A 115343-nucleotide genomic window follows, 5' to 3' on the forward strand; every position below is an offset into this window, starting at 1 on the left:
GGTACTTTAGAAATCGGTCGCAGACATCGCCAAACAGCCAAACTCCTACAAGAATCACTTGGCGACATCGACCGCGCATCACGGATAAACTTTCAAGCTTTGGCTAGAACCCAAACACAGACAACTGCACAGCTAGCCTTGACTGTAGGCAGTTTTAACCAAGACTGGAAACCAGATAATTTAATCACTGACCCAGTTGAGTACGTCAACAAAGTACTAAAACACGTTGCCTTAGTTGGGGGAACCGGTGACGGTAAATCAACGCTGGCTCAATATTTCTCTACCCGCATCGGCGGTAAGGTCGTTGTCTACGATGTAGACAGCGCCAAAGGAGATTGGGGTTGGGTCGAACCGAGCGATCTAATCGGTGACGGTGGCTTGCCGGAAGTGCATAAAGCGATGCAGTCAGCGCTTGACCACTTAGAAAAGATGCGAGTGTACCGTAAGGAAGTTTCAAAAGACATTCCCCAAGAGTTTGCTCGATTTTATATTGCCGAAGAATTCCCGGTACTAGCTGACTGTGGTAATGCGCCACAGTGGATTAGGCAACACGCCAAGGTAGGAAGAAAGCGTAAACAGTTCATTATGGTTCTAGCCCAGAATGATACAGCTGCTAATTTCGCCCTTGAAGGTGACGCTGACATCCTAGATACTTGCTTTGTGCGTATTCGTTTAGGGAAGAAAGCCCAAGATTACGCCAAATCAACACTGAAGAATCCCCAGTTAGAACAATGGCTCAAAGCTGGCGGAAAGAAACGGTTTATGGTCGATGACTGCCCTTGTGAACTGGACTTAAGTAGTTGGGGTCAAAGTGCGATCGCACCTGTGGAAATCTCCGGCGGGGGAAATGATGAGGTGCTAGAGCAATCTTTAGTCATGAATGAGTTTGAGCAATTTATCCTCACCTGGGGACAACAGCACCCAGGAGAGGTTTTGAAAGCGCGAATCCTACTGCAAGCTAGCCGCCTATTTGAGGGGATGCAGCCGGACGAAGTGCGGATCATCTTCGCTTCTATGGCTGATAGGGGATTGGGGGAAGTAGAGGGAAATGGCGATCGCCTGGGCTGGAGGTGGTCAAAATAATGTCTACAGTTTGCCTACAGTCCGTCTACAGACTGTAGGCAAAGCTTTGCAGGTGGATTAATGAGTGATAGGAAGGAATTTTAAGTGCTGTTGCGATCGCTCTTAAATTCACCTGTTGAGGTTATTAAGTCCGTCTACAGCGTCTACAATTTTTTCAGAATAAAAATTCGGCTGTAGACGGCTAAAGTCGCCAACCAAAAAGGCTTTTGGCGATTGTAGACAAAATTTCTGGGGTTTAAAAAACTTAAAAAATCGAAACAATTTTTAAATCTGCAATGACTCAAACAAATTGTCCTCGATGCGATTCTACACGTCTACAGCACCAAGAAGATTACGGCTACTGGGAGTGTGACGACTGCGGTCACGCCTGGGCGCTGGATGCCGACGATCCAGATTATGACGAATCAGAAAATGATTGTCCGCGCTGCCTGGGTACAGGATGGGTAGGAATTCATGGCGCTGATGAATGTCCCGTTTGTGGGGGCTGTGGATACGTTTGACAGATGTCGTGCTTACCAAAATTAACGATCGCCTAAAAATTGCTCAAACAGGAGTGAGGATCGAGCAAATCAGCAATCGATTGTATCTCCGCGCTACCCTGCCGCCCAAACCAACCTCCACCAAAAGCAAACCCTACCAGCAACGGATCGCTCTAGGAATCTATGCCAGTAATGAAGGATTCAAGCGGGCTGAGGCTGAGGCGAGGCTTTTGGGTGGGTTAATCGCTTGTAAAAATTTTCAGTGGGAACCTTACTTAAAAATACCAGCCGTCGAATCACGTGAGGCTGAAACCATCGAAAACCTGATTCAAAGGTTTGAAAACTTTTACTTTGACACCAGAGATCGCAATCACCAAAGCGAAACAACTTGGACAATTGACTACTGGCGAGTATTTCAAAAACTGCCCCAAACCGAAATCCTCAACGCCGCGAACATTTTAAAAGCAATAACGGCGACAATTCCCGACACCAAGACCCGCAAGCGCACTTGTATGGCACTTTCGGCGCTGGCTCGGTTCGCCGGCGTGGAAATCAACCTCAAACCCTACAAAGGCAAATACTCTCCGCGATTGGTGACACCGCGAGATTTACCAACAGACACAACCATCGCCAAAGTTTTTTATGAGATTGAATCAGAGGCTTGGCGCTGGGTGTATGGGATGCTGGCGACTTACGGACTTCGTAACCATGAAGTTTTCCGCCTGGACTTGGGATCTCTTGCCAGTGGGAACTACATCATCAGCATCAGCGACAATTCCAAAACGGGTTCACGCCAGGTTTGGCCTTGTTACCCAGAATGGTTTGAGGAGTTTGATTTACAAAACGTGGTTTTACCAAAAGTCGATTTAAATCAGTCAAATCGTGCGATTGGTCACGTCGTCACCGTTTGGTTTAACCGCCACTCAATTTTTGCACCCTACAACTTGCGCCACTGTTGGGCGATACGTACCTTAGTTTTTGGGCTTGATATTTCTTTGGCGGCCCAGCAAATGGGGCATTCAGCAAAAGTTCACTCGGAACTTTACCACCACTGGATTAGCCAGCAGCACCACCAAAGGGCATTTGATTTGATGTCGGGTAAAAGAGATAGACCCCAAGTTCCGCAGATTTTGGGGCATCAAAAAGCAGTAAAATCTTCTGACTAAACCTTGCCTAGTTTCAATCCCTAATAGGGATTTTAGATTTTTAACAATCTGCCATGAAATTTAGTCAGAACCGCTTGCTACTTATTGATTTTTTAATGCCAGGAACCGGACTTGAACCGGTGACACGAGGATTTTCAGTCCTCTGCTCTACCAACTGAGCTATCCCGGCTGGGGCTTTTGTGAGCCACGATTAATAAATGTAGCAAACATCTCAGAATATAGCAAGCCCTTGGAGAAAAAAGATTTATGCAGCTTTCAAATTCAGCTTAAACCAGATGAAAACGGCTATAAATAGCAGGAATTGGACAAGAACAATACTTGGGCCAGAAGCAAAGTTGAAAATACCTGAGACAATAATGCCAGCAATGCTGCTTATGGAACCAACTATCACGGACATGATTAGAAAGCGGCTAAAGTGGTGACTCATCAGTTTGGCGGTGGAGGCGGGAATAACCAAAAAGGCGTTCACCAGTAAAACGCCGACAGCTTTAATGGCTACAGCAACGGCGAGTGAAAGCAAAACTACAAAGATGTAGCGGTACAATTGGACGGGAACCCCTTGAACTTGAGCTACATCAGGGTTAAGGGTCAATAAAATTTGCTGACGCATGGTTGATAGTAAAAATATGCTACCTCCTACAAGTACTAGCAGCGTCAAAATCAAATCTGTGGTATCGATCGCTAGAATATCGCCGAACAGCACAGCCATCAAGTTGCCACGATATCCTTTAATTAGGCTAGTGAGAATCACACCGATCGCTAATGCCCCAGACAGCACTATACTAAGGACGCTATCGCTACCTAAGTCGGTTTTATCGATGAAGTAGAGGACAATCACCCCGAAAACTAAGGTAAAAGGTAACAGCATCCAAGTCGGATTTATTTGTAGCAGCACACCTAACGCCACACCTACTAAGGCTGCATGACCAACGGCGTGGCTAAAAAAGGACAACTGGCGCAAGGTGACAAAACTACCCAACATCCCGCCAAGTATTCCCATTAACACAGCACCGACGATCGCACGCTGCATAAAGGGAAATTCTAGCAACTTGATCAAGTCATTACTACTAGCGATCGCAAGCCAAGTTATCTGACAATTATGGAAGAAATTCATACTTATGGGCATTAATGTTGGTGCTGGTAGCGACTGAAACCTGGGCCGTAGGTTGCTAAAAGGTTTTGCGGTGAAAGGGCAATTTCTGGCTTACCAGTACAAACAATGCTTTGGTTGAGGCAAAGCACGCGATCGCAATGGCGATTTACCATATCAATATCGTGGGAAACTTGCAATATCGTCCAACCCTCCTCCCGCTTTAACTCATTTAGCAAAGCGTAAAAATCTGCTGAACCTTGGACATCAACACCAGCAAAGGCTTCATCGAGTACCAACAGTTTCCGAGGCATTACTAAACAATAAGCTAATAAAACCCGCTTGAGTTGACCACCGCTAAGAGTACCAATAGCTTGATGCTGTAAATGATAAGCATTGGTTCGCCGTAAAGCTTTTACTACTGCTGCTGATTTTTCTCTATCTTGTTTCCACAGCTTGGAGAAAAATAAATCTCCCTTTTTTCCTTCCTTAGCCCATCCCAGTCCCACCAATTCGCTAACACAAATAGGAAAGCTGCGGTCAAAGATGAAATTTTGCGGCATATAGCCCAACTGGTGACGTAAACGCCCCAACTTTGCAATTGGGCGACCAAATATTTCAATAGTACCAGTACTTCGAGGTATCAAATCTAAAACTGCTTTTACTAAGGTACTTTTACCAGCACCATTAGGGCCAACAATGGCTGTATCTGTTCCTGGCAACAATTCAAAGGAAACATCTCGAACAGCTAGATAACTACCTTGATAGACAGTTAATCCTTTTACTTTCAAAATAGAAATGTTATTGGGCATTGAGAATTGGGAATTGGGCATTGGGCATTGGGCATTGGGCATTGGGCATTGGGCATTGGGCATTGGGCATTGGAAATTTGCGAAGGACGGAGGACAAATGACAAATGACAAACCTATTTACATGAAGTTTCTAGAATTTGCAAGTTAGCTTTCATCGCCTTGAAATAATGTTGCGGATCTGTTTCGCCAGTTTCCAGGGAATCCAGGGGACGCAAGGTTAACTTCAAGTCTTTTGAGAGGCTTATTAGCAGTTTGTTATCTACTCCTGGTTCACTAAATAAAGCCTTAACTTTGTACTTTTTCACAGCATTGACTGCATTTTGTACATCAGTAGGTGACAGTTGGTCTTCGGGAATTTGTACCACAGCAACTTGTTTGAGGTTATAGCGTTTAGCTAAATATGGAAACGCATCATGAAAGGTAATAAAGGTACAACTAGGAGTTTTTTGTAAAGTTTGCTGAAATTCACTATTTAAACTTTCTAATTCTTTAATATAAGCCGCAGCATTTGCTTCATAAGTAGCTTTATTCGCAGGATCAGCAGCAATTAAACCATCTCGAATATTAGCTACCTCTTGTTTTGCCAAAACTGGATCTAACCAAACATGAGGATTTCCTTGGGCGTGATCGTGGTCTTCTTCTTTTGTTGTTTTTACAACGGGGGAAATTTCATTTAAGGGTTTAATACCAATGCTTGCATCAATTTCAACTAGTTTGGTATTTTCAGCATTTTTGACAGTATTTTCTAGAAATCCCTCCAAACCTAAACCATTTTTTACTAACACATTCGCAGTTGCGATCGCTTTAACATTTTCTGGTGTCGCTTGGTATTCATGTACCTCCGTACCAGGTGGGACTATAATTTCTACATCTGCCACGTTCCCGGCTACTGCCTTAGTAAATAAATATATCGGCAAAAATGTCGTCACAACTTTAGTTTTTCTTAACTGCGCTACTGGGGTGGATACAGTCCCCTGTGCTGGCGGCGACTGTTCTGGTATTGTTCCCTGATTCGGATTCGATTGGCTACAGCCAGCAGTCATCGACAACATTAGCAGAGTCATCATGGACAAGATGCCGCTTCTTTGTCCGCCTGTTATCAACCCTCTGCAATTCATCATCACGGTGTTTTCTCCTCAAAATGGATGCAAGTTTATGAGACTTATTCTAAATTTTAGACTATAATAATTCTCATTCTCATTCAAAGTACATAATATCATTCTCAGTTTCCTGTGTAATGAGTAACAACAAAACTTTGTCAGATGGTAAAGCCCTCTGGGATTTAGTTTTCCCTAAATAATTAGGATTTCTTAACTTTTTTTGTTAAAAAGGTTGCTTATTCCTGATAAGATTACTGACAAATATTTGCATGAAATACACGTTAAAAAAACGTGCTTTAGGTGTGAAGTGGAGATCAGTGTGAGGATAAAAATGCAACAATTCTGTAAATATCTGCTAGTTAGTCCAGCAGTGTGCTGTGCAATTCTATTTGTAAATACTGCTGCATTTGCAGGTGAAATATCCAGTGCTTCAGAAATTAATCAACCGCAGGTTTCAGCTAGTCCAGATACAGAAACTCAGATAATGGGGCAAGTTACTTCTGTATCCCAATTTTCTGATGTACAACCGACTGATTGGGCATTCCAAGCATTGCAGTCTTTAGTTGAGCGTTATGGCTGTATTGCAGGATACCCAAATAGCACTTATCGCGGTAATCGGGCATTAACGCGATATGAGTTTGCTGCTGGTTTGAATGCTTGTCTCGATCGCGTTAACGAACTGATTGCTACAGCTACAGGCGATTTAGTTACCAAACAAGATTTAGCCACATTACAAAAGCTGCAAACAGATTTTTCCGCAGAACTGACGACACTCCGAGGTCGTGTAGATGCAGTAGAAGCGAAAACTGCTGAATTGGAATCACATCAGTTTTCCACTACTACCAAATTGAATGCGGAGGTAGTAGTAGCGATCGCAAGTGTCGTAAGTGGAAACACAGTTAATGGTCAAAAAGTCAACCAAAATACTGTCCTTGGAGATCGGGTGCGTCTGAACCTTGACACCAGTTTTACTGGTAAAGATTTACTCAGAACACGACTTCAGGCAACAAACCTAGACCCCTTCTCTAAAACTGCTACCTTTACACCAGAAGGTGACTTCCGATTTGCTGGTGGTAACAACAGTAATGGAGTTGTGATAGACGCGCTGTTGTATCAGTTCCCTCTCGGTAAGAAAACAGCAATCACCCTAGAAGCAAATGCAGGTGCAATTGATGATTTCACCAACACAGTCAACCCGTACTTAGATGGAGATGGTGGTAGCGGTGCTTTTTCCCATTTTGGGACTCGCAACCCAATTTATTATTTAGCCAATGGTGCTGGTATAGGAATCAAACACGAGTTCAGTGATAAGCTGGAACTAAGCTTGGGGTATTTAGGAAATGATACAGCTAATCCTCAGCTAGGCTCTGGATTATTCAACGGTGCTTATGGTGCGATCGCGCAATTAACCGTTAAGCCTACTAATCAAATTACCCTTGGTTTAACCTACCTTAACGCCTACAGAAATACTTTTCTTGCCAATGGTAGTGGCGGTAGCAATAACGCTAATAACATATTAGAGAATGCTTCTAGTAACTCCTACGGTATAGAAGCATCCTTCCAACCTAGCTCAAAATTTGTGATTAGTGGTTGGGCTGGTTTGACCAAAGCTCGTATCCTTTCGGTTACTCCTGGTGATGCTGAAATATGGAACTATGCAGTAACACTAGCTTTCCCGGATCTTGGTAAAGCAGGTAACATTGGAGGCATTATTGTGGGTATGGAACCTAAAGTTACCAGTGTGAGCAATTCTCTCAGCAATGCAGGTATCAACAAAGATCCCGATACATCTTATCATGTTGAGGCGTTCTACCAATACAAGTTGACTGACAATATTACCATTACCCCAGGAGTCGTTTGGCTAACATCTCCAGATCATAATAGTGACAACAATGATATTGTGATTGGCGCATTGAGAACCACATTTAGTTTCTAATTGTTCAAAACATTCAAAAAAGACGCAAATCTATGTTTTTGCGTCTTTTATTTTGTGTCTAATATCCAATCCGTTTATATCGCAATACGATTCAGTTAGAGCCAAAAACCTTGATCTACGTAGGTTGGGTTGAGGAACGAAACCCAACAAAACCCCGGCAATGTTGGGTTTCGCAAAGCCTCAACCCAACCTACAATTTTCCTTAACTGAACCGTATTGGTTTATATCGGAATTATTCCTTTTCCTTCTCTCTCTGTGTCCTCAGCGTCTCTGCGGTTTTTTAATCATTCAAATATTACCGGATTTGATATAACCTAGCCCGGTGAAGATATCAATACTACGCTTTTCGATTCACCTGTAACCAAATTTCTAAACTCACCAGTAACCAAAGTTTTACGCCATAACGACTCCAAGTATCTCCTTCATAATTTAACCAATTACGAATTGGTACCTGGTTTAAGTAAGGAGTGATAGCTGCATTCTGATTTAGCAATAAATCTTTGGCTTCTTGCTGCCAATATTTCCGAAATCCTAATTGTACAGGAACCATCATCCCACTTTTAGGACGATGAATAATTGCCTCTGGTAAAATGTCTGCAATTGCTTGCTTTAAAACTGCTTTTTCTTCCACTCCAGAAAGCTTATACTCTGGAGGTATTTTCATGCTTAAGTCTACTACTCGTTGGTCAAATAAAGGAGAACGACCTTGTAAAAGGGCTGCTTGAGTCAAGTTACTAACTTTAGTCAGAATTTGATCAGCGCCTTTAAATTTGATATTCATTGCCATCAAGCGATTCAGATAGCTGGCTTGGGAATATAAATCTTCTTCAAAAACCCAAGGTGCTGTTTGTACGGCTTTCCAAACTTCTGGTTTTAAAAGTTGCGGTAAGTCAACAGCACATTTTTGAAATGAAATTAAATAAGCTTGTAATGCATCCTGATTGGTGACAGAACCATATAAACTATTAATTAACATTGGCTGATTTTTTGGCCCACCAAAACAGGGGTCGCCACCTTCACCATTTAAAACTACTTCTACGCTTTCTCTCGCCAGTTTCCCTAGTAAAAGATTGGGAACAGTTAGTGGGTCGCCAATGGGATCATCTAAATAGGCCATTGTTTCCGGCAGGCGTGACCACATATCCTTAAAAGTAATTTCTAAAATGTGGTGTTGCGTTTGACAATGGGATGCAACAAGACTGGAAAATTCTAACTCATTGGGACATTCGGAACCAAAATGAATTGAGAAGGTGTGAACTGGTGCTTTATGGAATTTTGCTACTAAAGCAGCGATCGCGCTAGAGTCCAAACCACCAGAGAGAAAAACACCGACGGGTTCATTTGCTGGTGGTAAATATTCTTGAACAACTTGCTCTAGGAGTTTTCGCAAGCGATCGCCATGCCATGATAAAGGTTGGTCTATGGCTGTAATCTGTTCTTCAAGCTGCCAATAAGCTTGAACTTTATGGTTGGGAAATTCTAAAACAGTTCCAGGCCGCAGTTCGCGCACCTCTTCCCAAAGCGTTCTTTCGCCTGGAATAAAGGCACAACAGAGATAATCTCGCAACGCCACCAAATCTAAATCAGATGAACGATGAGGTGATAAAGTTCTCAATTGAGGTGCAATCCAACGAACCGAACCAGTGGTAGTGTAATAGAGGGTACGAACACCGATGCGATCGCGAACTAACCTCAAAACCTGTTTTTCTCTATCCCAAACCACTAGTGCAAACATCCCCACCAGTTGGCTAAGACTTTCATTACCCCATCGTTCCCAAAGATCAGCAATTAGTTGCAGAGAACTTCCTGAAAAGCTATCTGGTTCAATTCCCAACTTTTGCAGTAACTGCACTCGGTTAGTTAACCAAACATCACCAACAACAACAAATCGCCCTCCAGAACTGATTGCTAATTTTTCAGTCTGAAATTCAGAATCTGTGCGGGGTAAAATTACAGAAAATTTTTCATCTCGCCAAACAATATTTTCATAATTTACATCAACTGTTCCCCAAGCTACGCGCCAAGTTGGGTGAGTCTTAACGAATTCAATTTTAGGAGATTTACGGTTTTTAAACGCATCAAATAGCATGGAAAATTTTCAACGCCTAAACGATAAGTAAAAAATACAGCATATTGCGGGTAAATGAAGTACACGGGTAGGGGCACAACATGTTGTGCCCCTACGATGATCTGTACCTCACGCCTGTTGCAATCTGCTGTATTTGGATTAACTTTTAATCTTTAATTTATTCTCTAACCAGCCAATTGCAAAGTCAGCCAGTAATGCAATTACCGTCGCCGGAACTGCACCAGCTAAAATTAACTGATCGTTTACTACTGATATACCACTAAAAATAAAGACTCCCAAACCACCAGCACCAATTGCGGCGGCAATGGTTGCAATACCAATAGCGATTACCGTTGCTACTCGCACACCTGCTAAAATTACTCCCATTGCCAAGGGAATCTCAACTTGTAATAACAATTGTTTATCAGTCATTCCCATACCTCTGCCAGCTTCCCGAATCGCTGGATCTATATTAATAATACCTGTATAAGTATTACGAATTATCGGCAGCAAAGAATATACAGTCAAAGCAATGATTGCTGGAACTGTACCAATTCCGCCAATTATAGGAATAGGAATAAGTAAGCCAAAAACTGCCAAACTCGGAATAGTTTGGAAAATATTCGCTATAGTAAGAATTGGTTGGCGAAGGGAAGTTTTCCGTGTAATTAAAATACCTAAAGGAATGCCTATAATTATGGCGATCGCAATAGCGATACCTACTAAAAATAGGTGTTCTAGAGTATGCTGAAGAATTTCTGGGGCATACTTAACGAGAAAGAAATTTTTCATAAATTGTCTTGAAAAGGACGCAGACATTGAAGAAAGGCTAGACTTTCTGGGTGTTGCGATCGCATAAATTCATCTGTTGTCCCCAATACTACTAATTTTCCGCCATCCATTAAACCAATTCTCGATGCCAAAACTAAAGCTTCTTGAATATCGTGGGTGACAAACACAACTGTTTTGCCTAACTCTTGCTGCAAACGCCGAAACTCCTGTTGCAATTCTAAGCGCGTAATCGGATCGAGTGCGCCAAAGGGTTCATCCATCAACAATACTGGCGGATCTGCTGCTAAAGCCCTGGCAACACCGACTCTTTGCCTTTGTCCACCCGAAAGTTCGTGTGGGTAACGCCCTGCAAATTGTGCTGGTTCTAAACCCACCAATTTTAACAACTCATAAACCCGCGTTTTAATTTGTTTCGGTTGCCAACCTTCCAAAGCCGGCACTAAACCGACATTGCGTTCTACAGTGAAATGGGGAAATAAACCAATTTCTTGAATTACATAACCAATTTTTCGCCGCAGTTTAATTTCATTCCATTGAGTTGTGGGAATATTATCAAAAAAAACTTCGCCTTCTGTTGGTGTAAATAGGCGATTAATTAGCTTCATTGTTGTAGTTTTGCCGCTACCACTACGTCCAAGTAATACCAGTGCTTCTCCTTGGCGGATGGTGAAATTGAGATTTGATACTAAGGGGCGATGATTGCGGCTAAAAGTCACATTGCGGAATTCGACGGCGGTTTGGTTATTTTGCGGCATTAGTGGCTTTTAGTGGACGCTAGCTATATGTATTGTATTATCTGCTGATTTTGCTAGTGTGGTAACGTCCAATTTTACAATTTTAGTATATGTAAGAATCCGGTTTGATTTATAAAAAGATACGTAGGGTGCGTTATGGCGCTAGCCTAACGCACCGCAATATATGATAAAAACGGTGCGTTAGCCTTTGGCATAACACACCCTACTATGCTTTTATGCAGTTTTAGCATTTTCATCTAATGCTTGTTCTACAACATTTTTTAAGCGGCTCAATCTAACTTTGCGGGCGCGATCGCTATTGCGAACACCACCCGCCATTTCATACTCACGGCTGTCTTTGCCGTATTTGATTGCAACCACCATCAGCATCTTTTCTGAAAGCTGACTTAAGTCTTTCTCCATCTCATCAATTTCAGTTTTAGAAGAGTCAACTACAGAAAGAGCAGTATTATAAACATCAATTTTGTTTCGCAACTCATTGATTGACTCAATTAGTTTTTCCAGATTATAATCTTCATCAAATTTAATCTTTGGAATAATCGATTTCATTCCAGCCGATCTTAATTGAGCTTTTTCTAAAATACGCGATGTACGTTTTGGACGCGGCATCAGATTTTCCTTTAAAATGCTAATATACCCAGCTTGCCTCAATTAAAGGGTCTTCCGGTTCAGCAGAATTCGCAATTTTGCCTGATAAAATTTTCAGTTTATATCGGTAATTTTTCGGTTCTCCGAGAAGCCGCTCCGCGTCTAGGAGACACAGTAAAGCATCTTGCTCGCGCGGGCAAGATGCCCGCACTACAAATATTAAATTGTTCAACTTATTTTTACACGACTCTTTAACAACACCTTTTTCCTGTCGGGAAGGGGAAATTCAAAGCTTCCCGTTGTGAGTGGAGTCACTCCCGTTGTGAGTGGAGTCGCTCCTGTTGTGAGTGGAGTCACTCCCGTTGTGAGTGGAGTCACTCCCGTCGTGAGTGGAGTCACTCCCGTTGTGAGTGGAGTCGCTCCCGTCGTGAGTGGAGTTGCTCCCGTTGTGAGTGGAGTCACTCCCGTCGTGAGTGGAGTCACTCCCGTTGTGAGTGGAGTCGCTCCCGTTGTGAGTGGAGTCGCTCCCGTTGTGAGTGGAGTCGCTCCTGTTGTGAGTGATGCGTAAACGCAAAGCGATTTGTTGCGTAGACAGAAAAATAATAGGCGATCGCAAGCGGTTTTTATTCAGATGCTGTATAAGATTATATTGCCAGGTGTAGGGGCATGGCAGTTTCCATTGGTGTGAATTTAATGTGAAACCCCTGTAAAAACTGGATATTAAGTTTACTCATCACTCACTTACCATCACAATCCGCGTTACCCCACCCTAACCCTCCCCTTATAAAGGGGAGGGAACCGGAAATATTATTTCTCCTTTTTATAAGGGGAATTAAGGGGTAAAAGGGCGTGATGTCAAGACACGCCATATTTCTTAAACCAAGCTAAAAGACGTTTCCAACCTTCCTTAGCTTCTTTTTCACGGTAGGAGGGGCGATAATCGGCAAAAAAAGCATGGGGTGCATCGGGGTAGACGATGATTTCAGATTTGCTGTTGCTGGGTTTTAAGCGATTCTCGTTCCGAGACGCAAGGCGATCGCGCATTTGCTCTATTGTATTAAGAGGAATACTTGTATCTTTGCCGCCGTAGAGTCCAAGAATGGGGACTGTCAGTTTTGATGCAATATCAATGGGATACTTGGGCTGAAGTTTGGTAGCATCGCCTACGAGTCGCCCGTACCAAGCTACACCTGCTTTCACTTTGGGATTATGTGCTGCATACAACCAGGTAATACGTCCGCCCCAGCAAAAGCCTGTAATTGCTAATTTATCGGCATTCCCTTTAGCTGATTTTACAGCCCATTTTACCGTGGCATCGAGATCGGATAACACTTGGGCATCTGGTACTTTGGCAACAATTGGGCGAATTTCGTCTATACTACTTAACTTAGTGACATCACCTTGGCGGATAAATAATTCTGGTGCGATCGCTAAATATCCCAACTGAGCAAAGCGACGAGTAATATCTTGAATATGCTCATGTACACCAAAGATTTCTTGGATTACCAAGACAATTGGGAAATTTTCACCAGTGGCAGGTACTGCTCTATAAGCAGGAATTTCGCCATCTTTGACGGGAATTTTTACCGCACCAGCTACTAACCCCTTAGAATCGGTGGTGGTGACTTGAGCAGAAATGGGTTGTACCGCCAAAGCAAAACCAGTCGCCAAGGTGGTTGTAGCAATAAATTTGCGGCGTGTTATTTCTTTCATCATCTTTACCTTAAATTAGCGGAAATTTTATTGTTGGTTATCAGTACAGTAGTACAACAAGAAATATTACAATTTATTAATTAGTTTACCGTATTATTTATGTTCGCTTGATGTCTAAGCGTTCTTTATGTGGGACTGTTATCAGGAAGAAGTCGCACCTTTAGGCACATAAGAATTAATTTCTGTGTGTCAAATGCGCGGAAGGGTAGGTGTACAATTTACCCAGCCCCAAAAAAGTGCTTTTATCCCAGTTCTAGTAAGGCTTTCAAGCCATTAGTCATTGAATCTCATCCGCGCAATCTCTGAAATGCCTATCAAAAGACGATTTCAGCTTTTAAATTTTCCTGGTACTCTTTTCAAACGAATTCTGTAATGCTATGATTGCTCTTAAATCGCGCAACTGCACCTTGAAAACCAAATACAGCTTAGGTTTCAGCCTGCCGCTATTGCAATTCATCTAAATCCCTATTAGGGATTGAAACTTGAAGATTCCTGACTACAGACTCATTAAAATTCATTGCAATTCATCTAAATCCCTATTAGGGATTGAAACTCAGGATCTCCAACCCGCCCCTTAATTTCATCCCTCAAATTGCAATTCATCTAAATCCCTATTAGGGATTGAAACGTGCGTTCAATTCGCAAAACAGCGCAGTCTTTTCCGATTGCAATTCATCTAAATCCCTATTAGGGATTGAAACATTTAGATTACCTCCGATTCCAGTGATACTAGTAATTGCAATTCATCTAAATCCCTATTAGGGATTGAAACTAGGATTGGCAAACACTGCGACACTATCCCGCATTGCAATTCATCTAAATCCCTATTAGGGATTGAAACCTGGTGCAACTTCAACAGGAGAGATTGACCAACCCGCATTGCAATTCATCTAAATCCCTATTAGGGATTGAAACAAAGAGAAACCACTATAAGAAACTGTCAGAATGTCGCATTGCAATTCATCTAAATCCCTATTAGGGATTGAAACGTACTATTCTTGATGCTGCTGGTGCGCTTGAGAAATTGCAATTCATCTAAATCCCTATTAGGGATTGAAACATTAAAATACTACAATCATAAATAAATCCTGATAGATTGCAATTCATCTAAATCCCTATTAGGGATTGAAACAGTATTTAAAATCACTAAAATATTGCTTAGTGCTTCGATTGCAATTCATCTAAATCCCTATTAGGGATTGAAACTGAAGAATTCGACTTGCAAAATGTAGTGTTACCAAAAGTCATTGCAATTCATCTAAATCCCTATTAGGGATTGAAACGTAGGAATATTATCCCTAAATAGCCAGTCAGAGAAAACATTGCAATTCATCTAAATCCCTATTAGGGATTGAAACCCAATCATTGGAGAGAAAGTGACAGTTTCTCTGAAAGATTGCAATTCATCTAAATCCCTATTAGGGATTGAAACTGGATCGATAACGTTTGCACCCTCTAGTAATTTATCGAATTGCAATTCATCTAAATCCCTATTAGGGATTGAAACATTAACGTGTTACGTAGGCACTCAAGACAATCTAAATTGCAATTCATCTAAATCCCTATTAGGGATTGAAACGAAGCTTTGTAAATTCTGCCGTCGTCACTCTGCACCAATTGCAATTCATCTAAATCCCTATTAGGGATTGAAACCGGGCGTGTGTTGGAGCGGTGAGGGTGAGCAATTCTTAAATTGCAATTCATCTAAATCCCTATTAGGGATTGAAACTTTTTCTTTTGCTGGCGATCGCACCGCGAAGCCAAAGATTGCAATTCATCTAAATCCCTATTAGGGATTGAAACCTTGAATGTGAAGGTACGCCCGACGATTGGATCGGTATTGCAATTCATCTAAATCCCTATTAGGGATTGAAACTATGGAGATTATGGGCGAAGTCTCCAAATCTACGGATTGCAATTCATCTAAATCCCTATTAGGGATTGAAACCTTGAGTTTGGCTTGTAGTTTAGCTTTGTCGTCAAATTGCAATTCATCTAAATCCCTATTAGGGATTGAAACTTATCATTTTTCCTACAAGAATCTCCAAATATCTACAAATTGCAATTCATCTAAATCCCTATTAGGGATTGAAACACCGCCCGAATATTGGGAAGCTTTGAAATGACAGCATTGCAATTCATCTAAATCCCTATTAGGGATTGAAACTATCTTTGCCGTAGTAGTAGATTGAGTCATAGTTATTGCAATTCATCTAGATTACAACACTTAAAGCTTAACTCTTTATCAGGGTCAATTTTTTAACAAACCGCAAAGGGCGCAAAGGACACAAAGGAAGAGAAGAAAGAAATGCTTAACTGAATTGTATTGGTCTTTATGATGATTTCTCACATTTTGATGAGCTAGAATTTCCATCAAAAAACCTTAACCGAACCGTATAGCTTTTCCCGACCAAATAAGATATATCATAGCCCCCTCCTCGCTTGCGGGGAGGGGGTTGGGGGTGGGGTTCTCATATCTCACTAAACCGGAAAACGCTATATTGTCATCACTATTGAATCAAAATTATGCAAGATTGAACTTTGTTAGAAAGACTTTTTTGAAGCCCTTGCTCAACTTTGACAATCAGTTTGTCAAAAGCTTCTCGATCTGCTGTGAGTTGTTCTTGAATAACTTTCTCTAACTCCGGCTTTATTTGCTCACACATTTCCTCGATTTTTTTATCACTTAAAAAACTAGAACGAACCCAACTAGGTACATCCACATTTGTCTTGATTACTTCTTGAACACCTTTGCGATTTAGCTCCATTCCTGCCGCCATAATCGAAGCCCCATATACTAATGCAATAGGCCAGGTTAAATGTCCAGTTAAAATTAAAGTGATAATGCTAGCTACAGTACCTCCACCAATTACTACATTGACGATAAACGCCACTGTTTCAGCAAGGATGGCATCTCCAATTCTTAGTTCTGGGTTAACAAAATTTGGGTCAATGCTATCCTGAAATCTTAAGCTACTTCTAGGTATCTGAAACTTTTGACAGATTGGATCAGTTTGTGCGGCTAAATCTGGTTGTATTTTATTGCTAAACCAAAAAGCACATTGATTATTAATTATCTGTACAGCGAGTTCACTTTTGAGCCACTGTTCTGCACGACTGATTAAAGATGTTTCCAAATCTGCCAAAGTTCGTATTTTGTTTTTTTGCCAATCTTTTAAACCTGGTTTAACTGCGTTGACAATCAAACCATCTGTCAAAGGCTTAGTTAGCGATTTGATCAACTCCGGGATATGCTTCTCAATTAAACTTTTAAGCTGATTGGAAGTAAATAGTTTGTTGACTTCTTGCTTAAAAGCAGCAGCACGCAAATCCCATCTTCCGACTCGTGCTAAACCCAGTGCAATGCACCGTTCCGGTTCCGAATCGGGACGAAGTAGCGTTTCTGGTTCGGGAAACATTTCCTGACAAAGAATGTGCGTAAATTTCATTCGAGATGCACCGCCTGTCATCAACACAAGTTTCGGCACAACTCCAAGTTTTTCTAACTTTTCTTTAGCCCCATTTAAAGACTCGCTAAAAGTTTGAATCCAACTCTGAAACCCCAATTCAGCTAAGGGTTGGTTTAAAATTTCCTCCATCAGCAATTTATTTACTTGGGGAATAAAATAAATCTGTTCGTTAATCGACTCGAACCCACGCGCAAAGGATTCAGAATCGCTGTATAGCTGTTCGTTAGAAAAGTAATCTTCTTTGGCTTTGCGACAAGCAAGTTCACAACGAGCCTGGTGATGGGGATATTCTTTAAATACTTTTTCGAGTAATGTTTTTTGTTCGTGGTTAGCGAGAGTCTGGGCAAAAATAGCTTTGTCAATTAGGGATGCACCTAAAGTAGTACTCCCAAAATCTATGGGAATCTCTTCTAAGTTCTTAACCAGAGTAAAATCTGTGGTTGAAGAACCAATATCGATAATTAGCACCGATGCAACAAGTTTCTCATATTCCAGCTTCCCAGCTTCCTTGGCTTGCATGAAAGCAGCCCGCGATTCTGGTACAACATTTATTTGAGAAATGCCAGCTTCTTGGAGTAGCTTTTGATATTCTATGCGATCGCTAACTGACCATCCTGAAGGACAACCAATGTAAAAATAGCTACCTTCCCCACTCTCAATTTGTTTGCTTTCTTTCAAAAGGCGGTAGTAGGTGGCGACAAAAGTGCTAATTGTTTCCCGATATTTGGGATCGTTGTTGGGTTTTTGCTTGAAAGAAATTGTCAGTTGAGTCACACCAGCTTGAATTAATGCTTGTTCCCCCACCAGATAACCAAGTTTAGGATGCCAACCAAGAGCCGTAATTTGGTTCTTTTTGTTATTAATCTCCAGCATCTGGGGGGGTTCGATGCTTTCCACTACAGCTTTTGCTACAGCCGTCTCACCGTGCCCCAAATCAAAACCGATCGTTTCTAAAATTTCCATAGCCTTATTATCTATTATTCTCTAGAAGAGGAATATGCAGGCTCAATTACCCTACCGCGCCTAAGTAAGCGATCGCCTTTTAACAGAGCAGGAGTTAGTGTGAGATAATCTTTGGTATCGGGGTCAATACTTGGCTCAAAGTCAAAATATTTGCGATCGCTATCAGAGTCATTTGGTCGGTAAACTTGAGCGTTAATTCCCTGAGACATTAAAATCTGTGGCAAGAGTTTCGCCAGTTCATAAGCCATTTGGGGTTTATCAAGTTTTGATGCGCCCATTAATCTTTGCAGAAAATTTAATAGTTCTGGCAGTTCTTCTATTGCTAGATCGCCTTCATGTTTATTCGATTCTTCTACTCTAGCCACTGCTAAGTCAATTGTGTTCAGAGCATCACTAAGGCAATCTAAAAATACTTTACTATCAACCTTAAGAATAGGTTGAGGTAATTGTAATAGTTCTAAAGACATAGAATTTTGTTGGTTATTTAAGTCAAGTTGCAGCACAACTTCTAGCCCCAAAAGTATAAGAGTTAACAAGATTGCCATCCATGCACCTGGGGTATTTTTAGTTAGAGAGAACAACGAACTTAAGATACCTATATATATGAGTCCTCGTAGTAATTTCAAGATTACTCTGCTAGTAAAAAACTTTGTCCCTGGGTTCGTAATTTGTCTTTTTTCTGTAGGAACAACTTGAGAATAGTTAGCCGCAGCGAGAGTGGCAATAGATTGTCGCAGCGTATCTAAAAAAAAGGAAGCTAGACGAACTTGAGCCAGATTAAGTTTTTCAATATAAATTCTTTCAAAACCATCGATTCGGTTCTGAACCAGCTTAACTGTCTCCTCAATATTGGTTGTGTTTTCAATATCTGTCTGAAGTTGGTTGCGTTCTTCGCTAAAAAGTGAAATTATTGTTTTCATTGCGTTGGCTAAGACTTGAACGTTACGAATAGCAGTGAAATGAACAAACAACTGTTCCTTTCACACTGTAATCAGATAATGACCGAATAATTGATAATTCATAATTATCTAAGCTCGACTTTATCCAAAATTAGGAACTTGGTTCTCTTGTAAGTAGGTAGGCGTAATTAAATATAAGATAAAACCTCACCCTCAATCCCTCTCCTTAGTAAAGCGTGTATACACAAGTCAAATTACCCCCCTTAATCCCCCTTTATAAAGGTGGGAAACCGAAAAATCTAGTTCCCTCCCCTTTATAAGGGGAGGGTTAGGGTGGGGTAAAACCTTGATTAATCAGCTATTTCAGACTTGTGTATACACAGTAGCCTTAGTAAGGAGAGGGAAGCCGGAGACAAGGTGAGGTTTTATATTTAATTTGACCCACTTACTTATCAGCAAAACCCTAGCTTTGTGGTAAAAACTTTTTTGATGTCACTGATTCTTAGTGAAAACAAAAAAGTAAAACTAAGGATTAACTTATGCCCTTTTTATCCAAATTATTTGCATATTTGTAGGGACGCAAGACCTTGCGCCCCTACAAGGGGATATTTTTTAACTGGAAGTCCCTTAACACACCCACAAGAGATAATTTCTTTTTTGGAAGTCCCCAAAACCTAAAATCTCAAATTGGTATATCGAATCAAACTTTACTCAACCACTCATTTTCTTCTGGATCTTTGAACAGTGAGGTGCTGAGGTAGCGTTCGCCGAAGCTAGGTTGGATCATGACAATTAAACGACCTGCATTTTCTGGACGTTGCGCTACTTGAATAGCCGCGTATAAAGCAGCGCCAGTAGAAATCCCCGATAATAATCCTTCTTCTTTTGCTAGACGACGGCTGTAAGCGATCGCTTGCTCATCCGCTACCTGAATCACTTCATCCACCACATCTGGACGATAAATTGCTGGGACAAAACCCGCGCCGATACCCTGAATTTTGTGAGGCCCTGATTTACCACCTGACAAAACAGGGCTATTGCTTGGTTCAACTGCGATCGCCTGAAAACTTGGCTTCCGTTTTTTAATAACTTCTGAAATTCCCGTAATCGTCCCACCAGTACCCACTCCAGCTACCAAAATATCCACCTCTCCATCGGTATCATTCCAGATTTCTTCTGCGGTGGTTTCGGCGTGAACTTTCGGGTTAGCTGGGTTGCGGAACTGCTGCAACATATAAGCATTGGGCGTTTTAGCTACAATTTCCTCTGCATGAGCGATCGCTCCTCGCATCCCTTCTACCCCTGGCGTTAACTCTAATTGAGCGCCATAAGCTTTGAGCATCAATCGTCTTTCGTGGCTCATTGTGTCAGGCATCGTTAGAATAAGATGGTACCCTTTAGCGGCCGCCACCATCGCTAACGCAATTCCTGTATTCCCAGAAGTCGGTTCTACTAAAACAGTTTTTCCAGGGTGAATCAAGCCTGCTTCTTCCGCCACTTGCACCATACTCGCGCCAATCCGATCTTTCACAGATGATGCTGGATTCATGCTTTCTAGCTTCACCACAATCCGAGCAACCGCTCCTGAAGCTTGGGGAATTTTGTTTAATTGAACTAAAGGAGTCCGTCCGATTAACTCTGTGATATCTTTCGCTATCCGCATGTGAATACTCCGTGGTGTCTAAATATAATACATCGGGCTTTGCTGTGAGCGAGTTTTTCTTTCCTCGCATAAGTCTTGGAGTGTATAGCGACCTAAAACTTCAATTGAGGCAGCGTTAGCTTGCTCCCAAACCTCATAAACCAGAATCTTTTCTAGAGTCGAAGAGTCAGATGTATCTTTCTCTTTCCGTTCGCCTTCAACAAAAGTGACAATTTCTAGCAGTGTAATCTGCCAAGGTTCACGAGCTAAAACAAAACCTCCTTTCGAGCCGCGTTGACTCTGCACCACACCAGCCCGCCGGAGGTTAGTCAAAATTTGTTCCAGGTAGCGTTCAGGTATGGGTTGTTTGGCAACGATCTCGCTCATGGTTAGAGGAAGTTTTTTTCCGTGGTGGCTTGCCAGTTCTAAGAGTGCCAGCAGCGCGTATTCCACTTTGGAAGACAGATCCAAGAGAGCGTAGTTTTGGCTATTCAAGACTGTACTCAACATACTACGGTGAATTGGGGGACTTATCGCAGTTAATGCGAAATTAATTTTTTCAAAGAGTGGAATGTGATAGCATCCCACTTATTAGACACAAAAACACTATATTCTATCGACTTACCGTAGATTATTATCTTACACAATTCCCATAAATGACTCGATTTTTTTGTGGGAATTATCCTGAGTTTCTGTTTTCAGAGCCTCACTTACCAACGAAAACCTCAAGAGAGTATGCTACTAACTGATTTGCGAACCATTTTTGAGCGTGACCCAGCAGCCCGTAACTGGCTAGAAGTATTGTTCTGTTACCCTGGACTTCAAGCTCTAATATTCCATCGATTAGCACACTGGCTGTATAAAATTGGAATTCCCTTTATACCTCGTTTTATCTCTCATATTAGTAGGTTTTTAACCGGGATTGAAATCCATCCTGGAGCATTAATTGGCCAGGGAGTGTTTATCGATCACGGTATGGGAGTTGTGATTGGTGAGACTGCGATCGTGGGCGACTATGCCCTGATTTATCAAGGTGTTACCCTTGGTGGCACTGGGAAAGAAAGCGGCAAACGCCATCCAACTTTAGGCTCTCATGTAGTTGTGGGAGCGGGTGCGAAGGTATTGGGAAATATTCAAATTGGCGATCGCGTCCGTATTGGAGCCGGTTCTGTAGTGCTACGAGATGTACCCAGTAATACTACTGTAGTTGGGATTCCAGGACGTGTGACTCGTCAGAATAATTTGTCTACCAATGTTCTAGATCATGATAAAGTCCGCGACGTAGAAGCTGAAGTCATCCGCGCTTTATTTGAACGTGTCAAGGCTCTAGAGAAAGAGTTTGAACAGTTGCAAAAGCAATCAAGTTTGTCTCCAACCGAGCTTGGTGAGGAACAAACATCCTCTAAGAGCAATAAGTCTGATGGGATGATTGAAGATTTTCTTGATGGTGCGGGAATTTAATTTTGGGCATTGGGAATTTAATTTTGGGCATTGGGCATTGGGCATTGGGCATTGGGCATTTCTTCCTCACTCCCTCATTCCCTATTCCCCATTCCCCATTCCCTATTCCCCACTCCCCACTCCCCATTCCCTATTTAAAATGCCCAGATGCCCTTAGAACCTGATATAAATATAATACTACGGTTAATTTATCGGAGAATAGTGATATAAGTATGGTATATTTATATGCGAATTTAACTAGCTTAAACAGTAATAATACTAAGGAAATTAAGGAAATTTTTGCCCGTAGGTCATTTCTACCAGAGCATCAAAATAGTCTTTGGAAAATTGAAAGGGGTTTTGTCAGGACTTTTACCTATTTGGAAGATGGTACAACCGTCGCTTTGGGATTGTGGGGGCCTGGAGATATAGTTGGTAAGTCTTTGTCAAAATTAGAACCTTATCAGATGGAATGCCTAACGAAAGTAGAGGCGGCAGTCTTACCTTTACAAGAGTGGACTCAACTAACAGAAACTCTACTGACTCATATCCAACAGGCTCAAGAATTGATGGTTATTCGTAGCCATAAAAAAGTTGATACCATGCTGATCAAGTTGTTGGCATGGTTATCTAAAAAGTTTGGTTCGGAAGTTGAGAAAGGACGTTTAATAGATATGCGTTTAACTCACGAAGACTTGGCGGAAATGCTTGGTTCAACTCGTGTGACTATCACTCGTGTTCTTGGACAGTTTGAGCAAGAGGGCTTGATTGCTCGTCTCTCTCTACATAGAATTGTGCTGAAGGAAGAAGAAATTTGGTACTACGAAATTTAGATTGTTTCAGCAAAACTAGCTATGAATATGTGCATAGTTAATAATTTAATTAAATCATTATTGGCGAACAAAACAACGGGAGCATCTAGATCCCCGACTTCTTTAAGAAGTCGGGGATCTAAGCCGCTACCGAGACAAATCTAGCCAAATTGGTAGCCCCAATTTTTCTAAATAACTCAGGCTAGAGTAAAGTTGCTTGGTTCTCCCCCACAAATCTAAGTCAAACCAGCCGTCATCTTCCGTATCGGGTTGAAGTGTAGCACTGGTAATATTTACTGTGAGTCCATAACGAGAAACTAACTCGGAAATTACTGGCTCTTTGTAATAAGATTTTAAAATGCACAGTTGCAGGCGCAATCGATTTGTTTGGCCCAGAGAAATCCATTGCTGGAATTGTTCTTGCCATTGATTTGTCAGCGATGCAGAATCTTTGGGACTCACTTTGCTAACTGGATTTGGGAAAGGTAAAGATTGCTGTTTGGGTTGAATGTGGTTTGCGATCGCAAATTCTAGTGAATTTACTCCCAATCCTTGCAAGTAAGATAGGCTATTTGTCAGTTTTTGGGGATTTCCCGAAAGTTCCAAATCAAACCAACCATCGCTGTCACTGTCTGATGTCAGGGATGCGGCTTTGATATTGACGGTTAAACCATAACGAGACACTAATCGAGAAATTACAGGTTGTCTGTGATACCTCTGAGGTACGAGAATGCGGCTTTGGACTGAAGCCGGTTCTACAGATTTACTCTGAGACATCAGATTAATCCCCAATAGCGATCGCAATTTTTGGGTTCGGTAGAGAATCTTGGTATACCGTAACCCTAAAACTCAACTTTGCCTGGAATGTTAGCCTCATAGAGATTTTCATCTTTTTGGCTTTTATTAAATTACTTTAATTCGATACAGATACTGTATTTAATTGTTATGTAGAGGAACGTATCATAAAGACTGCAAAAAAACAACAAGTAAATTCACTTAGATTTAGCTCAACGAGCGATCGCACTTCTAAGCAAAAGTAACCCTGTAGGAACGCTAACGCACTTTTATCTTGCCACTAAGGAATGTCGATTAAATAAAATGCAAATACTTCATTTTATCTCTAGCTTCCCTCTCCTTTATAAGGAGAGGGATTGAGGGTGAGGTAGGCGAGGTACATAAAATGTATATTATTTAATTCTTATTCCTAACCAAGCTTGTAAATCAGCCAAGCTGGTAAAATCTAACACTGCTTCGCTCAACTCTTCCAAAACAGGTAGGGATAAACCAGCAATTGAGGAGCGTATTTCTTTAGAAAGTTCTCCAAACCGCTTAGTCAAAAGTCGGATAATCAGGTTACTAGCCTCTTCTCTTCGCCCTTCTTCCTTAATTTCGCGGTAAACCCTTGTTTCCTTGAGTGTGATTCCTAGCATAGACTCTACCTCCATCCGGCTTAATTGTTCAAATCTGTATACCATTATCGTCGTCACTAATTCCATTATGACGCTACTTGATGGTTGAGATTGTTCTTCGCGCGATCGCTCAAGTAAATATCTAGCTTCTTGTGGTGCTTGTTCTTCTTCGAGGGTAGTTAACACCATCAAAGCTACCCATAAAGGTAATTCACGAATATTCCCCAATTCATCTAAATATCCCCGATTTATTTGATAAATCGGGGATCTGGATACTCGGATTTTGACAAATCAGATAGGATTGCTATAGCTATTCCCTAAATCTGATGATAACTTTTTAAGCGGACACGATATTATTAAATGTTCACCCCGCTAGCCGATACATAATCACTTTTCCTTTCCAGTTTTCTTCTACAAATACCAGATACTCACCATCGGAACGCCGGAAAGCGCGAATACCGTAGGGTATATCAATCCAGCCACTTTCGCTGCCAACTTCTGGGCCTGGTTTTAACAGTTGTACTTGCACTCCTGTTTTGGCATTATAAACATATACCTCTGCGGTTTTGACTGTCACGGCAAATACACGATCTCCCGCTACACTCATGGCTGCTGTAGACACTTCGCGCTTACCAGTGGTGTCGTAGGGAATCACAATTCGCCAACGAGGAGTCCGATTACCTTTACTCCAATTGTCAAAACGGGCAATTTCAGATCCAGCAATTCCAGTATCGTCACCAAATGCAGGATGATCTACTGTAAAACCTGACAAATACATACTATCTGTTTCGGGAAAATATTCGATTCGCCGCAAGTCGTTAAAGATGTTGGGAGTAGTTTGCTTTTCCATCGAACTATAGTTATAAATGGGGTTGCCTTTAGCATCTATTCCCTGTAAAGGATAGTGGCGAATCCCATCTTTTGTTCGCAAAGCTTTCCAAACATCTCCTTTGCTGTCTACCCACCAGCCGCCGATATAGGGATAATCTTTGCTGGTATCATATTCGTTCTTTTCAAACTTGCCATTACCGTTGCGATCGCGCCAAATCCACTCGCCTTTTTGTGGTTGATAGGGTGGCCAATTTCCGGCGAGAAATGGTTTATCTGCGCCATTGCTACCGACAAACATTCCGGCTGGGATGGCAACTTTACCATCTGTAGCTGGATTAAAACGATATATTTGCAGAAAGCTGTTATACATATCTGTGAGGAACAAAAACGGCTTTCCTTGGATGCGGCGAACAAAGGTTCCATCGGGTGATGTATGCAGTCGGGGATCTTGAGGATATTTGAAAGGATTTAAGGTGTAGGCTTTGTAAGTCCATTGTTTACCAGCAGGCTTACTATAATCCATGAGATAGTGTTCTTGCTTGGTGAATAAATCTACACCATCAGTTTTAGGATCGGCATCTGCATTATCGACGAATATCAATCCTAGCGATCGCCATATTAGTTTTCCCGATGGCAAAAATTTCCGCAAATCTGTTCCCGATTTGTTGAAACCATTGCTATTTATATAGATATTACCTGAAGTATCTGCACCAACTCCGGTAAGTCCGTAAAGCTTCAAATCTTGAACTTCACCAGCAACTCCTGTATAGATACCACCCTTAGAGCCAAAACTACCCACCAGCACCGGCTTATCTTTGATGTCATAAACCAACATTTGCTGACGCGGGCCATTTTCTGCCACTAACAGCTTACCTTGACGATCGATTGCGATCGCAGTTGGTTCAACGATATCTGCAATCTGTTGGGGTAATTGCTTTCCACTTTGAGAATAATGTAAAATCTTGCCAGGCTTACTACTATTTTTGCTTTGAATAATCCACAGATTTTTTTGTGAATCGATAGTTATTGCACCTGGATTAGCAAAGGTAAAACTGCGGAGTTCCTTCATCGTATCAGTATCATAGACACGAATCCGATTAGCAGCGAAATCACTCACATATAACTCACTTCCTACAGTTGCTAATCCAGTAATTTCACTTTTAGTACTGGTAATTAACATACTTTTATCCCAGCCACGCCCTTCTGGAAACGGTGCAGGTTTTCCCGACAAATCATAGCGTCTAACGGAGTGCCAAGTTGTTCCTTCAGGGGGATAATCTTCATCGGTTTTGCCTTTCGATCCCTGAGTCATGGCAAGGTAAATATATTTACTATTTGCTGTTACAGCTATGCCACCTCCACGACTCCAGCCGTGAGTATCCCCAATGGCACTAATAACTTTACCATCTTTATATATAGCTGCCTCCATTCCGGCCTCATCCCAATGGCTATTAGTATAAACAGTGCCATCAGGGGCAACATACATTGCCTCAATATTATTTTGTACCCGCAGATTTCCACTGCCAATAGTGTTACCTATCCACGATGTTTTGTATGTAAGTGTGGATGTTTCAATCTTGTTTTGTACTAGCAGATTTGTACTCTCAATAGAATTACTTGTCCACGATGTCTTGTATGTAAGCGTCGGTGTTTCCGTTGTTGCCCAGTCTGTTGTAATTCCAAGGGTAGTAACAATGGCTCCAACAGTCAGACTTATTAAAAAGTTGAAAGTTTTACTTCTTTGTAAATATCTAAGTGTAGATAATTTTTTGATATGCTGATTAAGCTTGCGGCGAAGTTTTCCTAACTTCGCCATTAATTTATTTATCATATAGTTTTTCAGCTTTTAATTATTTATATACAATCACTTTTTGGGAAATCAGTAAAAAAAATAATTATTATAAATGAGCGATAATTTTACACTATCTTTATGAAAATCCTTTTATTATTTAATTTCTCAGGCAATATCTCTAAAATATTCTTGAAGGTATTAATAGCTACTGATTATTAACCAAAAATCGTAAATATTAATACATAATATTTCTATAATTATTAATTTATAGTGAATTTTGGCTCTCTCTATCTAGCATTCATCTCTGTTAATTGACAAGTATGATATATATCATAACCAGTGTTGTGTAGTTAATAAAAACACAAGGTTTCATCCCTTGTTGACGTTGACATATAAATAGTTTATAAATTGGTGTTCTATATAAAAATCTTATTCCAAATGTGGATTCAATATGGTTCTAGAAATTGTAGTAATTAATCTTTTGAACATTCTGTAGGTGCTTACAATTATACATACCTACTGTTTTTATATATTTATAGGAGACATATTAGTGAAAAATAAACCAGAAAATTTAGCTTCATCATCTGCATCTATTCTCACATTGGGATTAGGCTGGTTTCCCAAAACACCTGGAGGATTAGAAAGGTATATTTATGAACTAACTCATAAATTAGCAGCTAATAAAGACCAAGTTGAGTTATGTGGAGTTGGTTTACCAGAGACTGAACTAAATTCACCAATCAAGCTTAATAATTTAGCTTCACCTGATAGCGCAATTTGGCAAAGATTATGGTCGATTCGCAGTAATTTCCAGAAAACAAGAACAAGCAAACCAGATGCTATTAATTTGCACTTTGCATTATATAGCTTTCCTATTTTAGATATTTTACCAAAGGGAGTACCAGTTACTTTTAACTTTCATGGCCCTTGGGCTTCTGAGAGTCAGCAAGAAGTAGTTAATAAAAACCTTAGTCTTTTGATTAAGCATCATCTAATAGAAAAAAATACTTACAATCGCTGCGATCGCTTCATTGTTTTGAGTAAAGCATTTGGTAAAATATTACATGAGAAGTATCAAGTACCGTGGAGCAAAATTAATGTTATTCCTGGTGGAGTTGATATTAACTACTTTAAAGCAAATTTCTCACCGCAAGAGGCTTGTAGACAGCTAGGCTGGCCAAATAATCGCCGGATAATATTTACATCCCGCCGCTTAGTGCATCGAACGGGGGTTGACAAATTATTGCAAGCACTGGCTATAATTAAACCCAGAATACCAGATGTTTGGCTAGCGATCGCAGGTCGTGGTCACATCCAAGCTGCACTACAACAACAAGCTACAAAATTAGGACTAGACGACAACGTTAAATTTTTAGGTTTTCTCCCTGATGAGCAATTACCTATAGCTTTCCAAGCTGCGGAATTGACTATTATGCCTAGTCAATCTTTTGAAGGGTTCGGATTAGTAATCATCGAATCTCTGGCTTGTGGTACTCCTGTCTTATGTACACCAGTTGGGGGAATGCCAGAAATTTTATCAGAATTTTCACCCGATTTAATTACTACTTCAACAGAAGTCTCAGCTATTGCTGAAAAATTAGAACAAGCACTTTTGGGAAACATCCCCATCCCTTCACGAGAAGCCTGTCGCCAGTACGCCATCACACACTACGACTGGAATCAAATCGCCCAGCAAGTACGGAAGATTCTATTAGCTTAAACTGACGCGTAAGATTTAGCGTCTTTGTATTGTATTATAAGGAACTTTTATGAAAATTCTTTTCCTAGACCAAAGCGGTAAACCAGGGGGTGCAGAATTATGTTTAATAGATATTGCCAAACCATACTGCGATAAGGCTTTGGTAGGCTTATTTGCAGATGGGCCTTTTAAAATTTTATTACAGCAAAATAATATTCCAGTAGAAGTTCTCGCTACTCAAGCAATCCAAGTTCGCAAAGAAAGTAGTTTGGTGCAAGGATTAAAGAGTTTGGGACAACTTGCACCTTTGATTACTAAGGTAATTAAAAAAGCGAATGAATACGATTTAATTTATGCTAACACCCAAAAAGCCTTAGTTGTGGGAGCATTAGCAAGTTTTTTTAGTCGTCGTCCTCTGGTTTATCATTTACATGATATTCTTTCTACAGAACATTTTAGTCAAACTAATCTTCGCATTGCTATTAACTTAGCTAATCGTTTTGCATCATTAGTAATTGCCAATTCTCAAGCTAGTAAAACAGCCTTTATCCAAGCAGGAGGACGACGAGATATTATCGAAGTTGTCTATAACGGCTTTGATCCCAAAAATTATCAAACTGATGAGTCTGACATTAATAAATTGCAGGAAGAGTTGGGATTACAAGGAAAATTTGTAGTTGGACACTTTAGCCGTCTTGCACCTTGGAAAGGACAACATATTTTAATTGATGCCCTTGCCAAATGTCCGCAAGAAGTGACAGCCATTTTAGTGGGTGATGCCCTCTTTGGTGAACAAGATTATGTCAAACAATTACACCAACAAGTTGCGAATCTGGGACTAGAAAACCGCATCAAATTTTTAGGATTTCGTTCAGATATTCCCCAGTTAATGGCAGCTTGTGACTTGGTAGCACATACTTCTACTTCTCCAGAACCCTTTGGTAGAGTAATTGTAGAGGCAATGCTATGTGGAAAACCAATAGTTGCAGCAAAAGCAGGGGGTGTTATGGAATTAGTAGAAAATGGACTTAATGGTTTTTTAGTGACACCAGGAGAACCCCAAGAACTTGCACAAGTAATTATCACCTGTCTTCAGGAGACGGAAATCACTGCAACTATAGCCAATAATGCCAGGAATACAGCTAGTGGGCGTTTTGATGTGGCAATTATTAATCAACAAATTGCTCAACTATTGTCTCATATCATGTCCGCTTAAATAGATAAGCTGTCGCGTATTTAATTTGCACAACTAGGGCGCTCATGTTGCCCACCCCACAAGAGATTCATTTTTTTGAGGATGCAAATTAAAATATTTCTAGCTTAGAACTTACGCAAAATTACATCTGTCGTAGTGGTAATTCATGAATTGCCACTACGACAGATTTGCTTCATTAACCATCAAAGAGTGATTAATAAAAACCTTTAAACAATTCGTAATTATGTTTTGTCAAGGGGATTTAAAATCAGTGAGTTATTGAGCGATCGCTAATCTGGCTCTGAACTTAGCTAGATATTCCAAGCGATCGCTTATATTAAGCCGCTTCTCGCAGTTGCGGTTGTGACGGCACACTCACCTCTGGAAATGAAAGCGAGAGTTGTTCTGCTTGAGGAACTGCGGCTTGCTGCAAAACTTGAACTTCGATATTCACACTGACTAAATAACTGCCTGTATCAGCACCAACCGCTTCAGCAATTAGTCTAGCAATGTCTGGGCGTTTGGCAGTCAACGGATCGCGTAAAATACACCGATCCCATTCATGCTTGGCAGTCGGATTGAGGTTGAGAATGTAATGCTTCATCATCGAACTAACCCTTGAATCCATCTTCTGGAAGGTTTTCACACAGCCGTTAGGCATCTCGTTAGGCTTTGTGGACGCTATCCATATTATAGTATATTTGTACTAAAGTAGGCAATATCGGAGTGAGAAATTAGGGTAAGGGATCTGTCCCATTAATTTTGATGAGTTCGTAGTAAGCACTTCAGTGCTTAAAAATCCAGGACTTAAGTCCTGACTACCAAATTGTTCACCTTATAAAAACTAAGGTTTATAGCGATCGCATCCCAATTTTAAACTCTCTGATGTCAAACTACGTAAAAACACGCATTAAAAATTATTCTCCGCCGAAAGTCACACAATAAAGTTGATATACACTGAATTTATCTGAAAAAAAAATAAAAGTCCCGCTCAGTTTTGAGCAGGACTATGTGAAGTCTTATTACTAAAATTAGAAATTACAATTTTAGAAAAAGTTCATTATTGTAATCACACCAACACTGGTCAATACCATTAAAGCGCCCATAATTATAGACTGGCCTAATGGATTGCTGAATTTTGAATCGTTCATTTAAGTAAAAATCCTTATTTTTAATAGTTCCTTAACCATATCAAAATCAGTATAAATATCTATAAAAGCGCTGTAAAACTTAAATTTCCGTAAAGTTTCTCAACAAAAACTTAATCTGTATCTAAGTATCGTTTTTTACTTCAAACAAATTATCCTCATAGTCCCCCAATTCCCCATTCCCAATTCCCATAATGTAGTAATTTCCGAACAGAATAATTACCTAATATCCGAGCGGAATAGGAGTCTTTATGGGGTAAAATAAAACTTAATCAAGGTAAAAATATTTGAACAGAAGATTATCATGACAGCATCCACGGCATCTAGAAACCAAACGATCGCTTTTGACTTAGAAAAATTAAATCAGCAATTTGAAACTGCCACTCCCAAAGAAATACTGGCATGGTCTATAGAGAATATCCCATCGGGATTGGTGCAAACAAGCGCCTTTAACGTGGATGACATGATAATTACCCATATTCTTTACAGTGAACTGAAGCATCCCGTTCCTGTGATCTTTCTCGACACCTTGCACCACTTTGCCGAAAGCCTAGAATTAGTAGCCAAAGCTAAAGAAATCTACAACCTGGATTTGCAAACTTTCAAAACTCCAGACGTAGAAACCCGCGAAGCCTTTGAAGCCAAATACGGCGATAAACTTTGGGACAAGGATATTGCCAAATTCCACCATGTTACAAAAATTGAACCACTGTTACGAGGTCTAGACGAACTCAACAGCGTTGCTTGGATCACCGGTCGCCGCCGTGACCAAGCCGTAACCCGTGCTAATATGCCCATATTTGAATTAGACGCTAAAGACCGGCTGAAAGTAAATCCCATTGCTGCTTGGACACGCCAAGATAGCTGGGTTTACGTTGCTGAACACGGAGTCATCTACAATCCACTCCACGAGAAAGGTTATCCCAGCATTGGCGACGAACCCATCACCACCAGAGTGGGTGAAGGCGAAGACGAACGCGCCGGACGTTGGCGGGGAAGTGATAAGACAGAATGCGGAATCCATATTTAGTTATTAGTCGTTTGTCATTAGTATTAAACAAAAGATAAATGACTAAGGACGAAAGACAAATATGATTAAAATCCTCCATCTTTCCGACATTCACATGGGAAGCGGCTTCTCCCACGGACGAATTAATCCTGCAACTGGATTAAATACACGATTGGAGGATTTTGTCAATACTTTGTCTGTATGTATTGACCGAGCGATCGCAGACACTGTTGATATAGTGATATTTGGTGGCGATGCTTTCCCGGATGCGACACCACCACCTTATGTACAACAAGCTTTTGCTAGCCAATTTCGCCGTCTCATGGATGCCAATATTCCAACAGTGCTATTGGTAGGCAACCACGACCAACATTCCCAAGGGCAGGGAGGAGCGAGTTTAAATATTTACCGCACTTTGGGAGTGCCAGGGTTTGTTGTTGGTGATACATTAACCACTCACTGCATTGAAACCCGCAATGGCAAATTGCAAGTAATTACCCTCCCTTGGTTAACGCGTTCGACTCTGATGACTCGCCAAGAGACTGAAGGTTCATCTTTGGCGGAAGTTAACGAACTGTTAACGGAACGCCTGCGAGTTGTTATGGAAGGGGAAATTCGCCGTCTTGACCCCGATGTGCCAACTGTCCTTTTGGCTCACTTGATGGCTGACAATGCTACCTTGGGGGCAGAACGCTTTTTGGCAGTAGGTAAAGGCTTTACTCTACCCCTATCTTTGCTGACGCGACCTTGTTTTGACTATGTAGCGTTGGGACACGTCCACCGCCACCAGAACCTGAATAAATCTAATAACCCGCCGGTGATTTATCCAGGGAGTATTGAGCGGGTAGATTTTAGTGAAGAAAAAGAAGACAAAGGCTATGTGATGCTGGAATTAGAGCGTGGGAGGGCTGAATGGGAATTTTGTCCCTTAACAGTTCGGACTTTCCGCACCATTGAGGTAGATATCTCGAAAGCAGATGAGCCGCAAGGGTTGTTAATGAAAGCGATCGCTAAGTATGATATCGAAGATGCCGTAGTGCGGCTAATTTACAAACTCCGTTCCGAACAGATGGATTTAATTGACAGTTCCTCTCTACATACTGCTTTAAGTTCCGCTCACACCTACACCATTCAAGCAGAATTAGTCAGTCAACTAGCTAGACCCCGGATTCCTGAATTGAGTGCAAGTAGCAGCATCGACCCAATGGAAGCCTTGAAAACTTACCTGAACAACCGCGAAGACCTCAAAGACATAGCAACATCAATGCTGGATGCTGCACAGAAGTTGCTAGCGGATGATGTGGAAATTTGGCTAGAAACAGCAACTAGCGAGTAGGATAGATGCCAACTATATTTCAATATAGATTTATGTAGATATGTCAAGTTTAGCGTTATCGGGAAAAACCTCCTAATTCTCTTCCAGAGGCGGTAAGGGGAAATTTCAAAGTCTTTCTCCTTTTTGAAGAGAGATTTTCCAGATAACCCAAATAAAATTCTTCGACAAGGTGCTAGAACCCTTTGTTGAATTGTTCAATACAGGTTACGATAATCCATCAATTAGAGGAAAAACTTCAAACCCGCTTAATTGCGCTGTAACATGAAAACCACCCAATCATAAATTTGGGCAGGTTATCGAGGAGTTTGCTAATCTACTATCAACCGTCGCTTTTCTTCTAGCCAGAGGAAATTTTGTAATAAGTAAATAAAGTTATCGAGCCTTGAATAAGCTACTCTTTACAGGTAAATCTTTTCGTTTTATGGCTTTTGTGCTACCACTAATTACGTGGTGGGGATACAAAGAAGTACAAAACCAATTTGTACAGCCGCAAGCAGTTGTAGTTTTGGGTGGTTCAACAAGACGTTTAGAGCGAGAGAAGTTCACGGCTGAATTCGTTCGCCAGCATCCAAATATACCAATTTGGATTACTGGGGGTAGTCCACCTAAATTCACCCAACGAGTGTTTACCAAAGCTGGTGTTGATCCCAAACGTTTACACTTGGACTATGAGGCCGTAGATACAGTTACTAATTTTACTACGTTAGTAGATGATTTGCAAGCACGCGGAATCAAGAGTGTCTATTTGATTACTTCAGACTTCCACATGCGTCGAGCTTGTGTCATCGGCGAAATTATTTTAGGTAGTCGAGGTATTTATTTAAAACCAGTGCCAGTTCCTTCAGAAAAACCTTCTGAATCTATCCAAAAATCTATCCGCGATGGAGCTAGAGCAATAGTTTGGTTAGCAACTGGTTACACTGGTGTGGATGCAGCTAAAAATAAAAGGTAAATTATCAGTGCGAATTTGCACGATCTTGACGTAACTCAGTATAGGCAAATTAGGGCAATTAATGTCGATAATCGTGATGCTAACTAAGTAGTAATAGACACATAAAACTCCAATGATCGAAAAACTAGCGCAACATTAACCTTCAAGCAACACAATATAAAAATCAATTAACAATTTTTGCTCATTTAGTTGCTTAGTAAATACTTTACATCCACCAAAGTTTTGAGTGGTGGGTTGGGTAAATGCAATTTATCTGTGTAGTTCAGAGAAAAAAACGCCCCAACTTATCTCACAATTTGATACCCTAGCTTAAACAGATTTGAAAAAAAGTTAAAGCGTGGAAATTCAACTTGGGCGGGGAAAAACAGCTCGTAGAGCTTACGGAATAGATGAAATTGCTCTAGTTCCTGGTAACAGAACACTAGATCCCAGTTTAGCAGATACTAAGTGGCGGATTGGGAATATTGAGCGAGAAATCCCGATAATTGCCAGTGCTATGGATGGCGTAGTAGATGTTCGTATGGCTGTACGTTTGTCACAGTTAGGAGCATTAGGTGTCCTCAATTTAGAGGGTATTCACACTCGCTACGTTGACCCAGAGCCAATATTAGATCGGATTGCCTCTGTGGGGAAAGATGAATTTGTTGCCCTGATGCAAGAACTCTATGCTGAACCAATAAAGCCGGAATTAATTGAAAAACGTATTCAGGAAATTAAAGAACAAGGTGGCATTGCTGCGGTAAGCGCAACTCCAGTCGGTGCAAGTAAGTACGGGGAGGCAGTGGCGAAAGCTGGGGCAGATTTATTTTTTGTACAAGCTACAGTAGTCTCTACTGCACATCTGTCACCAGAGTCTGTAGTACCACTTGATTTAGCAGAATTTTGCCGTTCTATGCCCATCCCTGTGGTGTTGGGGAATTGCGTGACTTACGAAGTTACGTTGAATTTGTTGAAAGCTGGGGCGGCTGGGGTACTGGTGGGAATTGGGCCTGGTGCTGCTTGTACGTCTCGTGGAGTGTTAGGTGTCGGTGTACCACAGGCAACTGCGATCGCAGATTGTGCAGCAGCACGAGATGATTACTACAAGGAAACTGGCAACTATATCCCCATTATTGCTGATGGCGGTTTAATCACCGGTGGCGACATTTGTAAATGCATTGCCTGTGGTGCTGATGGTGTGATGATTGGTTCCCCCTTTGCCAGAGCTATAGAAGCCCCAGGACGAGGTTATCATTGGGGTATGGCGACTCCTAGCCCAGTGTTGCCTCGTGGAACCCGCATTCGCGTTGCCACCACCGGCAGCCTAGAGCAAATACTCATTGGGCCAGCAGGGCTAGATGATGGCACTCACAATCTTTTAGGAGCCTTAAAGACGAGTATGGGCACTTTAGGAGCCAAAAATATTAAAGAAATGCAGCAAGTGGAAGTTGTGATTGCCCCTTCCCTATTAACCGAAGGTAAAGTTTACCAAAAAGCCCAACAATTAGGTATGGGGAAATAGAATTGGGGAATGGGGCATGGGGCATGGGGCATGGGGCATAGGGCATAGGGACAAGGGAGATGAGGGAGCACAGGGGGAGAAAGAATAAATAACTAATGCCCAATGCCCAATGCCCAATGCCCACCATCAAATTCATCAATAAATCTTTCCAGCCCCCTAAACAATTGCTGGAAAAATTCTATATGTCGCCTACAATAGAGATAGCGGAGACGAATGTTTCCGTTCACTCCTCACACCACACTCCGCCCGGACTACTGTTCGGGCGGTTCCTTATGTTTGTAAATAAAATAAGAGAGCTTCTTTGCAAATGTACATCCTCGCACTCTCAAGCTGAGGTTTTTGCTATGGTAGAATTTTCACCAAGTTCTGATATTATTGGCGAAGGTTTTAGGCATGTCAACAGCCGCACAAGTTACCGATTCTAGTTTCAAGCAAGAAGTACTCGACAGCAAAGTACCTGTTTTAGTTGACTTTTGGGCACCCTGGTGCGGACCATGCCGTATGGTAGCTCCTGTTGTCGAGGAAATCAAAGAACAGTACGAAGGTCAAATTAAGGTCGTCAAAGTCAACACGGATGAAAATCCTCAAGTTGCTAGTCAGTACGGCATCCGCAGCATTCCTACATTAATGATTTTTAAAGATGGACAAAAAGTCGATATGGTGGTAGGGGCTGTACCTAAAAGTACATTATCTTCCACTCTAGAAAAGTATCTTTGAAACTCAATTGGTAACAAAACCCTCTTGAGTTATCCATCTTGTTCTAACGTTAGGTTAATTTTTATCAACAAGTTTGAGAGACGCGAATTTCTCGTTTTTCAAACTTGTTTACATTTGTATACAATTTAAGAATATTTTTAGGAGTTTTCTGGCTCAAAAATAATTCTTTAATTCCCATACTCCGAATTTCCACCGCCACACTAAGATACGGACTTTGTGATTTAGACATCAGCAACATTACCGTCATCAAAGTCCCCGGCCCCGCTAATAGTGGTAAAGCTACTGGAGTAATTGCAACATCTCGCCCTTCTTCAATAATTGGCTAATCTAATTCTCCCCGCAGCATTTGCAAAGCAATTAACAGTAACAATAGTCCTCCAGCGACTCGTAAAGAGCCAATACTAATTTCCGAATAATTTAGAATTACTTGCCCAGCAAAAGCAAATAGCAAAAGAAGTGCGATCGCAACGATAATTGCTTCATCAAACAGAATTCAGGAGTCAGGAGTCAGAATGGGCTAAACGCCCCGCTATTCGCGTACAGCAATGAATTCTTTCCGAGTGGCGGATGAATAAATGTTTGAATGAGAATAAATATATCCACAGCAGACAGCTTTTATCATGGTTCTATCACAATCTCATCTCAATCTTGCTCAGGTTTTTAGAACCTAGAGGAAAATTAAAATCAGCAATAAAACAAGTCTGTTAAAGAAAATCTTCGCTGACGCATTTCTAATTAAGTTCCACAGATGTTGAAGTAGCGATATATTTTGATAATCTATCTTCGATAAATCAACTGTTCGTTGTTGAATCTATGAAGTCTTATTTAGCCGCCGCTATTCAATTGACAAGTGTGCCCGATCTACACAAAAATTTGGCTCAGGCAGAAGAATTAATCGAGCTTGCCGTGCGTCAAGGTGCTGAATTGGTAGGCTTGCCAGAAAACTTTTCCTATATGGGAGAAGAAAAAGATAAACTCGCACAAGGTGATGCGATCGCTATTGAAAGTGAAAAATTTCTCAAAAAAATGGCTCAACGCTTTCAAGTTACGATCTTGGGCGGCAGCTTTCCACTTCCTGTAGACAATACAGGCAAAGTTTATAACACCACTCTACTCATCGACCCAAGCGGTCAAGAACTTACCCGTTACTACAAAGTACACTTATTTGATGTTGATGTCCCCGATGGGAACACTTACCGCGAATCCAGCACGGTTGTGGCTGGGACACAACTACCCCCTGTCCATTTCTCAGAAAAACTGGGTAATTTAGGGCTTTCTATTTGTTATGATGTCCGCTTCCCTGAACTGTACCGTCATCTGGCAGATAAGGGAGCTGATGTTATCTTTATTCCCGCCGCTTTTACCGCCTTTACTGGCAAAGACCACTGGCAAGTACTATTGCAAGCCAGAGCCATCGAAAATACCGCCTACGTCATTGCTCCCGCCCAAACTGGCAATAACTACGCCCGCCGTCTAACCCACGGACACGCCGTTATTATCGACCCTTGGGGTGTAATTTTAGCCGATGCTGGAGAAAAACCGGGAATTGCGATCGCAGAAATCAAGCCCACTAGGTTAGAACAAGTCCGCCGTCAAATGCCCTCTTTACAGCATCGGGTATTCTAGGGGTTGGGGATGAGAGAGATAAGGGGGAATTAATTATTTAACAAGTTTCTTCCCCAATGCCCAATTCCTTGGGAATTGGGAATAAAACAAAAAACCGGGTAAATACCCGGTTTATATCAATATTGAAATCCTCAATTTTTTAGGAGCATAGCAGCACTATGCACCTATTTATTTGTTGTCAAAATTAAACTTTAGCAGCAGCTTTGGTGACAACGTTGAGTTCACCTTTAGCATACTTAGCAGCAAAATCTTCCAAAGAGATTTGCTTAATCTTGCTTGCATTACCAGCAGTGCCAAATTGCTGATAGCGTTCAGTACAAACCTTCTGCATATATGTAATAGAAGGCTTGAGGAAGTGACGGGGGTCAAACTCCTCTGGTTTTTTAGCTAAAGCTTCACGTACAGCAGCAGTAATAGCTAAACGATTGTCGGTGTCGATGTTTACTTTGCGTACACCACTCTTAATACCTTTTTGGATTTCTTCTACAGGTACACCGTAGGTTTCAGGAATTGCACCACCATACTGGTTAATCAGTGCAAGTAAATCTTCAGGTACAGAAGATGAACCGTGCATTACCAAGTGGGTGTTAGGCAGACGGCGGTGAATTTCTTCAATGCGGCTGATGGCCAAAATTTCACCAGTGGGCTTGCGGGTAAACTTGTAAGCACCGTGGCTTGTGCCAATAGCAACAGCCAGAGCATCTACTTGGGTTGCTTCTACGAAGTCAACAGCTTCATCGGGGTCGGTTAGCAGTTGAGAGTGGTCGAGTGTACCTTCAAACCCGTGACCATCTTCAGCTTCACCAGCACCAGTTTCTAGAGAACCCAAACAACCGAGTTCACCTTCAACGCTGACACCCAAAGCATGAGCTACGTTTACAACTTCGCGGGTAACATTGACGTTGTATTCAAAGCTAGCGGGAGTTTTAGCATCAGCTTCTAAAGAACCATCCATCATAACGCTGGTGAAGTTGTTCTTCATTGCTGAGTAGCAAGTAGAAGGCGCATTACCATGATCTTGGTGCATGACAATGGGAATCTGAGGATAGGTTTCTACCGCCGCCAAAATTAGGTGACGGAGGAAGTTTTCTCCTGCATAATTACGAGCGCCGCGTGAAGCTTGCAAAATTACGGGGCTATCTGTCTCGACAGCAGCCTTCATGATTGCCTGAATCTGCTCCAAATTGTTAACGTTGAAAGCTGGGATGCCGTAACCGTTTTCAGCTGCGTGATCCAACAGCAGCCGCAGTGGTACAAGCGCCATAGATAGTCCTCCTAATGTGGTTGTCAGCTAATCGGTCTGAGAGAAGCGTAATCATTACGCTAAATCTTAAGAGTTTTTTCAACTTATAGGAAATTATAACTAGTGTCGTGTGTCTATGTTGAAAAACTTTACGCCATCGTTACTATAAATATGTTCTATACTGCTGTACTATCCGCTATAGTTGCTCTGTATTGCTGTACATTTAGTTACCCTACAGTTAGTAGCTCTGGTAGCGCACTATCCAAAATGGTTATCTCAAAGCGATCGCCTCAACTTAAAACTACTAACTTGTAATAAATGACACTGAACAAAGGCGTGTTAGCCAAAGCACAACGCACCTTACAAGATCAAGCGATCGCATCGAAAGCCATAGCTGTGATTATTTCACTTCATAATACCAGATAATTGATCCGTCTTTTTCTTGAACTGCCGTAGGCATCACTGTGAATCAACCACTAGACCTGATTTCTACAGAGATGGTTTTTGGTAGTTTATACCATTTATATCAAGCTGTTCTACGTGGTGACGCTGTTCTTTACCTAGTGGAACGTCAAAAGTTGTTTGGATTAGTTAAAACTAGGCGTAAGCGTCATCGACAGATCGACGCTTACACCCAACAGATTTGGGCTTTATCTTCTTAAGTTGACACCAATGAAATCCATTACACCCCTACAGCCGATTTATGATTCTGATCTATCTAAATCTTTGGTGAAAATGCAGCATATTGCTCTTTCGTTAACACTCCATCTCTAACATCAACTTTTTTAGGAATCAGCTTTAACTGATAATATGTGTCAGCAACTTTTTGTTGTAAGTCTATCAAATTATCATCAATTGGCACAATTCCAAAGCTCCTCCTATTCGTAGCTATTTTCATCGTCGCTATGTCAATTCCTAATACAGATGATAAAGTTTTTGCTACCTCTTCTCGATGCTGCTTAGACCATTCTTCTAAGTTTTGAATTTCTTCTAAAACGGCCTTCACTGTTTGGGGATTTTCAGTGACAAATTTACGGGTTGCCAAATAATATCCTCCCTGTTTATTAATTCCTGTCCCATCAATTAAAACCCTGGCTTTAGTTGCCTCTTGAGCAGCTGCATAAAAAGGATCCCAAATAACCCATGCATCTACACTACCTTTGACAAATGCAGCGCGGGCATCAGCAGGTGGCAAATATTTAGGTTCAATGTCTGTATATTTTAACCCCGCTTTTTCTAAAGCTTGGACTAACAATAAGTGGGCACTAGATCCTTTTTGAAAAGCAACTTTTTTGCCTTTCAAGTCAGTAAGTTTTTGAATTGAGGAATTCTGAGGAACAAGAATTGCTGAACCAGCAGGACTAACAGCAATACCAGCAACATAAGTTAATGATGCTCCTGCTGCTTGAGCAAATACTGGCGGCGATTCTCCTACATGTCCGAAGTCAATACTACCCACATTCATGGCTTCTAACAATTGTGGCCCCGCCGGAAATTCGATCCATTGTACAGATATCCCATCTGGTGACAAACGCTTTTCTAAGACACCTTTGTTTCTCAGCAAAATATTCGATTTTTGGTAGCCAAATCTTAATACTGTGGCTTTACTAGAAGCAGAATTACTAACAGATGTAGCAATAGGATTAGACGAATTAACAGTTGATGGTGATGAGCAGGCAGCAAATAGCAGACTCAGACAAAGACTGGTAACAAAAGCCCCCGCTATTGGTGAAGAAGAGAATAATTTATTTTGGTTGTTAAATGAATTCCTGATTTTGATCGAGGACATCCACTTGGCGATTAATCGGCGAAAGATATGGTTAACCATTAAAATTGATCCCTTTTAAATATATTAATACTATATATCTATAGGGCTACCGTAGTATAGTCATTGGGAAAAGTCAGAGGTCTGTGGGGGTTTCATCTGAGATAGCTGCAAAATTGAGATATATTGTAAATTTTTATAATACAAACAAAGTAAAACCCTTGATACATGCTTATTTCAAGACCAAACGTTACTTGACTCCTCCAGTTAGAGAGCATTTGTGACATGACCCCGACCTAAAGGTACGGGGCTTCTAAGAGTTACCCCAAAGATTTCCTAGTTGTTCCCTTACGGGCTTTCGACTTTGACCTAGACTGATATACATCAGCCCCCGGCAAACCGTCTGCATAGGCGTTTTGGGTTCCGACGTGTCCCGCCGTACTAATTAGTTCTATTCCTCTATTCCTGATTACAAGTCCACTTGCCACGTCCCTATCGGCAATGAACCCACACTCAAGACAATGATGCACTCTACTCAAATCTTTTTTAACAGTTGCACCACACTCAGGGCATTCTTGAGAAGTCCCCCTAGCCTTGACTTCCCCGAAGAATTTACCACGCTTCCAACACACGTACTTGGTGATAGTTCGGAATTGCCCAAACCCAGTCTCAAGCATCTGTTTGCCAAGCATCCCTTTGGCAAGAATCCGGTAATCCAAATCTTCCATGAAGACCATATCACCAGCATCACAAAGGGCGTGAGCTTGCTTAAAATGGAAATCTCTGCGGGTGTTATTAATGGTGTGGTGAAGTCTAGCAACTTTAATCCGTTGTTTCTCGTAATTACTAGAGCGTTTCAAATTCCTTGAAAGTCTGCGTTGCAGCAATTTCAGCTTGCTTTGCATCACCTTTAGGAACTTGGGCGACAATACACGAACACCGTCACTAGTTGCCAAAAACTTTTCAAGTCCAACATCCACCCCAATTGGATGACCATGAGGCATTGGATTAGGAACATTAACATCACATTGAATACTGATGTCAGCGTACCAAATATCCGCCTTGCTAATTATCCGAACTTGCTTAACCACAAATCCGGTTGGGATTGGGCGATGCAAGTTAATTGGAATCATCCCCAGTTTGGGCAAGGCAATGTGTACCCCGTCCACTGGATTCTGTTTGAATTGGGGAAACAACAAAGACTTGAATTGCCCAAACTTTTTAAATCTGGGGAATCCATACCCAACTTTTTGAAACCCATCCCATGCTCGGTGCAGTTGTTTGATGGCTTGCTGCAAAACTTGGCTTGGTACTTCACTCAATCGGGGGAATACTTTCTTGGCGTTTGGCAAGGCATTAAGCTGCTTCACTTCGCTAGGGAAAGGGCTGCCAGCAGACATGATGTACTCATGCACAATCGAGCATCTGTCAACCATGCACTTCCGACTATTACACCAATCCTTAATTTCTCGCAGACCATAGTTATAGCCAACGCGACAAACATCCATCCACTCTTTGAGCGACTGTTCTTGAGTGATGTTGGGATAGATTCGATAGCGGTAGTTCATGGTTAGCATTCCACTATTTTAGCCTATTTAGTGTTAACTTACTTTTCTTACCCGCACTGCGACAGAAAACCCGCAACATGATTGTTTCTGGTACAGAAAACCAAGGTTTTTTAGTAGAAACATTTCGGGGAGTACAAGTCTTAAAAACTACTCAAGCTACAGCCCAAGCTTAGGAAGAATATCAAGGAAATTTTGGTCGTCTGGCTAACTTGGGCTGGAGTACCATGCAATTAGGACTTTACAGCAGCACTATTACAAGTATTCTTTCGACATTTATTAATATTGGTATTCTCTGGATTGGTAGCTATTTAGTAATTAATCGGACTTTAACAATCGGACAATTAATTGCCTATAACGGCATGAGTAGCAATTTTCTCGGCTTTTTAAGTTCTGTTATTGGCTTAGTAGATGAGTTTATCACTTCCCAAATAGTTATTCAACGGCTGACAGAAGTTATTGATGCTACTCCAGAAGATGAAAATGATTTTAAAAAGCAGTGGGTAGAAATTCCTGCTAATGCAGATATTACTTGCGCTGAAATTAATTTTCACCACACAGGGAGAGTTGATTTACTGCAAGATTTTTCTGTAACTATTCCTGGCGGTGAAGTAATTGCTCTCATTGGTAAATCTGGCTGTGGTAAAAGTACCCTAGCAAAATTGATTCCTGGTTTATATACAATTCAATCAGGAAATATTCGCTATGGTTTTTATAATCAGCAAGATATCTCTTTAGAATGTTTGCGGCAACAGGTGGTTTTAATACCACAAGAAGCCCATTTTTGGAGTCGTTCTATTCTAGATAATTTCCAATTTAGTTATCCTCACCTTACTTTTAGAGACATTATTATCGCTTGTCAAATTACTGGTGCAGACGAATTTATCAGCGAATTACCTGATAAATATCAAACCGTCTTAGGAGAATTTGGAGCTAATCTTTCTGGTGGACAAAAGCAACGATTAGCCATAGCTAGAGCCATAGTTACTGACCCACCCATCCTAATTCTAGATGAATCTACCAGCGCACTCGACCCAGTGAGCGAAGCCCAAATATTAGATAGGCTTTTAGAGCATCGTCGGGGGAAAACTACTATTTTGATTAGTCACCGTCCTAGAGTGATCCGGCGTGCAGATTGGATTGTATTTTTAGAACAAGGAAAGTTGAAAGTTCAAGGTACGCCAGAAGATTTACGACAAGTTACTGGGGAGCATTTAGACTTTCTAGATGATGTCCTTTTGAGTCTTTCAGAGGCGAAAAATCGCGTCTCTATATGAGGTTTTTGTGGCTCAAATGAACTGCATTAGCTAATATCTTCACCTATTTTTCAATTTTGAAGTGTCTAACTATGCTTAACGTTCACAACACAGACTTTTTACAACCAATTCAAACAGATGAATTTCTCCCACCGATTAGTCGTTGGATTACCTTTGGTGGACTGTTTGTTCTCTGCATTTTGGCACTAGCGATTCCCGTCGCTACAGTCACCAAATATAAGATGACAGTCAAAGGACAGGGAGTTGTGCGTCCATCTGGGGAATTGCGAATTGTGCAAGCGGCAACTGAAGGCCAAGTTATGCAAATTCACGTCAAAGAAAATCAAGTTGTCAAAACCGGAGATGCGATCGCCATTATTGACGACTCCCGCTTACAAACTAAAAAAAGCCAACTGCACACTAATATTGAGCAAGCTAAGTTGCAGCTAGTGCAAATCAAGGCTCAAATTCAAAGCCTTGACAATCAAATTAGAGCCGAAACCGATAAAATTAACCGGATTATTAATGCAGCCTCGGCTGCATTAAGTGATCGCCAGCGCCAATATCAGGATAAAAAAATTACTGCTGTGGCTGAATTCCAAGAAACTCAAGCAAATCTCCATTCTACTGAGATGGCTTTGAATGCAGCGAAGTTAAAGCAAAAGCGATATGAGAGTGTAGCGGAAGGATTGTCTAGGGATAAATTAGAGGAAGCACAGTTAGCTACCAAACAGCAAGAACAAGCAGTATATGCTGCGATCGCTAAAAAGGAACGTGCGAAAGCCGCCTTAAATCCCAGTCATGCAGAAGTAAAAATTGCTAACGAACGCATAGCCCAAGAAAAAGCCGCAGGTTTAAGTAACAAAGCAGTTTTAGACAAAGAACTACAAGCAACGATCAAGCAACGAATTGAAGTAGAAAAACAGCTAGAGCGTGATACTAGCGAACTCAAGCAAGTGGAAATTGAACTTAATCACACCACTATTACTGCTACTGCTGATGGGATTATTTCTCAGATCAACTTGCGTAACCCCGGTCAAACTGTCCGTCCCGGCGATGAAGTCTTGCAGATTGTCCCCAGCAATGCCAAGCAGATTGTCAAGGCAGTAGTGGCATCTGAAGATAAAAGTAAGCTCAAAATTGGTCAACAAGTTCAAATGCGGGTTAGTGCTTGTCCCTACCCAGATTATGGCACTCTCAATGGTAAGGTCGAGGCGATTTCTCCAGATGCCATGACTCCCCCAACAAATAGCACAAATGGATCTCTTACTCATGCTAATACCACTCCGAAAGCGGCTGTCCCAGGTGCTTTTTATCAGGTGACTATTGAGCCGGAAAGTCTGGTTTTAGGTAAAGGCAAAAATCTATGTCAGATTCAATTGGGAATGGAAGGTAGAGTAGATATTATTTCGCGTGAAGAAACGGTACTACAATTTTTCTTGAGAAAAGCTAGGTTAATTGCAGATGTTTGACACTGTGTTGCTGTTCCTCAAGAGTTTTGATTGTAGATAATTGGTTTTTGAAGATGCGATTTATTTTTTAATTGTTAACGCGTCTGTTTTATAACCAATGCCCAATGACTAATTCAGGAAATCAGGCTCTTCACGGACAATCCTGGCGTAAAGCGGCTGGAAACCAAACCACCCACTTATACGTGAACCCACTTGAGTTTGTGTTAAACGGGCTGTTTCATGTTTGATAGTAGTTGGTCTACCCGCAGCTTCTGCCAGAAGTTGGGCTTGGCACGATCGCTCTAAGCTAATATACCAATAGGCAGCTTCATCTACCGTCTGTCCCACAGTTAAAATACTATGGTTACGGAGAATTATCGCTTTATTTGGCCCCAAGGCTTGCGCCAGTCGTTGGCCTTCAGAAGTTTCTAAAACCACACCTGTGAAATCGTCAAATAGGGCATGATCTTCGTAAAAAGCACAGGAATCTTGAGTCAAGGGGTCAAGGAGACGACCTAAACTAGACCAGGCTTTACCATAAATTGAATGAGCATGAGCCGCCGCAATGACATCAGGGCGAGCTTCATGAATTTGAGAATGGATGGCGAAAGCGGCTCGATTTACTTCAGCATCGCCTTTAACCACCTCACCTTCTCTGTTAACTAAGATCAGGTCAGAAACTCGGATATGACCGAAATATGTTCCTAATGGATTGACCCAAAAATGGTCTGTAAATTCTGGATCGCGAGCCGTAATATGCCCTGCGATTCCCTCGCTGAAACCAAACTTACCAAACAGCCGAAAAGCGGCAGCTAGGCGTTGTTTGCGGTGCAGACGTTCGTCTTCAACTCGCTCGAATATAGGGGGTTGTGGTCTATCGTATCTGGGCATGTTCTTTTTCTTCTTCCTCTTTGCAGGGAGCGTTGGAATATCCAGAGCGAAAGGATTTGACGCTATGAGATTCTGGGATGAACTGGTGACGCAAGATGCAGCCAGTATCGTTACCCAGAATATGAATAGATACAGATGCGCTCTGGGATGTAGTTTTGACGGCGTGGATGTCACCATCTGGGGGTAAAAGGCGGTAGATATCCCCTGGTTGAAGCCTACGCACTTCAGTTACTTGTAATTGTGCGTGTCCTTCAGCATCGCCGTTATCTACACGGCGATAGACTGTTTCTTCTTGATTGCCTTTGTATAAACCAATCAATCCCCAGGCTAAATGGTCGTGGACGGGAGTCGTGGAACCTGGGGGAATCACCAAACTGAAGACTGACAGGGAACGGTCTTTAGCGCGATAAAGTAGCCACTGACCTATACCGCCACCCATCTTGCTTTCAGGATTAATTTGGGCAAACTTTTCAGGTAGCCATTCCTGTTGGGCAAGCAGTTCTTTAAAATAGGGTTCTAATCTAGCGAGAGTTTGTGCGCGATCGCTAGCGGTGATAGCGCTAATTTCTCGCACTGTTGCTACAAAGGATCGTAGTTCCTGGCTCTCAATAAACCATTGATCTTCTGGCAATGGTTCCAAGATAATGTCGTTTGTCATCTATAAATTTCTCCGGCTGGGAGGCCACCAAGATTAACTAATTACGAATTAGGAATTACGTTAGTGAGTCATCTTCGTTGGCGCTAGCCTCTCCCCTTGGGAGAAGGGGAGATGCCAAAGCCGAACAAGCGTCATTACGAATTATGAATTACGAATTATTTTAATGCTAGGGTGAAGCTTGAAGCCAAGTTGTTCAAGTTTTAGATTAGATAAAGACTCCTTCAGAATGATAGTAAAGGGATATCGCTGGAATACGGCAGCTTTACCTTCTGATAATAGCAGCCTAGCACGGCTGATACGGACTGGATACAACGGTTGTTGGTTGGCATCGAGAATCAATACTTTAGTCATACTATTTTGAAATAATCAAATTATTTACAGCAGCTTTCAAATATTTGAGTGCTGAATAGTGAGTAGTTAAATTGTTTGAAAAGACTCTGCTTACTTGCGTTTTAAAATACTAAGATTTTACGCAAAGTTGTATTACAGCATTGAGCCATAACCAACTAGCACGCGATCAAAAACACCATTTTCATGTGCTTTAGCAAACTTGCGAACATAAGCGGCATCTATGGAACCGCCAGTAATTCCAACTCTCGGCTCATCTAACTCAGATATTTGTCGCGTTCCAATCATTCCAATAAATTCAATTGGCATGGTGCATCTCATTTGATTAAAGAAAAGATAAGAATGAGAGTCTAAAAGAAAATTCTAGGACTCTCGTTCTTACCACTCACTAGGGATTTTTAAGGAATAAATCGTCCAACCTTGTGAAGCAATCTCACAATAATTCGTTGGATATTTTTATTTGGAAGTCTTTTAGCTGTGATATTTATTTTTGTAAGTACGGTAAGTCAGTCGGATAACCGTTTAATTAACTACAAGCAAAAATTATCACATACAAATTAAAAAAGCAATAGGCTAGCTTTTAGGAAAGACAAAGCTATACTTTGATTCTTGTGGGTTCTTTTAAAAGGGCGTAATTGCTTTTAAATACAAGGTTTTCTTGAACTGTGGATGCTCGAAGCTAAGTTCCCTCGCGTGCAGATGTAACCGACTAGTAACTGCACAGCATCCATAAAGGCGATCGCCTAAAATAGTTATCCCAAGTCCTCGTGCATCAGCTGCATGAACCCTCAATTGATGGGTGCGTCCTGTTAGCGGCGTAAATTCTACGCGAGTGTAATCTTGTTCTCTCGCCATTACTTGGAATTGTGTCAAGCTGGGTTTACCGTGTTGCCAATCAACTTTTTGATAAGGGCGATTTTCAGGATCTCCCCACAATGGCAAGTCAATTACACCTTGTTCAGCGATCGCAACACCAGAAAGTATGGCTTCATAAACCTTGTGAATCTGGCGTTGCTGAAATTGCTGGCTGAGTTGTCGGTGGGTTTGGCGATCGCGTGCTAACAACAAAATCCCAGATGTTTCTTGATCTAGGCGATGCACAGATGCAAGTGCCATACCATCCGGTAACAGATGACGTAAGCGACTCAAAACACTATCTTGGCGATCGCTATAACGCCCAGGTACTGAAAGTAGCCCAGCAGGTTTATTTACAGCAATGAGCCATTCGTCTTGATAAATAATGGATAAAGAAAGGCTTTTTACTCCCCCTTCCCTTGCAGGGAAGGGGGCTGGGGGGTTAGGTATTAAACCTGAGAGTAAAAACCCCATCAATGGCTGACATCGTTCGGCACACGCGCCATAAAATTCTCCCTGAATTTTATCTTGATTTATTGAAGATGCACCCCACCAAAACTCTGCCATTGCCAGTGGTTTTAAATTGTGTGTTGCTGCATAATGCAGTAACTTTGGGGCACAACAGTCTCCAGTGCCAGTGGGTAAACCTGTCGGCATCAATTGCTGTAATGATAGCGATCGCCCCAAAAAATTAGTCAGGCTATAGGTAGCGTGCATCTGAGCTTGTAATTGACGGGATAACGCTTTACGCTGTTGTTTCAGTTCGCTAATTCGCGTATCCGTTGCTGCAATTAACTGCTGAAGGGGCTGTAATACTTCATTTTGCTGGCGTTTAAGTTGTCGTCGCTCAATTCCGTGCTGACGACTTTCTTCGTCTAGTTGTTCAAGGGCAATGGTGAGTGCTTCTGTAGTGAGTGTATTGCAGATTTGCTGACGTTTTTCTTGTCTTTGATGTTTGCAATGACGATGGCGATCGCTCATTGCTTGCAATTGTTGCTTAAATTCATCGGACAAGGTTTCATATTGCTGGCGTTCGCTTAGTTGCTTCAGGCTAAGGATTTCCTGTTTAATTGCGTCTAACTGTGCTAAAGTGCGGGCTTCCTCTAAAGCAACTTCATCTCGTCCTGGAATTGGTGGAACCCAGCCTGCAACTACGCTGCAACCATTCAAAAGACCGGAGAAAGCTTTTAGTACTCGTTGTTCGCCATTAGGCAGTTCAACCAATAGTATTCCAAACATCTTGCCTTCATGAGAATAACAGTCATTGTTAGCAAGCTGTTGCATTAGTCCGTGGGCGATCGCTTCGGAAATTGAGGTGCGGGGTAATCTTAGGCGATGGCCGCTTTCGAGACAACGCCCTTCGTACCAATAACTTGGAGATGAATCGCTGACAGCAAAATCGCAGTCGATGAAATCTGAAGGCGCGTACAGAACTACCATACAAAGTATGATTGCAAATTTAGCCGATCTTAAATATTGTAATTAGCGATCGTTGATTTATGTCATTTTAATGCCCAGCAAAAGCAGTATCTAAAGCTGCATATTAGCATTACTTTCTACTCAACCCGCTTAACTTCAAATCTTTGTAACCCTTCAGGGACTTCATACTCAACCACAACATCTTTAACCACAGCAGCAGGTGGTCCAGAATGACACCAGCGAAGCATATCATCTACAACCTCTCGCGCCCCTTCAAAGACTGCCTCTACTCGACTATCGGGGAGATTCCGCACCCAACCGGTTAATCCTAACTGTCTAGCTGTATCCACAGTGGAATAGCGATACCCCACTCCTTGAACTCGGCCAGAAATGAATACATGGGCACGGGTAATTTTTGGCAGTGCTGTAGAATTCTGCATAAACTGGTCTAATCTTTACGATTCCAGTCTAGCTGCGAACAAGGCAAAAGTTAAAAATCAAAAGAAAGAATCGTACTTACAGCAGATTGGAACTTGGTGAGGTACAGATCATCGTAGGGGCACAACATGTTGTGCCCCTACCCGTGTACTTCATTTACCTGCAATACGCTGTAATTCTCATCGTAAGTTGGCGCGAAAAAATTCATTCAAGTATGTGATGAAACGGAAACAGGCTTAAAGCCCTTACTAATTACCAATGATAAAGGACTAATGACAGCCCTCACCAGTTAGCTTTAACTGTTCACTCTCAACCTAAAACGGGAACCATATTCACCATAGCCCTTCCATTGAAATCGCTAGTTGAGTGGTTGCTGAGAACCTCTCACTCGATCTTCTCTTTTGTTCTTGCAAACTCGAACCCCAGATGCAACATTTAGCTTCTCTACTGTGCCAGTTTAGTAGTGTCCTGCTTACCTGTCTGATTTACACTCCCGTTCTCGCTCAAATTGTTCCCGATTCTACGCTTCCAGTAAATTCTCAGGTAACACCTGGCTGCACAAATTGCACAATTGAGGGAGGCACAATCAGGGGTGTGAATTTGTTTCACAGCTTCCGTGAGTTTTCCGTTCCCACAGGCGGCGAGGCGTTTTTCAATAATCCGGCTGCAATCCAAAATATCCTAACGCGGGTGACTGGAAGCAATTTTTCTAGTATTGATGGGCTGATTCGTGCCAATGGGATTGCCAATCTATTTTTGATCAATCCCAACGGGATTATTTTTGGTTCCAATGCCCAGTTAAACATCGGCGGTTCCTTTGTTGCCAGCACTGCTAGCAGTTTCAAATTTTCTGATGGCAGTGAGTTCAGCGCCACCCGTCCGCAAGCACCACCGCTACTAATCATCAACGTGCCATTAGGATTACAAAGGGGCACTATTCCATCCGGTTCTGCGATCGCTAATCGGGGGAATCTTACTGCTGGACAAGACCTGACTTTGGAAGCAAACCATCTCGATTTGCAAGGACAATTGGTAGCAGGTAGAGATGTCACTCTGAACGCTCAAGGGACGGTACAAATTCGGGATAATGTCACCAATCCATTTATCGCCAGTGCAGGTAGAGACTTAATGATTCAAGGGAATCAGGGTATTGATATTTTTACCCTGAATCATCCCCAATCCCAGTTTCATAGCTTCGGTAAATTGAGTCTAGTCAGCGATCGCACAATTTCAGGTGATGCCCATTTTTTTAGCGGTGGTGAGTTTCAAATCCTTAGTCAATCGGGACAACCCGCCACCTTTATCAGCCGATATGACCCCATTATTAGCAGTGCTGGAGATGTGGATATTGCGGGTGGGTACACTGGTGCATCTCTGCTAATTGAGTCATTGGGCAGTGTGAAGATTCAGGGGAATATTATAATTACAAACCCCGATCTAGTCTCCACCTTTACGGGGAGTGATGCCATTTTAAGCACCCATTCGGGGTTAATTATCCGGTCTGGGCAGACAAATCTGATTTATGGCGGCAGCAATCAAAACAATCCACCTGTTTACACAGGGAGTATAGTTCCAAGTGGAATTACGCTGATGGGCAATGTGGTGGTGCAACCGTTTAATAACGTTGGGGGAGTCGTTAGCCTGGTGGCTGGTAGTGGAGATATTAAGGTTGGGAGTATAGATGTGTCCAATCAAACCGGGGGAGATGGCGGGACAATCACTCTCTCTACCAACAATGGCAACCTCACTACTAATGGCCTTTTATACTCAGCATCAACCTCAGATGTTAGCAATAGTGGCAATGGCGGGGCGATCGCTCTCTCTACCACCAATGGCAACCTTACCACCAATGGCTCTTTGTACTCAGCATCAACCTCAGATGTTAGCAATAGTGGCAATGGCGGGGCGATCGCTCTCTCTACAACCAATGGCACTCTCACCAACAATGGCTTTTTGTACTCAGCCTCAATCTCAGATGTTGGCAACAGTGGCAATGGCGGGGCGATCGCTCTTTCTACAACCAATGGCACTCTCACTAACAATGGTTCCTTGTACTCAGCCTCAAACTCAACAACTGGCAACAGTGGCAATGGCGGGGCGATCGCTCTCTCTACAACCAATGGCGACCTCAACCTTACCACCAATAGTTTGTTGTACTCATTCTCATACGGTGGCAATGGCGGGGCGATTGCTCTTTCTACAACCAATGGCACTCTCACCAACAATGGCCAGTTGTACTCATTCTCATACGGTGGCAATGGCGGGACGATCGCTCTTTCTGCTACCAATGGCGACCTGATTAATAATGGCCAGTTCAACTCAGGCTCGAATGCCACGAATGGCACGAGTAGAACGGGAGGGGCGATCGCTCTCTCTACCAACAATGGGAATCTCACCAACAATGGCATGTTGGACTCAAGCTCAAGTGGTAGCAACAGTGGCAATGGCGGTGCGATCGCCTTTACCAGCACCAATGGCAATCTCACCAACAACGGTTACTTGTCTTCATACTCGATCTCAACAAATGGCAGTGGTGATGGTGGGGCAATCACCTTTACCAGCAACAACGGCAACCTCACCAACAATAGCTTCTTGTACTCATTCTCCTACTCATCAACTGGCAATAGTGGCAATGGCGGGGCAATCGCCTTTACCAGCACCAACGGTAATCTCACCAACAATAGCAATAGCCTCTTGTCCTCATTCTCCTACTCATCAACTGGCAACAGTGGCAATGGCGGGGCGATCGCCCTAATCGCACAGAATGGCAACGTCGCTACCAATAGCGATTTGTCCTCATTCTCACTCTCAAATGGTAATAGTGGCAATGGCGGCGCGATCGCTCTAATCGCACAGAATGGGAATATTACTGGAGGGGGAAGCAGCCTGTATACTTTTTCGGTTGCGCCCCAAGGAACCGCAAACGCTGGCGGAAATGTCATATTAGACGCAAAAAACCAGTTGTCTGGACTGCAAATATTGACGGCATCCTCCTCCGCACAGGCGGGGGCGGTTGCAGTGAATGGGCAGGCAGATTTGGCGATCGCTGATACCGTAATTTTGACTGGCAAACAGGTGACAATAGACATCCCACTTATAGGGGAAATCACAATTCCGGTTACTGGAACAGGGCGATCGGGCGATGTCAGCATTACCAGCAATGGGAATCTCACCCTCACCAACAGCCGGATTGCAAGCGACACCAAAGGCAGCGATCGCGCCGGCAATGTCAACATCACCAGCGCTGGTGATGCGACGTTCAACCAGAGTCAAATTCTCAGCAGCACCAGCAATAGCGGCAATGCAGGGAATATTACCGTTACCACTGGGCAGGGCATCAACCTCACCAACGGTAGCAGTCTTTCTGCCACCACCAGCAGTACTGGCAAAGCGGGCGACATTACCCTCAACAGCCCCACCGTTGTCGTTACTGGAGATGCACAGATTACCGCCGCCACTCAGAGCAGTGGGAAGGGTGGAACGATCACAGTGAATGCTCCCACATCTGTAAACATCGCCCAAATGCAAGGCGCTTCCCCGGTTGTTTCGGTAGCAACTACCGACGCGGGTAAAGCCGGCGATATTATCATCAATACTCCCAGTCTTAACTTGTCTGATAACGCCCGCATTGTTGCTACAGCAAGCGCCACGGCAACTAATACCGAAGGTGGTGGCAGTATTACGCTTAATGCTTCCCAAATGAATCTGGCGGGTATCGTTGGAGTTTTTGCCGATACCCAAGGACAAGCCCCTGCTGGCACGCTGCGGCTCAATCCCTACGCCAATGACCCCACTTTAAATGTGTTCCTCGCGCCTCAATCCCAAATCTCTGCGTCCACCAATGGTAGTGGTAAGGGCGGCGACTTGATTCTCACTGCTCCAGACACGATTAACCTGACAGGTGCAGGTAAGTTAACTGCCGAAACTAGCAGCAGTGGCAATGCTGGAAATATTAGCGTGGCGACTCGCCAATTTACTATTAATGGAGGTGTAGAACTATCTGCTTCCACTTCTGGTAGTGGCAACGCCGGCAACCTGATTATTACTGCCAATCGCGTCAACTTAAGCCAGGGAGCGCGAGTATCTTCTAATACTAATAGCAGTGGAGCCGCAGGAGATATTACATTTAAACTGACAGACCAATTGATGCTTACTGGTGCTGACACTGGACTGTTCGCCACCACAACTGCGGGTTCTACAGGCAAGGGCGGCAACATCACCGTGGCAGCAAAAACAGCTTTATTCCAGGATAAAGCAGCGATCGCAGTGGGGAGTTTAGGCAGTGGTGCAGGCGGCAATATCCTGGTTACAGCTAATCAAGTTAACCTTGATAAGAGCGCGTCACTCACTGCTGAAACTGCGAGTACTCAAGGCGGCAACATTACCCTGAATGTACGCGATCTATTGTTGCTACGGCGCAATAGCTTGATTTCGACTACCGCAGGCACTGCTCAAGCGGGGGGCGATGGTGGCAATATTACGATTAATATCCCCAATGGGTTTATCATTGGTGTGCTGTCGGAGGACAGTGATATTCGCGCTAATGCCTTTACTGGGAACGGCGGTAAGATTAGTATTACTTCTCAGAGTATCTTTGGACTCCAGTTTCAGCCCCAAAACACTCCCAATAGTGACATTACCGCCAGTTCGCAATTTGGTGTGAACGGGACAGTGCAGATTAATAATTTGGGTCTTGATCCAAGTGCTGGAGTCGTGCAGCTGCCTGTGAATTTTGTAGATTCTAGCCAAAAAATTGCGACAGGGTGCAATGCTCAAGGCAGTAGCTTTGTGGCTACAGGACGAGGAGGATTGCCACCCAATCCAAACGAAGAGTTAAGGAGCGATGTCTACGACGGGCTACGCCTACGCTCTTGGAAGGATATTCGTGATGTATCTGAATTTCAACGGCAAGCTAAACCCATCGCCGACAACCCAAATCCTCCCATCATCGAAGCAACTGGATTTATTCGCACAGCAACCGGAGAAATTCAACTGATAGCTGAGTCTGAATCTAGGAATACTGGGGTTGGCAATGTTGCTGTTACGTGTGCGAGTGCGATCGCTAAACCATAGAAATCGGTCAGATAATTGCCACAAGATTGTTAACAAAACATTTTTGAAAAAACTCACTACCATAAAAAGTAGTCAGGAGTCAGAATTCAGAATACTCTACCCATAAAGGGATAAAATTTGAATAAGAAATAATATTTAAAATTTGTTTCGCCCACAATTAGGCTTGGTTTTAAACCAATATTCACCACCCAGTCGTACAGAATTCATACCTGTTTTCTGACTCCTGAATTCTTCTTCATAAAAAGAGCCTTCTTTCCCATTCCATTGCCTTTTGCATTTTCCCTTTTAAACTAAATTAATCCAGAAATCAAAGCGTATTCCTCGATATGTCTGACCTGCCACCACTCAATACAGAAACAATTTGGGCAATTATTAATGATGAACTTGATGATGCCACAGTCAACCAGATGCTATGGCATTATTTAGGATATCGCTATGATTCCTCAACTGCACAATGGGATACTAGCCAAGTTGCACCAGAATGGCAAAACGAGTATCCACAACCACCAAATTTCATCGAATCTCGCTCTGCAACAGTTAAGTTGACTCGTTCTATTCCTCCTGAAAATAAACAAATGCTCAAAGAAAAACTAGGTTTCAAAGGATATAAAATCGGTGAATTTGGGCCTCGGCAAACTCGCAGAGCAACGGCGGCAAGTTGGTTTTTAAGTTATCTGCAACAAACTAACGGCAAAATTGACTAATCTGAAACAGCAGATACTCAGTAAATTAATGTTTGCTAAAATGACCTGAATGCATTAACCCTTCATACAAATGAGGGGTTTTAAAATATTGAAACTTTCAGTTACCCTGAAGTTCATTTTTTTAGTGATTTTAGTTTACTGTTTTAGTATGTGACAAAAGAGTAAACTTAGGTGACTAAAGGAGCCACTGCGGTGAGGCAGCCCCCGTCTTGGCGGTTCCTGTCGTTCGCGTAGCGTCTCCGCCAGGAGAAGGGGGACTGCCGTTCGCCTTTGGCGTGCCGGAGGCATACCCGGAGGGTCTTGGGGTTTCCCCAAGTGGAACAAGTGGCGTTCACACGAATCGCTTATATCTCAGGTCTAAAGACTCTGAGTTTTACGCTTACAGGGAATTTTATAAAAGCGATTACTGGATAAAACAAAAAATTTATATGACCTCAGTTTTTCCTCACAAAAAAGCCAAAGCTCTCAAACCTACTAGCCGTCGCCCTGCGAAAGAACTTTGTAGCGAGTGCGGACTATGTGATACATATTATATTCACTATGTCAAGGAAGCCTGTGCTTTTATTAATCAGCAAATAGGCGAACTAGAAGTTGAAACGCACACGCGATCGCGCCATCTCGACAATCCTGATGAGTTATACTTTGGTGTCCATCAAGACATGATGGCAGCGCGGAAACAGCAACCAATCGAAGGCGCACAATGGACGGGTATTGTTAGCAGCATTGCTATTGAAATGCTCACTCGCGGCTTAGTCGAAGGTGTCGTCTGTGTGCAAAATACCAAAGAAGACCGATTTCAACCCATGCCAGTTATCGCCCGGACTCCAGAAGAAATACTAGCAGCGCGGGTAAATAAACCAACACTTTCCCCGAACCTTTCTGTATTGGAACAGATAGAAAAATCGGGGATGAAGCGGCTATTGGTAATTGGTGTTGGTTGCCAAATCCAGGCGCTACGAGCCGTAGAAAAACAACTGGGTTTAGAAAAGCTGTATGTTTTGGGTACGCCCTGCGTAGACAATGTTAACCGCGCCGGACTGCAAAAATTCTTAGAAACAACTAGCCGATCGCCTGATACAGTTGTGCATTACGAATTCATGCAAGACTTCCGGGTTCACTTCAAACATGAGGATGGCTCATCAGAAACAGTGCCTTTCTTTGGCTTGAAGACAAACAAACTTAAAGATGTCTTTGCGCCATCCTGTATGAGTTGCTTTGATTATGTCAACTCCCTAGCAGATTTAGTTGTTGGTTACATGGGCGCACCCTTCGGCTGGCAATGGATTGTTGTTAGAAATGACACTGGTAAGGAAATGCTGGATTTGGTACAAGATCAGTTAGACACTCAACCAGTTACGTCTAAAGGCGATCGCAAAGAAGCCGTACAGCAAAGTATTCCTGCTTACGATAAAGGCGTGACTCTCCCGATGTGGGCGGCGAAACTTATGGGTGTGGTGATCGAAAAAATCGGCCCCAAGGGTTTGGAATATGCGCGGTTTTCGATTGATTCTCACTTTACTCGGAATTATTTGTATGTAAAGCGAAATCATCCAGAGAAATTAGAAGCGCACGTTCCAGAGTTTGCCAAGCGTATTGTTGGGCAATATAAGTTACCGGATTGAAAATTGGGAATTGGGAATTGGGAATTGGGAATTGGGAATTGGGAATTGGGAATTGGGAATTGGGAATTGGGAATTGGGAATTGGGAATTGGGAATTGGGCGTTTGGTTATTAATTCTTCTCCCCCTGCTCCCTACTCCCCATGCCCCTACTCTAGTTATAACTACTAGCTTGGCGAGTAAACATTAGGTGATACTGTCCGCCGAGTGCGATTAGTTCGTCATGAGTGCCGACTTCGATTATTTGACCGTGTTCTAAGACTACTACTCGGTCTGCTAGTTTTGCTAAGGCGAGACGATGGCTGACTACAACGGCTATTCTCCCCCTCGCTAGAGTACGCAAAATGTTGTAAATCTCGTGTTCTGTTTTGGGATCAAGATTTGCTGTTGGCTCATCAAGTATGAGTAGTTCGGCTGGAGACAGTCGCAGCAATGCACGAGCGATCGCTAATCTCTGCCATTGTCCCCCTGATAGATCGATACCACCCTCTAGCTGTTTGCCTAAGAGGGTTTCCAAACCACCATCTAGCTTTTCAATTACTCTCGCTAAACCAGCCTCGGCGATCGCTTCCGTAATCGCTTCGTCGTCCTGCATTTTCGGTAAATTCCCAAAGGCAACATTTTCGCGCACGGTAGTCGGAAAACGAGCGTAATCTTGCATAACTACATCAATCCGCGATCGCAATTCTTCTAAGGGTAGCGATGCCTACGGCGGGCTACGCCTACGCAAATCTTGCCCATTCCAAATAATCGCACCCTGACTAGGGTCATAGAGGCGACACAATAGCTTTGTTAAAGTCGTCTTGCCAGCACCATTTTCACCCACCAATACAATCATCTCGTTGGGGTGAATTCTCAGGTTGATATTTTTCAGGATGGGGCGATCGCTATTGGGATAGGAAAAGGATAGATTTTTGATGTCAATACCTGTCTGCAATTCTTCACCTGATAAATCTTGCCGATTCCCATTTCTTTGAAATTTCTGATTCTTAACAGCCGATTCCCTAACTTTTCCCCATGACTCTGAATGAGAACTGGATAATTGCGGCTCTAATTCCAAAAGTTGGAAAATGGGCGTTGTTGCCAGTGCAATATCATATAACTCTGACCCACCAGACATCAAATTCTCCAAACTTCGCCGCACTTCTAAAATTACCCCAGTGTAAAGCGCCAAATCTCCTAAAGTATGGGTTCCACCTAGCACTCCCTGGACTACGTATAAATATGGCAACGCAAAGCCTAAGCCACTGAGTAAAGACCAACTAATAACCGCCGTTGTCCCCTGACGGCGAATCTGTTCCATAGCTCTAAAAATTGTCCGGTAAAGTCCGTGCCAACGTTCTAGCAATAAGGGCTGCAAGCTAAACAAGCGTATTTCTTTGGCGTATATTTCCCCAGTTAAAACCGTTTTATATAAGTTCATTTCCCGAAGAATACTCGCTTGGGTTTTTTCTACACTCCAAACTTGCTTACGGTATTTCCTTTCTACATACATGGCAGGGGAAGCGCAGCTAAACAAAATTAGTGGTATCCACCAAGCAAGGGACACTGAAAGCAGTATGGCTGGAATGAAGATAAAAATTCCCTCTAACATCATTACCAGCCTGACACAAAGCTCTGGAAGTCGTTGCACTCCCTTTTCGGTCAACTGTAATAAATTGAGCAAATCAGGTGTTTCAAACAGGGCAATATCTTCAAAAGTGGCAACCTTCTCAATTACTTGTCCTTGGATAAAGCCTGTAATCCGATCGCGCAGGGAAGTATATACAAAACTATTGATATTAGCGATCGCATCACTCACCAAATTTACCACCAGTGAACCTGCAATACTAGAGAGTAGCACAGGTTGAGAAAGTATCAGGGCGATCGCATTCTGCGTTGTTCCCGTACTCAATAAGCGGGTAATTTCATCAATTATCACCTTGTTGAGCCAAATGGCGATCGCTGGCCCTGCACCACCCAGTAATGTCAATATTGCCACATAGCGTAGCTCCTTGGGAACTACCTGCATCACCGTCGTCACACTCCGGCGAAATGCTTGTAATGGAGAAATTTCAATTATTTGCATGTATTTTAAAGTAGCAAATAATAGCAAAATTCTCAGAGCGAAGTTGTGATCTCAATTTCAATGAGTAGGCAGCGATAAATCATCACAAAGACGGGATAAATCGTCGTCTCTACGAAAGACTGATTATTATTGTAGAGGCGGCGATTCATCGTGTCTCTAATAGCAGACATGAGCGTATGCCTAGCCCACCGTATCGCACAAGTGAGTGAGAGAATATTTTGATAATTGAGCGATAATTTTCCGAAATTGATAATCTAAGTTTGGTAGTAATTAGCAGAACACTAAATTATAAATAACTTCTATAACTAGCCTTGGGGGAATATGTCCCCGCAAAAAGCTGGTCTTCATGACTGGGTTTTTTGGCATCTGGTAGACGCTGACATGGATAAATTCATAATAATCAGAAGCGAAACTAAACTTTAAAAGTTGATTGTGACCGAATCATCCATACCAAAATACCTAAGATTTGCTCTACAGGAGGGATTAAGTATTCAGTTAAATCAATAGTTACAGTGCTTTCCTCTAACTTCATAAACGTCCATAGATTGCCACTACTAACACTACCGTAGATAGTAGCAATAGGTTTTTCGTATTTAGCATTAAACCTTTGGGCGGCAATCATTTCTGCAATACATTGCCCCAAACCACCTTTGAGATTTTCCTTCTTGGCTTCCACTATTACCACTGCTGGGGCTTCAACAAATAACTGTTCTAGCGAAAGACTAATCAAAAAGTCGCAACATCCCGCCAGTCCCACTTCTGGCTCAACATTAAATTCTTCTCCAGAAAAGAAACTGATTTGTCTATTCAGAATTTTTCGGATTTCAAACAAGATTGGGCTGATAATCAATTCTGATCTAGCTTTCTCAGAGCCCATTGCAATTGCTAGCTGAATACTTTCTGCTAAAAATTCAGCCAGCAGAGGGCTAGGTAAGATTGGTTCTATAGGAGGTAAAAATCGCCCACCTTCTACTAAGGTGAGATTAAAATCTTGTTTTACTTTTCTTAAAGAAAAATCTCTATAAGACATTAAATCTCTCCATTAAATCCCCTCTCCAATTCGGAGCTAGCGTGTATACATAAGTCTGAAGTCGTTGATAAATATTGGTTTTACCCCACCCTAGCCCTCCCCTTATAAAGGGGAGGGAACAAGATTTCTTATTTCCCCCCTTTACAAGGGGGGATTAAGGGGGGTAATTCGACTTGTGTATACACCAGAGTAGCCAATTCGGAGAGGGGTTGGGTGTGAGGTTACGCCGGATAAATCCGCAATCTTCTATTTGGTTCTTCACCAAAACTATGCGACTTGAGGCGATAGTGTTCTACCAACTCATGTTGCATTTTGCGGACTTGGGGAGAACGCGGTAATAACTCAACTGGCTGTCCTTTAGGAATGACAATTTGCTCAACAGCAAGTCTAGCTTCTTCCAAGGCATCCATCTCATCATCGCTACCATTGTGCAAAAATAGTTGCAATTCGAGGTCATCGGCCATTTCTGGATCGTCCATGTTCAGCAACCGCCGCAAGCCACGGGTAATTTGCGGAATTGTGCTGGACTTAATCATGTGAATGGGTACATGACGAGCTTTGGCCATTTGGCGTAATTTGGCGTGGTTTTTGACGTGCGATCGCAGTGCTAAAATAGCATCAGCACTATCTATGTCTTTTGTCAATGCCACGGGTAAAGTTAGCACGCTAATTACCTGTTCTAGTTGGTGGCGACTAACGCCATAAGGGTAAACGTGCAGTGGCAAATCTTCACCATTAGGCCCTGGCACTCTTGTCGCAGCATCTAAATCAATGCTCTCAGAATAATTGAAGGATTCATCCAGCAATCGATCGAACTCACTGCGTCCTGTTACCCGTTCTACAGGCAATTGCGGTAGTGCAACCATTTGTCCAGAAGAACGCCAGCCATTAGATGGTCGCGCCGGGGCGAAAGAATCTTCCACTGTGGCTAGCTGTCCACCGCGACCGTTGACAACAGCTAACTGCCTTGTAACCCCAATTTTGCCCTGATCGTCAACGGTTCTCGTTTGTGGGGTAGCCTGACGACCCCGCAGCAGAGTATCTACTGTGTCAGCAACACTTTCGTGTACTGTCCAACGTTGGCGTTCCAACATTTCCACAGCAATTTCAAAGGTAGGAGGGGCTTTCCGCTCTAAAACAGTCTTTTGAGAGCCTCGCCGTCTGGCTTCGTCGTCTCCCAGCGTCACAGCTTGGATACCCCCAACTAAATCAGCCAGGGTAGGGTTTTTAATCAGATTTTCGATCTGATTCCCGTGGGCAGTACCTATCAACTGTACGCCCCGTTCAGCAATGGTACGAGCCGCTAAAGCTTCCAGTTCTGTGCCAATTTCATCAATAACAATGACTTCTGGCATGTGGTTTTCCACTGCCTCAATCATCACCTGATGCTGTTGTTCTGGATGAGCCACTTGCATCCGTCTTGCGCGACCAATGGCGGGGTGGGCGATATCACCATCCCCGGCAATTTCATTGGAAGTGTCAATAATCACCACTCGCTTATGCAGATCATCCGCCAAAACCCGGGCTATTTCCCGTAAGGCGGTAGTTTTGCCCACGCCTGGACGACCCAGCATGAGAATCGATTTACCCGTTTCTACCAAATCGCGGATCATGCCAATGGTTCCGAATACCGCTCGACCAACGCGACAGGTCAAGCCAATAATCTTACCAGTACGGTTGCGGATAGCACTGATCCGATGCAAAGTTTGCTCAATTCCTGCCCGATTATCTCCGCCAAAAATTCCGACTCGTTCAATGCAATCATCTATCTGTTCTTGAGTAACAGGTATTTCGCTCAGATACTCAGCTTGATTAGGAAAGCGAGCTTCTGGGCGACGACCCAAATCCAAGACAACTTCTACTAAGCTATCTCGTTTGGGATGACTCTCTAGTACTTGTTGCAGGTCTTGGGGCAAAATATCTAATAACTTTTGGAGATCGTCTGTAATCGTCATGCTTTCTATGGTGACGGAAACAACAGTAAATCGATACTTTCAGCTTCTAACTGTTCTCAAGCGCTCATTCAATGCTCAAACCTCCTACCTTGACTATACAAACATAAATTAAACATGAATTACAGAACTTTTTATGACTAAGTAATTATGCTTAATTAATGCTCACTCTCCCTTCTCTGCTGTGACTTAATTTGGGAAACGAGAGAATGGGCAAGTTCTACAGCTTGCCAAAGTAATACTTCATCTTCTTCTAGGCGAATAGTTGCTTTCACATTGGTGTTACTTACCTCCTTATTCTCTAACTTTTCGAGAATTGGTGACAGCAGTACACGGGCGTAGCTACCGTAGGCGACCCCAGAAATTTTGGATTTTGGATTTTGGATTTTAGATTGTGAATTGGTGTCTTCTAATCCAAAATCTAAAATCGGCAATCTAAAATCGCTGAGTAGTCCCATTGCCTTTAACTTAGCAACGGTATAGCTATTTGTGCCGCCTGCTAACTGCACATATCCCGGTAATTTTGCTGCCAAAACTTTTTGCCCTAATTTCACTGCGGCTATTGTAGTGCCATCGCCAATATCACCGCTCATGGCACGACCGTCGGTTTGCCAGATTAAAGCACTTTTGAGTGGGGCAATCAGGTCATACACTGTTCTTAGGTAGTCAGTCATCCCCTCGCCATCGGGACAGCTGATAGCTAGAACTTTTAATTGATCGGCCCACGGTGAAATTGCCTGCCACAATCGCTGAAATTCTGCCAACCGCCCTACTTGTGTATGGATTTCTACGGCATCTACTCCTGTTGACATTACTAATGGCGCGATCGCTCCTGGCGTTGTCACATACGAAGCTGTATAAATCATACTGTATGGACAAATTGGGATGCAACGACCGCAGCCATAACACTTTTCAGAAACTACTCCCGAAAAGTCTTCTTTGATACTGTCAAAAACGATCGCTTGTGCTGGACAAATCCGTTCACAGGGTCTAGGGCAATCTTTAGGACATTCAGTAGCGTTAAATTCTGCTTTGCGAAAATGGGGGTCTTCTCCATCGTTTAGGCTGACCATTAAAAAAGGTAAGTTGCCTTTGTAGTCAAAGCCTCGCTTTTGGGCATCTTTAGCTAAAGTTTTAGCTGCTTGTAGCCCTGCTTGCGCTGCTGCAATCACTGCTGGATCAGCTGCAACATCTATGCAGTCAGCGCCCGCCAAGGTATAGGCTAAGGTTAAATTTCTGACTGCCGGCAAATGCTGGAAGCTGGCTCCGCAGATGAGCTTGAACCAGTTACCTTGTTTGAGAGATTGTAAAGGAACGAAGAGATCAGTCACTATTCTATTATGCGTTTATGCGACTAAAAATAGTAGTTTGTAATCAAGAAAAAGTCCTGATTTCCTGAATTAGATATTGGGTATTGGGCATTGGGCATTGGGTATTGGGTATTGGGTATTAATTCTTCTCTCCCACTCTCGCAGCTTTATTAGGAGGCTGAAATACATGGCAGTCAATGCAATAACTGTATTTTTTGTAGAAGACTCTGCTGAAGACAGAGCTTTGTATCGACGGTTCTTAGAGCGGGACGATCGCTACACTTATGATATTTATGAGTTTGAATCGGGAAATAAGGCGCTACAAGAATGCCTTGGGAAAATACCGGATGTAATTTTGTTGGACTACAGATTACCAGATTTAGATGGGCTGGAATTTATTTCTAAGCTACAAACGCGAACTTCCAGCAGCCAGATATCAGTAATTATGCTGACTGGACAGGGAGACGAAACGATCGCAGTCCAAGCTATTAAGAGTGGGGCAGATGATTATCTAGTTAAGGGAAAACTAACCCAGGAAAATTTTTGCCGAACGATTCATGGAGCGATTAAGCATAAGCAGCTAATGCAGCAGCTAGAACAGCAGCAGGAACAGGCCATTCAACAAGCCCAACTTTACCACAACCTCCAAATCCTTAACACCGAGTTAGAAGCCAAGGTACAAGAATGCACTGCTAAATTGCAAGAAAGCGATCGCCAAAAAGCAGAAGAAACTCTGCGCCAAAGTGAAGAACGACTACAATTAGCACTTGAAGCTTCTGGGGATGGTTTGTGGGACTGGAATATTCTCACTGGAGAGGTATATTACAGCCCCCGCTTTTTAGAAATGCTCGGATACGGCTTTGATGAACTTCCGCAGGATTTCAGTACTTGGAAGCGATTAGTTCATCCAGACGATCTACCTTGGGTTGAGCAAATCTTAGGAACTCACTTAAAGGATAGTTCAGTCCGCTACAAATTTGACTATCGACTCCAAACTAAGTCTGGCAAATGGAAATGGATTGCTGATTACGGTAAGGTTGTCATCCGAGATGAAGAGGGTAATCCTTTGTGGATGACTGGTACTCATCGGGATGTTAGCCATCTCTACGATGAGCTTCGCTTACGCAAACAAACCGAAGCAGCCTTAGCTAAAAGTGAAGAACAACTAAGGCTAACCTTGGAATTTAACCACATCGGCCTTTGGGATTGGAATATTCAAACAGGCGAAGTTATCTGGAACGACAACCATTTTCGTTTATTAGGTTTAAAACCAGAAACATCAACAAACTATCAGCTATGGCGCAATTGTGTTCATCTAGAAGATATCGATCGAATTGAACAGGCTGTATTCAATGCGTTGGCAGAACATACTAATTTTGAAGCTGAATATCGAGTAATTTACCCTGATGGTACTGTTCACTGGCTCACTGGGAAAGGGCGCGGCGTTTACAACGAAGCAGGCAAAGCTGTACGGATGCTAGGTATTATCATTGATATTAGCGATCGCAAAACTTTGGAGCGAGAACTAGCTCACAAGCAAAAGTTATTGGATACCTTTATAAAAATCGCACCTGTTGGGATAACCATCATGGATCGGGATCTGCGTTTCTTATTCATTAATGAAGCATTAGCAGAAATTAATGGCATTCCCGCAGCCGCCCATATTGGCAAAACACCGTGGGATATTGTCCCTGATTTAGCACCAAAGCAGGAGCAAGTCTTTCGTCATCTCTTGACAACGGGTGAACCAATTCTGGATTGGGAAATCAGTGGAGAAACTCCAAAACTGCCTGGTGTAACCAGAACTTGGCTAGCTTCCTACTTTCCAATTCAGTCTGAACCAGATGAACCTATTAGCATGGGCATTGTTGTAGTTGAAATCAGCGATCGCAAACGCGCTGAACAAATGTTAGAGTTGCAAGCCGTAATTACCCGTAACATGGCAGAAGGAATTTGCCTAGTTCGTACCACAGATGGCGTGTTTGTCTATGCCAATCCTAAATTTGAGCAGATGTTTGGCTATGAACCTGGTGAATTAATCGGTCGGCATGTGTCCGTTGTCAACTCCGAAGACGAACATACTACACATGAAGCTGTTAATCAGGCAATTTGCGCTACTGTTATTCAACATGGTGAAGCAAACTATGAAGTTGAAAATGTTAAGAAAGATGGTACTCCACTTTGGTGTCGGGCCACTACTTCCATCTTTGAGCATCCTGAGTATGGAAGCGTCCTTGTAGCTGTCCAACAAGATATCACCGAGCATAAGCAAGCAGAGGAAAAAATCAAAGCTTCTCTCAAAGAAAAAGAAGTATTACTTCAGGAAATTCACCATCGGGTGAAGAACAATTTAGGAATTGTCAGTAGTTTGCTGCAAATGCAGTGCCGACGGACACAAGATCCTCTGGTGACAGCTATTTTGCGCGATAGCCAAAATCGCATTGCCTCCATTGCCCTAGTTCATGAAAAACTTTACCGCTCTGAAGACCTCTCTGATATTGATTTTGCTCAATACATCCCAGATTTAATAACTCATTTATTCGATTCCTATAACGTCAGTTCCAGCCAAATTCAACTGAAGATTCAAGTTGATGATGCTAGCCTCGATATCAAAACCGCCATTCCTTGTGGCTTGATTATCAACGAATTGGTTTCCAATGCTTTAAAATACGCTTTTGTTGGTAATATTAAAGGAGAAATTGAGGTTAAGTTTTATCAAGAATTGGAGTCCACTTTGACACTCATTATTCGAGATAATGGTATTGGTTTACCTGCAAATTTTGATAGTAAAAAAGCTAAAACACTCGGTATAACGCTTGTTCAAGGTTTAGTCAAACAGCTAAGAGGAAAACTCGAAATTGCATCTCACCAGGGAACACAGTTTAAAATTACTTTTACAAACAGTCGGATATAAAAATGGTTGGCATCCAGTCGAACACCAAAAAGGAGACAGTTAGAATCCTTGTTGTTGAAGATGAATATATTCTTGCCATCAACTTACAAGAAAGTTTAGAATCTCTAGGATACACTGTTTTAGGTATTATCGATTCCGCAGAAGAGGCAATTAAAAAAGCAACTGAGTCACACCCAAGCTTGATTTTAATGGATATCAGGTTACGCGGTGAAATGGACGGTATCCAAGCATCTGAGCAAATTTGGCATAATTTGCAAATTCCTGTTATTTATCTTACAGGTCACTCTGACAAAAGTACTGTAGAGCGGGCAACGCTGACATCCCCCTTTGGATATATTCTCAAACCTGTCAAGGAGCAAGAACTTTATGTTGCCATTCAAACAGCACTTAATCGGTGCGATCGCGAACAATTTTTGAGTTCTGTGCTACGGGGAATGGGTGATGGGGTAGTTGTGGTCGATCTTGAGTTGCGCGTCAAGTACCTAAATCAGGTAGGTGAGGCATTAACAGGGTGGCGATGGAATGAAGCCAAGGGCCGGATGTTAACCGAGGTATTAAAACTCATTGACGAACAAACTCAACTCCCTGTCCAAAATCCAATTATCAAAGCTCTCCAACAAGAAACTACTATCTATCTAGACAGTCGGATTATACTAATTACTAGAGATGGGAAGACTATACCAGTAGCTGATAGTGCTACTCCCTTGAAAGACAACAGTGGCATCATTACAGGAGCCGTACTAGTTTTTCGGGATGACACACAACGACGGCTAACTGAAGAACGCAATCTCGAAAATAAACGTGCCCAACAACTAGAAATTCAAGTAGTAGAACTTCAACGGCTGAATAAGTTGAAAGAGGATTTTCTTGCAACCACTTCTCATGAAATGCGAACGCCCTTGTCAAACATCAAAATGGCAATCTCCGCCCTAGAAAATATTCTTGATCGGCAAGGTATCTTAGCGTTTGAATCTGTAGCCCGCTATATAACTATCCTACGCGATCAATGCGAACAAGAACTGGAGCTAGTAGACAATTTACTACATATCCGCATGATTGATGCAGATGTCTATCCATTAGAATTAACTTCAATTCAACTCCAATACTGGCTACCTCACGTTACCGAGTGTTTTGAGGAAAGGGCTAGAGCTAGGCAACAGACTTTGCAAGTTAATATTGGGCCAAATTTACCACCTTTAGTTTCAGACTTAGCTAGCCTGACTGAAATTGTCTCAGAGTTACTCAACAATGCTTGTAAATATACTCCGCCTTATGAGCAGATTATGGTAAATGTTCAGGTAATTTACACCCCAAAAAGTCTAATCAATAAGGATGCTGAATCTGGTGTATTAGGTAATTTTCAAGTTCCCTACTTTCAAATTACAATTAGTAATTCTGGGGTGATAATCTCCAAAAAAGAACAATCTCGAATCTTTGAGCCGTTTTACCGAATTCTTCAGAGCGATCGCTGGCAACATAGCGGCACTGGGTTAGGTTTAGCATTAGTAAAGAAGTTAGTAGAATATCTCCAAGGCAAAATTGAAGTTACCAGTTTTCACGGCTGGACAACGTTCACAGTTCTACTGCCGTTAAGCCTATGACACACGGATTAGTCAACGGTTAAAATCAAGGCATAATAAAATTCAAAGACTCAACAGTTATTTATGCCAGCAAAGGATATTTTTCATGATGCAGTAAAACACGCTTTAGAAAAAGATGGTTGGCTAATCACCAATGACCCCATCTTCTTACGTTTTGGGGGATTGGATATGTACATAGACCTTGGTGCTGAGAAAATTCTAGCAGCCGAACGAGACAAAGAAAAAATTGCTGTTGAAGTCAAAAGTTTTGTGAGTCCATCTGCTACAACAGAATTTAGTACTGCTTTAGGACAGTTTCTCAAATATCAACTGGCACTTGAAGAAGAGCAACCGCAGAGACTTTTATATTTAGCAGTTCCTTTTGATACATATCGTTCCTTTTTCAGTTTAGAACTACCGCGTTTGTTAATTCAACGTTACCAAGTTCGACTGATTATTTTCGACCCAGAAGAGGAGATAATTGTCAAATGGCAAAAGTAGAAGAATACCGTCAAATAATTCAAGAATTGTTGCAGGCTTACAGTCAGATTAAGTCTAGTAATGAAGAAGTCGAAGCCGAAGTAATTTTTGATCGTGAGCGCGATCGCTATCAACTTGTTCATGCCGGTTGGTCAAACAAACGCCGTATATATGGCTGTATTTTACATTTAGATATTAAAAACGAAAAAATTTGGATTCAGCACGATGGTACTGAAGGTGGTATTGCCAATGAGCTTACTAATCAAGGTGTACCTAAACAAGATATTGTATTGGCTTTTCATTCCCCCTTCAAACGACAATTTACCGAGTTTGCTGTTGGCTAACGCTCAGGTTGCTCGATGGGAATTTCGATCGCAAACTCTGCCCCTTGCCCAATAGAAGAATTGCAGGTAATATTTCCTCGGTGTTTTTGGACGATAATCTGATAGCTAATAGATAATCCTAGCCCACTACCTTTACCCACAGCTTTTGTAGTAAAAAATGGGTCAAATAAACGCGATCGCAACGACTCATCTATACCAGGGCCATTATCTGCGATCGCAATTTTGATTGTATTCAACTCTGTCACCTCTGTGTGAATCCTAATCTGGGGAGTAGGAAGCAGCCACTGCGGTTTTTGGGTTTCTCCAAGTGCAGCAACTGGTGTGTAACCGTTGTCAAGTGGCATTAGCGAATAAAGATTAGAAGATTGATTCCCCAATTTCTCTTCTATTGCATCAATAGCATTATTCAACAAATGCATAAATACTTGGTTTAATTCACTTGTATAACAAGTGACCAAGGGTAAATTACCATAGTCTTTCACTACAATAATTGCTGGACGGTCTGTTGCTTCCCTAAGTCGATGTTGTAACATCACCAAAGTGTTTTCGATGTCTTCATGGATATTTACCCGCTTCATCTCTGCTTCATCATGTCGAGAAAAGTGTTGTAGCGCCAGGACAATTTCCCGAATGCGATCGGAGCCTCTATACATTGCACCTATGAGATTTTGCAAATCGTTAATTACAAAATTCAGGTCTATATCTTTAGCTATTTGCTGAACTTTGAATGTAGGTTTTGGATATTCTTGTTGATAAACCTCAATCAGATTTACTAGGTCTTGCACATATTCACCAGCATATTGGAGGTTGCCATAAATAAAACTAATGGGGTTATTAATTTCATGAGCCAGCCCAGCCACTAACTGCCCTAGTGCTACCATTTTTTCATTTTGAATTTGTTGAACTTGAGCAGATTTTAAGTTGTCAAGAGCCTCTTGTAATAAAATGTTTTTTTCTTGTAGTTTAACTTGGAGCAAACGTAAATTAATCTGATTTTCAATTCTTAATATAACCTCTGCCCCATGAAAAGGTTTAGCAATATAATCTACACCACCAACATCAAAGGCTTTTACCTTATCGACAACATCATCCAGGGCGCTGATAAAAATTACTGGAACTTCGGAAGTTTTATCGTCAGCTTTTAGCTGTTGACAAACTTGATAGCCATCCATATCTGGCATATTAATATCTAGCAAAATCACATCTGGTAAAACCATTTGACACGCAGTTAGCGCCATTTTACCGTTTAAGGCTTTGCGAACTTCAAAACCTTGTGCAGTTAACATTGCCGATAAAAGCCGTAAATTATCTGGGGTATCATCGACTACCAAAACATTTCTTTTATGATGGTTAGTTTGATTAAAATGCATTATTATCAAAAGCTATGCGTATAGTTACTGAGGATAGTAAATGCTGAAATTATCCTGATATTTCTTGATTAATTTCACCAAAATAGTTATATTTATAGTCTAACTCTCACCGTGGCTGAGAGTATTGCCAACCATGAAAACTCTTGGACATAGATGAACTTTACGAATTTGATAGGCTGGGTATAGCAGTATATTAGATAGCATGTGTAAATTACAGCGTATTGCAGGTAAATGAAGTACACGGGTAGGGGCACAACATGTTGTGCCCCTACGATGATCTGTACCTCACCAAGTTGCAATCTGCTGTATCTAGCCGAGCGTCAATAAGAAAATTTTCAGCAAATAGCTACCATTGAGGTGCTGCGGCAAGTAACTTAATAGCTAATTGTTGTTCTATGGGTTTAGAAAATAGATATCCTTGAGCAAAATTACAATTTAAACTTCTCAACAGGGCTAACTGTTCTTGTGTTTCGACACCTTCAGCGATCGCACTCATGCCCATTGAGTTGGCAATGCCAATCATTGCTGGTACTAGCCCCATATTCTCTTTATTATCCTGCATCCGTTTGACAAAAGATTTATCAATTTTGAGTGCATCTAAAGGAAAGCTGTGCAGGTAGCTTAAAGAGGAATATCCTGTACCAAAGTCATCCATAATCAACTTTATTTTTCGATATTTTAGTTGTTTGAAAATTATTTTAATTGCATTAGTATTTTCCATTATTACACTTTCTGTAATTTCTAATTCTAAATATGCAGGATTTATTTTAGTTTCATAAATTATGCGATCGATTTGTTCTATAAAATTCGGTTGTAAAAATAACCTAGCACTCAAATTGACACTCATAGTTAGAGGTTCTGGTGTCACTGGATGATTTTGCCAGATGCTTAATTGATTACAAGCTGACTTTAATACCCAAGTATTTATAGCATTAATCAAGCCTGTTTCTTCTGCCACAGGAATAAATTCTGTAGGAGCAACCAAACCACGAATCGGATGTTGCCAGCGCACTAAGGCTTCAAATCCAGAAATTCTGCCTGTTGTTAAAGAAATAATTGGCTGATAGTAAACAACGAATTCTTGCCTTTGAACAGCCCTTCGCAGGTCATTTTCTAACTCTAAAAGCTGAATAGCTTCCTGATGCATCGCTGGATTGAAAACATGATATTTGGCTTTTCCTTGAGCCTTGGCTCGATACATTGCGGTATCAGCATCACGTAGTAAATGCTCTGGGCGCTCGTAATCTTTGTTACCCCAAGTTATGCCAATACTGGCATTCATAAATACTTCATATCTTGACAGTCTAAAAGCAAGTGATAGCTGTTGCAGAATCCTTTCAGCAACTTGGATTGCGATGTTAATATCTGTAATATTTTCTAGGAGAATTCCAAATTCGTCACCGCCCAATCGTGCTAGAGTATCAATAGGTATGAGACATGCTTGCAGGCGACGAGCGATCGCTATGAGCAACTCATCTCCCACCAAATGCCCAAGGGAATCATTAATAACTTTGAAGCGATCGCAGTCTAAAAAAAGTACCGCAAACTGATAGCTAGATTCTTGCTTTGCCCGGTTGAGAGTGTTCTCTAGTTGCCTCATAAACAAAACTCGATTTGGTAATCCAGTCAGTGAATCATGTAGTACTATATCTAGCAGTTGACTTTGCAACTTCTGGCGGGAATTAATTTCTTGCTGAAGTTTTTGCAGGGCTTTTTCTAGCTCCCCAGTTCGTTCCTTTACCCGATATTCCAGTTCAATATTTAGTTTTAATATTTCTAATCGTGCCGATCTCAATGCGAGTTGATTTTGCACCCGCACTAAAACTTCTTGAAACTCAAAAGGTTTGGTGATGTAGTCTACACCACCCACCCTAAAAGCTTTAATTTTGTCAAAAACATCATCTAAAGCACTAATAAAAATCACCGGAATATCGGCTGTTAGCTCCCAAGCTTTAAAGGTCTGACAAATTTCATAGCCATCTACTTCTGGCATCATAATATCGAGTAAAATCAGGTCTGGCAACAGTGTTTGAGTTGCTGTCAGTGCCATTTGCCAGTTTAAGGCTTTCCGAACGTTATACCCTTCCCTTGTCAATATTGAGGATAAAACCCGCAGATTATCCGGCATATCGTCAACGATCAAAATATCTTTTTTATTAGGGTCTGAATGCTCGTACTTCATTCTACGTTTGTTCTAGTCAATTCCATAATTTTCTCAAACTGGTAGTTATTTGCTAAATCCCTGAGAGCTTGGGCAATCTGAACATTATCTGAGGGAATTTGCTGGATTAACTCTAAAATTAGTTCATCACTACAACTGGCTGCGGCATAGTGGATCTTTTGCAGCCAATCAGATGGCATTTGCGATAAAAGGCTTAGGAGTTCAGCAACACTGACAAATATCTGTGTACCTTGCTCAGTAACTGCTATGTTAAGATTTTCTATTTGGTTGGTATACTTTACACCCAGATGTTGGCTTAGTTTTTCCAATAATACTTCCTGTGTGAATGGCTTGCGAATAAAATCGTCACAGCCAATGGACAAAATTTTCTGGCGCTCTTCTTCAAAGGCGCTAGCTGTGAGGGCAATAATAATTGTGTGTTTGTTGTAACAATTCTGCCATACCTCAGAGATGTCCGCAGGGAGAGCCAAGCCTGTTGGCGATCGCAAAGTAGATGCATCAGCAGTATCATTTTCCATAACACCACTCACTTCTGATGTTGGAGAGGCTTTGCATAAAACTTCACAGTCATCCGACTCAAATCTTCCGATAAAGTGCTGGCTGACTGATGAGGTGAGTTGTTTAAATTTTGGGAACCTCCGCAACCTATTAGCACCCCCATGTCCTATTTCTTTATCTTTAATCATTCTTGTTGCTTCATAACCATCCATCACAGGCATTCGCATATCCATAAAAATCAAGTGTGGTTGCCAAGATTCCCAATTGGCAACTGCTTCTTGCCCATCTGCTGCTTCCCTAACTTCAAAACCCACAGAGGTGAGAATTTTAACCAGCAATAAACGGCTTTCTTGGGAATCGTCAACTACTAAGATGCGGTATGCTTTTTCACTAGCTGCTAAAGCTAAAGTTTGAAATTTAATTTGGTGTGTCGGTATTTCTCTAGGGCAAGCTAAAGCAACTGGAATATTAAAGGTAAATGTACTACCAGTACCAGAAGTACTGTTCACACTAATATCTCCCCCCATAAGTTGCACGTATTTACGGCTAATAGCTAAACCTAGCCCCGTCCCTTGCTGCGATTTTCTGCCGATTTCGGTTTGCTCAAAAGCTTCAAACAGCAAGTCAATTTCTTGTAGGGTAATACCGCAACCAGTGTCTTGTACCTCGAAGAAGAGATGAGGGGGATGAGGAGGATTTTGCTCGCTCATCTCCCCCATCCCCCATCTCACCCGTAGCGTCACTCTACCCATATCAGTAAATTTAATGGCATTACCCAAAAGGTTGAGTAAAACTTGACACAGTTTATTTTCATCTGTTTCTATGTACTGAGGAATATTTTGTGGATATTCAAAGATTAATTCTAAATTTTTAGATGCAGCCCGCAAGTGCAACATCTCTTCTAAATTCTTCAATAGATGAATTAAGTCAAAGCTGCCAAGATTTAAGGTGATTCTGCCAGCTTCGATTTTGGACATTTCAAGAATGTCGTTAATTAAGTTAAGTAGATGTTCGCCAGCCCGATTAATAATTGCCAAGTTTTCTTGATGTTCCCTAGATAGAGAATAATCTTGACTCATGACTTGGGTGAAACCAAGAATGGCGTTAAGTGGGGTACGTAGTTCGTGGCTCATGTTAGCAAGGAATTCGCTTTTGGCGAGGTTGGCGGCGGCGCTTCTTGCGGCTTCCCGAATGGCTGCTTGTTGTTCCTGTGCAGCGATTTTTTGCGATTGAATCAGTTCTTCTTGGGTGATTTGCAGTTGCTCAATCACTTGCTGGAACTCTTCAGTACGTTTTGTGACTTGAGCTTCTAAGGTGCGATTATATTCTGCTAATAATTTTTCTGCTTGTTTGCGTTCGCTGATATCAAAAAAGGTAGTCATCGCAAAAGCCAGATTCCCTGATTCATCATAGATAGGTTTGCCCAAAACTTCAATGGGAATAATCTTGTCAGCATGGCAAATCTCTATATCATCAATCCTGGTGCTTTCCCCAAGCAATGCTCTCAAAATTGGTAGGCGATCGCTGGGGTAAACTTGATCTGTCCCTGCAAGGTAAGCTTGATATACCTCTGAAAATTGTTCGGCACTAACTTTTGCCATCGCTCCTTGACCAAGAATTTGCTGCCCAATATTATTTGTATAATAAGGTTCACCTTTAGTATCTATAATAAATACACCCACTGGCATAGCTTCTAAAAATTGAGTTAGCCGACTCTGACTCTCAGATAACGCCTCATTTAAAACTTGCATCTGAGCATTCTTTGCTGACAAAACACTGAAGGATGTTTGGAGTTGCTTTGCCATAGTTTTAAATGAGTTGGCTAGCTCCCCCAATTCATCGGAGCGTTGAATTTCTGGTGTTTGCTCCCATTCACCTTGAGCAATTTTTTTGGCTGATGTATTTAATTGTAAAATCGGCTCAATTACCCAACGAGCAGTCAAAATCCCAATTATTGTAGCCACTAAAAAAGCAACTATGCATAGCAAAATGGTGATGCGGGTATTAGCATTAATTTGCTCCATAAACTCGCCTTCGGGAATCACCGCTACAATTAGCCAATCTAAACCTAGTTCGTCCCTCCAATTTTTTACTTGTACAAAGTAATGCATTCTATCGGCGCTAAAAGTTAGCTGTTGCTTTCCCACAACAAACCCAAGACTACCAAAGCGTTTTTTTAAAGACTGGGTTGTGAGCCGAATTAAAGCATTTTTACTGTCTAATGCCGATTGACGTTTGATTTGGCCATTAATAATGTTGTATGGTGGCTCACTAGAAGAAGCCACTATTAACCCAGAACGCTCTAAAATAAAAGTTTTACCCGACTCTTCGGTGTTTAAGTTGGCTAAAAAGGTGCTGATTTGTGACAAGATTAAATCAACACTAATCACCCCAACGAGTTTTTGAGTTTGATTGTAAACAGGATAGCTGGAAGATATCGATAAAATTTCTGGTTTATCTTCCCATTGATAAATTTGACTCCAAACGGGTTTACCTGCCTTGACTGCATCTGCATACCACGCTTCTACACGAGGATCGTAATCTTTAACTTGCTGAAGCTGACGACGATTCCCCTTCAAGTCTGAATTATAAATAAAAAGTTTCCCGATACCATGCTTTTGGCTAACTTCATTAATCAACAGCTTGCCATTATCTAAACGTTCAATACCGATAAATTCTCCTTTGGGGTTGGCAAAGCTGTTGTAGCCAACATCGAAAACCCGCATTTGTTTCCAAAAGTAATTCCCGGTGGTTTTAAAGTCAGAAAGGTTGAGCAAACCTAGCTCAACCGCATCTAAGTTGATTTGATTTATTTGCTTCGGAGTTGTTAAATAGTTATTAAGATGCTGTTCAATGCGATCGCAGATTTCATTTTCTAATTGAGTAGCAAGCTCCCTCACCGCTTTTTGCCCATTTTGATACGAAAGATATCCTACAAGTCCCACCGCCCCAAAAATTTGCAATATAAAGGGGACAATCAGAACATACTTTAGAGGCATCTTGGCGTAAACTTTGCCAACTAAGCAATTAAGAGATTTGATGGGCTGAAGTTTGGATAACATTGTTGTTTAATTCTTCCCCAGCATATATTAGGGGCTTTTTTGCTATATCAGCTACATTTTATACTAGAAAATTTACGGTGTGTCATCACTTTGACTCTGACATTTTTCAATACTTCTTACATAAGTAATCTTTACATACAACCTCAACTCAATAATTTCGGAAAAACCCCCCTTACCTTTTCGGAAAGCGGGCTAGGGAGTCAGATTTTTTGATTTGATTACTGAATCGATTCTTTAAAAGTGCAATCTGGAAATTGATTTTAGAGAAAATGGTAAAGGATGAATTTAAACTCTTAGAGGATGTTTGAAAAGTCGCAAAGTATACTAAAGACCCCTCTCCAAACCTCTCCCCGAAAGGTCGATAGGCTTTGAAACCCCCATTCCCTTGTAGGGAAGGGGGCTAGGGGGGTTAGGTTTTAAAGGTTTTGGTGTTAGCAAGCAATAATACTTTTCAAACATCCTCTTACCCTTTAACCAAGAAGTATTGTGAAATTCCTGAAAAAATTGAGTATAAAAAAAGCATTAAGAATTTTGTTCGTATACTTGTCTGACTAGTTAAGTTTCTCAAACCCCCAATTTTAAACTTTGCGGTAGGCGTAGTCTGTCGTAGGTATCGCGGCTTAAATCTGCTTAGTTTTATCTGGCAATATATCAGTACATTTCGGCAGATAAACTAAAATCTAACCGATTAGGTACAGTATGCCATTCAAAAATTCAGGTTGCCATTAATACCCAATCCTAAATTTAATTTCTAATTGCTAAGGTCTTGATTTTTTGTTTCAAAACCTTTGGAATTGTACAAAAACCTATATTTAACTACAACAATTTTAAAATTGTCATGCAAATGCACAGTAAAAATAAAAAAAATCCAAGAAAATTTACTTAGTGTCGTTTATTGTAAATAAATGTTAATCTTATTGTATAAATGTGTCAACTTTATCGCCAATTCGTAAAATTTTTCCGGCTGAGGATTGGGGTAATTGGGTATTAACGCTCAATCTGTAAAAATGATTAAAAGGCGATGCCGCAACCCAATTAGGTAGAGTTCTTTGTCGTTGCGTTGCAAAGATTTTTTGAAAGTTTGGGTAAGCTTCGCCTAAGTAAGAATCGCGTGTTGGAACGATACAACGCTGGCATGGATTAACCCCAAAAAAATCCACATCTCCGACTCGAAAAGAGACTAAATCACCTTGTTCGCTAAATAGCCGATCTTCCCAAAATGCTGGTACACCATCAAGCTCAATATTGGCACGCATTCGACGGCGGATTTCATTTACACTTAAACCAGGAAACCAAGAAGTGACTTCTGCCAACGTTGCTGTACTAATTACCGTTGGGCCTGGTGAGTGTGTATCATCAGGAAAGCCCATCAGAGAGTTTTGCCTGAATGTGACAGCAAACTCAAAATAATTACTCAAAGTTGCTTCTAGGGCTTGCCGTTCGTCATCCAGATGAAAAGTTTGGTGTGAGTCAACGCCTGGGATTTGTAGCGAGATAGTTCTATTTAAGAGTGCAAATTGCACCCTTAATAAATGGATTTTAGCATGACGCTTACCATTAACAAATTTACCCCGTTCATCAAAAATAGCAAACTCGCGGTCATGCTGTAATGATCCACTGGCAAGAACTCCAGCCTTTTCAACTTCAATACAATCCAGTGATTTAACTGGATACAGTAAAATCTTGGCTAGGTAAGGCATCATAACGATTTTGGATTTTAGATTGGTGATTTACCAGTCCCAAATCTAAATAGGACTTACGCAAAACTATACACGGTAGGGGCAATTCATGAATTGCCCCTACATGGGAATCTTTGTTTTCGGGCATTGTTTGCGTAAGTCCTGTAAAGTCTAAAATTATTTTGTTACTAAGGAATAAGAATTAAATAACATACAGTTTATGTCTCTGGCTTACCTCACCCTCAATCCCTCTCCTTATAAAGGAGAGGGAAGCTAGAGATAGGATAAAGTTTTACATTTTATTTAATCCACGTTGCTAATTTTGTTAACTTATGGATATACTGGCGATTTATCTATTCCACCGATATGATTTACAGGCCAGAAGCGAAGTACGGCCCGTCCAATAATATTCTGGCGGGGGACAACACCCCAGCAGCGGCCATCATAACTATTAGTGCGATTATCACCTAATACTAGGTATGAATCATTTGGTATAGTCTGGAGTTTTGCCAAAAAAGGTGGCTGTGGCCCTGACTGGCAAACATCAATAACTGTAGTTTGACCAGAAGCCAGATAATTAGATTCTGGTAGCGCTTTGTTGTTAACATAAACTTTGCCATCTTTCAGTTGTACCTGTTCTCCAGGTAAGCCAATTATCCGTTTAATAAAAGCATCCTGATATTGTTCTTTTTGTAGCTCTTTCGTTGGTGAAAATACTACGATATCTCCGCGTTGCGGATCGGCAAATTTATATTTCAACTTATCGACAATAATTTTGTCTGCCTCCCACTGGTTTGGCGTACCATGCAGAGTTGGTTCCATCGATCCAGAAGGAATCCAGCGTGCTTCAGCAACAAAGGTACGAATTCCCAGAGCTAGAACAATACTTAATACAATTGTTCTACCTAGCTCTGCGATCCAAGAATTATCGGGTTGTTGACTAGAGTTATTATCAGACACTTTGTTTTGCATGAAATTACTTAACTGAAGGAAAGATGTAGGTAATTAACTGCCTAGTGAGACTTTATCTGTTAATCTTAACGAGAAAACTTTTATTTTCTAGTTATGTTTGCATCTTCGCTACCAGTTTTAGATTGTAGATTTTAGATTTTGGATTTAGGGTATTTTATTTGGGTTATAATTCGCCTCTGATGGGCGAAACCAATTTAAAATTCCCAAGCTGTATCTTTTCTAAGATAAAGTCAATCCCAAATTCCAGGTGCGACCTAAGATCCAAAATTGATTGGCGAAGTTCTTCATAGATTAAAAAATAAACTTTTTTGTAACAGGCAGCAAAAAAAATTTACCACTGAGAGCGCGACTAAGTTTAACCTAAAATCATAGTTGTCTGTAATATATAGCTCCCTGTATGAACAAAGTTAGTCCTATGTCATCTTCAAAAAGTTTACTGATTCGCCGCGCTCGCATAATTCTACCCAATGGTGAACTGATGATTGGGGATGTGTTGACGCGCGATCGCCAAATAGTCGAAGTTGCGCCAGAAATCTCCCAAACAGCACTAGCCACTGAAATTGACGCAGAAGGCTTAACTTTGTTGCCGGGAGTGATCGATCCGCAGGTACATTTCCGCGAACCTGGACTAGAACACAAGGAAGATTTATTTACTGCCAGTTGTGCCTGTGCTAAAGGCGGAGTTACAACATTTTTAGAAATGCCTAATACGCGCCCCTTAACAACGACACAGCAAGCTTTAGACGACAAACTACAACGCGCCTCACAAAAGTCCTTGGTTAATTATGGCTTTTTTATTGGGGCAACAGCAGAGAATCTCCCAGACTTGCTTTTGGCCAACCCAACACCGGGAATTAAGATTTTTATGGGGTCGATGCATGGTCAATTGCTGGTTGATGGTGAAACAGCACTGGAGGTTATATTTGCTAAAGGTAATCGCTTGATAGCCGTTCATGCTGAAGACCAAAGTAGAATTAACCAACGCCGCCAAGAATTTGCCAATATCCACGATCCAGCCGTTCACTCGCAAATTCAAGATAATCAAGCGGCTTTATTGGCAACCCAACTGGCATTAAAACTGTCTGAGAAATATCAACGTCGTCTGCATATTCTCCACATGTCAACAGCCGAAGAAGCAGATTTGCTGCGTCAGAATAAACCTAGTTGGGTGACAGCAGAGGTAACGCCACAGCATTTGTTATTGAACACTAGTGCTTATGAAAAGATTGGTACTTTAGCACAGATGAATCCACCTTTGCGATCGCCCCACGATAACCAAGTCCTTTGGCAAGCTTTGCGCGATGGTGTGATTGATTTCATCGCCACAGATCATGCACCCCACACCTTAGAAGAAAAATCTCAAGAATACCCCAATAGTCCTTCAGGAATGCCTGGGGTGGAAACTTCCCTAGCTTTGATGTTAACTGCGGCAATGGAAGGAAAGTGTACTTTTGCCCAAGTTGTAAACTGGATGTCTAAAAATGTAGCTGTAGCTTATGGTATTCCCAATAAAGGAGCGATCGCACCTGGTTATGATGCCGATTTAGTGCTTGTAGATTTAAACACATACCGTCCAGTACTGCGAGAAGAACTTTTAACCAAATGCCGTTGGAGTCCCTTTGAAGGCTGGAACCTTACCGGCTGGGCTACAACCACCATTGTCGGTGGTGAGATAGTTTATGATAAAGGCGAAGTAAACACGCACGTGCGGGGTCAAGCTTTAACTTTCTTGTAGCAAATATTTATTTAATATTACGTAGTAGACAAATAATTATCCATCAAAGCCATACTTGAACGGGCAAGATTTTCATCTATCCAGAGTCAAGATTAGACCACCAGATCCGTTGTAGGGGCAATTCATGAATTGCCCCTACGACGCGGATCTATTTACCATCAATGAATAATTAATAAGTAAGTCGGTCAAATCAAATATAAAACTTCACCCTGCCTCCGGCTTCCCTCTCCTTACTAAGGCTATGGTTGTACACACAAATCGAATTACCCCCCTTAATCCCCCCTTATAAAGGGGGGGAAACCGGAAAATCTTGTTCCCTCCCCTTTATAAGGGGAGGGTTAGGGTGGGGTAAAACCTTGTTTAATCAGCTATTTCAGACTTGTGTGTACACCGTAGCCTTACTAAGGAGAGGGATTGAGGGTGAGGTTTGATCTTACATTTAATTACGCCTACCTACTTAAAAGCCTGAAACGGTATATTTACGTTGATTCACAACATGATGTTTTTGTACAGTACGTAAGTCCTAATAGCTATAGAAATAATCAAGGAGAATTGCTATGTCCTTCAAAATTTTAGCTTTAGACGGTGGTGGTATTCGTGGAGTCATTGCAGCAAAAATACTTCAACAAGTAGAACAAGAAATTAGAAATCAAGGGAAAGGAAACTTCTTACACGAATACTTTGACCTGATTACTGGCACTTCTACTGGTTCAATATTAGCAGGAGGGATTGCAGTAGGAAAAGAGAGTGATGAACTTATTAAACTGTATACAAATAGAGGTAAAGACATATTTCCGCCCGATAGAAAAGATCGTTATAAAAACTTCCCATCTACTATCCAATCAATTATTGAGGTATTTTCAGAATCTAAATATTCTCATGAGGGAATTATTAGCGTCCTTAAAGATGCGTATAAATCCACAAAAATAAAGGATATTGAAAAACCTATTATCTTGATTCTTGCTTACGATACCCTATATCGGAATACAACCTTTTTTACAAACTGCCATCCTGATTTAGGAGACAAATGGTACGATGATTGTTATCTATGGGAAATATGTACCGCTTCAGCCTCAGCCCCTACTTTTTTCCCACCATATAAATTAGAACCTCTAGATAAAGATAAATTTGGTGATTGGGAATTTCCCCACATTGATGGAGGAGTTTCTGCTAACAACCCTTGTCTGGCAGCATTGAGTTTAGTTATGAGAATCAGTCAATCTTCAGTATCTCCAGAAATTAAACAAAAATATAAACTGGATAATCTGCAATTAGACGATATTTCTATCCTTTCTATTGGTACAGGTCAAACCGGTGAACCATATCAATATAAGCAAATAAGCAAATGGAGAGGCTTAGACTGGGTACAAAATCTGACTAATATCTTTATGGAACCGACATCTGAAATTGATAGTACGATTTGCCGACAAATAATGGGTGGATATGAGTCTAAACGTTACTTACGTCTTCAATTTGACTTAAATGAGAAATTTAAGCCTAAGCCAAAAGAGACTTATAAAGATCCTCGCATTGTATTACCTCCAGAAGACCGAAAAAACCGATTTACAGGCAAACAAGTCACTGAAGAAATAGATAACACTAGTCCAGAGATTATTCAGCAGTTAATAGATACTACCTCTGCATTCATTGATAAAGGTCTTACTTACTATAGCAGAGACGATTCTGGCTATCCAATAAAAGAAGCGATCGCTTCTTTTATTAAAGATAACTAGTGCATCCACTTATGTGGATTAATGTCAACTAAATATAGGATAAAACATCTCGTATTTCTACGAAAATTATGTAGAAATACGAGATGTTTTATTTAAAATTATTAACATCAGTATTTATTACAGATGTCTAAAATTACTTAAATTGATTTTTAGACATTGATAAATCAGTATTATTGTGTATAGATTATGACTTTGGTTCGGGTATATTGAGTATAAGGAAAAGTTAGACGTTGATGTTGTTTAACTTTTCTGTACTAGCTTTGGCCGCTAAATAATCCAGATTTATTCTTTTAATGACAGTAAAGAATTAATCCGGTTAAACCAAGCTGACTAAGTTCGGTAAAACTCTCATTAAACCCAACAACAGGTTATATTTTCTTAATTCATCCACTATCTAAATCAGTTTTCTAACTGATTATTGCAGCAATAAAGCTACTGTTACAAAAATTTTCATTTATTTTGGTTTTAGATAACAATGTTAGTGATTGACAGTGGTGAGCGTGGTAGTGGTAGATAGAACGAGGATGGATTTATCACTCGACTATTTACAGAAATTTTATCGTGCTGTGTTCAATAAAGTGGGATTTCTCGTACTTTAGTCGGGAGATGAGCTTAAATTGCAGCAATGATCAAATAGTTGCTAATTCGTAATTCGTAATTTGTAATTGAAGAATACAGAGCAATTTTATTAATCATTACAAATTACTTTGAGTTCGTTAATGACACAATTGAATGTTGTGAGTTCGGCTTGACGAGTGCCTCCATCCTCATAAGTTAAACTCACACTTAGATAACTATCTGGCTTGTAGGGCAATCGTTCTGCCCATTCAAGCGCCACAATTCCTGGTATGACTTCAACGCCTTCCCAATAACTTTCTAAGTTTAGGGCTGCAACTTCTTGTGGTTCTAAGCGATATAAATCCAGGTGATAAAGGGGGAACCGTCCTTCAGTATATTCATTAATCAGGGTGAAAGTGGGGCTGACAATAGGTTCAGCGATTCCCAAACCCTTGCCAATACCTTGAACTAGGGTAGTTTTACCAGCGCCTAAATCACCTTCTAGTAAAATTACACTCCCAGGAGTCAGGGATTCACCGAGAGTAATACCTAAGCGTAGTGTTGCCTCTGTATCTGCAAGAAAAATTTTCATAACAAAATTATTTTAGTCATTGGGCATTGGTTATTCACAAATGACAAATGACAAATAACAAATTTTCATCTTCCTTAATTTTGAATTTTGAATTTTGAATTTTGAATTCCCCGAAGGGGCTGACCTCTACCGTACCACCGCAACAACACTTGTGCTAATTTCTGCGGATTGTGACGGACAAAACCGGTTTCATCTTCATATAAAACATTAGCTGCAACAATCCTTCGCCCTAGTTGGGTTACGGCTTCTCTATCTAGAAAAACTGGATGGGAGTTTTGTTCGGCATAGCGGATGAGTGATTGTTCTGAGGGGGATTTTTTGTGGATTAGCACAGCATCAAATAGCTTTCTTTGCCCACAAGCAGCATCAATTGCTCTAATATGATCTGCAACAGTGTAGCCTTCAGTTTCTCCTGGCTGAGTCATGATATTGCAGATATAAATACGGGGGGCATCTGTTTGAGCGATCGCATCGGCAATTTCTGGTACTAATAAATTAGGAATGAGACTTGTATAAAGGCTACCTGGGCCAATAATGATGTAATCAGCTTCTTTAATTGCCTTAATAGCTGCTGGTACAGCCGGAGGATTCTCAGGAATGCAGCCAATTTTGACAATCTTCCCCCCAGCTTTCGGAATGCTAGACTCCCCGTCAATGCGACGGCCATCGGCTAATTCTGCCCAGAGGCGAACATCACTGAGAGTTGCTGGTAGCACTTGTCCCCGCACGGCTAGCACCTTAGAACTAGCTGCAACTGCTTGTTCTAAATCTCCAGTGATATCACTCATTGCCGTTAAAAACAAATTGCCAAAACTGTGACCCGTTAACCCATCTCCAGCCCGAAAACGGTATTGAAACAATTCTGTTAATAACTTTTCTTCATCTGCTAGCGCAGCCAAACAATTACGAATATCTCCTGGTGGTAGCACTCCAAATTCTTGACGCAACCGCCCAGAAGATCCACCATCATCGGCGACAGTGACAATAGCAGTAATATTAGCGCTGTAGGTTTTCAGTCCCCTTAACAACGTAGAAAGTCCAGTTCCACCACCAATTACCACTATTTTCGGGCCTCGGTACAATCGATGATGTGCTAGCAAGACATCAATGAGTTCCTCTCCTCCTTCTGCCCTTAGTACCTTAGTAATTGAACTTACAGTGCGAGTTTGCCCCCAAAGCACCAACAGTAAGCCGCCAAGCAGCACCAAAGGGCCGCTGATATAGTTGGGTAAAATGTTGGTGATTACTCCAAGGAAACCCCTAACCAACTCAAACATCCAAAAAATCGGGGTCAGCTTAATCCAAATAGCTAACCCCAAAGTCCCTAGCAGTACACCTCCAACACTGATTAACAACCAACGTTTTACCGATAGTCCAGGGGATAACCATTTGAACCACTGGTTAACCCGATAGGAAGTACGAGAACGCGACTGCTTTTGCAGGGCGTTGAGGGCTTGTCTGAGAAAACCAATTGACATACCTGATTTACAGCAGTGCTACAAACAATAATTAACAGAAAATGTACACCACTTGGTTTAAAACACTAGGCGTGAAACTATTATATTTGTCTATCCCATTAGACTAAGAGCTAGTGGTCAAAATTGCCAGTAAGTAAGTGGGTCAAATTAAATATAAAACCTCACCCTACCTCCGGCTTCCCTCTGCTTAGTAAGGAGAGGGATTGAGGGTGAGGTTTGATCTTAATATTTAATTACGCCTACCGACTTATTCCTAGTTAAACAATACCCTGGCTTTGTAAAAGTGAATTGAATGGAAAAACGAATTTTAGGATTAGATCCCGGACTGGCAACTTTAGGGTTTGGGGTGATTACCTACACACAAATTGCCAAGAAAGTGCCAGAGACTACAGTAAATATGCTGGATTTTGGGGTAATTAAAACGTCAGCAGATGTAGAAATGGGACTGAGGCTATGTACCTTGTTTGATGATTTACATACTGTGATGGAGGAATTTCAACCAGATTTAGTTGCGATCGAAAAATTATTCTTTTATCGGATGTCAAATACAATTCTGGTTGCACAGGCGCGGGGTGTACTGATTTTGGTGTTGGGGCAGCGTCGCCTTCCTTATGTAGAGTTTACTCCGGCTCAAATTAAGCAAGCTTTGACGGGGTATGGTAATGCAGATAAGTTAGATGTGCAAGAGGCGGTAGCGCGGGAGTTAGATTTAGATGAGATTCCCAAGCCGGATGATGCTGCGGATGCTTTGGCGGTGGCTTTGACAGCTTCGTATCAGCTGTAGGTTTGTACGCAAACAATAAAGTTCTTTACTGGTTCGCCTCCTGAAGATATTCAGTGGTTTGATGTTCAATAGACATCTCCAGAAAAGGCGTAGGGACAATTCATGAATTTTCCCTACAAAGGGTTCCAGGTAATGCATATTTTATTTTCGGAGATGTCTATTGTAGAGTGTGTTAGAACGGAGTTCGTAACGCACTATTATCAAGGGTTTGATGCATTACGCTGTCGCTAACACATCCTACATATAAGCTGTTCTGCATTTAATTTGTATTTGTATAATTAGGGCGCTCATGTTGCCCACCCCACAAGAGTTTTATTTTATTTGGTTATTCAATTTAGATGATTTTCAGCTTATTTTCTCTAAATCAAACCGGATTCCTATATTAAGCGAAATAAACTACTGACTACAATAAGCCAGACTGCTTAATCCAGGAGTATTTACTAAGTCAGTATTGGCTATCCAACCATTACCGGATAACTCTCCAGGGAAACTTCTAGAAAGGTCGATTTCTACCCAAATGTAATTTTCAGATTTGTATGACTTAACTACATTACCTGTAACCAAGTTCACAAACACAATTATGTTTGGATAAAGTGTCGTAATAAAATCTCCTTTTGTACTTGGTTGGCGACGTATAGTTTCAGTTTTTACAATTTGCCGACATACACTGCCAATAATAGGTTTATTCCACAGGTTTTGAGCGTTGTTATTCGTTTGACAAAATTTCAACACAGCAGTTTGAATAAACCCTGAAGTCGGAGATTTAATTCTGACAAATTTATCTCCACTAGCTGGTATATATGCTAGAGAAATATTTGTTTTTGCTGACAATATTCTGATAGCGTTGGATGATGTTGAAGGTTCTTTGAAAATTGGAGTATCTACTTTAGTTACACGACAACTCGACTGTGAAGAATTGGAGGAAATCTGTGAGATTTGAGCGAATATAGGAACACTTAGAGCTAGGGTAGCAATGTTTACTAAGGTAAAAACATACAATAATTTCTGAAATTCCACTTTTTTTCCTTAATATCACTTACGAAAGACTGCACATTAGATTCGGAACTTATAACCCCTGACGTTAAAAGAGCCTAAAAAATTATTTTTAACCATTAAACTACCATATAATGACTGATTACTAAGTAAGTGGGTCAAATTAAATATAAAACCTCACCCTCAATCCCTCTCCTTAGTAAGGAGAGGGAAGCCGGAGGCAGGGTGAGGTTTGATCTTATATTTAATTACGCCTACCTACTTACTAATTAGACATCTCCAGAAAAGGCGTAGGGACAATTCATGAATTGTCCCTACAAAGGGTTCCAGGTAATGCATATTTAATTTTCGGAGATATCTAATTGTTATTTATGAAACGATTTTTTGCTACTGCTACTAAGGAATAAGAATTAAATAACATATAGTTTGTGTCCCTGGCTTACCTCACCCTCAATCCCTCTCCTTATAAAGGAGAGGGATTGAGGGTGAGGATGAAGTTTTGCATTTTGTTTAATCCACGTTCCAACGATCGCAAGCAAGGTGAGCAAATTCTGATGGATGAATGGTAACGGCTAACCTACTGGCTTCAACTTGTCGCGGCATAAGCGTTGCGGTAGCGATGTTCGCTGCTTCGGGACTGGGGACTGGGAAAAGTTTTTTAAAATTTGGTGGTGGTTAAAAGTCCCGTAAATAATTTATGGAATGTTTAGTCTGCCAAATTATTGGGAAATATTAGATTTGTAAGCTTCTAGACATTTTAACTTGACACTATGACACTGGCAGCAATCCCCTACTCAAATTCATTGCCGCACCTCCCTGGTTATGCCGTTGTTGAGGAACTCTATGCAGGTTCTCAGACAATAGTTTATCGAGCAGTGCAGGAGTCAAGTCAGCGTCCAGTGGTGATTAAACTATTACAGCTAGACAACCCCACCTTTAACGAATTATTACAGTTTCGTAACCAGTATACAATTACCAAAAATCTCAACATTCCTGGCATAATCCATCCCTTAAGCCTAGAACCCTACGGCAACAGCTATGCCTTAGTGATGGAAGACTTTGGTGGCATTTCCCTACAGGGTTATACCCAAAATTATTCCCTGTCTTTACGGGAAATCTTAGAAATTGCTCGACAAATTGCCGATATTCTCCATGATATCTGCCAGCATCAAGTGATCCACAAAGATATCAAACCCGCCAACATTCTGATTCATCCAGAATCGCACCAAGTTAAGCTGATTGACTTCAGCATTGCCTCCCTTCTCCCGCGCGAAACCCAGGAAATCCAAAATCCCAATGTTTTGGAAGGAACCCTTGCCTATCTTTCCCCAGAGCAAACTGGACGAATGAATCGCGGCATTGATTACCGCAGTGATTTCTATGCTTTCGGGGTGACATTGTACGAACTTTTGACTGGACAATTACCGTTTCAGTCTAACGATCCGATGGAGTTAGTACACTGTCATTTAGCCAAGATCCCACTCGCCCCACACAGCATTAATCCAGAAATTCCCGCGATCGCTTCAGAGATAGTATTGAAGTTGATGGCAAAAAATGCCGAAGATCGTTATCAGAGCGCCTTGGGTTTGAAGTATGACTTAGAATGCTGTCTCAATCAATGGAAAGCAACGGGTAGAATAGAAACCTTTGTTCTCGGACAACGGGATATGTGCGATCGCTTCATTATCCCCGAAAAACTCTATGGGCGAGAAACAGAAGTTGCAACTTTGCTCAAAGCTTTTGAACGCGTCGCTAATGGCAGTTCAGAAATGATGCTAGTAGCAGGATTTTCCGGGATTGGTAAAACGGCGGCGATCAATGAAGTCCATAAACCAATTGTCAGACAACGCGGTTACTTCATCAAAGGCAAGTACGATCAATTCCAGCGTAATATTCCGTTCAGTGCCTTTATGCAAGCCTTTCGTGATTTGATGGCACAACTGCTGAGTGAGAGTAATGTCCAATTGGCAGAGTGGAAAGCGAAAATTTTAGCTGCTGTGGGTGAAAATGGACAAGCGATCGTTGATGTGATTCCTGAACTAGAACGAATTATCGGTCAACAGCCACCAGTCCCGGAATTATCTGGTAGTGCTGCCCAAAATCGTTTCAATTTGCTCTTTCAGAAATTTATCCAGGTTTTCACCACCCCTGAGCATCCACTGGTGATGTTTTTAGATGATTTGCAATGGGCAGATTCGGCTTCTCTGAACTTGCTGCAATTATTGATGAGTGAAGCCAATTCTGGATATTTACTCATTCTGGGTGCTTATCGAGATAATGAAGTGTTTCCGGCTCATCCGTTGATGCTGACGCTGGAACAGATTCAGCAAGCCCAGGCTACCGTCAATACAATTACCCTAGAACCCTTGGTGGAAATAACGGTGAATCAGTTGGTGGCAGACACCTTGAGTTGTCCCAATGAACTGGCTCAACCCCTGACAGAATTGGTATATCAGAAAACTAAAGGCAATCCCTTTTTTACAACCCAGTTTCTCAAAGCACTGCACGAGGAGGGTTGCATTCAGTTCCAGCCAGAACTAAGTTACTGGCAATGTAACTTGGCTTCGGTGCGGCAGTTAGCATTGACCGATGGAGTGGTAGAGTTTATGGCATTGCAGTTGCAGAAACTTCCGGTGGACACACAGGAGATTTTGAAACTGGCGGCTTGTATTGGCAACCAATTTGATTTGAAGACCTTGGCAATGGTTTCTGAAGCCTCACTTGTTGATATAGCGACCAACCTATGGATAGCGTTACAAGAAGAGCTGATTCTCCCAATTAGTGAAACCTACAAGTTCTTCCAATCAAATAACTCAGACAACATCGAGCCTGGTACTGAGATTATCGTTCTTTATAAATTCTTGCACGATCGCGTCCAACAAGCTGCCTACAGTCTGATTCCAGAAGATCAAAAACAGTCTGCCCACTTCAAAATCGGGCAACAACTGTGGACAAATACGCCTGAAGCAAAGCGGGAAGGGAAAATTTTTGAAATTGTCAATCAGTTAAATTACGGTCTGAGATTAACATCTCAAAAAAGTTCTCCCGAATTATTGAATGCACAAAATGGTGACGATATCTCCAAGCTGCAAGAATTAGATCTAGCTCAACTAAATCTGCAAGCAGGACAAAAAGCCAAGGCAGCAACCGCTTATGAAATGGCAAGTAAATACTTCACAGCAGGGTTGGCAGCGCTCCCAGAAAACGGTTGGGAAGATGATTACGACCTCACCGTTGCCCTTTATACAGAAGCGGCTGAAATTGAGTACCTGACTGCCCATTTCCAGGAGGCAGAACAGCTTTCAGAAATTGTTCTTCAGCACGCCCAGGATTTGCTGCAAAAGGTCAAGATATATGAAATTAGGATTTATTTCTACATTGCTCAGAATCAAATGCTGGCAGCGATCGACACTTCTCTGCAAGTGCTAGAGTTCTTGGGCGAACCTCTATTTACCGAACCCCCACTGGAGTTAGCGATTGAGGATTTAATTAACCTACCGGAGATGATCGATCCGCACAAGTTAGCAGCCATGCGAATTGCGATCGCTATGGTAACTCCCAGCCTGAACGCTAAACCAGATATGTTACCAGTGATTGCTTACACACTAGTGAACTTATCGATTCAATTTGGCAACTCGGCATTTTCGGCATTTGGCTACGCCTTTTATGGTCTGGTTTTATGTGGTAGCCCGACCGGAATTGAAAGAGGCTATCGGTTTGGACAATTAGGATTAAAATTGCTGGAGCTATTCAACGACAGGAAATTGTATGCAAAAGTAATTAACATTTTTGATGTGTTTGTACGGCACTGGCGGGAACCCGTTCGCCAAACGATCGCTCCCCTACGTGAAGCTATTCAGATTGGATTAGAAATGGGTGATATAGAATATGCCTGCTACAACGCCACCTCTTACTGTAACTATCTTTTCTTCGTCGGCGAAACACTGGAGCAGGTGAATCAGCAACAGGAAAAATACATCGATCTGTTGTTGAAATTCAAACAAGAGTATCAAATTTACTTCGCGCAGATTTGTCGTCAGCTGGTGTTGAATTTGATGGGAGTAGCAGAAGATCCCCTAATACTCGTTGGGGAGAGTTTCGATGAGCAAGAAATGCTGCCGATTTTAATTGAAACTCAAAACGGAACTCTCCTGTTTCTGTTGCATCTGGCAAAGACAATTCTTCTGTTCATTTTTAAGGACTATCAGCAAGCACTTATCCATGCTCAAGAAGCTGAAAAATACCAGGGAAACATGGTTGGCTTCTTGCAGTTTGCAGAACATAATTTCTACTACTCCCTCGTTCTTTTGGCGACCTGTTCAAATGGGAATGAGGTAGAGCAACAATCGGCACTAGAAAAAGTTGCAGAAAACCAGAAATTGATGAGTCAGTGGGCGTTATACGCTCCTGCCAATTATCAACACAAATATGATTTAGTTGAAGCAGAACGGGCAAAAGTTTTGGGTCATTTAGACGCAATAACCTACTATGACAAAGCCATTCAGGGGGCAAAAGAAAACGGCTATATCCAAGAAGAAGCACTCAGCAACGATCTGGCTGCCAAATTCTACCTCGCTTGGGGCAAAGAGAAGGTGGCCGCAGACTATATGCAACAAGCTTACTACTGCTACGCCCATTGGGGTGCAACGGCAAAAATCGTCGATTTAGAACAAGAATATCCGCAATTACTAACAGCCATTCTCGAATCGGCTAATCTTGCCATGACATCTGCGACAACTATCCCCTTAACTTTGATGAGAGGTGTAACTAAAAGCTCTAGCAACCAAAATTTATGGTTAGATTTCCAAGCGGTGATGAAAGCCGCACAAGCCATCTCTCAAGAAATTGAATTAGATAAACTGTTGGCAAACTTAATGCAGATTACGATCGCCAATGCTGGCGCACAAATTGGTCATTTAGTTCTTCGCCAAGATGAACAATGGTTAGTTGTCGCTCAAGCCGATCAAGAACAAGTGAAAACCTTAAAAATTCCCCTGGAGCAATACTCAGAAATTCCCCAAAGTTTGATTAATGCAGTCTCAAGAACTCAAGAGATGGCTGTGTTTGAAGACTTGAGTAATGCACTGCAATTTACAGGCGATCGCTACATCATTACTCACCAGCCTAAATCTGTTTTATGTACGCCAATTAGTCGGCAAGGAAAACTCATCGGTATTTTGTACCTAGAGAACAACTTAATTTTAGGCGCTTTTAGTGGCGATCGCATCGAGATTCTCCAACTCCTCACTAGCCAAGCCGCCATCTCTGTGGAAAATGCCCGTCTGTATCAACAAACCGAAAACTATTCTCAAACCCTAAAAATAGAAGTAGAACACAAAACCCAAGCTCTCAACCAAAAAGCCCAAGATTTAGAGCAAACCTTGAAAAAATTGCAACAAACTCAAGGACAATTAATACACAGTGAGAAAATGTCATCTCTCGGTCAATTGGTAGCTGGTATTGCTCACGAAATTAACAATCCTGTTAATTTTATCAAGGGTAATCTCACCTATACAGAAAATTATATTGCAGACATGATGAGTTTGCTGATGCTTTATCAGCAGGAATATCCTCAACCTAGTCCAGCTATTAAAGATAAGCGGGAAGAAATTGACCTCAATTTTCTGTTTGAGGATGCCAATCGAATCTTAGAATCTATGAAAGTTGGTAGCGATCGCATCAGCCAAATTGTCCAGAGTTTACGCAACTTTGTTCGCTTAGATGAAGCTGAAATCAAAGCTGTAGATTTACACAGTGGTATTGAAAGCACGCTGTTAATTTTGCAACATCGCTTACAAGCTTCTGAAAATAAACCCGAAGTGCGCGTCATTAAGGAGTATGGCAATCTACCTCTGGTAACTTGCTATCCTAGTCAGTTGAATCAAGTCTTCCTGAATATTATTAACAATGCCATTGATGCGATTCGAGATAATCCCCAAAGCAGCGAACACCCAGAAATTCGGATTTGTACTGGAGTGATAGATCGTGATTGGTTACGAATTGCGATCGCCAATACAAATAGTACGATTCCTGTAAGTCTGCAAGAGCGGATTTTTGAACCGTTCTTCACCACAAAACCCGTTGGTCGTGGTCAAGGTTTGGGGTTATTTGTCTGCTATTCCATTATCCAACAACATGGCGGCACTTTAACTGTCCGTTCCCAGCCCACCGAGGGAACTGAATTTGAGATTGTTCTTCCTATTTGTTGAAGAATTCCCAGAAATAAATCTTTTTTTTCTTCCATGCTGGAGGTAGAGGCAACTATCGGGGACGCTCCGTGAACAAACCTTTTGTGCTGTTAGCGGTAGCGGGGCGTTTAGCCCGTGCAATTTATTTTACTTTTTACTCAGCACTCGTCACTCAGCACTCAACACTGTTTTGGTGAAAAATCTGATTCAATAAAATTGGCTCAGATTTGTGAAACAGTTTTTACAAAAATACTTGGTAGGAGTACATTTGTCTAGATCAGTTACTACCACAAAAAAAACTGTCATATTTGCAATCAGGTAGACAAGCACTTGAGAAATATATTAAGAACAGCGATCAAATAATTTCCCCATACTGAAGTATTAAATTCTATTAGAAATTCAAATATTTTTTTAGAGTCAATAAGGGTAAAAAATGTGAGCTAGACTTTTGATGGATTTTCTGGTCTTATGACTGAATTTGTTAGATTTTATGTTAAAAATAACAGTACTCATTTTTGTTTTCTTGTCTATGTTTTATATTCTAGTTTTAAAGGAGGCTGACGTGTCTATGGTTTATATGCTTGGTGCAATAGTTTGTGCATTATTATCAATAAGTAATAAACTCTAACGTAGAAATTAATTTGACCAAAAAATATTTACTTAAAATAACCATCAAGACATTTATTTAAAATAAATTTATTCAGGAAATTGCTAGATAAGCTGAAAATACTTTAATTTGCATCCTCAAAAAAATAAATCTCTTGTGGGGTGGGCATCTTGCCCGCCCTAGCTGTGCAAATTAAATGCACGACAGCTTATACAGCGTATTGCGGGTAAATGAAGTACACGGGTAGGGGCACAACATGTTGTGCCCCTACGATGATCTCTACCTCACCAAGTTGCAATCTGGTGTATATATAAATTTATACTATTTTAGAAGTTTTTAAGGTTGAGGTAATAAAACTAGGACTTAGGCATTGACAGGAGAGATTAAATATGGATAACTCGAAAAATCACATTTGTCGTAGGGGCAATTCATAAATTGCCCCTACAGCGCCGGTTATTTACAAGTTTGTTTGCTGCAAGGAGTGCAAGCGGTGGTAAATTCCTTTGTGGCGCAAGAGTTCATCGTGATTACCAATTTCTACAATTCTACCTTTATTCAGAACCACAATTTTATCTGCTTCCCGTACTGTACTCAGACGGTGGGCAATGATAATTGTAGTACGGCTTCCCAAAATTGAGCGCATCGCTAGCTGAATAGAACGCTCTGATTCGTAGTCTAGGCTAGAAGTCGCTTCGTCAAAAATTAGCACGTCTGGTTCCACTAGCAACGCCCTAGCAATTCCTACACGTTGTCTTTGTCCACCAGACAATCTCACACCCCTCTCACCTACGACTGTGTAATAGCCTTTGGGTAGATGTTGCACAACTTCATCCAATCGGGAGATTCTGCAAGCTTCTTTAACCTGATTAAAACTAGCATTGGGACTGCCATAAGTGAGATTATCAAGCAAGGTTCCGTTAAAAACATCAACTTCTTGGTGAACTATCGCTAACCTTCGTCTATAGCTTCCTACATCAAGGCTAGAAATATCTTGACCATCAATCAAAATTTGGCCTTGTTGAGGTTCAAAGTAGCGTAATAGCAGCTTTAGTAAGGTAGATTTACCAGAACCAGAATAACCAACTAAGGCTAATGTTTGACATGGCTCAATTAGGAGATTCACATCTTGCAAAACTGGACGTTCTGGTTCATATCCAAAATAGATATGTGAAAACTCGATTTTCCCTGTAAATTGATAGGAATTGTTTGAAGTGCTTTCTTCTTCTAAAAGTCTAACTGCATCCACTTTCGTTGGAAGTTTGAGGAACTCATGAAACCGCATCATAGAAGGATAGCGACGGGCAAAAATCTCTGCTAAGGCGGTAAAAGGCTCTAACTCTGCATAAGCCATGCTAGAAATCGTTAAAGTCATAATAAAGTGACCTAAAGAAATTTGACCTTTTATTGTCTCCGCCAACGTCCAACCTAACACTGTAAACATACAAAACTGAACCACAGTCTTTTGCCAAGTATTGAGCTTTACATAACCTTTGTGGATACGATGCTCCCTGACCATGAGTTCCCGATTTAAGCGTTGTTTTTGTTTCTTTAGTTCTTTTCCCTCAGTTGCAAATGCTTTTACAGTTTTAATATTAGTAATGATTTCGGAAGTTCGGCTTTCTGTGTCTTCCATGTATTTATTAATGGGATTATCAAGCAATATTAACTGCTGCAATTTCCGTAAAGTAAAGCCAAGGATAATAATAAAAGAAATTACATAGAGAACTGCAATTCGCCAATCAACAAATAAGATAAATACAAAAATTCCTAATAAGCGGAAGAGTTTAGGAATTAACTGTCCAGCAATTTCTGGATATGTCCAAATGTGGTTAGTGACACCTCTTGCGACTTGTCCAGCAATGCGTCCGGGATTATTTTCGTCATAGAATTCTAGGGGTAGAGTAAGAATTTTTTCGATCGCCTTTTGACTCTGATCGCGACCAGCTTTTAAGGCTATATCCCAGTGAAACCAATTGGTTAGCCAAGGCTGTATCGGCGCTTTCAATACGGTGATAATAAAAACTAAAACTAGCAATACACCTAATTCAAGAGTTTGATTGACTGAGTTATTGCTGAGGTTTGAGATTGTGTTGATCGTTTTTTGAAGTGGTTTATCTAGTGGTTGACCAGACACAACGTTTAAAATCTGTCCAATTGCATAAGGGACAAATAAATCAATAATCTCGTAAATGCTGGCTGCTGCGATACTGAAAATACTTAGTAACCAGTAAGAACGGAAATAGTTGAGAATATCTCGAAAATTTGTCACGATGCACACTGCCCTATGAACACAAGCCCATAACTATAAACGAACCTTATTAGACGCAGAAAACACAGAGAGAGGAGAAATAGAGAGGATTTTTGCGTTAGTTTTGGGATATTTTTTATCAAACAGAATTCAGGAGTCAGGAGTCAGAATGGGCTAAACCATAGCTATCCGCTAACAGTATGAATTCTGTACGAGTGGCGGATGAATAAACGGGTTTAAAACCCCCACCAAATTGAAAATTTGGTAGTCTTAAATCAGTGGTGGATCTGAATCGCTCACTGATTTATTCTGACTACTGAATTCTTCTTCAATTGGAAGTCTCTAAAGGGGTGGGACATTATCAGGCTGGTAAAACTCATAACGTCCGGGGGCTAGAATGTTATTCGGGTCTAAAACCTGTTTGAGTTTATTGAGGAATTGGTTGTAATCATCTTGTGCTGGAGGCAAAGCTTGCATAGAGTGAGTGCTGAGGCGGTAAGGAAAATAGCCTGCCTGTATTAATCTAGACCTCATCTTCTCATAGCAAGCAAGGGCACGCTCATCTTCTCCATTTACTTGTCTATCATAGACAATAGCGGCTGTGATATTGATGTTTCTTTCAGTTATACAATTTAAGCCGATATTAGGTTCAAAAAAGTAGGCATTTGTTGTTTCTTCAATAATTTTTACAGCTTTCCTAACCTCCTGCCCTTCAAATGGAACGGCTGGGGAACACCAGATAAGTCCACAACCATCCCTGTCTGGGTTTATGTCAGAGGATGGCCGGGGAGAATACTTTCTCCAGTAAGTCATACTGAGAGCAAGTTCTGTAGGAAAACCACGCTTAGGGTTTTCGTTATAGCACTTGAGCATCTCATCGGTATCAATATTAGGGAACATTTCAGTCAGCGTAGTTTTGGGCATTTGAGCAATGGCATCGTCAAGAAAATAAAGCCTGTTAACCACCTTACCCAAAGTTTCTTTAATTAATTTCCACACGACTTCACCATGTTCCTGATTAGCAGAATACAGCGCTACTTCGCCCCCCCAAAGTCCTCCTCCCCATTGTTTTCTTAACTGGTGTCTTAAGTCCAATGGTAAGGGCTTTTCTCCCCCAGCCTCTTGCCAAGGATACTGCTGTTGGTAAGATAGCATCCTGATGTCATTGTTGATCACAAAAGCACTGGGAATCAGCCCTTGTAATTTCAGGTAGCGCACAGCATCAACCAGATCCTCAAGACGGGTATCTTCATCAATTGCATACCAAAAGAGTTGGAAATACTTGGGAATTGGAGTTAACCACAAAGTCATTTGAGTGACAACTCCCAAGTTAGACTGAGTAAACAGACCATCCACGTATGGCCCTACACCCCAACGGTTCACCCGTACAGCGCGAGCGTCAGCAAAACGTCCAAATCCAGTATGAATGCATTCTCCCGTTGGCAAGACCACTTCCAGACCGCAGACATAATTAAAGCGATCGCCATAAAGTCCTTCACCCAGTCCCCTTTCCAAAATATTGCCAATTAAGCTGGAATCAGGTGTACTACCGGTGACGCTCATCCATAGATTCGATTTTTGGGACTGAAGGTACTCAAATAGCTGACGTTGAGTTACTCCAGGCTCTACAGTGACGTATGCTAGTTTCTCATTGTAATCAACAATGCGATTCAGACGAGCCAGCGACATAATAACGCAACTATCTTGGACGGGAACACTCGATCCGTAACCCCAATTTTTGCCAGTGCTAATGGGATAAATAGGGATTTGATATTGATTGGCAATTTTTAGACATTCTTGTACCTGGGCGCGATCGCTAGGTCGGATAATGGCTAGAGAACGCTGTGTTGTCAAAAAGGTTGCTGTGTGTGTTGTTTTTAAGGAAGCTTCATCGGTAATAACGTGTTCCAGACCAAGGATATTTTGCCACGCAGAGAGCGCTTGTTTTAGATTACCTTCCATAATGCTGGTATTTATAGCTATCCTTAACTAATTTTTACTGCAAAAAAACTGGAAATTGGATTGCCAGCATCGGCTAATTCCCTATTCCCTACCTACGCAAATAAGTTCAAAAATCAAATCAGATTGCTCTATTTTTATCGCAAACTTTTATTGCTTTGAGTCGTTATTTACAAGTCTAAAGCGCCAATTGACTATATCTTCTAACTCTTCATTACTCCAGTGTTGGTAATATCCATTTTTAGATAGTTGTTCAGTGGCTTCGTTCAGTTTTTTAAGCCTTTGGACAAACACCAATACGTATTTCCCATTGGTCGCGGAGCTACGAGGTAAATCGGATACGGTATCTGGATGATCTCTTAAAGCAACCAAATTTTCTTTAGCTAATATTGTCTTATTTACCTCCGTGATTAGATCATTTGTATCGTTGTAACTAATGTTTCTGGGATCGGTAACTAAAATCATCACCTCAATATCGTCACTCCAAGTTTTTGCTATCTCAGTCAAAACTTGTAACAAATCCGCTCCCTGAAACCATCGAATTTCAAAGCGGTTTTCCAGCATTACCTTTCTACTGTAAGGGCAAGGTGGAAAACCAGCTAAGTCAGGATTAGGCACATTCAAATAATTATTTACCCAATCCCAGATGTACTCTTTCACTTGATTAATATCGGTCATACTATATTTGGTTCTGTATGGTAAAAGTATGATTTGAGGTCAATACTTGATGCAATATCTAATAGTCTGTCAAGTCAACTTTGCCGAGTAAACCGAGTTTTATAATCTTTCTCTCTGTGTTCTCTGTGCCTCTGCAGTTCGTTGTTTTATCCTACAAATTTAGCTGATTTATTTGACGCACTCACCCATTGAAGGGGTGAGATTCATGCATATAATTCAATACGGTTCAGTTAAGGTTAAAACTCTTTGTCAAAATCAGTTTTTTTAACAACCCGCAGAGGTGCAGAGAACACAGAGAGAAGAAAAAAATGCTTAACTGAACCGTATTTGCGTATAACCGCATGGATTATGTCAAGCAATTTCTACCTATTCGACTACTTAATAAAATTAAGTAAAATAATCATCCAGCGAACCTTCTCTAACTGTGTCTAGGGTAAAACAATGAAAACCCCCTCCAAAAATTCTCCGATGTCTGTGTTGGACTGGAATTGGCGTAAAGCCATTTTTTTCCAATGTTTTGATCAATTCTGGAAATAGCGAGTTAACAATCACCTTATCCTCATCGATAGATAATACATTCAAATCAATATATTTAGTTGTCAAAATCAGATCGTCCGATTCGTATTGAGGAAAAATATTATCAGTTGGTTCTGGAGGATAAATAATGTCCCACTTTTGTAAAGCTGCTGGTAACTGATCGAGAAATTTGGGATTTCGCAATAGCAATTTTCCTGGTTTTAGAGGGATGATAATACTATCAATATGGTTATCAGCAAACTGATGGAGCATGTGGAATCTAAACTTATTCTCAAAATGTCGTTCTAACCATTTAAAACTCAACAGATGATTCTTGGTGGCAACATTAACCAAAACATCTTTACCAAAACGGATGCATTGAGCCGCATCAAACATCATTTCATAACCAATATCAAATTCTGACTCTTTCTGAGTGTAAACTTCCTCAATTGCAGGTGTATTCTGACCCGAAACATAAGAAGTATCGAAGGAGTAATCAGTCATAATCGGTTTGGGCATTGTCGTCCATCGCGCTCCTTGGTAGAAGTAATTATAAAAGATTGGCTTTAATAAATCGTTCTCAAAGTACCTTGCCCTGACTTGTGGTGGTGTTTCTAGTATTTCGTTGCCGAAGATTATCGCTTGATCTCGGACATTTAAAGCTGGAATACAGGTTGATTCCCAGTAAGGGGTCTTAAATTCTAAGGCTCGATTTAAGGATATGGGTCTGTGAACCTTTACTTCTAACTTTTCTAAAGTTTTTACCAGTTCATCAACATCCTCAGCTAATTCTTCGAGATATTGTTTGTTAACTTTTTTAATACAAGAATCCTTCTCAATAGTTATTGTATTTTCCTGTCCACTCTTTCCATAAGAAGGATAACAAAATGAAGAGTAAGCGACATCATGGAAAAATAGTTTAAAAGATAATTCCAAGTCTTGTGCTTCGTAATTGATTGGTGAACCAACAATTACTTCTTTCAATGAAGACCATTCATCAAAGCTATTTACGATCATTGCAACTCCTTGTATAGGTTTTTATAGTGACTGAAAACGAATGAATAAAAAATCTATCCGTATTTCGAGTCATTTCACTCTTATCTGGAAAACCTCTCTCTAAATCTCTCTCCTAAAAGGAGAGAGACTTTGAATTTCCCCCTTCCCGTGTCGGGAAGGGGGTTAGGGGGTTAGGTTTAACGCGAGCTTTTCCATATAATGTGAATTGTCAGTTTCTAGTTCAGCTATAACCTGAGCCAGCGTACTCATTAGAAACTGTATTTCTTCTTCGTTGACGATCAGTGGTGGAGTGAGCTTAATGGTAGAATCCTCAAACCCACCACAGAAGAAAATTAAACCCTTTGCCATTGCTTTTTTAGTAAAAGCCTTTGCTAATTCAGGTGAGGGTAAACCTTGGCAATCCACACAATCAAATCCAATCATTAGTCCTTCGCCGCGTGGAGCCGATATTAGAGAGCTATTTATTGCTAATTCTTTCAAGAATTCTACAATCAGAGTTCCAGTTCTCCTAGCTTGTTGCCAGGGCATAGTTTCTAGCATGATATCCAGTACTACGCTACCTACAGCACAAGCTAGGGGTTGACCTGAAAATGTCGAAGTTTGTATGCCTGATGGTAAAGCATTAATTACAGCAGGATTGCCAATAGTTGCAGAAATAGGTAATCCATTTCCCAGAGCTTTACCAATAACCATTAAGTCTGGTGTTATTCCTGGCTGGGAAGCATAAAATGGAGTACCGCATCGACCAAAACCAGTGTAAATCTCGTCAAAGATTGTTAAACATTTAAATGATTTAGCGATCGCAATCACACCTTCCAGAAACTCTCTACCTGCTGGTAAAATACCTTCAGTTACCTGGATAGGTTCAAGAAGTATAGCAGCAGGTGGATATCCGATATCAAATGCTTGCTGTATAGTTTGCTTTAGAGCCTCTAGACAAAACTCTGTAGAGTGATTCTGATTAAGCGAGTGCAGAATGGGATAGGGAGAATGCAGTATGCCATTTTCAGGTAACACGGAATACGCTTTCAGTTCCTCTCGCCAAGTAGCCATCAGTGCCCCTGTAGTCTTCCCATGATAAGACCTTTCAAAGGCAATTACTAACTTTCTCTCAGTATAAGCACGAGCTACTTTCAGAGCAGCTTCAATCGCTTCTGCACCGGTGACTGTGAATAACACTGCACATTGTTTATAGGGTGAGAAAGTTCCTAATTTAGTAACTAGTTCTCCTCGAATGTCAGATTGTAATTTGCAACCTGTGTGAATGAGTTTTTGAAGTTGAACCATTGCTGCATCAATGACTCGTGGATGCTGGTGTCCTAAGTTGATAGCTCCACTTCCACCAGTAGCATCAAAAAAGCGTTTTCCAGAAGTATCAAATAACCAACAACCACTTCCACGGCTAAAAATAGGAGTCTCAGAAAGCATCTGTGAAATGCCAGTAGAATCAGCCTCGATCGCCACATTTTCTAATTGCAAAAAGTTTCGCATAAACTATTACAGTTGGATAGCATTAAGATTCAAACTATCGATTATCCTTTCAATACAGACTGACTAGAGGCGATTAGTGACTGGATGACTTCTACAAAACTTTGGGCTAACTGCTTAACTATGGATTGTTGATAAACTTCAACGCTGAAAGTCCAATCAAAATGTAGTCTCCCACCGATAATACTTGCAGTTATTTCCAATGAATGGCTTGGTCTGCCGCGTATAATTTTGATAGACTCCTGAGCTAGTCCAAACAGAGAAGAGGCTGGGAGTACCCGATCGAATTGACCAAGATAGTTGAAGCTTACCTCGGCTTGAATAGCCGCCATTTTTTGGGCAATATCTACATCTCCATGCAGAAAGCGGAGCAAGCCATAACCAATACCTTGGTTAGGAATGCCCTGTAGCCGATCTTTGACTAGAAGCAGCGCCTGTTCTAAAGAGTGAGCTTCTCTAATATCTATTAATACTGGAGTTACAGTGGTAAACCAACCTACTGTCCGGGACAAATCGACATTTTCAATGATAGCCTCTCGTCCATGACCCTTAAGATCGACCCGCAAATAGCGATCGCCTGTCCATTGCGAGAAAGACTCTACCAAAGCAGTTATCAGTATATCATTGATTCTAGTACTGTAAGCCTTAGAAACATCCTGGAGCAACGCCTGAGTTTGTTCAATTGTAAGTGAAGTTGAAATATCACGAGTCACTGTTAAGGCATTAGCACTTAGAGGAGTGGCTATTGGTAGACGGTTGACTTCTATTGAGGCGGCTGTCTGCCAATAGTCTAATTCCGGCTCCATAGCTGTTGACTTTGCATATTCCTGTAGCTGTTGAGACCACTGTTTCAAGGAAGTGGTTTTAGGAGGTAATTGAATAACTTCAGCCCGACTGAGTTGTTGATAAGCTGTTTGTAAATCCTCTAACAAAATTCGCCACGAAACTCCATCAATTAGTGCTTGATGAATAACTAGTAATATCTGACTTGGTTGATTGCTACCAAAATTCAATAAGGCAAACTTAAAAACTTTTCCTTCTATTAAATTCAAACTTGCTGTCAGGCTAGCTACTACTTTATCAAGAGAAGATTTTTGCTCAGATAAATCTATCATTTCCACCGAAGCTGTAACTGAATCCGGTTCAGCAATGATTTGTTCCCATTTGGAATCTTTTTGATGAAATCGAATGCGTAAAGCATCATGATGCACAAGTAGTTGCTGTAAAGCTTTCTCTAAGACAGCTAAGTTTATAACTTGACGTACTTCAAGTAAAATAGCTTGACTCCAACGATGAAAGTCAACAAAATTCTGTTCTAAAATCCAATACTTAATAGGTGTTAACTGTACCAAACCAGTTACTGGTACTTGCTCAACTTGATGAGTCGAATTCGTATCTATAATTGCTGCCAAGTCAGCGATTGTTGGGTACTTGCGTAACTGCCTAATCGTCATTGAAAGCCCTGTTTTTTTAGCTTTAGCAATGACTTGAAAGCCAAGGAGAGAGTCTCCACCCAGATCCAAAAAATTGTCATGGATACCTACTTGTTCAATATTTAGAACTTCAGTCCAGATGCCAACCATTTTATCCTCAATCGTAGTGCGAGGGGCAACAAATTCTCTTTCTAGTTTTGGTCTGACAAAATCAGGTTCTGGTAGTGATTTACGATCTATCTTATGATTAGGTGTTAACGGTAACGCTTCTATCATCATAAAGTGAGCAGGCATAAAATAATCTGGTAGTCTTTGTTGAAGAAAACTAAGAAGTTCGCTAGTAGTTAGAACTTGCGATTGGTTTGGAACTACATAAGCTATCAGACGCTTCTCACCAGTTATGTCCTCTCGAACCATAACTACACTTTCCTGCACCTTTGGATGTTGACTCAAAGTGCCTTCGATTTCTCCTAGTTCAACGCGGAAACCTCGAATTTTCACTTGGGAATCTTTTCTTCCAGCTATGGCAATGCTACCATGTGACTGTCTGTATCCCAAATCTCCCATTCGGTAAATTATTTTATTTCCACCATTGGGATCTGGCTGAAATTTAGTCGATGTTATTTCAGATTGCTTCCAATAACCGAGAGCAATATGAGCGCTTTTAACTGTAATTTCTCCAACACTACCAGCCTCAACTTCTTTACCTTCGTCATCAAGTAATAAAACCTCTGTATCATCAACTGCATAACCAGCCGGAAGAACATTGTGAGTAAGTTCTGTTTGCTTATTCAGAAAGTATTGCAAACAAGTTGTTGATTCTGTGGAACCATAAGCATTGACAACAATACTCTCATCAGAAAAATGTTCTTTGTATAAATCGATATCTTTTCGATTAATTAAATCTCCTCCCAGAATTAGTAACCGTAGCTTGGCAAAATTTTCTACTTTGGTAAGATTTCTGGCAAATTGACGATACAGAGGTAATGTAGAGTGGTAAATCGTGATCTCATCAGCAATCAGCAACTCAGACAAGTTTTCTATACCTTCATTTCTAATATCTATTGGATGAACAGAAGCACCATTTAACAGAGAACCAAAAGTATCTTGAACTGCTGAATCCCAACCATAAGAAGATAGCAGTGTTAATTTATCATCTGCACTAATGCGAAGGCTATTAGTCCAAATTCTCATGTGATGCAAAACATTACGATGGCTTTGGATAACTCCTTTAGGCTTTCCTGTTGAACCAGATGTGTAAAGAATATAGGCAACTTCATCTGGCGAAACTGATAGACAAATATCATCGATAGCTTCATTGGATGATATTAAATGGTCAACATTAATAATGTGAACGTTGCTTGTTACTAAAGTCTTAAAAGTCTTAGCAAATTCAAAATTAGTAGAATCAGTTAAAATAACACTAGCTTGTGAGTCTAAAAGTATATAAGATAGCCTTTCTGTCGGAAACGATAAATCTAGAGGGACATAAGTTTTACCTATCTTTAAAACTCCTAAAGTAGATGCAATCATCGGTGCATTATGGTCGAATAGTAGCGCGATTTGTCGTTCTTTTTCGCCACAAGATTTTATAAGCTCTCCTGCTATTTGATTAGCAATTTTATTGAGTTGCTCATAAGTCCACTTGTATTTATTTGTTTTAATAGCGAGATTTTGACTATGCTTTTTAACTTGTTGGGCAAAGCGACTTGTTATTGACTGCTCAATTTCTGCTTTAGTAAATTCAACAAAGCTATTATTTGGATGAACTAAATTCTTACCATCTATTGCGATCATAATTCTAGTCTCTTTTGTTTGACTTTTTTATGTGCGTAGCAATCACACACAATTGATGAAATTATCTTTAAATCAATACAGTTCAGTTAAGCGTTTTTTCTTCTCTCTGTGTACTCTGCGCGGCAGTCACTCATGGGGGAAACCCCCAAGACTGCGCTGCCTTGCCTCTGTGGTTCGTTTTTTGGAATAATTTATTCCTTGGAAATCCCTTAACCCAAACGTATTACTCTTTAAATAGGATTGTTATAGTGCAAAGTCACACCAATTACACTGTCAGGGCTTTTAAAAAGCTCGTATGCAGTTAGTGCATCATCAAATGCAATCCGATGAGTGTGAATAGTGTCGAGGCGTATGGCTTGATCGTGGATCAATTGCACACAGGTTTGAATATTAGAAGATACTGAGGCTTCACCATCTGGTGCTGGATAGTCCAAACGACCATGTGTATAGTCATCATCTCGGTATCCCGATCCACATCGCGCTGCGTATCGAATATCTACATTTCCCATGTCAACATTGAAGTTGATATGGGCATCGAAGCGACCTACACAAACTAAGGTTCCTCTTTTTTGACCATCTGGCGCAGTTGTGATTACCTTGATAGAGTCAGCAATCACAGACGTTGCTTCTCCGGTATTACAGAGAAAAACTGTATTGACTCCTTTTCCTTCTGTTGCTGCTAAAACTGAGTCTACAAAAGACTTTTTATTGCTGTTGAATACTTTCTTTACACCTGCTGTTTGTGCAGCTTTTAGGCGACCTTCTAAACAATCTACCATGTATACGTCAGATGTGTAAATCTGGGCGCATTGCGCTACTAGCTGTCCTATTAACCCTCCTCCGATCGCTAAAACCCGTTCACTCCCCGATAATTTGGCTCGATGGATGGCATGTAATGCTGTAGCAGCAAGGTTAGCAAATACTGCGTCATCGAAAGGTAATTCATCGGGAATAACAGTACAAAGTCGGTGAGGAACGCAAATCCGTTCTGCGTGAATAGCATATCCCCAACCCATTGCAATGACGCGATCGCCAATCGAAAATCCTTTTACGTAATTCCCGACTCTTTCCACGTATCCACTAGCACAGTAGCCCAGAAAATAGTGGGTGTTGTTTTTTAAAGCTTCCTTGGCATAGTGCAATTCGGTTCCAGGGCTAATCAAGCTACAAGTTGTACGAATTTCTATCTGTCCATCTTGCAACTGCGGAAATGGAAATACTCTGAGCCGAATCAGACCATCTTCCTCAGCAATAATTGCTCGCATCGATGTTCATCCTCTAATCTTTACTCTTTTGAAAAATGGATATTTAGTCCAAGGGTGTGCATTAATTCCATAAACTCTGGAAAAGAGACTTTGTAACACTCTCCTTCTAAGATGCGTGAGTTACCAGAGAGTGAACTAGCAAGGGCTACAGCAGTCATGGCAATCCGATGATCGCCAAAACTCGGTATTACTCCAGATTGCAAAGCTTTCCCACCAGTGATATGTAGAGCATCTCCTACAACCCTCGCTTGTCCTCCAAAAGCATTCAGCATACTGCTAATGGAGAGCAGACGATTAGTTTCTTTAAATACCAATTCTTTAGCGCCAAAAATAGAAGACTGACCTCGAATTTGCGTAGCAAGTGCAGCTACTAGAGGAATCTCGTCAATCATGGAATGGAAGCGAAAGGGATCGTCAATTTGAAAAGGCTGAAGTCGGTCAGGAACTTTACCAATGGCGATCGCTCCAATTGGTTCGCCAAAAGCTTCGCAGACATCTAAATAGTTAACTGGTATTCCACACTCTTTCAAAACCTCAAAAAACCCTATTCTGGTAGGATTGAGGCAGATATTCTCCAGAATTAGCTCAGTCTTTCGCTGTTGAAAGACATGGACTGCGGCTAAGAATGCTGCGGCAGAAGGGTCGCCAGGAACATAGTATTCTGGTAGTGCTTGCGGTACTGCACCAGAAACCTGTATTCCTTCAGGGATGTATTTGATCCCAACACCGATGTGATGCAGTAGTCTGTCTGTATGATCCCGCGATCGCACCGGATGGAGAATGTTAACTTTCCGCCTAGCCCCAAAAGCTGCAAAAAGAATAGCTGAACAGGCTTGAGCGCTACCAACCTGCAATTTCACCTGACCATCTCGCAAGCAACCACCCCTAATAGCAACTGGAAGACAGCCAGGAGTTGCCAAATAGTCAATTTTTATACCGAGTTCCCGTAACGGATTCACAACCCAGTCCATAGGACGCGATCGCAACGTTTCATTCCCGTCTATAACAGCAGGTACTCCTAATCCAGCTAGTAATCCTAACAATAAACGAGCCGCAGCACTAGACGGGCCTAGATCAACTCGGACTTCCTCTGGAGTCCACACATTATTTGTCGGAGGAGATACCGTTGTTACAGCTCCATCCGAATCAATCTGAACTCCCAAAGTTTGTAGGGCTGGAATCAGTAAACCGACAGCACTTCCTTGATTCAGATTATGAATCTTTGTTGGATTTGGGGTTGCTGCACCTACAAGAAGTACGCGATGTGAAATAGATTTATCACCAGGAACTCCTGAAACTTTTAATGGTGTGGTCGGTATTTGCTGATTTGAGACGATTAAATCGCGTACAGATTTACTAGTAATTAATTTAGATTTTTGGGTAGTTTCAATCATTTTTATTTAGCACTGGGATTAATTGCTCATCGGGGATAACATCTATCATTTCTTGATATCCAGGAATAGGACTCTCAGGAACTAAATCTTTAAGACCTTCATAATAAGCACGACGATTGCGTTTACGTTCGAGTCCTAAGTTAACACCACTAACTGTAGTAGGCCAGATATTTAAAGCATCCGTTTCTCTAGCCCACTCCAGCACCTTTGCTCCAGTTTCAGTACGGACAAAAATGCTTCCATGTTTAGCAAAATGTGAACTTTCTTGTTGACTAGATTTAAAGATATTTGGATCGCCGTCACACACGCTGATATCTGCAAGCCCTGACATCCAGTCTCCGCAAGACAAGCATCGATAGGTTTTATGCTCTTTAAAGTGTCGAACTGCTTCCCAAAGTGAGATTGATTTTTTCTCTCCGTCTTTGGTATGTACGACAAATTCGCCAGGATAGTTTCCTTCTCTATAACGGACTTCTTTCACATCATCTAGAGATATGCCCATCGAATCAACAATCAGAGTTTCAGTTCCAGATGGAGATGTACTAGAAGAACAGGCAATTTCAATCGTAAACAAGATTTGTTTCCTGGCAATTTCTCCCCACTGATTATCTATACGTTGTAGCTTCCGAAGTGCTTGTATATGACACGCTATGCCTACAATACCGATGCGTAGAGAAGGATTTTCACGGAACAAATCTTTCAAGATACTCAAATGTGGAAAGAGTTGATAAGTAGATTGAGCAGCTTTAGACAGTTCAGCAGGGTCATAAAAAACCATCGGTGCAGCTCGCCAAGGTCGTTGGTCATCTCTACCTGCAACTACCACACAGTCTAAATTTAGGCATTTCATTGCTGATGCCAATAAAGTTGTTACACTACCGCCACTAGCTGAACGCTCAAATACAGCCGAGTCAGTTGCACATCCACCATAGATAGAAGTATAGATTCCTAACCACCGTTCTTCTGGTTGTCGCAACCTGCCAAAAAGTTGCTTTTCAGATTCAGGTACTCCCGTATCTAGACCAGGACAGACATTTAGGCAATCTGTACATTCACCACAAATTTCATCTGTTGTTGTTGTGAGTTTCGGGTACAGATCATTTATCTGAATCACATCAGATGGACAAGCTAATTGACATGCACCACAAGAAGCACAAAGATTAGGTGATAGGATAGTTTCTTGTAAATTTTGAAAGGACATTTGCTAACTTACCTCCTTTGAAATGTAGTCAAAGCTCTTACTTGCAATATGCAAAAAAATTCAAATATTTGAGTGTTGATTCTGATAATGTCTCGATGAGTATAATTCGAGCTACTACAATTTTAAAAATCAAACTTTACACAACACACTGGTTCCCCATGTGTTTGTTCCCATTGCCATTAACAACAAAAAATTTCCTGATTCTGTAGCATAATTGCTAGAAAAATCACATAAGTTGATTAAAATATCAGATGCAAGTGCATGAGCAAATCTGGGTATATTATCTTGAAAAATCTTTTCTATTTCTACATCTAAATATTTACAAACTGTTTGTGATACTGATGAATTAAGGTTCATTGTGATGATTTTTTGAAAGTCTTTTGGATTCATCCTCATATCTTTCATCGTCTTATCTAGAATCTCCTTCATTCCTTGGTCAGAAGCTTTTAAATACTGTTCTATTTCCTCCATATCTTCGAGGGTAAAAATATCAGGCATTGCTGTATCTATTTGCTGAGTTGTATACAATACTTCAAACCCTTCTTCTCGCTCAGAAGTGAGTATACAGCTTGCAGCAGCATCACTAGATATTGATGTATTTGGTGGAATTATTCTCGTATCATTATCAGATATAGTATCAGAAGATACAACCAAGACGTTTTTCCATTCTCCTGCTTTAATAAAATTAGATGCAATACGTATAGCTGTTAACATACTGCTACATTCAGAAAAAAAGACTCCGACTGGATAGGCATTATTTAAATCAACTTCATAAATTAAACGGCTAATTTCTTTAGTAGAGGAAAAGCTAGGATTCCAAAAGCTACTAGTAACATAAACTAAGGCATCAATATCGCCACTTTTTATACTTGCTTTATTTAATGTAATTTCGATACTCTTTTTAGCTATTTCTAGGGGAGATAATCTGGTTTTAGCGTAGTTCTCTAACCCAACTTCCAGTAAAGTTTCTAAAATTTCTTCTTCTGGCTTGATTGTTAATTCTTTTATTTCAGAGATTGGGCAAGAATCACCCAAATGATAACCTAATGCTGTCATATAAACTTGGACTTTTGCTGACACTATTTATCTCCTTCTCATTCAAATTCATACTAAGCAAGTGCATTGATAGCACTATCTTTTGAGTAATTGCAGACTTGTACTCAGATTATCTCTAAGAGATTTTTGATAGACTCTTGATTTCAACAAATAAACGCCTTATCTCATAACTTTGTACAATTGCCTCAAAGGTTTTAAATAAATAGATATTAATGTAAGCAAAGCGGCGTAAATAATTAAAGGTTTGTAGTGAGGACTTTAGTCCTAAGATGAGGGCTTAAGCCCTGACTAAAAACTAATCTCAAGATTTTTTATATTACTTGATCTAGTTTGATTTATTCTCGCCTACTTACTTAAGTATTGGATGCTTAGGGACTTCCAAATAAAAAAATATTCCAAAACTGAGACAAAAATCCTCTTAATCTCTCCCCTCTCTGTGTTCTCTGCGTCTCTGTGGTTCGTTTTTTCGGATAATTTATTCCTTTCAATCTTGTGGGGTGGGTGGCACAAGCGCCCGTAGCCAAGGGCTGGATATCCACCCTACAAGAAGTAGTTGAATATTCTTTATGTGTCAGTCCTACATCTGGAATCGAAAGAAATATATCCCGCCAAAATCCTGATACAGGCTCCACTTTTATGGTTGCATTTAGGGCAAATTCCTTACACTTCTCGAAAATTACATTTAGGCTAATTAAATTAATTTAATTTACACATTTCGTAATTTTTTATTGATGTGGTAATAATTGGCAAGTCAGGCAAAGCAAACCTTTTACCCGTATTTTGTTTCATTCAACAACTGGGCATAAGCTCCTACAGTTAGGTTAAATATTTTATTGACTTGTGGTTTAATCCAGAAAGTTTTTCCTGCCGTCCTATTTTGTGATAAATCTATGACTATGATTCCCACCCAAGGAGCAATAACTTCGCGCCAAATAAATAGGTAAAGGGCTTCGCCAAGCTTCAGATAATCAACTGGATTTGTTTCAGCCGATCCTTTCCCTTCTCCAGCCAAACAGTGCCAAGTAAACAAGGATTCGTTGAGATATATATGTTCGTAAGTGTGCTGATTACCGTAGGTATACTTAATCCGTTTCCCAACCAATTCCTGGGTTCTGTGGTGAACTTTTTGCTTTATTTCTCCACCAATACCCGCATGGGTGATGCGTACTTTGACTGCGCTTAAATCATTATCTTTCCTGATTCTCGCATCAAGATTAGGTATAGCATCTTCTGGGTTAGGGAGTACAGACCAAACTAAAGTTGCTTCTTGGGCTACTAAGTCCACCACCAAGGAAATGGATTGGTTTGGATCTTCATGGTACACCCAGTCTACAAAGAAAATATCTGGACGTACTGCGATCGCTTCATATTTCTCTTGTTTAGGAGACTCATTTGGCTTCCTCCACTCTAACTGAGATGAACTCTGGAAATCGATCAAGAGTTTTGTGTTGTCTTCCAAGTACAGTTCGAGCTTTTTTCCAGCCAGCACTTCTGTTAATGACAACCTATGCCCGTCGAGTCCTTCCTGCAAATAATCGTAGTCCAGGTAAAGGGCTATCAAATCTGCATATTCGCCTTTCATATCTACCTCAACTGCTGTGAATAAGGGTGATTCCTTGATAAAGGCGATCGCCTAACTATCTACTTTCTCGCATCTAGCCAAACGGATGCTTTAAATTTGCCTAACATATCGGGCAAGGTATATTATTCGTTTTTAACACTGATAGCTTCCATCACATTTTTGTGAAAGTTAGCGATTACCTGTTGAGATTTAGATGTTTGATGTCCGTTTATGTTGCTTAACTGAGTGGCGTTATAAGCTCGAGATTTGACTGATTCTTGTACCTTGCGACACACAACAAAGTCTTCTTCCATAAACTGATCGTAATCGGCTTGTAAATTAGTTTCAAGGGGAAATAACTCTGCTTGAGTTGAGGTCTGACACATGAAGACTTCGATCTTAGTACGTTCATAGTTAATCGGTATAAACTGCCAAATCTCAACTTGACTTACATCCACGACAATTGCTAGATTAGGAAAAATATAAAAATCGGATCGCGTCTCTTCTGGCTTATTTTTAAATCTAAATTCAAGTTGACAATTACGATCCGTCTGAGTAACGTCTAAGTGATTTTGAATATCTACTCCCCATTCTTTAACTAAAGTTTGAGGATGTACGAATGGAATATGGGAGAAATCTAAATAGTTCTCAACAAGTATCTTCCAGTTAATAGGCTGATCGTAAGAGTAGCGAGTGACTTCTATCAGTTCTTTCCCCGGCTGGTTATACTCCTGGAAGTGTTCTGGCATACCTGCCAAAAAATCTGTTAATGATTCTCCTTCTGGGCTTGGGGAAACGAAGATCAACCCGCCCCAAGTCTCGACTCGCCCTTTTAGTAGATGAATAGTAGACTTATCTAGTTCTGGAAACAGTTGTGGTTGTGTAATTTCTGTAAGTTTACCTTCTAGATTGAAGTTCCAGAAATGATATGGACAACGGATAAATCTACAGTTGTCTTGTCCTTCAAGAAGACGCGCTCCTCGATGAGGACAGACGTTGTGCATTGCTTGCAGCTTGCCATCAAGCTGACGAATAACAAAGATGGGTTCTTCTCCAATCCTGCAAGTCAGATAATTACCTGGGCTTGGTAAGTTTTTCTCCCAGCCAACAAAATGCCAGGTATTGCGCCAGATAGTCTCCATCTCTAGTGCAAACACATCAGGGTTGGAGTAATAATAACCTCCTAACCCTAAATTTTTCGTGTAGGCTACGCTGCTATGAATCACTTGACTAACCATTCCTTAATTTTCAGAATTAACAGTTACTCAACTACGTGTGACATCCAAAGTTATACTCTACTTTGTTTATCTTAGTAACTTAAAAGATGCTTTTATGCTGGTGCTTAATTCAGCTTTTTGCTACTTTCTGCGTCTATTGCGTGACGAACGCTTTCACACCAATTGCTAGCTTACAGAAAGCCCTATACGTCAGCACTTGCTTTAAGTCGAGAAACCTCCGCATGAAAGTGTCTTTCTCTGCGTAAACTTTTATAGCAGCAAAATGATTCTGCATTTTTGCCTAATAGTTAATCACAGACTTCCATTGCGTGATTTTGATAAAAACTAATCTACCTTCTTGGTCAGAATTGGGACTTCAGCCCCTTGTTCTATCCAATCTTATATGTAATCAGTATTAGAGCAATCTTATGTGAATTATGTGCATCACAAAACCAAAGAAACTAAACTTATTCCCGGTTTCCATAAATCATTAAAGATTGCTGTATCACAATAATTTAACGAGGGTTGCCAGTTGGCCAATATTCTACCCAATTCTCGACTTTAAACATGCTTTTAAGTGGAAGAGAAGACACATAAATATTTTGATATTGTTGTCTAAATTCTCTAACCAGACCATTAACTACAGAAATTAAAGCATTACAATTCATTTGAGCCAGTAAGTTCATTTAGTTTTCACCACATATTTAGACTTCCTAGTTAGTACACAATTCATTGAAGCCATGCTTAAATTTTTTCCTCATTTAAGGTAGTACAATGATGAAAAAATATACGAACTAAGTACACTGACGAGTTATGCAATTTTTGTAAAAGTGCTGCTCATTCAGTCTCTTCTCAATGCCTACGGAGTTAGCTAACGGACTAGGGCCAAGAGATATCCTTTCTCTAATAAAAGATTAGCCCCTAAAAGTGGTTCCTCCGTTCTAAATGTACCAGCATCTAAGTTTTTTTAGATGTGTTGGAAATTTAGATTATGCTGACTTTTAATCCAAGATTAAACCTATCATTCTTTTTTTTATTTGTAAATCAAAAAAAGCTAAAGTAAATCAGATAAACATTTGGTTTATATCAAAATATATAGATAGATATAGATTCAGTTTAGAGAGTCTTTGAAAAGTTTTCAGGAGTCCAATTTTATGCCCGTCGCCTCACCATAATACGGATCGTGAGCGAGAACGTAGCACCTGAATAACTGTTGAGGAACGAAACCCAACATTTTTCGGGGTTGGTTGGGTTGAGGCAATGCGTTACCCAACCTACGAATATTCAAAACCTACGCAGTATTGAACTCTGTCCTATCTTTAATCCCTCTCCTTAGTAAGGAGACGGACAGGTTTTACGTAGTAAAACCAGGGTGAGGTTTCTCAGTGGCTCTGAGACTTAAGCGGAAATTGCCTCACCAAAGACTTGTGTGTACAGCGTAGCTCCGAGACAGAGAGAGATTTGGATAAGAAATATTTAGTATATTTTACGACTTTTAAAACATCCTCTTAACTACTTGGCTAAAAAGATTCAATTTGATATTATTGATTATCATATCAAACTGATATATTAAAATGCTAAAGCTATCAGTATTAGGTCTATTGCAGCGAGAGCCATTAAATGGTTATCGGCTCAAACAGCAATTAGAGATGTTTATGAGTTGCAGTATTTGTGTTAATTATGGCGCAATTTATCCTCTTCTGAAGCGCATGGAAGAACAAGGTGAAGTGATGCTATGTGCAGAACAGGTACAAGAAACTGGACAGTTTAGAAAGATATATGAGATTACATCCCTCGGTAAAACCACTTGGTATCAAGAGATGCTGGCATATCCTCACGAAAGTTGGGTGAATGCGCGATCGCGATTCTTAATCAAATTTTTTTTCTTTGGTCATTTATTGCCCGAAGAGCGAGTGCAGTTAATTGAGCATCGATTGATCTCATGTCAGTTACGTCTTACAGAGAAAAAAGCACTTGAGGTTACTGATAATTTATACCAAGTAAAATTACAAAAGCGTGTAATTGAAGTTATCCAATCGGAGATTGAGTGGCTAATTCAGCAACTCCAAATAGAACAACTTCAATTAGCTCAAACGCCAACTTCGGTAAAACAGCTTTAACACAAAAACCTTTTGAAACAAGCGTAATTATCTATGTGGATCGTCAAAATTGCTCTACGTCTTCCGTATACATTCGCGATCGCAGCTTTGATGATTGTGATCCTGGGTATAGTGACTATACTTAGTACGCCAGTTGACATTTTTCCAGCAATTAACATTCCGGTTGTCAGCATAGTTTGGACTTACACTGGTACGACATCAGAGGAAATGGCACAGCGAATTGTCACAATTAGCGAACGTGCCATGACAACAACCGTTGGTGACATCGAACACATCGAGTCTCAATCCTTGAGCGGTGTTAGTGTCGTCAAGGTTTTCTTTCAACCCAACGCTAATATAGCCTCAGCAGTCGCTCAAATTACCTCTGTCAGCCAAACAATTCTGCGCCCTTTACCACCTGGTATTACACCACCATTCATCATTCAATACAACGCTTCTTCAGTGCCGATTATTCAGATGAGTGTCAGTAGCAAAACCTTGCCAGAACAAGCGCTCAACGACTATGCTACTAACTTCGTCCGCACCCAATTAGCAACAGTGCAAGGGGCGAGTGTACCTTTGCCCTATGGTGGAAAACCTCGGCAAATTATGGTTGATATCGATCCGCAAGCGATGTTGGCTAATGGCGTTTCTGCCCAAGATGTGACTAATGCTGTCAGCGCCCAAAATCTAGTCTTGCCCGCAGGCGATATGAAGATGGGTAGTCGTGACTTCGCCGTACAAATCAACAATAGTCCAGATGTGGTGACAGCCCTCAATGACTTACCAATTAAACAGGTTAATGGTACTGTTATCTACATTCGTAATGTCGCCCAGGTAAGAGATGGCTTTGGTGTGCAGTCTAACATTGTACGCCAGAATGGGAGACGATCGAGCTTACTTAGTATCCTTAAAAGTGGCAACGCCTCGACTATTGATGTGATTGAGCGGGTAAAAAAAGCTTTACCTCGCATCCAAGCCACCTTGCCCCCAGAAC

Annotated in this window: 83 protein-coding genes, 1 tRNA gene, 5 pseudogenes, 1 CRISPR repeat array and 1 riboswitch (2 of these 91 cut by a window edge); of the genes and pseudogenes, 33 read left to right on the forward strand and 56 right to left on the reverse strand. The window is 41.2% G+C overall.

Features of this window, described 5'->3' with window-relative positions; translation table 11 throughout:
- The 3 genes from V7K98_RS12400 to V7K98_RS12410 form a co-directional block, all read left to right on the forward strand.
- Positions 1 to 1083 carry the 3' portion of a hypothetical protein gene (locus tag V7K98_RS12400; RefSeq protein WP_335022130.1) on the forward strand. 162 nt of this gene lie to the left of the window's left edge, so only the last 1083 of its 1245 coding nucleotides appear in the window; its start codon lies off the left edge, out of view; it ends in the stop codon at positions 1081 to 1083.
- Positions 1084 to 1358: 275 nt separating this feature from the next.
- Positions 1359 to 1583: a hypothetical protein gene (locus V7K98_RS12405; protein ID WP_335022132.1), complete on the forward strand. Its 225-nt coding sequence runs from the start codon at positions 1359 to 1361 to the stop codon at positions 1581 to 1583.
- Positions 1550 to 2728 (forward strand): site-specific integrase, encoded by a 1179-nt coding sequence (locus V7K98_RS12410; protein WP_335022134.1) that lies wholly within the window; start codon positions 1550 to 1552, stop codon positions 2726 to 2728. Before V7K98_RS12405 ends, V7K98_RS12410 begins: the two co-directional genes overlap by 34 nt.
- Before the next feature lie 96 nt (positions 2729 to 2824).
- On the opposite strand, the gene V7K98_RS12415 is transcribed toward V7K98_RS12410, so the two are convergent.
- The 5 genes from V7K98_RS12415 to V7K98_RS12435 all read right to left on the reverse strand — a co-directional run bounded on the left by V7K98_RS12415 (position 2825) and on the right by V7K98_RS12435 (position 5751).
- Positions 2825 to 2897: transfer RNA gene (locus V7K98_RS12415), tRNA-Phe, on the reverse strand.
- 75 nt (positions 2898 to 2972) lie between these two features.
- On the reverse strand, positions 2973 to 3842 hold the full coding sequence (locus V7K98_RS12420; protein ID WP_335022314.1) for a metal ABC transporter permease: 870 nt from the start codon (positions 3840 to 3842) through the stop codon (positions 2973 to 2975).
- 11 nt (positions 3843 to 3853) lie between these two features.
- The gene (locus V7K98_RS12425) at positions 3854 to 4630 is read right to left on the reverse strand and encodes a metal ABC transporter ATP-binding protein (RefSeq protein WP_335022316.1); all 777 of its coding nucleotides are present in this window, start codon (positions 4628 to 4630) and stop codon (positions 3854 to 3856) included.
- Positions 4606 to 4734, reverse strand: coding sequence for a hypothetical protein (locus tag V7K98_RS12430; RefSeq protein WP_335022136.1), 129 nt, complete (start codon positions 4732 to 4734; stop codon positions 4606 to 4608). The genes V7K98_RS12425 and V7K98_RS12430 overlap by 25 nt, the downstream gene beginning before the upstream one ends.
- Before the next feature lie 9 nt (positions 4735 to 4743).
- The gene (locus V7K98_RS12435) at positions 4744 to 5751 is read right to left on the reverse strand and encodes a metal ABC transporter substrate-binding protein (protein ID WP_335022318.1); all 1008 of its coding nucleotides are present in this window, start codon (positions 5749 to 5751) and stop codon (positions 4744 to 4746) included.
- A 310-nt stretch (positions 5752 to 6061) separates the two neighbouring features.
- On the opposite strand from V7K98_RS12435, the gene V7K98_RS12440 reads away from it, so the two are divergent.
- Positions 6062 to 7666 (forward strand): iron uptake porin, encoded by a 1605-nt coding sequence (locus V7K98_RS12440; protein ID WP_335022138.1) that lies wholly within the window; start codon positions 6062 to 6064, stop codon positions 7664 to 7666.
- 337 nt (positions 7667 to 8003) lie between these two features.
- On the opposite strand, the gene V7K98_RS12445 is transcribed toward V7K98_RS12440, so the two are convergent.
- From V7K98_RS12445 to V7K98_RS12460, 4 genes are all read right to left on the reverse strand, one after another.
- Positions 8004 to 9755 (reverse strand): asparagine synthetase B family protein, encoded by a 1752-nt coding sequence (locus tag V7K98_RS12445; RefSeq protein ID WP_335022140.1) that lies wholly within the window; start codon positions 9753 to 9755, stop codon positions 8004 to 8006.
- A gap of 138 nt (positions 9756 to 9893) precedes the next feature.
- The gene (locus V7K98_RS12450; protein ID WP_335022142.1) at positions 9894 to 10526 is read right to left on the reverse strand and encodes an ABC transporter permease; all 633 of its coding nucleotides are present in this window, start codon (positions 10524 to 10526) and stop codon (positions 9894 to 9896) included.
- On the reverse strand, positions 10523 to 11281 hold the full coding sequence (locus tag V7K98_RS12455; RefSeq protein ID WP_335022144.1) for an ATP-binding cassette domain-containing protein: 759 nt from the start codon (positions 11279 to 11281) through the stop codon (positions 10523 to 10525). The genes V7K98_RS12450 and V7K98_RS12455 overlap by 4 nt, the downstream gene beginning before the upstream one ends.
- 213 nt (positions 11282 to 11494) lie before the next feature.
- A complete protein-coding gene (locus tag V7K98_RS12460; protein WP_335022147.1) occupies positions 11495 to 11890 on the reverse strand; it encodes a hypothetical protein in 396 nt (131 codons plus the stop codon).
- 247 nt (positions 11891 to 12137) lie between these two features.
- Between V7K98_RS12460 and V7K98_RS12465 the strand changes: the two genes are divergently transcribed.
- Positions 12138 to 12437 carry a hypothetical protein gene (locus V7K98_RS12465; RefSeq protein WP_335022320.1) on the forward strand — a complete coding sequence of 100 codons (300 nt, stop codon included), beginning with the start codon at positions 12138 to 12140 and terminating at the stop codon, positions 12435 to 12437.
- Between the two features lie 287 nt (positions 12438 to 12724).
- Here V7K98_RS12465 and V7K98_RS12470 read toward each other — a convergent pair whose 3' ends face one another.
- The 5 genes from V7K98_RS12470 to V7K98_RS12490 form a co-directional block, all read right to left on the reverse strand.
- Positions 12725 to 13582, reverse strand: coding sequence for a dienelactone hydrolase family protein (locus V7K98_RS12470; RefSeq protein ID WP_335022321.1), 858 nt, complete (start codon positions 13580 to 13582; stop codon positions 12725 to 12727).
- 445 nt (positions 13583 to 14027) lie between these two features.
- A CRISPR array of direct repeats spans positions 14028 to 15749; the repeat unit is 37 nt; unit sequence ATTGCAATTCATCTAAATCCCTATTAGGGATTGAAAC.
- A gap of 343 nt (positions 15750 to 16092) precedes the next feature.
- Entirely contained in the window at positions 16093 to 18015 is a 1923-nt protein-coding gene (locus V7K98_RS12475; RefSeq protein ID WP_335022149.1) for a hypothetical protein, read from the reverse strand.
- A 14-nt stretch (positions 18016 to 18029) separates the two neighbouring features.
- Positions 18030 to 18935, reverse strand: coding sequence for a hypothetical protein (locus V7K98_RS12480; protein ID WP_335022151.1), 906 nt, complete (start codon positions 18933 to 18935; stop codon positions 18030 to 18032).
- 679 nt (positions 18936 to 19614) lie between these two features.
- Entirely contained in the window at positions 19615 to 20577 is a 963-nt protein-coding gene (gene cysK, locus V7K98_RS12485; protein ID WP_335022153.1) for a cysteine synthase A, read from the reverse strand.
- An 18-nt stretch (positions 20578 to 20595) separates the two neighbouring features.
- Entirely contained in the window at positions 20596 to 21066 is a 471-nt protein-coding gene (locus V7K98_RS12490; RefSeq protein WP_335022155.1) for an RrF2 family transcriptional regulator, read from the reverse strand.
- A 225-nt stretch (positions 21067 to 21291) separates the two neighbouring features.
- Between V7K98_RS12490 and cysE the strand changes: the two genes are divergently transcribed.
- Positions 21292 to 22017, forward strand: coding sequence for a serine O-acetyltransferase (gene cysE / locus V7K98_RS12495; RefSeq protein WP_335022157.1), 726 nt, complete (start codon positions 21292 to 21294; stop codon positions 22015 to 22017).
- Here the strand turns inward: cysE and V7K98_RS12500 are convergent.
- Positions 21959 to 22144: a hypothetical protein gene (locus V7K98_RS12500; protein ID WP_335022158.1), complete on the reverse strand. Its 186-nt coding sequence runs from the start codon at positions 22142 to 22144 to the stop codon at positions 21959 to 21961. The two genes, cysE and V7K98_RS12500, sit on opposite strands and share 59 nt — an antisense overlap.
- Before the next feature lie 85 nt (positions 22145 to 22229).
- Between V7K98_RS12500 and V7K98_RS12505 the strand changes: the two genes are divergently transcribed.
- Positions 22230 to 22829 (forward strand): Crp/Fnr family transcriptional regulator, encoded by a 600-nt coding sequence (locus V7K98_RS12505; protein WP_335022159.1) that lies wholly within the window; start codon positions 22230 to 22232, stop codon positions 22827 to 22829.
- A gap of 126 nt (positions 22830 to 22955) precedes the next feature.
- Here V7K98_RS12505 and V7K98_RS12510 read toward each other — a convergent pair whose 3' ends face one another.
- From V7K98_RS12510 to V7K98_RS12520, 3 genes and pseudogenes are all read right to left on the reverse strand, one after another.
- A complete protein-coding gene (locus V7K98_RS12510; protein WP_335022161.1) occupies positions 22956 to 23585 on the reverse strand; it encodes an NIL domain-containing protein in 630 nt (209 codons plus the stop codon).
- A gap of 410 nt (positions 23586 to 23995) precedes the next feature.
- Positions 23996 to 24472: pseudogene (locus V7K98_RS12515) on the reverse strand (DUF4351 domain-containing protein); the annotation flags it as partial.
- Positions 24473 to 24581: 109 nt separating this feature from the next.
- On the reverse strand, positions 24582 to 26879 hold the full coding sequence (locus tag V7K98_RS12520; RefSeq protein ID WP_335022163.1) for a hypothetical protein: 2298 nt from the start codon (positions 26877 to 26879) through the stop codon (positions 24582 to 24584).
- Between the two features lie 511 nt (positions 26880 to 27390).
- Here V7K98_RS12520 and V7K98_RS12525 point away from each other — a divergent pair.
- The gene (locus tag V7K98_RS12525) at positions 27391 to 28560 is read left to right on the forward strand and encodes a glycosyltransferase family 4 protein (protein WP_335022165.1); all 1170 of its coding nucleotides are present in this window, start codon (positions 27391 to 27393) and stop codon (positions 28558 to 28560) included.
- A 49-nt stretch (positions 28561 to 28609) separates the two neighbouring features.
- Positions 28610 to 29755, forward strand: coding sequence for a glycosyltransferase family 4 protein (locus V7K98_RS12530; RefSeq protein ID WP_335022167.1), 1146 nt, complete (start codon positions 28610 to 28612; stop codon positions 29753 to 29755).
- A gap of 316 nt (positions 29756 to 30071) precedes the next feature.
- Here V7K98_RS12530 and V7K98_RS12535 read toward each other — a convergent pair whose 3' ends face one another.
- Positions 30072 to 30341: a hypothetical protein gene (locus V7K98_RS12535; protein WP_334858056.1), complete on the reverse strand. Its 270-nt coding sequence runs from the start codon at positions 30339 to 30341 to the stop codon at positions 30072 to 30074.
- 845 nt (positions 30342 to 31186) lie between these two features.
- Between V7K98_RS12535 and cysH the strand changes: the two genes are divergently transcribed.
- From cysH to V7K98_RS12555, 4 genes are all read left to right on the forward strand, one after another.
- The gene (gene cysH, locus V7K98_RS12540) at positions 31187 to 31912 is read left to right on the forward strand and encodes a phosphoadenosine phosphosulfate reductase (protein WP_335022169.1); all 726 of its coding nucleotides are present in this window, start codon (positions 31187 to 31189) and stop codon (positions 31910 to 31912) included.
- 61 nt (positions 31913 to 31973) lie between these two features.
- Positions 31974 to 33227, forward strand: coding sequence for an exonuclease subunit SbcD (sbcD, locus tag V7K98_RS12545; protein WP_335022171.1), 1254 nt, complete (start codon positions 31974 to 31976; stop codon positions 33225 to 33227).
- A gap of 421 nt (positions 33228 to 33648) precedes the next feature.
- Positions 33649 to 34179 (forward strand): YdcF family protein, encoded by a 531-nt coding sequence (locus V7K98_RS12550; protein WP_335022323.1) that lies wholly within the window; start codon positions 33649 to 33651, stop codon positions 34177 to 34179.
- Between the two features lie 337 nt (positions 34180 to 34516).
- The gene (locus V7K98_RS12555) at positions 34517 to 35680 is read left to right on the forward strand and encodes a GuaB3 family IMP dehydrogenase-related protein (RefSeq protein WP_335022173.1); all 1164 of its coding nucleotides are present in this window, start codon (positions 34517 to 34519) and stop codon (positions 35678 to 35680) included.
- Positions 35681 to 35772: 92 nt separating this feature from the next.
- On the opposite strand, the gene V7K98_RS12560 is transcribed toward V7K98_RS12555, so the two are convergent.
- The gene (locus tag V7K98_RS12560) at positions 35773 to 35907 is read right to left on the reverse strand and encodes a hypothetical protein (protein WP_335022174.1); all 135 of its coding nucleotides are present in this window, start codon (positions 35905 to 35907) and stop codon (positions 35773 to 35775) included.
- 166 nt (positions 35908 to 36073) lie between these two features.
- Here V7K98_RS12560 and trxA point away from each other — a divergent pair, with 166 nt between their 5' ends.
- A complete protein-coding gene (trxA, locus tag V7K98_RS12565) occupies positions 36074 to 36397 on the forward strand; it encodes a thioredoxin (RefSeq protein WP_335022176.1) in 324 nt (107 codons plus the stop codon).
- A gap of 184 nt (positions 36398 to 36581) precedes the next feature.
- Here trxA and V7K98_RS12570 read toward each other — a convergent pair.
- Positions 36582 to 36887: pseudogene (locus V7K98_RS12570) on the reverse strand (MarC family protein); the annotation flags it as partial.
- Positions 36888 to 37210: 323 nt separating this feature from the next.
- Between V7K98_RS12570 and V7K98_RS12575 the strand changes: the two are divergent.
- Entirely contained in the window at positions 37211 to 38023 is an 813-nt protein-coding gene (locus V7K98_RS12575) for a carbon-nitrogen hydrolase family protein (RefSeq protein WP_335022178.1), read from the forward strand.
- Between the two features lie 184 nt (positions 38024 to 38207).
- Here V7K98_RS12575 and fba read toward each other — a convergent pair whose 3' ends face one another.
- The gene (gene fba, locus V7K98_RS12580) at positions 38208 to 39287 is read right to left on the reverse strand and encodes a class II fructose-bisphosphate aldolase (RefSeq protein WP_196525303.1); all 1080 of its coding nucleotides are present in this window, start codon (positions 39285 to 39287) and stop codon (positions 38208 to 38210) included.
- A 431-nt stretch (positions 39288 to 39718) separates the two neighbouring features.
- On the opposite strand from fba, the pseudogene V7K98_RS12585 reads away from it, so the two are divergent.
- Positions 39719 to 39928 (forward strand): annotated as a pseudogene (locus tag V7K98_RS12585) (IS4 family transposase); the annotation flags it as partial.
- Positions 39929 to 39984: 56 nt separating this feature from the next.
- Here V7K98_RS12585 and V7K98_RS12590 read toward each other — a convergent pair.
- Positions 39985 to 40962, reverse strand: a complete 978-nt coding sequence (locus tag V7K98_RS12590) for a sulfonate ABC transporter substrate-binding protein (protein ID WP_335022325.1) — start codon at positions 40960 to 40962, stop codon at positions 39985 to 39987.
- On the opposite strand from V7K98_RS12590, the gene V7K98_RS12595 reads away from it, so the two are divergent.
- Positions 40865 to 41113: a hypothetical protein gene (locus V7K98_RS12595; RefSeq protein WP_335022338.1), complete on the forward strand. Its 249-nt coding sequence runs from the start codon at positions 40865 to 40867 to the stop codon at positions 41111 to 41113. The two genes, V7K98_RS12590 and V7K98_RS12595, sit on opposite strands and share 98 nt — an antisense overlap.
- 238 nt (positions 41114 to 41351) lie before the next feature.
- On the opposite strand, the gene V7K98_RS12600 is transcribed toward V7K98_RS12595, so the two are convergent.
- Positions 41352 to 42608 (reverse strand): RNA-guided endonuclease InsQ/TnpB family protein, encoded by a 1257-nt coding sequence (locus tag V7K98_RS12600; protein WP_335022180.1) that lies wholly within the window; start codon positions 42606 to 42608, stop codon positions 41352 to 41354.
- A gap of 23 nt (positions 42609 to 42631) precedes the next feature.
- Here V7K98_RS12600 and V7K98_RS12605 point away from each other — a divergent pair.
- Together V7K98_RS12605 and V7K98_RS12610 are read left to right on the forward strand one after the other, a co-directional pair.
- Positions 42632 to 43873 (forward strand): annotated as a pseudogene (locus tag V7K98_RS12605) (peptidase domain-containing ABC transporter); the annotation flags it as partial.
- Between the two features lie 71 nt (positions 43874 to 43944).
- On the forward strand, positions 43945 to 45324 hold the full coding sequence (locus V7K98_RS12610; RefSeq protein WP_335022182.1) for an HlyD family efflux transporter periplasmic adaptor subunit: 1380 nt from the start codon (positions 43945 to 43947) through the stop codon (positions 45322 to 45324).
- 108 nt (positions 45325 to 45432) lie between these two features.
- Here the strand turns inward: V7K98_RS12610 and V7K98_RS12615 are convergent, their stop codons facing one another.
- From V7K98_RS12615 to V7K98_RS12640, 6 genes are all read right to left on the reverse strand, one after another.
- Positions 45433 to 46194 carry a class II aldolase/adducin family protein gene (locus V7K98_RS12615; RefSeq protein ID WP_335022184.1) on the reverse strand — a complete coding sequence of 254 codons (762 nt, stop codon included), beginning with the start codon at positions 46192 to 46194 and terminating at the stop codon, positions 45433 to 45435.
- Positions 46178 to 46852, reverse strand: coding sequence for a hypothetical protein (locus tag V7K98_RS12620; RefSeq protein WP_335022186.1), 675 nt, complete (start codon positions 46850 to 46852; stop codon positions 46178 to 46180). Before V7K98_RS12620 ends, V7K98_RS12615 begins: the two co-directional genes overlap by 17 nt.
- 141 nt (positions 46853 to 46993) lie before the next feature.
- Positions 46994 to 47203: an RRXRR domain-containing protein gene (locus tag V7K98_RS12625; RefSeq protein ID WP_335022188.1), complete on the reverse strand. Its 210-nt coding sequence runs from the start codon at positions 47201 to 47203 to the stop codon at positions 46994 to 46996.
- A gap of 132 nt (positions 47204 to 47335) precedes the next feature.
- On the reverse strand, positions 47336 to 47509 hold the full coding sequence (locus V7K98_RS12630; RefSeq protein ID WP_335022190.1) for a hypothetical protein: 174 nt from the start codon (positions 47507 to 47509) through the stop codon (positions 47336 to 47338).
- Between the two features lie 312 nt (positions 47510 to 47821).
- Positions 47822 to 49495: an RluA family pseudouridine synthase gene (locus V7K98_RS12635; RefSeq protein ID WP_335022192.1), complete on the reverse strand. Its 1674-nt coding sequence runs from the start codon at positions 49493 to 49495 to the stop codon at positions 47822 to 47824.
- A gap of 116 nt (positions 49496 to 49611) precedes the next feature.
- On the reverse strand, positions 49612 to 49914 hold the full coding sequence (locus V7K98_RS12640) for an acylphosphatase (RefSeq protein ID WP_094340299.1): 303 nt from the start codon (positions 49912 to 49914) through the stop codon (positions 49612 to 49614).
- Positions 49915 to 50338: 424 nt separating this feature from the next.
- Here V7K98_RS12640 and V7K98_RS12645 point away from each other — a divergent pair, with 424 nt between their 5' ends.
- The 4 genes from V7K98_RS12645 to V7K98_RS12660 all read left to right on the forward strand — a co-directional run bounded on the left by V7K98_RS12645 (position 50339) and on the right by V7K98_RS12660 (position 57479).
- Entirely contained in the window at positions 50339 to 54985 is a 4647-nt protein-coding gene (locus V7K98_RS12645) for a beta strand repeat-containing protein (protein WP_335022194.1), read from the forward strand.
- 326 nt (positions 54986 to 55311) lie between these two features.
- Positions 55312 to 55689 (forward strand): DUF1823 family protein, encoded by a 378-nt coding sequence (locus V7K98_RS12650; protein ID WP_335022196.1) that lies wholly within the window; start codon positions 55312 to 55314, stop codon positions 55687 to 55689.
- A 428-nt stretch (positions 55690 to 56117) separates the two neighbouring features.
- Entirely contained in the window at positions 56118 to 57311 is a 1194-nt protein-coding gene (locus V7K98_RS12655; RefSeq protein WP_335022327.1) for a Coenzyme F420 hydrogenase/dehydrogenase, beta subunit C-terminal domain, read from the forward strand.
- A 3-nt stretch (positions 57312 to 57314) separates the two neighbouring features.
- A complete protein-coding gene (locus V7K98_RS12660) occupies positions 57315 to 57479 on the forward strand; it encodes a hypothetical protein (RefSeq protein ID WP_335022198.1) in 165 nt (54 codons plus the stop codon).
- Here the strand turns inward: V7K98_RS12660 and V7K98_RS12665 are convergent.
- The 5 genes and pseudogenes from V7K98_RS12665 to ldpA all read right to left on the reverse strand — a co-directional run bounded on the left by V7K98_RS12665 (position 57463) and on the right by ldpA (position 63689).
- Positions 57463 to 59376 (reverse strand): annotated as a pseudogene (locus tag V7K98_RS12665) (ABC transporter ATP-binding protein). The gene V7K98_RS12660 and the pseudogene V7K98_RS12665 sit on opposite strands and share 17 nt — an antisense overlap.
- A gap of 32 nt (positions 59377 to 59408) precedes the next feature.
- On the reverse strand, positions 59409 to 59546 hold the full coding sequence (locus V7K98_RS12670) for a hypothetical protein (protein WP_335022200.1): 138 nt from the start codon (positions 59544 to 59546) through the stop codon (positions 59409 to 59411).
- Between the two features lie 242 nt (positions 59547 to 59788).
- Positions 59789 to 60406 carry a hypothetical protein gene (locus tag V7K98_RS12675; RefSeq protein WP_335022202.1) on the reverse strand — a complete coding sequence of 206 codons (618 nt, stop codon included), beginning with the start codon at positions 60404 to 60406 and terminating at the stop codon, positions 59789 to 59791.
- 221 nt (positions 60407 to 60627) lie between these two features.
- Positions 60628 to 62361 (reverse strand): R3H domain-containing nucleic acid-binding protein, encoded by a 1734-nt coding sequence (locus V7K98_RS12680; RefSeq protein ID WP_335022204.1) that lies wholly within the window; start codon positions 62359 to 62361, stop codon positions 60628 to 60630.
- A gap of 155 nt (positions 62362 to 62516) precedes the next feature.
- On the reverse strand, positions 62517 to 63689 hold the full coding sequence (gene ldpA / locus V7K98_RS12685; protein ID WP_335022206.1) for a circadian clock protein LdpA: 1173 nt from the start codon (positions 63687 to 63689) through the stop codon (positions 62517 to 62519).
- 166 nt (positions 63690 to 63855) lie between these two features.
- Here ldpA and V7K98_RS12690 point away from each other — a divergent pair, with 166 nt between their 5' ends.
- The 4 genes from V7K98_RS12690 to V7K98_RS12705 all read left to right on the forward strand — a co-directional run bounded on the left by V7K98_RS12690 (position 63856) and on the right by V7K98_RS12705 (position 68986).
- On the forward strand, positions 63856 to 66582 hold the full coding sequence (locus tag V7K98_RS12690) for a PAS domain-containing protein (protein WP_335022208.1): 2727 nt from the start codon (positions 63856 to 63858) through the stop codon (positions 66580 to 66582).
- Between the two features lie 2 nt (positions 66583 to 66584).
- Positions 66585 to 68183, forward strand: coding sequence for a hybrid sensor histidine kinase/response regulator (locus V7K98_RS12695; RefSeq protein ID WP_335022210.1), 1599 nt, complete (start codon positions 66585 to 66587; stop codon positions 68181 to 68183).
- A 63-nt stretch (positions 68184 to 68246) separates the two neighbouring features.
- Positions 68247 to 68663, forward strand: a complete 417-nt coding sequence (locus tag V7K98_RS12700; protein WP_335022212.1) for a XisH family protein — start codon at positions 68247 to 68249, stop codon at positions 68661 to 68663.
- Positions 68651 to 68986, forward strand: coding sequence for a XisI protein (locus tag V7K98_RS12705; protein WP_335022214.1), 336 nt, complete (start codon positions 68651 to 68653; stop codon positions 68984 to 68986). The genes V7K98_RS12700 and V7K98_RS12705 overlap by 13 nt, the downstream gene beginning before the upstream one ends.
- Here the strand turns inward: V7K98_RS12705 and V7K98_RS12710 are convergent.
- The 6 genes from V7K98_RS12710 to lepB all read right to left on the reverse strand — a co-directional run bounded on the left by V7K98_RS12710 (position 68983) and on the right by lepB (position 78749).
- A complete protein-coding gene (locus tag V7K98_RS12710) occupies positions 68983 to 70356 on the reverse strand; it encodes a hybrid sensor histidine kinase/response regulator (RefSeq protein ID WP_335022215.1) in 1374 nt (457 codons plus the stop codon). The two genes, V7K98_RS12705 and V7K98_RS12710, sit on opposite strands and share 4 nt — an antisense overlap.
- A 346-nt stretch (positions 70357 to 70702) precedes the next feature.
- Entirely contained in the window at positions 70703 to 72538 is a 1836-nt protein-coding gene (locus V7K98_RS12715) for a GGDEF/EAL domain-containing response regulator (RefSeq protein WP_335022217.1), read from the reverse strand.
- The gene (locus V7K98_RS12720; protein ID WP_335022219.1) at positions 72535 to 76098 is read right to left on the reverse strand and encodes an ATP-binding protein; all 3564 of its coding nucleotides are present in this window, start codon (positions 76096 to 76098) and stop codon (positions 72535 to 72537) included. Before V7K98_RS12720 ends, V7K98_RS12715 begins: the two co-directional genes overlap by 4 nt.
- 914 nt (positions 76099 to 77012) lie before the next feature.
- A complete protein-coding gene (locus tag V7K98_RS12725) occupies positions 77013 to 77798 on the reverse strand; it encodes an MOSC domain-containing protein (protein WP_335022329.1) in 786 nt (261 codons plus the stop codon).
- Positions 77761 to 77925 (reverse strand): hypothetical protein, encoded by a 165-nt coding sequence (locus V7K98_RS12730; protein WP_335022221.1) that lies wholly within the window; start codon positions 77923 to 77925, stop codon positions 77761 to 77763. The genes V7K98_RS12725 and V7K98_RS12730 overlap by 38 nt, the downstream gene beginning before the upstream one ends.
- A gap of 182 nt (positions 77926 to 78107) precedes the next feature.
- Positions 78108 to 78749 carry a signal peptidase I gene (lepB, locus tag V7K98_RS12735; protein ID WP_335022223.1) on the reverse strand — a complete coding sequence of 214 codons (642 nt, stop codon included), beginning with the start codon at positions 78747 to 78749 and terminating at the stop codon, positions 78108 to 78110.
- 415 nt (positions 78750 to 79164) lie between these two features.
- Between lepB and V7K98_RS12740 the strand changes: the two genes are divergently transcribed.
- Together V7K98_RS12740 and V7K98_RS12745 are read left to right on the forward strand one after the other, a co-directional pair.
- Positions 79165 to 80484 carry a dihydroorotase gene (locus tag V7K98_RS12740; RefSeq protein WP_335022225.1) on the forward strand — a complete coding sequence of 440 codons (1320 nt, stop codon included), beginning with the start codon at positions 79165 to 79167 and terminating at the stop codon, positions 80482 to 80484.
- 557 nt (positions 80485 to 81041) lie between these two features.
- Complete coding sequence (locus V7K98_RS12745) at positions 81042 to 82217, forward strand: patatin-like phospholipase family protein (protein ID WP_335022227.1); 1176 nt, start codon at positions 81042 to 81044, stop codon at positions 82215 to 82217.
- Between the two features lie 688 nt (positions 82218 to 82905).
- On the opposite strand, the gene tsaE is transcribed toward V7K98_RS12745, so the two are convergent.
- A complete protein-coding gene (gene tsaE / locus V7K98_RS12750; RefSeq protein ID WP_335022229.1) occupies positions 82906 to 83367 on the reverse strand; it encodes a tRNA (adenosine(37)-N6)-threonylcarbamoyltransferase complex ATPase subunit type 1 TsaE in 462 nt (153 codons plus the stop codon).
- Between the two features lie 74 nt (positions 83368 to 83441).
- Entirely contained in the window at positions 83442 to 84845 is a 1404-nt protein-coding gene (locus tag V7K98_RS12755; RefSeq protein ID WP_335022231.1) for a gluconeogenesis factor YvcK family protein, read from the reverse strand.
- 292 nt (positions 84846 to 85137) lie between these two features.
- On the opposite strand from V7K98_RS12755, the gene ruvC reads away from it, so the two are divergent.
- The gene (ruvC, locus tag V7K98_RS12760; protein WP_335022233.1) at positions 85138 to 85629 is read left to right on the forward strand and encodes a crossover junction endodeoxyribonuclease RuvC; all 492 of its coding nucleotides are present in this window, start codon (positions 85138 to 85140) and stop codon (positions 85627 to 85629) included.
- Positions 85630 to 86025: 396 nt separating this feature from the next.
- Here ruvC and V7K98_RS12765 read toward each other — a convergent pair whose 3' ends face one another.
- Positions 86026 to 86646 carry a hypothetical protein gene (locus V7K98_RS12765; RefSeq protein WP_335022235.1) on the reverse strand — a complete coding sequence of 207 codons (621 nt, stop codon included), beginning with the start codon at positions 86644 to 86646 and terminating at the stop codon, positions 86026 to 86028.
- A 746-nt stretch (positions 86647 to 87392) separates the two neighbouring features.
- On the opposite strand from V7K98_RS12765, the gene V7K98_RS12770 reads away from it, so the two are divergent.
- Positions 87393 to 92831: a trifunctional serine/threonine-protein kinase/ATP-binding protein/sensor histidine kinase gene (locus tag V7K98_RS12770; RefSeq protein WP_335022237.1), complete on the forward strand. Its 5439-nt coding sequence runs from the start codon at positions 87393 to 87395 to the stop codon at positions 92829 to 92831.
- Positions 92832 to 93874: 1043 nt separating this feature from the next.
- Here V7K98_RS12770 and V7K98_RS12775 read toward each other — a convergent pair.
- From V7K98_RS12775 to V7K98_RS12830, 12 genes are all read right to left on the reverse strand, one after another.
- Positions 93875 to 95686: an ABC transporter ATP-binding protein gene (locus tag V7K98_RS12775; RefSeq protein ID WP_335022239.1), complete on the reverse strand. Its 1812-nt coding sequence runs from the start codon at positions 95684 to 95686 to the stop codon at positions 93875 to 93877.
- Positions 95687 to 96007: 321 nt separating this feature from the next.
- Positions 96008 to 97627 (reverse strand): FAD-binding oxidoreductase, encoded by a 1620-nt coding sequence (locus tag V7K98_RS12780; RefSeq protein WP_335022241.1) that lies wholly within the window; start codon positions 97625 to 97627, stop codon positions 96008 to 96010.
- 147 nt (positions 97628 to 97774) lie between these two features.
- Positions 97775 to 98302, reverse strand: a complete 528-nt coding sequence (locus V7K98_RS12785; protein WP_335022243.1) for a hypothetical protein — start codon at positions 98300 to 98302, stop codon at positions 97775 to 97777.
- Positions 98303 to 98689: 387 nt separating this feature from the next.
- Complete coding sequence (locus tag V7K98_RS12790; RefSeq protein ID WP_335022245.1) at positions 98690 to 99835, reverse strand: glycine amidinotransferase; 1146 nt, start codon at positions 99833 to 99835, stop codon at positions 98690 to 98692.
- A gap of 162 nt (positions 99836 to 99997) precedes the next feature.
- A complete protein-coding gene (locus V7K98_RS12795; protein ID WP_335022247.1) occupies positions 99998 to 101326 on the reverse strand; it encodes an aspartate aminotransferase family protein in 1329 nt (442 codons plus the stop codon).
- Positions 101327 to 101367: 41 nt separating this feature from the next.
- Positions 101368 to 104553, reverse strand: a complete 3186-nt coding sequence (locus V7K98_RS12800; protein WP_335022249.1) for an amino acid adenylation domain-containing protein — start codon at positions 104551 to 104553, stop codon at positions 101368 to 101370.
- Positions 104554 to 104783: 230 nt separating this feature from the next.
- Positions 104784 to 105818, reverse strand: a complete 1035-nt coding sequence (locus V7K98_RS12805; RefSeq protein WP_335022251.1) for a zinc-binding dehydrogenase — start codon at positions 105816 to 105818, stop codon at positions 104784 to 104786.
- A gap of 20 nt (positions 105819 to 105838) precedes the next feature.
- Positions 105839 to 107212, reverse strand: a complete 1374-nt coding sequence (locus tag V7K98_RS12810; protein ID WP_335022253.1) for a 3-phosphoshikimate 1-carboxyvinyltransferase — start codon at positions 107210 to 107212, stop codon at positions 105839 to 105841.
- Complete coding sequence (locus tag V7K98_RS12815; RefSeq protein ID WP_335022255.1) at positions 107205 to 108413, reverse strand: Coenzyme F420 hydrogenase/dehydrogenase, beta subunit C-terminal domain; 1209 nt, start codon at positions 108411 to 108413, stop codon at positions 107205 to 107207. Before V7K98_RS12815 ends, V7K98_RS12810 begins: the two co-directional genes overlap by 8 nt.
- A gap of 129 nt (positions 108414 to 108542) precedes the next feature.
- Complete coding sequence (locus V7K98_RS12820) at positions 108543 to 109493, reverse strand: 3-oxoacyl-[acyl-carrier-protein] synthase III C-terminal domain-containing protein (protein ID WP_335022257.1); 951 nt, start codon at positions 109491 to 109493, stop codon at positions 108543 to 108545.
- A gap of 745 nt (positions 109494 to 110238) precedes the next feature.
- On the reverse strand, positions 110239 to 111051 hold the full coding sequence (locus V7K98_RS12825; RefSeq protein WP_335022259.1) for a MoaF C-terminal domain-containing protein: 813 nt from the start codon (positions 111049 to 111051) through the stop codon (positions 110239 to 110241).
- Between the two features lie 122 nt (positions 111052 to 111173).
- Positions 111174 to 112268, reverse strand: coding sequence for an aromatic ring-hydroxylating oxygenase subunit alpha (locus V7K98_RS12830; protein WP_335022261.1), 1095 nt, complete (start codon positions 112266 to 112268; stop codon positions 111174 to 111176).
- Between the two features lie 820 nt (positions 112269 to 113088).
- Positions 113089 to 113213: riboswitch (cyclic di-AMP (ydaO/yuaA leader) on the reverse strand.
- A gap of 608 nt (positions 113214 to 113821) precedes the next feature.
- Between V7K98_RS12830 and V7K98_RS12835 the strand changes: the two genes are divergently transcribed.
- On the forward strand, positions 113822 to 114367 hold the full coding sequence (locus V7K98_RS12835; protein WP_335022263.1) for a PadR family transcriptional regulator: 546 nt from the start codon (positions 113822 to 113824) through the stop codon (positions 114365 to 114367).
- Between the two features lie 33 nt (positions 114368 to 114400).
- On the forward strand, positions 114401 to 115343 hold the start of the coding sequence (locus V7K98_RS12840; RefSeq protein ID WP_335022265.1) for an efflux RND transporter permease subunit. The gene runs 2432 nt beyond the window's last position; only the first 943 of its 3375 coding nucleotides appear in the window; its start codon is at positions 114401 to 114403; its stop codon lies beyond the right edge, outside the window.

Source organism: Nostoc sp., from assembly GCF_036917435.1.
Taxonomy (GTDB): Bacteria; Cyanobacteriota; Cyanobacteriia; order Cyanobacteriales; family Nostocaceae; genus Nostoc.

Excerpts from the sequence above, each read along its gene's own strand:
- cysK (WP_335022153.1), bottom strand. The coding sequence starts at position 20,577 with ATGCGGATAGCGAAAGATATCACAGAGTTAATCGGACGGACTCCTTTA.
- cysE (WP_335022157.1), top strand. The coding sequence starts at position 21,292 with ATGCTACTAACTGATTTGCGAACCATTTTTGAGCGTGACCCAGCAGCC.
- V7K98_RS12770 (WP_335022237.1), top strand. The coding sequence starts at position 87,393 with ATGACACTGGCAGCAATCCCCTACTCAAATTCATTGCCGCACCTCCCT.
- V7K98_RS12755 (WP_335022231.1), bottom strand. The coding sequence starts at position 84,845 with ATGTCAATTGGTTTTCTCAGACAAGCCCTCAACGCCCTGCAAAAGCAG.
- V7K98_RS12835 (WP_335022263.1), top strand. The coding sequence starts at position 113,822 with ATGCTAAAGCTATCAGTATTAGGTCTATTGCAGCGAGAGCCATTAAAT.
- V7K98_RS12450 (WP_335022142.1), bottom strand. The coding sequence starts at position 10,526 with ATGAAAAATTTCTTTCTCGTTAAGTATGCCCCAGAAATTCTTCAGCAT.
- V7K98_RS12490 (WP_335022155.1), bottom strand. The coding sequence starts at position 21,066 with ATGTTGAGTACAGTCTTGAATAGCCAAAACTACGCTCTCTTGGATCTG.
- V7K98_RS12425 (WP_335022316.1), bottom strand. The coding sequence starts at position 4,630 with ATGCCCAATAACATTTCTATTTTGAAAGTAAAAGGATTAACTGTCTAT.
- V7K98_RS12520 (WP_335022163.1), bottom strand. The coding sequence starts at position 26,879 with ATGATAAATAAATTAATGGCGAAGTTAGGAAAACTTCGCCGCAAGCTT.
- V7K98_RS12475 (WP_335022149.1), bottom strand. The coding sequence starts at position 18,015 with ATGGAAATTTTAGAAACGATCGGTTTTGATTTGGGGCACGGTGAGACG.
- V7K98_RS12445 (WP_335022140.1), bottom strand. The coding sequence starts at position 9,755 with ATGCTATTTGATGCGTTTAAAAACCGTAAATCTCCTAAAATTGAATTC.
- V7K98_RS12505 (WP_335022159.1), top strand. The coding sequence starts at position 22,230 with ATGGTATATTTATATGCGAATTTAACTAGCTTAAACAGTAATAATACT.
- V7K98_RS12630 (WP_335022190.1), bottom strand. The coding sequence starts at position 47,509 with ATGCCAATTGAATTTATTGGAATGATTGGAACGCGACAAATATCTGAG.
- V7K98_RS12500 (WP_335022158.1), bottom strand. The coding sequence starts at position 22,144 with ATGGGGAGTGGGGAGTGGGGAATAGGGAATGGGGAATGGGGAATAGGG.
- V7K98_RS12615 (WP_335022184.1), bottom strand. The coding sequence starts at position 46,194 with ATGCCCAGATACGATAGACCACAACCCCCTATATTCGAGCGAGTTGAA.
- V7K98_RS12695 (WP_335022210.1), top strand. The coding sequence starts at position 66,585 with ATGGTTGGCATCCAGTCGAACACCAAAAAGGAGACAGTTAGAATCCTT.
- V7K98_RS12785 (WP_335022243.1), bottom strand. The coding sequence starts at position 98,302 with ATGACCGATATTAATCAAGTGAAAGAGTACATCTGGGATTGGGTAAAT.
- V7K98_RS12410 (WP_335022134.1), top strand. The coding sequence starts at position 1,550 with ATGTCCCGTTTGTGGGGGCTGTGGATACGTTTGACAGATGTCGTGCTT.
- V7K98_RS12650 (WP_335022196.1), top strand. The coding sequence starts at position 55,312 with ATGTCTGACCTGCCACCACTCAATACAGAAACAATTTGGGCAATTATT.
- V7K98_RS12725 (WP_335022329.1), bottom strand. The coding sequence starts at position 77,798 with ATGCCTTACCTAGCCAAGATTTTACTGTATCCAGTTAAATCACTGGAT.
- V7K98_RS12680 (WP_335022204.1), bottom strand. The coding sequence starts at position 62,361 with ATGACGATTACAGACGATCTCCAAAAGTTATTAGATATTTTGCCCCAA.
- V7K98_RS12510 (WP_335022161.1), bottom strand. The coding sequence starts at position 23,585 with ATGTCTCAGAGTAAATCTGTAGAACCGGCTTCAGTCCAAAGCCGCATT.
- trxA (WP_335022176.1), top strand. The coding sequence starts at position 36,074 with ATGTCAACAGCCGCACAAGTTACCGATTCTAGTTTCAAGCAAGAAGTA.
- V7K98_RS12480 (WP_335022151.1), bottom strand. The coding sequence starts at position 18,935 with ATGAAAACAATAATTTCACTTTTTAGCGAAGAACGCAACCAACTTCAG.
- fba (WP_196525303.1), bottom strand. The coding sequence starts at position 39,287 with ATGGCGCTTGTACCACTGCGGCTGCTGTTGGATCACGCAGCTGAAAAC.
- V7K98_RS12705 (WP_335022214.1), top strand. The coding sequence starts at position 68,651 with ATGGCAAAAGTAGAAGAATACCGTCAAATAATTCAAGAATTGTTGCAG.
- V7K98_RS12535 (WP_334858056.1), bottom strand. The coding sequence starts at position 30,341 with ATGATGAAGCATTACATTCTCAACCTCAATCCGACTGCCAAGCATGAA.
- sbcD (WP_335022171.1), top strand. The coding sequence starts at position 31,974 with ATGATTAAAATCCTCCATCTTTCCGACATTCACATGGGAAGCGGCTTC.
- V7K98_RS12640 (WP_094340299.1), bottom strand. The coding sequence starts at position 49,914 with ATGCAGAATTCTACAGCACTGCCAAAAATTACCCGTGCCCATGTATTC.
- V7K98_RS12440 (WP_335022138.1), top strand. The coding sequence starts at position 6,062 with ATGCAACAATTCTGTAAATATCTGCTAGTTAGTCCAGCAGTGTGCTGT.
- V7K98_RS12420 (WP_335022314.1), bottom strand. The coding sequence starts at position 3,842 with ATGAATTTCTTCCATAATTGTCAGATAACTTGGCTTGCGATCGCTAGT.
- V7K98_RS12720 (WP_335022219.1), bottom strand. The coding sequence starts at position 76,098 with ATGTTATCCAAACTTCAGCCCATCAAATCTCTTAATTGCTTAGTTGGC.
- V7K98_RS12780 (WP_335022241.1), bottom strand. The coding sequence starts at position 97,627 with ATGGAAGGTAATCTAAAACAAGCGCTCTCTGCGTGGCAAAATATCCTT.
- V7K98_RS12800 (WP_335022249.1), bottom strand. The coding sequence starts at position 104,553 with ATGATCGCAATAGATGGTAAGAATTTAGTTCATCCAAATAATAGCTTT.
- V7K98_RS12405 (WP_335022132.1), top strand. The coding sequence starts at position 1,359 with ATGACTCAAACAAATTGTCCTCGATGCGATTCTACACGTCTACAGCAC.
- V7K98_RS12715 (WP_335022217.1), bottom strand. The coding sequence starts at position 72,538 with ATGAAGTACGAGCATTCAGACCCTAATAAAAAAGATATTTTGATCGTT.
- V7K98_RS12825 (WP_335022259.1), bottom strand. The coding sequence starts at position 111,051 with ATGAAAGGCGAATATGCAGATTTGATAGCCCTTTACCTGGACTACGAT.
- V7K98_RS12795 (WP_335022247.1), bottom strand. The coding sequence starts at position 101,326 with ATGCGAAACTTTTTGCAATTAGAAAATGTGGCGATCGAGGCTGATTCT.
- V7K98_RS12550 (WP_335022323.1), top strand. The coding sequence starts at position 33,649 with ATGGCTTTTGTGCTACCACTAATTACGTGGTGGGGATACAAAGAAGTA.
- V7K98_RS12655 (WP_335022327.1), top strand. The coding sequence starts at position 56,118 with ATGACCTCAGTTTTTCCTCACAAAAAAGCCAAAGCTCTCAAACCTACT.
- V7K98_RS12805 (WP_335022251.1), bottom strand. The coding sequence starts at position 105,818 with ATGCGAGCAATTATTGCTGAGGAAGATGGTCTGATTCGGCTCAGAGTA.
- cysH (WP_335022169.1), top strand. The coding sequence starts at position 31,187 with ATGACAGCATCCACGGCATCTAGAAACCAAACGATCGCTTTTGACTTA.
- V7K98_RS12455 (WP_335022144.1), bottom strand. The coding sequence starts at position 11,281 with ATGCCGCAAAATAACCAAACCGCCGTCGAATTCCGCAATGTGACTTTT.
- tsaE (WP_335022229.1), bottom strand. The coding sequence starts at position 83,367 with ATGAAAATTTTTCTTGCAGATACAGAGGCAACACTACGCTTAGGTATT.
- V7K98_RS12830 (WP_335022261.1), bottom strand. The coding sequence starts at position 112,268 with ATGGTTAGTCAAGTGATTCATAGCAGCGTAGCCTACACGAAAAATTTA.
- V7K98_RS12620 (WP_335022186.1), bottom strand. The coding sequence starts at position 46,852 with ATGACAAACGACATTATCTTGGAACCATTGCCAGAAGATCAATGGTTT.
- V7K98_RS12460 (WP_335022147.1), bottom strand. The coding sequence starts at position 11,890 with ATGCCGCGTCCAAAACGTACATCGCGTATTTTAGAAAAAGCTCAATTA.
- V7K98_RS12815 (WP_335022255.1), bottom strand. The coding sequence starts at position 108,413 with ATGTCCTTTCAAAATTTACAAGAAACTATCCTATCACCTAATCTTTGT.
- V7K98_RS12810 (WP_335022253.1), bottom strand. The coding sequence starts at position 107,212 with ATGATTGAAACTACCCAAAAATCTAAATTAATTACTAGTAAATCTGTA.
- V7K98_RS12470 (WP_335022321.1), bottom strand. The coding sequence starts at position 13,582 with ATGAAAGAAATAACACGCCGCAAATTTATTGCTACAACCACCTTGGCG.
- V7K98_RS12700 (WP_335022212.1), top strand. The coding sequence starts at position 68,247 with ATGCCAGCAAAGGATATTTTTCATGATGCAGTAAAACACGCTTTAGAA.
- V7K98_RS12730 (WP_335022221.1), bottom strand. The coding sequence starts at position 77,925 with ATGCCCGAAAACAAAGATTCCCATGTAGGGGCAATTCATGAATTGCCC.
- lepB (WP_335022223.1), bottom strand. The coding sequence starts at position 78,749 with ATGCAAAACAAAGTGTCTGATAATAACTCTAGTCAACAACCCGATAAT.
- V7K98_RS12575 (WP_335022178.1), top strand. The coding sequence starts at position 37,211 with ATGAAGTCTTATTTAGCCGCCGCTATTCAATTGACAAGTGTGCCCGAT.
- ruvC (WP_335022233.1), top strand. The coding sequence starts at position 85,138 with ATGGAAAAACGAATTTTAGGATTAGATCCCGGACTGGCAACTTTAGGG.
- V7K98_RS12790 (WP_335022245.1), bottom strand. The coding sequence starts at position 99,835 with ATGATCGTAAATAGCTTTGATGAATGGTCTTCATTGAAAGAAGTAATT.
- V7K98_RS12610 (WP_335022182.1), top strand. The coding sequence starts at position 43,945 with ATGCTTAACGTTCACAACACAGACTTTTTACAACCAATTCAAACAGAT.
- V7K98_RS12435 (WP_335022318.1), bottom strand. The coding sequence starts at position 5,751 with ATGATGAATTGCAGAGGGTTGATAACAGGCGGACAAAGAAGCGGCATC.
- V7K98_RS12530 (WP_335022167.1), top strand. The coding sequence starts at position 28,610 with ATGAAAATTCTTTTCCTAGACCAAAGCGGTAAACCAGGGGGTGCAGAA.
- V7K98_RS12740 (WP_335022225.1), top strand. The coding sequence starts at position 79,165 with ATGTCATCTTCAAAAAGTTTACTGATTCGCCGCGCTCGCATAATTCTA.
- V7K98_RS12670 (WP_335022200.1), bottom strand. The coding sequence starts at position 59,546 with ATGTCTGCTATTAGAGACACGATGAATCGCCGCCTCTACAATAATAAT.
- V7K98_RS12675 (WP_335022202.1), bottom strand. The coding sequence starts at position 60,406 with ATGTCTTATAGAGATTTTTCTTTAAGAAAAGTAAAACAAGATTTTAAT.
- V7K98_RS12625 (WP_335022188.1), bottom strand. The coding sequence starts at position 47,203 with ATGACTAAAGTATTGATTCTCGATGCCAACCAACAACCGTTGTATCCA.
- V7K98_RS12690 (WP_335022208.1), top strand. The coding sequence starts at position 63,856 with ATGGCAGTCAATGCAATAACTGTATTTTTTGTAGAAGACTCTGCTGAA.
- V7K98_RS12710 (WP_335022215.1), bottom strand. The coding sequence starts at position 70,356 with ATGCATTTTAATCAAACTAACCATCATAAAAGAAATGTTTTGGTAGTC.
- V7K98_RS12600 (WP_335022180.1), bottom strand. The coding sequence starts at position 42,608 with ATGCTAACCATGAACTACCGCTATCGAATCTATCCCAACATCACTCAA.
- V7K98_RS12745 (WP_335022227.1), top strand. The coding sequence starts at position 81,042 with ATGTCCTTCAAAATTTTAGCTTTAGACGGTGGTGGTATTCGTGGAGTC.
- V7K98_RS12635 (WP_335022192.1), bottom strand. The coding sequence starts at position 49,495 with ATGGTAGTTCTGTACGCGCCTTCAGATTTCATCGACTGCGATTTTGCT.
- V7K98_RS12645 (WP_335022194.1), top strand. The coding sequence starts at position 50,339 with ATGCAACATTTAGCTTCTCTACTGTGCCAGTTTAGTAGTGTCCTGCTT.